Origin of the sequence: Enterobacter cloacae complex sp. IR5450, from assembly GCF_049238665.1 — a bacterium.
GTDB classification, from domain to species: Bacteria; Pseudomonadota; Gammaproteobacteria; order Enterobacterales; family Enterobacteriaceae; genus Enterobacter; species Enterobacter hormaechei_C.
Window position 1 is genome coordinate 1 of sequence record NZ_JBMKIC010000019.1, and the last position, 91,031, is coordinate 91,031.

At 56.7% G+C, this 91,031-nt stretch carries 80 protein-coding genes, 1 tRNA gene, 1 other RNA gene, 2 pseudogenes and 1 riboswitch; of the genes and pseudogenes, 49 read left to right on the top strand and 35 right to left on the bottom strand.

Annotated elements, in window-relative coordinates; all coding sequences use genetic code 11:
• The first annotated feature begins 208 nt into the window (after window positions 1-208).
• Both ACOTYB_RS15025 and ACOTYB_RS15030 read left to right on the top strand, forming a co-directional pair.
• Window positions 209-874, top strand: coding sequence for a DUF1190 family protein (locus ACOTYB_RS15025; protein ID WP_003862522.1), 666 nt, complete (start codon window positions 209-211; stop codon window positions 872-874).
• A gap of 2 nt (window positions 875-876) precedes the next feature.
• Window positions 877-2,037, top strand: a complete 1,161-nt coding sequence (locus tag ACOTYB_RS15030; RefSeq protein ID WP_023314866.1) for a glutathionylspermidine synthase family protein — start codon at window positions 877-879, stop codon at window positions 2,035-2,037.
• A gap of 82 nt (window positions 2,038-2,119) precedes the next feature.
• Here ACOTYB_RS15030 and ygiD read toward each other — a convergent pair whose 3' ends face one another.
• Window positions 2,120-2,908, bottom strand: coding sequence for a 4,5-DOPA dioxygenase extradiol (gene ygiD, locus ACOTYB_RS15035; protein ID WP_058656458.1), 789 nt, complete (start codon window positions 2,906-2,908; stop codon window positions 2,120-2,122).
• Window positions 2,909-3,038: 130 nt separating this feature from the next.
• Here ygiD and zupT point away from each other — a divergent pair, with 130 nt between their 5' ends.
• From zupT to ACOTYB_RS15060, 5 genes and pseudogenes are all read left to right on the top strand, one after another.
• Window positions 3,039-3,812: a zinc transporter ZupT gene (zupT, locus tag ACOTYB_RS15040; RefSeq protein WP_220153349.1), complete on the top strand. Its 774-nt coding sequence runs from the start codon at window positions 3,039-3,041 to the stop codon at window positions 3,810-3,812.
• Window positions 3,813-4,079: 267 nt separating this feature from the next.
• Window positions 4,080-4,640, top strand: coding sequence for a fimbrial protein (locus ACOTYB_RS15045; protein WP_003862529.1), 561 nt, complete (start codon window positions 4,080-4,082; stop codon window positions 4,638-4,640).
• A gap of 76 nt (window positions 4,641-4,716) precedes the next feature.
• Window positions 4,717-7,161 carry a fimbria/pilus outer membrane usher protein gene (locus ACOTYB_RS15050; RefSeq protein ID WP_220153887.1) on the top strand — a complete coding sequence of 815 codons (2,445 nt, stop codon included), beginning with the start codon at window positions 4,717-4,719 and terminating at the stop codon, window positions 7,159-7,161.
• A 9-nt stretch (window positions 7,162-7,170) separates the two neighbouring features.
• Entirely contained in the window at window positions 7,171-7,932 is a 762-nt protein-coding gene (locus ACOTYB_RS15055; protein ID WP_023323755.1) for a fimbrial biogenesis chaperone, read from the top strand.
• Window positions 7,916-8,974, top strand: a pseudogene (locus ACOTYB_RS15060) (fimbrial protein); the annotation flags it as partial. The gene ACOTYB_RS15055 and the pseudogene ACOTYB_RS15060, both read left to right, overlap by 17 nt.
• 47 nt (window positions 8,975-9,021) lie before the next feature.
• On the opposite strand, the gene ribB reads toward ACOTYB_RS15060, so the two are convergent.
• Window positions 9,022-9,675 carry a 3,4-dihydroxy-2-butanone-4-phosphate synthase gene (gene ribB / locus ACOTYB_RS15065; protein WP_003862538.1) on the bottom strand — a complete coding sequence of 218 codons (654 nt, stop codon included), beginning with the start codon at window positions 9,673-9,675 and terminating at the stop codon, window positions 9,022-9,024.
• Window positions 9,676-9,780: 105 nt separating this feature from the next.
• Window positions 9,781-9,931, bottom strand: a riboswitch (FMN riboswitch).
• 120 nt (window positions 9,932-10,051) lie between these two features.
• On the opposite strand from ribB, the gene ubiK reads away from it, so the two are divergent.
• Window positions 10,052-10,348 carry a ubiquinone biosynthesis accessory factor UbiK gene (ubiK, locus tag ACOTYB_RS15070; RefSeq protein ID WP_003862539.1) on the top strand — a complete coding sequence of 99 codons (297 nt, stop codon included), beginning with the start codon at window positions 10,052-10,054 and terminating at the stop codon, window positions 10,346-10,348.
• Window positions 10,349-10,425: 77 nt separating this feature from the next.
• On the opposite strand, the gene hldE is transcribed toward ubiK, so the two are convergent.
• From hldE to ACOTYB_RS15085, 3 genes are read right to left on the bottom strand one after another with little or no spacing between them, the layout of a single operon-like run.
• The gene (hldE, locus tag ACOTYB_RS15075) at window positions 10,426-11,856 is read right to left on the bottom strand and encodes a bifunctional D-glycero-beta-D-manno-heptose-7-phosphate kinase/D-glycero-beta-D-manno-heptose 1-phosphate adenylyltransferase HldE (protein ID WP_003862540.1); all 1,431 of its coding nucleotides are present in this window, start codon (window positions 11,854-11,856) and stop codon (window positions 10,426-10,428) included.
• A gap of 40 nt (window positions 11,857-11,896) precedes the next feature.
• Window positions 11,897-14,752, bottom strand: a complete 2,856-nt coding sequence (glnE, locus tag ACOTYB_RS15080; RefSeq protein WP_409248949.1) for a bifunctional [glutamate--ammonia ligase]-adenylyl-L-tyrosine phosphorylase/[glutamate--ammonia-ligase] adenylyltransferase — start codon at window positions 14,750-14,752, stop codon at window positions 11,897-11,899.
• 21 nt (window positions 14,753-14,773) lie between these two features.
• Window positions 14,774-16,075, bottom strand: coding sequence for an inorganic triphosphatase (locus tag ACOTYB_RS15085; RefSeq protein WP_220153353.1), 1,302 nt, complete (start codon window positions 16,073-16,075; stop codon window positions 14,774-14,776).
• 237 nt (window positions 16,076-16,312) lie between these two features.
• On the opposite strand from ACOTYB_RS15085, the gene ACOTYB_RS15090 reads away from it, so the two are divergent.
• Window positions 16,313-16,933 carry a TIGR04211 family SH3 domain-containing protein gene (locus tag ACOTYB_RS15090; RefSeq protein WP_001303390.1) on the top strand — a complete coding sequence of 207 codons (621 nt, stop codon included), beginning with the start codon at window positions 16,313-16,315 and terminating at the stop codon, window positions 16,931-16,933.
• A 60-nt stretch (window positions 16,934-16,993) separates the two neighbouring features.
• Window positions 16,994-18,235 carry a multifunctional CCA addition/repair protein gene (locus ACOTYB_RS15095; protein WP_003862543.1) on the top strand — a complete coding sequence of 414 codons (1,242 nt, stop codon included), beginning with the start codon at window positions 16,994-16,996 and terminating at the stop codon, window positions 18,233-18,235.
• A gap of 13 nt (window positions 18,236-18,248) precedes the next feature.
• Here the strand turns inward: ACOTYB_RS15095 and bacA are convergent, their stop codons facing one another.
• Window positions 18,249-19,070: an undecaprenyl-diphosphate phosphatase gene (gene bacA, locus ACOTYB_RS15100; RefSeq protein WP_003862545.1), complete on the bottom strand. Its 822-nt coding sequence runs from the start codon at window positions 19,068-19,070 to the stop codon at window positions 18,249-18,251.
• A gap of 105 nt (window positions 19,071-19,175) precedes the next feature.
• Window positions 19,176-19,544, bottom strand: coding sequence for a bifunctional dihydroneopterin aldolase/7,8-dihydroneopterin epimerase (gene folB / locus ACOTYB_RS15105; RefSeq protein WP_003862547.1), 369 nt, complete (start codon window positions 19,542-19,544; stop codon window positions 19,176-19,178).
• Between the two features lie 107 nt (window positions 19,545-19,651).
• On the opposite strand from folB, the gene plsY reads away from it, so the two are divergent.
• The 10 genes from plsY to ureG all read left to right on the top strand — a co-directional run bounded on the left by plsY (window position 19,652) and on the right by ureG (window position 27,468).
• Window positions 19,652-20,266, top strand: a complete 615-nt coding sequence (gene plsY / locus ACOTYB_RS15110) for a glycerol-3-phosphate 1-O-acyltransferase PlsY (protein ID WP_003862548.1) — start codon at window positions 19,652-19,654, stop codon at window positions 20,264-20,266.
• Between the two features lie 92 nt (window positions 20,267-20,358).
• On the top strand, window positions 20,359-21,825 hold the full coding sequence (locus ACOTYB_RS15115; RefSeq protein ID WP_059294488.1) for an MFS transporter: 1,467 nt from the start codon (window positions 20,359-20,361) through the stop codon (window positions 21,823-21,825).
• Between the two features lie 156 nt (window positions 21,826-21,981).
• A complete protein-coding gene (locus ACOTYB_RS15120) occupies window positions 21,982-22,809 on the top strand; it encodes an urease accessory protein UreD (protein WP_220153355.1) in 828 nt (275 codons plus the stop codon).
• 11 nt (window positions 22,810-22,820) lie between these two features.
• Window positions 22,821-23,123 carry an urease subunit gamma gene (locus ACOTYB_RS15125; protein WP_220153356.1) on the top strand — a complete coding sequence of 101 codons (303 nt, stop codon included), beginning with the start codon at window positions 22,821-22,823 and terminating at the stop codon, window positions 23,121-23,123.
• Between the two features lie 10 nt (window positions 23,124-23,133).
• Window positions 23,134-23,448 carry an urease subunit beta gene (locus ACOTYB_RS15130; RefSeq protein ID WP_003862557.1) on the top strand — a complete coding sequence of 105 codons (315 nt, stop codon included), beginning with the start codon at window positions 23,134-23,136 and terminating at the stop codon, window positions 23,446-23,448.
• Window positions 23,441-25,144: an urease subunit alpha gene (ureC, locus tag ACOTYB_RS15135; protein WP_220153357.1), complete on the top strand. Its 1,704-nt coding sequence runs from the start codon at window positions 23,441-23,443 to the stop codon at window positions 25,142-25,144. Before ACOTYB_RS15130 ends, ureC begins: the two co-directional genes overlap by 8 nt.
• 9 nt (window positions 25,145-25,153) lie before the next feature.
• Window positions 25,154-25,618, top strand: coding sequence for an urease accessory protein UreE (gene ureE / locus ACOTYB_RS15140; protein ID WP_003862559.1), 465 nt, complete (start codon window positions 25,154-25,156; stop codon window positions 25,616-25,618).
• Window positions 25,619-25,627: 9 nt separating this feature from the next.
• A complete protein-coding gene (locus ACOTYB_RS15145; protein WP_003862561.1) occupies window positions 25,628-26,167 on the top strand; it encodes a HupE/UreJ family protein in 540 nt (179 codons plus the stop codon).
• Window positions 26,167-26,841, top strand: coding sequence for an urease accessory protein UreF (locus tag ACOTYB_RS15150; protein WP_220153358.1), 675 nt, complete (start codon window positions 26,167-26,169; stop codon window positions 26,839-26,841). The genes ACOTYB_RS15145 and ACOTYB_RS15150 overlap by 1 nt, the downstream gene beginning before the upstream one ends.
• 9 nt (window positions 26,842-26,850) lie before the next feature.
• Window positions 26,851-27,468, top strand: a complete 618-nt coding sequence (ureG, locus tag ACOTYB_RS15155; protein WP_220153359.1) for an urease accessory protein UreG — start codon at window positions 26,851-26,853, stop codon at window positions 27,466-27,468.
• 32 nt (window positions 27,469-27,500) lie between these two features.
• Here the strand turns inward: ureG and ACOTYB_RS15160 are convergent, their stop codons facing one another.
• Window positions 27,501-29,276 (bottom strand): S8 family peptidase, encoded by a 1,776-nt coding sequence (locus ACOTYB_RS15160; protein ID WP_258881822.1) that lies wholly within the window; start codon window positions 29,274-29,276, stop codon window positions 27,501-27,503.
• 558 nt (window positions 29,277-29,834) lie between these two features.
• Here ACOTYB_RS15160 and ACOTYB_RS15165 point away from each other — a divergent pair.
• The gene (locus ACOTYB_RS15165; RefSeq protein WP_057058774.1) at window positions 29,835-30,515 is read left to right on the top strand and encodes a LuxR C-terminal-related transcriptional regulator; all 681 of its coding nucleotides are present in this window, start codon (window positions 29,835-29,837) and stop codon (window positions 30,513-30,515) included.
• Between the two features lie 31 nt (window positions 30,516-30,546).
• Here the strand turns inward: ACOTYB_RS15165 and tsaD are convergent, their stop codons facing one another.
• Entirely contained in the window at window positions 30,547-31,560 is a 1,014-nt protein-coding gene (gene tsaD, locus ACOTYB_RS15170) for a tRNA (adenosine(37)-N6)-threonylcarbamoyltransferase complex transferase subunit TsaD (protein ID WP_022651877.1), read from the bottom strand.
• A gap of 236 nt (window positions 31,561-31,796) precedes the next feature.
• Here tsaD and rpsU point away from each other — a divergent pair, with 236 nt between their 5' ends.
• The 3 genes from rpsU (at window position 31,797) to rpoD (ending at window position 35,870) form a co-directional block, all read left to right on the top strand.
• The gene (gene rpsU, locus ACOTYB_RS15175) at window positions 31,797-32,012 is read left to right on the top strand and encodes a 30S ribosomal protein S21 (RefSeq protein WP_001144069.1); all 216 of its coding nucleotides are present in this window, start codon (window positions 31,797-31,799) and stop codon (window positions 32,010-32,012) included.
• A 115-nt stretch (window positions 32,013-32,127) separates the two neighbouring features.
• The gene (gene dnaG / locus ACOTYB_RS15180; RefSeq protein ID WP_003862574.1) at window positions 32,128-33,873 is read left to right on the top strand and encodes a DNA primase; all 1,746 of its coding nucleotides are present in this window, start codon (window positions 32,128-32,130) and stop codon (window positions 33,871-33,873) included.
• Window positions 33,874-34,025: 152 nt separating this feature from the next.
• Window positions 34,026-35,870, top strand: a complete 1,845-nt coding sequence (gene rpoD / locus ACOTYB_RS15185) for an RNA polymerase sigma factor RpoD (RefSeq protein WP_006812010.1) — start codon at window positions 34,026-34,028, stop codon at window positions 35,868-35,870.
• 100 nt (window positions 35,871-35,970) lie between these two features.
• On the opposite strand, the gene mug is transcribed toward rpoD, so the two are convergent.
• Complete coding sequence (gene mug, locus ACOTYB_RS15190) at window positions 35,971-36,477, bottom strand: G/U mismatch-specific DNA glycosylase (protein WP_409248946.1); 507 nt, start codon at window positions 36,475-36,477, stop codon at window positions 35,971-35,973.
• A gap of 124 nt (window positions 36,478-36,601) precedes the next feature.
• On the opposite strand from mug, the gene ACOTYB_RS15195 reads away from it, so the two are divergent.
• Both ACOTYB_RS15195 and ACOTYB_RS15200 read left to right on the top strand, forming a co-directional pair.
• Window positions 36,602-36,677: transfer RNA gene (locus ACOTYB_RS15195), tRNA-Ile, on the top strand.
• Between the two features lie 218 nt (window positions 36,678-36,895).
• A complete protein-coding gene (locus tag ACOTYB_RS15200; RefSeq protein ID WP_045343350.1) occupies window positions 36,896-38,065 on the top strand; it encodes a DNA repair protein in 1,170 nt (389 codons plus the stop codon).
• On the opposite strand, the gene ACOTYB_RS15205 is transcribed toward ACOTYB_RS15200, so the two are convergent.
• Complete coding sequence (locus ACOTYB_RS15205) at window positions 38,066-38,830, bottom strand: siderophore-interacting protein (RefSeq protein ID WP_409248945.1); 765 nt, start codon at window positions 38,828-38,830, stop codon at window positions 38,066-38,068. It lies immediately after the preceding gene.
• 145 nt (window positions 38,831-38,975) lie between these two features.
• Here ACOTYB_RS15205 and ACOTYB_RS15210 point away from each other — a divergent pair, with 145 nt between their 5' ends.
• Window positions 38,976-39,470: a PadR family transcriptional regulator gene (locus tag ACOTYB_RS15210; protein ID WP_003862595.1), complete on the top strand. Its 495-nt coding sequence runs from the start codon at window positions 38,976-38,978 to the stop codon at window positions 39,468-39,470.
• Here ACOTYB_RS15210 and ACOTYB_RS15215 read toward each other — a convergent pair.
• Both ACOTYB_RS15215 and ACOTYB_RS15220 read right to left on the bottom strand, forming a co-directional pair.
• On the bottom strand, window positions 39,467-41,026 hold the full coding sequence (locus tag ACOTYB_RS15215; RefSeq protein WP_022651882.1) for a methyl-accepting chemotaxis protein: 1,560 nt from the start codon (window positions 41,024-41,026) through the stop codon (window positions 39,467-39,469). The two genes, ACOTYB_RS15210 and ACOTYB_RS15215, sit on opposite strands and share 4 nt — an antisense overlap.
• A gap of 238 nt (window positions 41,027-41,264) precedes the next feature.
• Window positions 41,265-42,785: a methyl-accepting chemotaxis protein gene (locus ACOTYB_RS15220; RefSeq protein ID WP_058652650.1), complete on the bottom strand. Its 1,521-nt coding sequence runs from the start codon at window positions 42,783-42,785 to the stop codon at window positions 41,265-41,267.
• Between the two features lie 422 nt (window positions 42,786-43,207).
• Between ACOTYB_RS15220 and ygjG the strand changes: the two genes are divergently transcribed.
• Window positions 43,208-44,587, top strand: coding sequence for a putrescine aminotransferase (ygjG, locus tag ACOTYB_RS15225; protein WP_022651884.1), 1,380 nt, complete (start codon window positions 43,208-43,210; stop codon window positions 44,585-44,587).
• An 85-nt stretch (window positions 44,588-44,672) separates the two neighbouring features.
• Here ygjG and ACOTYB_RS15230 read toward each other — a convergent pair whose 3' ends face one another.
• On the bottom strand, window positions 44,673-45,275 hold the full coding sequence (locus ACOTYB_RS15230) for a helix-turn-helix domain-containing protein (RefSeq protein WP_045343353.1): 603 nt from the start codon (window positions 45,273-45,275) through the stop codon (window positions 44,673-44,675).
• A gap of 42 nt (window positions 45,276-45,317) precedes the next feature.
• On the opposite strand from ACOTYB_RS15230, the gene ACOTYB_RS15235 reads away from it, so the two are divergent.
• Window positions 45,318-46,007 (top strand): B3/4 domain-containing protein, encoded by a 690-nt coding sequence (locus tag ACOTYB_RS15235; RefSeq protein WP_023323765.1) that lies wholly within the window; start codon window positions 45,318-45,320, stop codon window positions 46,005-46,007.
• 94 nt (window positions 46,008-46,101) lie between these two features.
• On the opposite strand, the gene lsrG is transcribed toward ACOTYB_RS15235, so the two are convergent.
• The 6 genes and pseudogenes from lsrG to lsrA all read right to left on the bottom strand — a co-directional run bounded on the left by lsrG (window position 46,102) and on the right by lsrA (window position 51,787).
• Window positions 46,102-46,395, bottom strand: a complete 294-nt coding sequence (gene lsrG / locus ACOTYB_RS15240) for a (4S)-4-hydroxy-5-phosphonooxypentane-2,3-dione isomerase (RefSeq protein ID WP_003862606.1) — start codon at window positions 46,393-46,395, stop codon at window positions 46,102-46,104.
• Window positions 46,392-47,279, bottom strand: a complete 888-nt coding sequence (gene lsrF / locus ACOTYB_RS15245) for a 3-hydroxy-5-phosphonooxypentane-2,4-dione thiolase (protein ID WP_023333522.1) — start codon at window positions 47,277-47,279, stop codon at window positions 46,392-46,394. Before lsrF ends, lsrG begins: the two co-directional genes overlap by 4 nt.
• Window positions 47,280-47,290: 11 nt before the next feature.
• Complete coding sequence (gene lsrB / locus ACOTYB_RS15250; RefSeq protein WP_045343356.1) at window positions 47,291-48,292, bottom strand: autoinducer 2 ABC transporter substrate-binding protein LsrB; 1,002 nt, start codon at window positions 48,290-48,292, stop codon at window positions 47,291-47,293.
• 1 nt (window position 48,293) lies between these two features.
• Window positions 48,294-49,271 (bottom strand): autoinducer 2 ABC transporter permease LsrD, encoded by a 978-nt coding sequence (lsrD, locus tag ACOTYB_RS15255; RefSeq protein ID WP_220153362.1) that lies wholly within the window; start codon window positions 49,269-49,271, stop codon window positions 48,294-48,296.
• The gene (gene lsrC / locus ACOTYB_RS15260; protein WP_023314884.1) at window positions 49,272-50,303 is read right to left on the bottom strand and encodes an autoinducer 2 ABC transporter permease LsrC; all 1,032 of its coding nucleotides are present in this window, start codon (window positions 50,301-50,303) and stop codon (window positions 49,272-49,274) included.
• Window positions 50,300-51,787 (bottom strand): annotated as a pseudogene (gene lsrA / locus ACOTYB_RS15265) (autoinducer 2 ABC transporter ATP-binding protein LsrA). Before lsrA ends, lsrC begins: the two are co-directional and overlap by 4 nt.
• Before the next feature lie 215 nt (window positions 51,788-52,002).
• On the opposite strand from lsrA, the gene lsrR reads away from it, so the two are divergent.
• The 3 genes from lsrR to ACOTYB_RS15280 all read left to right on the top strand — a co-directional run bounded on the left by lsrR (window position 52,003) and on the right by ACOTYB_RS15280 (window position 56,802).
• Entirely contained in the window at window positions 52,003-52,974 is a 972-nt protein-coding gene (gene lsrR / locus ACOTYB_RS15270) for a transcriptional regulator LsrR (RefSeq protein WP_059294738.1), read from the top strand.
• Window positions 52,975-53,006: 32 nt separating this feature from the next.
• A complete protein-coding gene (lsrK, locus tag ACOTYB_RS15275; RefSeq protein WP_409248944.1) occupies window positions 53,007-54,602 on the top strand; it encodes an autoinducer-2 kinase in 1,596 nt (531 codons plus the stop codon).
• Window positions 54,603-54,780: 178 nt separating this feature from the next.
• Window positions 54,781-56,802: an NADPH-dependent 2,4-dienoyl-CoA reductase gene (locus ACOTYB_RS15280; RefSeq protein ID WP_220153364.1), complete on the top strand. Its 2,022-nt coding sequence runs from the start codon at window positions 54,781-54,783 to the stop codon at window positions 56,800-56,802.
• Here the strand turns inward: ACOTYB_RS15280 and rlmG are convergent.
• Window positions 56,799-57,935 (bottom strand): 23S rRNA (guanine(1835)-N(2))-methyltransferase RlmG, encoded by a 1,137-nt coding sequence (rlmG, locus tag ACOTYB_RS15285; RefSeq protein ID WP_045332921.1) that lies wholly within the window; start codon window positions 57,933-57,935, stop codon window positions 56,799-56,801. The two genes, ACOTYB_RS15280 and rlmG, sit on opposite strands and share 4 nt — an antisense overlap.
• A gap of 83 nt (window positions 57,936-58,018) precedes the next feature.
• Here rlmG and ACOTYB_RS15290 point away from each other — a divergent pair, with 83 nt between their 5' ends.
• The 4 genes from ACOTYB_RS15290 to sstT all read left to right on the top strand — a co-directional run bounded on the left by ACOTYB_RS15290 (window position 58,019) and on the right by sstT (window position 62,324).
• On the top strand, window positions 58,019-58,522 hold the full coding sequence (locus tag ACOTYB_RS15290; RefSeq protein WP_003862622.1) for a YgjP-like metallopeptidase domain-containing protein: 504 nt from the start codon (window positions 58,019-58,021) through the stop codon (window positions 58,520-58,522).
• A gap of 70 nt (window positions 58,523-58,592) precedes the next feature.
• Window positions 58,593-59,591: a Gfo/Idh/MocA family protein gene (locus tag ACOTYB_RS15295; protein WP_003862623.1), complete on the top strand. Its 999-nt coding sequence runs from the start codon at window positions 58,593-58,595 to the stop codon at window positions 59,589-59,591.
• A 251-nt stretch (window positions 59,592-59,842) separates the two neighbouring features.
• Window positions 59,843-60,808, top strand: coding sequence for a TerC family protein (locus ACOTYB_RS15300; protein ID WP_003862625.1), 966 nt, complete (start codon window positions 59,843-59,845; stop codon window positions 60,806-60,808).
• A 274-nt stretch (window positions 60,809-61,082) separates the two neighbouring features.
• The gene (gene sstT / locus ACOTYB_RS15305; protein WP_003862628.1) at window positions 61,083-62,324 is read left to right on the top strand and encodes a serine/threonine transporter SstT; all 1,242 of its coding nucleotides are present in this window, start codon (window positions 61,083-61,085) and stop codon (window positions 62,322-62,324) included.
• 138 nt (window positions 62,325-62,462) lie between these two features.
• Here sstT and ACOTYB_RS15310 read toward each other — a convergent pair whose 3' ends face one another.
• Both ACOTYB_RS15310 and uxaC read right to left on the bottom strand, forming a co-directional pair.
• Window positions 62,463-63,950: a UxaA family hydrolase gene (locus tag ACOTYB_RS15310; RefSeq protein WP_003862630.1), complete on the bottom strand. Its 1,488-nt coding sequence runs from the start codon at window positions 63,948-63,950 to the stop codon at window positions 62,463-62,465.
• A gap of 17 nt (window positions 63,951-63,967) precedes the next feature.
• Window positions 63,968-65,380, bottom strand: a complete 1,413-nt coding sequence (uxaC, locus tag ACOTYB_RS15315) for a glucuronate isomerase (RefSeq protein ID WP_023323772.1) — start codon at window positions 65,378-65,380, stop codon at window positions 63,968-63,970.
• A 475-nt stretch (window positions 65,381-65,855) separates the two neighbouring features.
• Here uxaC and ACOTYB_RS15320 point away from each other — a divergent pair, with 475 nt between their 5' ends.
• The 11 genes from ACOTYB_RS15320 (at window position 65,856) to ACOTYB_RS15370 (ending at window position 73,237) form a co-directional block, all read left to right on the top strand.
• Window positions 65,856-67,154, top strand: coding sequence for an MFS transporter (locus ACOTYB_RS15320; protein WP_220153365.1), 1,299 nt, complete (start codon window positions 65,856-65,858; stop codon window positions 67,152-67,154).
• Window positions 67,155-67,351: 197 nt separating this feature from the next.
• Entirely contained in the window at window positions 67,352-68,128 is a 777-nt protein-coding gene (gene exuR, locus ACOTYB_RS15325) for a transcriptional regulator ExuR (RefSeq protein WP_003862635.1), read from the top strand.
• Window positions 68,129-68,470: 342 nt separating this feature from the next.
• Window positions 68,471-69,133 carry a DedA family general envelope maintenance protein YqjA gene (yqjA, locus tag ACOTYB_RS15330; RefSeq protein ID WP_003862638.1) on the top strand — a complete coding sequence of 221 codons (663 nt, stop codon included), beginning with the start codon at window positions 68,471-68,473 and terminating at the stop codon, window positions 69,131-69,133.
• 2 nt (window positions 69,134-69,135) lie between these two features.
• Window positions 69,136-69,519, top strand: a complete 384-nt coding sequence (gene mzrA, locus ACOTYB_RS15335) for an EnvZ/OmpR regulon moderator MzrA (RefSeq protein ID WP_003862640.1) — start codon at window positions 69,136-69,138, stop codon at window positions 69,517-69,519.
• Between the two features lie 143 nt (window positions 69,520-69,662).
• Window positions 69,663-70,031 (top strand): DUF1090 domain-containing protein, encoded by a 369-nt coding sequence (locus tag ACOTYB_RS15340; RefSeq protein WP_003862642.1) that lies wholly within the window; start codon window positions 69,663-69,665, stop codon window positions 70,029-70,031.
• Between the two features lie 29 nt (window positions 70,032-70,060).
• Entirely contained in the window at window positions 70,061-70,366 is a 306-nt protein-coding gene (locus tag ACOTYB_RS15345; protein ID WP_003862645.1) for a DUF883 family protein, read from the top strand.
• A 2-nt stretch (window positions 70,367-70,368) separates the two neighbouring features.
• A complete protein-coding gene (locus ACOTYB_RS15350) occupies window positions 70,369-70,767 on the top strand; it encodes a phage holin family protein (RefSeq protein ID WP_003862647.1) in 399 nt (132 codons plus the stop codon).
• Entirely contained in the window at window positions 70,764-71,060 is a 297-nt protein-coding gene (locus ACOTYB_RS15355; RefSeq protein ID WP_003862649.1) for a YqjK-like family protein, read from the top strand. Before ACOTYB_RS15350 ends, ACOTYB_RS15355 begins: the two co-directional genes overlap by 4 nt.
• A gap of 253 nt (window positions 71,061-71,313) precedes the next feature.
• On the top strand, window positions 71,314-71,706 hold the full coding sequence (locus ACOTYB_RS15360; protein WP_003862651.1) for a DoxX family protein: 393 nt from the start codon (window positions 71,314-71,316) through the stop codon (window positions 71,704-71,706).
• A gap of 72 nt (window positions 71,707-71,778) precedes the next feature.
• The gene (locus ACOTYB_RS15365) at window positions 71,779-72,765 is read left to right on the top strand and encodes a glutathione S-transferase family protein (protein WP_003862653.1); all 987 of its coding nucleotides are present in this window, start codon (window positions 71,779-71,781) and stop codon (window positions 72,763-72,765) included.
• A gap of 106 nt (window positions 72,766-72,871) precedes the next feature.
• Window positions 72,872-73,237 carry a DUF805 domain-containing protein gene (locus ACOTYB_RS15370; RefSeq protein WP_000384149.1) on the top strand — a complete coding sequence of 122 codons (366 nt, stop codon included), beginning with the start codon at window positions 72,872-72,874 and terminating at the stop codon, window positions 73,235-73,237.
• 38 nt (window positions 73,238-73,275) lie between these two features.
• Here ACOTYB_RS15370 and yhaJ read toward each other — a convergent pair whose 3' ends face one another.
• Window positions 73,276-74,178, bottom strand: a complete 903-nt coding sequence (yhaJ, locus tag ACOTYB_RS15375) for a DNA-binding transcriptional regulator YhaJ (protein WP_220317082.1) — start codon at window positions 74,176-74,178, stop codon at window positions 73,276-73,278.
• A gap of 104 nt (window positions 74,179-74,282) precedes the next feature.
• Here yhaJ and ACOTYB_RS15380 point away from each other — a divergent pair, with 104 nt between their 5' ends.
• Complete coding sequence (locus ACOTYB_RS15380) at window positions 74,283-74,984, top strand: pirin family protein (RefSeq protein WP_003862658.1); 702 nt, start codon at window positions 74,283-74,285, stop codon at window positions 74,982-74,984.
• Between the two features lie 79 nt (window positions 74,985-75,063).
• Here the strand turns inward: ACOTYB_RS15380 and ACOTYB_RS15385 are convergent, their stop codons facing one another.
• The 11 genes from ACOTYB_RS15385 to garL form a co-directional block, all read right to left on the bottom strand.
• Window positions 75,064-76,368, bottom strand: coding sequence for a serine dehydratase subunit alpha family protein (locus ACOTYB_RS15385; RefSeq protein ID WP_045335774.1), 1,305 nt, complete (start codon window positions 76,366-76,368; stop codon window positions 75,064-75,066).
• Window positions 76,369-76,388: 20 nt separating this feature from the next.
• Window positions 76,389-77,720: an amino acid permease gene (locus tag ACOTYB_RS15390; protein ID WP_022649483.1), complete on the bottom strand. Its 1,332-nt coding sequence runs from the start codon at window positions 77,718-77,720 to the stop codon at window positions 76,389-76,391.
• A gap of 274 nt (window positions 77,721-77,994) precedes the next feature.
• Complete coding sequence (pflB, locus tag ACOTYB_RS15395; RefSeq protein WP_023314890.1) at window positions 77,995-80,289, bottom strand: formate C-acetyltransferase; 2,295 nt, start codon at window positions 80,287-80,289, stop codon at window positions 77,995-77,997.
• A 15-nt stretch (window positions 80,290-80,304) separates the two neighbouring features.
• Window positions 80,305-81,513 carry a propionate kinase gene (gene tdcD / locus ACOTYB_RS15400; RefSeq protein ID WP_063979254.1) on the bottom strand — a complete coding sequence of 403 codons (1,209 nt, stop codon included), beginning with the start codon at window positions 81,511-81,513 and terminating at the stop codon, window positions 80,305-80,307.
• 30 nt (window positions 81,514-81,543) lie between these two features.
• Entirely contained in the window at window positions 81,544-82,875 is a 1,332-nt protein-coding gene (tdcC, locus tag ACOTYB_RS15405; RefSeq protein ID WP_003862666.1) for a threonine/serine transporter TdcC, read from the bottom strand.
• A gap of 10 nt (window positions 82,876-82,885) precedes the next feature.
• The gene (tdcB, locus tag ACOTYB_RS15410) at window positions 82,886-83,875 is read right to left on the bottom strand and encodes a bifunctional threonine ammonia-lyase/L-serine ammonia-lyase TdcB (protein WP_022651901.1); all 990 of its coding nucleotides are present in this window, start codon (window positions 83,873-83,875) and stop codon (window positions 82,886-82,888) included.
• A gap of 96 nt (window positions 83,876-83,971) precedes the next feature.
• Window positions 83,972-84,892 carry a transcriptional regulator TdcA gene (gene tdcA / locus ACOTYB_RS15415; protein WP_003862670.1) on the bottom strand — a complete coding sequence of 307 codons (921 nt, stop codon included), beginning with the start codon at window positions 84,890-84,892 and terminating at the stop codon, window positions 83,972-83,974.
• A gap of 671 nt (window positions 84,893-85,563) precedes the next feature.
• Window positions 85,564-85,940, bottom strand: an RNA gene (gene rnpB / locus ACOTYB_RS15420) — RNase P RNA component class A.
• Window positions 85,941-85,972: 32 nt separating this feature from the next.
• The gene (garK, locus tag ACOTYB_RS15425) at window positions 85,973-87,118 is read right to left on the bottom strand and encodes a glycerate 2-kinase (protein WP_003862672.1); all 1,146 of its coding nucleotides are present in this window, start codon (window positions 87,116-87,118) and stop codon (window positions 85,973-85,975) included.
• A gap of 56 nt (window positions 87,119-87,174) precedes the next feature.
• Window positions 87,175-88,065, bottom strand: a complete 891-nt coding sequence (garR, locus tag ACOTYB_RS15430) for a 2-hydroxy-3-oxopropionate reductase (RefSeq protein ID WP_032660438.1) — start codon at window positions 88,063-88,065, stop codon at window positions 87,175-87,177.
• A 21-nt stretch (window positions 88,066-88,086) separates the two neighbouring features.
• Window positions 88,087-88,857: a 2-dehydro-3-deoxyglucarate aldolase gene (gene garL / locus ACOTYB_RS15435; RefSeq protein ID WP_045332928.1), complete on the bottom strand. Its 771-nt coding sequence runs from the start codon at window positions 88,855-88,857 to the stop codon at window positions 88,087-88,089.
• A gap of 367 nt (window positions 88,858-89,224) precedes the next feature.
• Here garL and garD point away from each other — a divergent pair, with 367 nt between their 5' ends.
• Complete coding sequence (gene garD, locus ACOTYB_RS15440) at window positions 89,225-90,796, top strand: galactarate dehydratase (RefSeq protein ID WP_409248943.1); 1,572 nt, start codon at window positions 89,225-89,227, stop codon at window positions 90,794-90,796.
• Window positions 90,797-91,031 lie beyond the last annotated feature (235 nt).

Here is a 91,031-nt window from a genome sequence, read left to right on the forward strand (position 1 = left end):
TGATTTGTTAGCGCAACCAGTAGATCACACTTCATCGTGCTTTTCATTTTTCTGGGGAACCCTCAGCCCACAGGGAGAGGGAGCACATTAATCCCCCCCGAACGTAAGCCAACGTAAAGATCCCCCGGATTTCGCCCCTCGTCGCTTCATTTTCAACCACTCATCCTCTATCCTGAGCGTTATTACCACTGGGTCCTGGAAGACAAATATGAAACGGACAAAAACGATGAATCACGCGTCGTTCCGCAAAAGCTGGAACGCACGCCACCTGACACCTGTCGCGCTGGCGGTCACCGCCGTCTTTATGCTGGCAGGCTGTGAGCAAAACGACGAAACGGTTTCGCTGTATCAAAACGCCGACGACTGCGCGAGCGCAACCGGTAAAGCCGCTGAGTGTACGACGGCGTATAACAACGCCCTGAAAGAAGCGGAACGTACCGCGCCGAAATATGCCTCACGCGAAGACTGTGTAGCCGAATTCGGTGAAGGCCAGTGCCAGCAGGCACCTGCTCAGGCGGGTATGGCACCGGAAAACCAGGCGCAGGCACAGTCCAGCGGCAGCTTCTGGATGCCGCTGATGGCGGGTTATATGATGGGCCGTTTGATGAGCGGCGGTGCGGGCTACCAGCAGCAGCCGCTGTTTAGCTCCAAAAACCCGAACAGCCCGGCCTACGGGAAATACACCGATGCCACCGGCAAGGGTTACGGTGCTGCAACGCCTGGCCGTACGATGACCGTACCGAAAACCGCAATGGCGCCGAAACCAGCCACCACCAGCACCATTACCCGTGGCGGCTTCGGTGAGTCTGTTGCCAAACAAACCACCATGCAGCGTAGTGCGACCGGCTCCTCAACTCGCTCAATGGGCGGCTGATCATGGAACGAGTCAGTATTGCCGAGCGCCCGGACTGGCGCGAAAAAGCCACCGAATACGGTTTCAACTTTCACACCATGTACGGCGAGCCGTACTGGTGTGAAGATGCTTACTATAAGCTCACGCTTGCTCAGGTCGAAAAGCTTGAAGAAGTGACCGCAGAGCTGCACCAGATGTGCCTGAAGGTGGTTGAGAAAGTCATCGACAGCGATGAGCTGATGACCAAATTCCGCATTCCGAAGCACACCTGGAGCTTTGTTCGTCAGTCCTGGAAAACGAACCAGCCTTCGCTCTACTCTCGCCTCGATCTGGCATGGGATGGCGTGGGTGAACCGAAGCTTTTAGAAAACAACGCAGATACGCCAACCTCCCTGTACGAAGCCGCGTTCTTCCAGTGGATCTGGCTGGAAGATCAGGCGAATGCCGGAAACTTGCCGGAAGGCAGCGATCAGTTCAACAGCCTTCAGGAAAAGCTGATTGAACGTTTCGTCGAACTGCGTGAACAGCACGGTTTCAACCTGTTGCACCTCGCCTGCTGCCGCGATACCGAAGAAGACCGCGGTACGGTTCAGTATTTGCAGGACTGCGCAGCCGAAGCGGAAGTGGCGACGGAATTTCTCTATATCGAAGATATCGGTTTAGGTGAAAAAGGTCAGTTTACGGACATGCAGGATCAGGTGATCAGCAACCTGTTCAAGCTCTATCCGTGGGAATACATGCTGCGGGAAATGTTCTCTACCAAACTGGAAGACGCTGGCGTGCGCTGGCTGGAACCAGCCTGGAAGAGCATTATCTCCAATAAAGCCCTGCTGCCGATGCTGTGGGAGATGTTCCCGAATCACCCGAACCTGCTGCCTGCTTATTTTGCCGAAGATGATTTCCCACCGATGGAGAAATACGTCGTTAAGCCAATCTTCTCCCGTGAAGGGGCAAACGTCTCGATTATCGAAAACGGTAAAACGCTGGAAGCAGTTGAAGGGCCGTACGGTGAAGAAGGGATGATCGTCCAGGCGTTTTATCAACTGCCGAAGTTTGGCGACAGCTATACGCTGATCGGCAGCTGGCTTATTAACGATCAGCCTGCCGGGATTGGCATTCGCGAAGATCGCGCGCTGATTACGCAGGATCTGTCGCGTTTCTACCCGCATATTTTCGTCGAGTAAGACTTGCCGGGTGGCGGCTTCACCTTACCCGGCCTACATGTCGAGCGTAGGCCCGGTAAGCGCAGCGTCACCGGGCATGTGTTTACCCCACCTGCACCGACAGCATACTCAAACTCCCCATCTCAATGCCGTCGACCGGGGTTGTAATAACCTCCTGACCGTCCCATGCGCCTAATACATACAGCAATGGCAAGAAGTGTTCCGGCGTCGGGTTAGAGAGCGAACCGCCATCGTGCTCCAGATAGTTCACCAAAGGGTGCCGTTCGACCGGCCCTTGCCAGGCCAGGTTGTCTTTTACATAGTCATTAAAGGCTGTTGCCCAGGGGTACGGCGTATTTTCACCGTGCCAGCGTACCGTACGCAGATTGTGTACCACGTTGCCACTGGCAATCAGCATGATGCCCTCATCACGAAGCGAAGCCAGCTTACGCCCCATCTCCATGTGCCAGGCAGCTGGTTTGGTGCTGTCGATACTCAGTTGTACCATCGGAATATCGGCATCCGGATACATTTTGATCAACACCCCCCATGAGCCATGGTCAAAGCCCCAGGCTTCTTTGTCCAGCGCAACCGGAACAGGGGCAAGCAGCTCAACCAGCCGCTGCGCCAGCTCAGGGGAGCCCGGCGCAGGATAATGCGTGTCATACAGCGCCTGCGGAAAGCCGCCAAAATCATGAATCGTTTTTGGCGTTTCCATGGCCGTCACGCCGGTACCCCGGGTAAACCAGTGCGCAGAGACCACCACAATTGCCTTCGGACGCGGTAACGTCTCACCCAACTGACGCCAGGCGCGGGTATAGACGTTATCTTCCAGGACGTTCATTGGGCTGCCATGGCCTAAAAACAGTGCTGGCATACGAGAAGAAGACATGGTGATATCCTTAGAGGAGGTGTCAATGTGATGGGCCTACATTACGCGCATTCAGGTGAAGATGAACGCAGATAACCGTGAAGATCATCATCAGGAAATTTGAATGCCAGATATCGCTTAAGGAGAATGCATGTCAGTACCGTTGATTTTGACCATACTTGCGGGCGCCGCAACCTTTATCGGTGCGTTCCTCGGGGTACTCGGGCAAAAACCCTCTAATCGCCTGCTGGCCTTCTCGCTGGGTTTCGCCGCCGGGATCATGCTGCTTATCTCGCTGATGGAGATGCTGCCCGCCGCGCTTCACACCGAAGGGATGTCGCCTGTTCTGGGCTATGGCATGTTTATCATTGGCCTGCTGGGTTATTTTGCACTCGACCGTATTCTTCCTCACGCGCACCCGCAGGATTTAATGCAAAAAAGCGTTACCCCCATTCCGGGAAATATCAAACGCACGGCCATTCTGCTGACGCTGGGTATCAGCCTGCATAACTTTCCGGAAGGTATCGCCACCTATGTCACGGCCAGCAGCAACCTGGAAATGGGTTTTGGTGTGGCGCTGGCCGTGGCTTTGCACAATATTCCTGAAGGACTTGCCGTTGCCGGGCCCGTTTATGCCGCCACGGGTTCAAAACGTACAGCTGTCTTTTGGGCAGGTATCTCCGGCATGGCTGAAATTCTCGGCGGCGTGCTGGCGTGGCTGATCCTCGGTAGCCTCGTATCCCCGGTTGTAATGGCTGCAATTATGGCTGCCGTGGCCGGGATTATGGTCGCGCTCTCTGTCGATGAGCTGATGCCGCTGGCAAAAGAGATCGATCCCAACAATAACCCAAGCTACGGCGTGCTGTGTGGAATGTCAGTGATGGGGATGAGCCTGGTTCTGCTGCAAACGGCAGGTATTGGCTAAGAATAAATGCCTCCGTTTTTATACGGAGGCTTTATATTATTCAAAAAAACAATCCTATATATTTTACATATAATAACCCACAAAATATAAATCTATTAAAACCCCGAAAAAAGAAGCCTCTTCAGATAGCCTGAAAATATTAATTAAAACCATCTAAAAATATATTTAAGTCACGTTAATCGCGTCTCCCCGCCCCAATCCGTATACTTTGCGAGTATTCTGAAATTAATATTCACATTACGAATCAATCTGAAAAAGGATATTTTCATGTATATGGGTAAAAAATTGCTGTTAGCGGCAGCTATGGCTGCCATTGTATCGGGTTCTGCGTTTGCTGATGATCAAGGCTCAGGCAAAATCAAATTCAAAGGCGTGGTTATTGACGCACCATGCAGCATCGCTCCAGACAGCGTTGATAAAGAAGTCGACCTGGGTGAAGTGACTACGGCCGTTATCAACGCCAACAAAAAATCCACGCCGGTTCCGGTCGATATCAATCTGGAAAACTGCCAGCTTGACGATCCGGCAGACGAAACCGACACGCCAATTACTAAAGTGGAAGTGACCTTTACCAGCGCAGCGACAGATGCGACGGATACCAGCCTGATGAGCAACACCTTTGCAAACGGTGCGCAGAACGTGGGCGTCCGTCTGCTGGATAACGCGGAAGGCAACATCACGCTTGGTCAGCCAAACGTGCTTGATCTGCTGGCGGGTTCAACCACCCAGACGCTGCATTTCAAAGCGGTTATGGAAGTCCCAACAGGTAAAACTGCGACGGCAGGCCAGGTTGAAGCCACGGCTAACTACGTCCTGATGTACAAATAATTCCGTTACGTCACGGTATCAGCCGACTGGCAATCCATGCCGGTCGGCACTCTTTATTTATTCGAGTAACAGGATGATGACATACAAAGTACAATGGATAATCATCATTGCGTCCCTGTTAATGACGATAGTTGCCTCTGCCACTGAATTTAATATAAACGCCATCGATAAAGATCAGCGCGGCAGCGTCGATTTATCACGTTTTAAAGATCAAATATCGGTTACGCCGGGAAGCTATTTCGTTACGGTTTCAGTTAATGATATTCCGCTGGCAAATGGCTGGCAGCTTCGCTGGCGAGAAATAAATAACGCAGTTCAGGTCTGTATTCCCCCCGCGCTGGCCGATACATTCGCATTGCAGGATGACGTTCGTCACGCTTTGCCGGAAAAAGAGGGATGCGTTGATTTCGCCACCAGACCAGACATCAAATTTACTTTTGAGCAAGGCAGCCAGACCCTGAAAGTAACGATCCCCCAGGCGTGGCTGCAATACCGTGCGGTTGACTGGATGCCGCCATCCACCTGGGACAACGGCGTGCCAGGCGTACTGCTGGATTACAATCTTTTTGCCAGCCATTATCAGCCCAATAGCAGCGGCAGCAATGACAACGCCAATACCTATGGTACCGCCGGTGCGAACATGGCCGCGTGGCGTCTGCGAAGCGATTACCAGTACACGCGAAGCGATACTGAAGCAGGCTCAGAGCAGGATGGCCGTTTTTCACGCGTGTATATGTTCCGCCCTCTGCCCTCGATCGGTGCGAAACTGACGCTGGGTGAAACGGATTTCCAGTCCTCCATTTTTGACGCCTTCACCTACACCGGCGCATCGCTAATCAGCGATGAACGTATGCTGCCATGGTCGCTGCGCGGCTATGCCCCACAGATTACCGGAATAGCACAAACCAATGCCACCGTGGCCGTAAGCCTTGCCGATCGCGTGATTTACCAGAGTAAAGTGCCACCAGGACCCTTTGTTATTCAGGATCTTAACCAGTCGGTTCAGGGCACGCTGGACGTCAAAGTCACGGAAGAAGACGGACGCGTCAACACCTTCCAGGTCTCGGCTGAATCCGTGCCGTTTTTAACGCGCAAGGGCCAGGTGCGCTATAAGCTCGCGGCGGGTAAAGCGCGCCAGGGCGCCTCCCATGATGTTGAAGATAATGCCTTCATGAGCGGCGAATTTTCCTGGGGCATGCTGTCGCACACCTCTCTGTATGGCGGCACGCTGGCCGATGGCGACCGTTATCGTTCCGTCGCTGCCGGGATCGGCCAGAATATGGCCTGGCTGGGGGCGCTCTCTTTTGACGTCACGCAGGCTACCAGCCAGCTGCCACACCAGCGCAGCCAGACGGGTTACAGCTATCGCATTAACTACAGCAAGCGTTTCGATACCACCGGCAGTCAGCTTACGCTCGCCAGCTACCGCTACTCAGACCCACAGTTTTTGAGCTACGCCCGCTACCTGGATTATGACAACGGTGACCGCCAGTCGGAAAAACAAACCCTGAGCGTGACGGCAAGCCAGTACATTTCAGCGTTATCCCTGAACCTGTACGTCAATATGCTGCGTCAGACATGGTGGAATGATTCACCCTCCACGACCGGCAGCATCACGGCGGGCTACAACTTTGATATAGGTCGCTGGAAGAACCTTGGCGTAACCCTGTCCTGGAGTAAAACGCATTACGAGGAGGAAGACGAAAATGACGATACTCAGTTTTATCTCTCGCTCAGCGTACCGCTCGATCCCGATCATCGACTTAACTATGACCTGCGTAACAGCGACACGCTGAGCCATAACGTGTCGTGGTATGACACGTCGGATCGCAATAATACCTGGGGCGTTTCCGCAGGTACGGAGAGCGGGAAGCCAGATTCCGGCGCGCAGGTCAGCGGGAATTATCAGCATTATTCTGCGTACGGCGATCTCAATCTCTCCGGCAGCTATAAAGCTAACGAATATAACTCCCTCAGCGCGAGCTGGAGCGGTTCCTTCACCTCAACGGCGAAAGGCGCCGCGCTGCACCGGCGCAGTTACGGTAATGAACCCCGCGTAATGGTCAGCACCGACGGGGTAGGCCATATCCCGCTGAACATGTCGCGCGATGAAACTAACCGTTTTGGCATCGGCGTTTTACCGTCATTCTCCAGCTATTCCCCCTCCAGCGTGCAGGTCAATATGAACAACCTTCCGGATGGCGTGGACGTGGACAACCGCGTCGTGACCTCAACCTGGACTGAGGGGGCCATTGGTTATCGTCAGATTGCCACGCGCGCAGGTCAGGACGTAACAGGCGTTTTGCGGATGTCGTCAGGAACACCACCACTCGGGGCGATTGTTCGCCTGGATGAAAGCAATTTACAGGTTGGGATGGTGGCCGATGAAGGCCGCGTCTGGCTCGGCGCCGTTGAGCCAGAACAGCAGTTTCGCGTGACATGGGGCGACAACCAACAGTGTCGCTTCTCGTTACCTTCTCACTTAGAAAACAGTATGCAGTTGATACTGCCGTGCCAGTAAGAAATCATCATGAAATTAACGCCGATTAAAAGCCTGTGCCTGATGCTGATCAGCACAACATTTACCGCCCACGCGGCCATTAACCTGGACCGCACGCGCATTGTTTTTCCAGAAAGCGACAAGGCCAGCAGCCTGAAAGTGGACAACCAGAGCAAGGCGCTGCCTTATCTGGCGCTCTCCTGGATTGAAGATGAAAAGGGGCAAAAAGAAGATGTGCACTTTATGGCGCTTCCCCCCATTCAACGTATCGAAGCGGGCGCCTCGTCGCAGGTAAGAATTGTTAAACAAGCCGCTACCCGCCAGTTGCCAAAAGACAGGGAATCGCTGTTTTATTTCAACCTGCGTGAAGTACCGCCTAAAAGCACCAGCGCCAGCGAGGAGCGCAGCGTGATGCAGGTTGCCATGCAGAGCCGAATTAAGCTCTTCTGGCGTCCGGAAGCGATTCGCAAAAAATCTGGCGAACTGACTGAAATGCGTATGGAAATTACCGCCAACGCGAAAGGGCTCACGGTCCACAACCCTACGCCGTACTACATCACGCTGGCGTGGCTGAGCAAAAATGCCAAAACCATGCTGCCGGGTTTTGACAGTCTGATGATTGCGCCTTTCGCCACGGCAACTGCCTCTACCGGCGATTACCACGGTAGTTATTACAGCATCGGCTACATCGACGATTACGGCGCACTGAAAAAAGTCGACGTACAGTGCACCGGAACGGCGCAATGTAAGCTTAACGAACGGAAAATCGATAAAGATGCGAAAGCTCACTAGTTTCCTGCTTACATTGCTGCTTACAGCGCTGCCTTTGAAAGAAGCGCTGGCGCTCAACTGCTATCTGGGTGGATCTGGCGGCCCCGTCGAGGAGACAAAAACGATCTCCCCTTTTGCCATACCCAGCAACGCTCAGGTTGGCCAAAAAATATGGGAGTCTGATGACATTAAAATTCCGGTGACGTGTGACAATAACGTCACAAGCGGTTTCAAGCCGGAAGATGTTTTTGCCTGGGTAAACCCTTATCCTGCCGCAACCGATCCCTATTATGAACTGGGCGTCACCTATGAAGGCATAGATTACGATGCCACAGGCCAGCCCAACGGCGTGGATACCCGCCAGTGCCTGGACAACGATAACATCACCATTTACACCCCGGATCAAATCCGCCAGATGGGTTGGGAGAATCGCATCTGCTCTGGCAATCCGGATGATATCCACATTACGCGCACGTTCGTCGCCCGTTTACGACTTTTCGTGAGAATTAAGGCTATGCCGCCACATGGCTATGTCAGCTCGCTCAGCGATTACATCGTTGTGCAGTTTGACGGTAAGGGCGGCGTTAATCAGATGGCCGATGCGAAGAACCTTAAGTATCACATCAACGGACTGCAAAACATTACGGTGCTTGATTGCGGGGCGACGTTTACCATTTTCCCTGAAAATCAGGAGATCGACTTTGGCACCTTCAGCGCGCGCGACATCGTGAATCAGCAGACGCGTTTGCGCACGTTTTCAATACGAACCACCAAAGTCCAGGATGCCCAGTGCTCGGATGGATTTAAGATGGACTCGTCGTTTTACACAACCGAAACGCTCAGCGCAGACGACACTGCGGTGCTGATAGGGAATGGGTTAAAACTGCGTATTCTTAACGGAACGGCCCCTTACACCTTCAACCAGTACAAAGAGTACGCCGATTTTACGGGCGATAAGATGAATGTTGAGCAAAACTACACAGCTGAACTTTCACGGGAAGAAGGAAAAGCGATTCAGTCCGGGCCGTTCGAAACCGTGGTACTGTTCAAAATTAACTACCACTATAAACAAAAAAACCGGGTTTCCCCGGCTTTTTTACATCAGCATGTTCAGCTGGCTTTGCGCTCGTGCGCGCGGCGGTACTCAACCAGATCTTCAATCGTCACCACTGGCATATTGTGCAGACGCGCAAAGGTGATGCACTCCGGCGCACGCGCCATGGTGCCATCATCGTTGGTCAGTTCGCACAGCACGCCTGCGGGTTTGAAGCCAGCCAGCGTCACCAGATCGATGGTCGCTTCGGTATGACCACCACGGGTCAGCACGCCGCCCGGCTGCGCGCGCAGCGGGAAGACGTGACCAGGACGGTGCAGATCGGAAGGTTTCGCACCATCAGCAATCGCTGCACGCACGGTGGTCAGACGGTCAGCCGCCGACACACCGGTGGTTACGCCATGCGCCGCTTCAATGGTCACAGTGAAGCCAGTACCAAAGGCGCTGGTGTTGTTTTCAACCATCATCGGCAGATCAAGCTGCTGGCGACGGTCTTCGGTGATGCACAGGCATACGATGCCGCTACCGTGACGGATGGTCAGCGCCATCTGCTCAACGGTCATGTTCTCGGCGGCAAAAATCATGTCGCCTTCGTTTTCACGGTTTTCATCGTCAAGCACCATCACACCGCGGCCTTCGCGCAGGGCATCCAGTGCATGTTCAACACGTTGAGTTGAAGTGCCAAAAGAGGAAAGTAGCGTCTGATTCATGGTAAAAAAACCTCATTAACTTTATGGTTACCAGAATCAGGGCAGTCTTAGGAGCGCCGTGCAAGCGGCAAAAAAATAACGTGAGCGGGCTTTGCCCGACTGGATCGTTACTCTCTCCCATCCGGACTCTAACCGTCGGCCCCGGAATTACACCGGATCTGCTGACCTTTGAGAATTCACCCAAAGCGCTCGCGGGCTTTCAGCGTTAAGCTGATTTACCGCCGGTGGGGAATTTCGCCCCGCCCTGAGAATAAGCGAGATAACTATAACGCTATTGATTACCCTGGGCAATGCATAAGCTTCAAACAATTTTGTTTAACCCGCGGCATGACACGCTACAATAGGCACTAACACCTTTTCATCAAGGGAAACGACAATGATTGACCCAAAGAAAATTGAGCAGATCGCGCGTCAGGTTCATGAGTCCATGCCGAAAGGTATTCGTGAGTTTGGTGATGACGTTGAGAAGAAAATCCGCCAGACGTTGCAGGCACAGTTGGTTCGCCTTGATTTAGTCAGCCGCGAAGAGTTTGACGTGCAGACGCAGGTGCTGCTGCGCACCCGCGAGAAGCTGGCGCTGCTGGAACAACGTTTGACCGAGCTGGAAAACCGCAATGCGCCGGAAGAAGTGAAGCCAGCGCCAGCTATTCCACCGGTGGATGACCAGGCATAAGTGCGGCCTGATGCCCTCACCCCAGCCCTCTCCCACAGGGAGAGGGTGAAAAACGAACGGGCCAACAGGCCCGTTTTTTACTGACTGTCTTTCTGGATCTTCTTAATGATGTTGGTGGTTGAACACCCGTCCTCAAAGTTGAGCACCATTACTTCACCACCATTCGCCCAGACCTCTTCGCTACCTGCGATTTGCTCTGGTTTGTAATCACCGCCCTTCACCAGCAGGTCAGGCAAAATTCCGGCAATCAGGCGCTGCGGGGTGTCTTCTTCAAATGAGACCACCCAGTCCACCGCTTCCAGCGCGCCGAGCACTATCATGCGCTGCTCCAGCGGGTTAACCGGACGCGTTTCACCCTTCAGACGTTTGGTTGAGGCATCGCTGTTGACCGCCACAATCAGGCGGTCGCCCAGCTTGCGCGCATTCGCCAGATACGACACGTGGCCCGCATGCAGGATGTCGAACACGCCGTTCGTCATCACCACTTTTTCACCGCGTTTGCGCGCGGCGGCAACGGCCACTTTCAGCTCGTCTTCGGTCATGACGCCAAAGCCGGTATCCGCACGCCCACGCACCGCGTTTTCCAGCTCAATTGGCGAAACGGTGGAGGTCCCGAGTTTACCGACGACCACGCCCGCCGCGGCGTTCGCGAAGTAGCATGCTTCTTCCAGGGAGTTACCCGCCGCCAGCGTCGCCGCCAGCACGCCAATCACCGTATCACCGGCACCGGTCACGTCGTACACTTCCTGCGCCTGGGTTGGCATATGCAGCGGCGCCTTGCCCGGTTGCAGCAGCGTCATGCCCTGCTCGGAACGGGTCACCAGCAGCGCAGACAGCTCGAAATCAGCGATGATTTTCATGCCGCGCTCAACCAGCTCTTCTTCAGTTTTGCACTTGCCCGCCACCGCTTCGAATTCAGAGAGGTTTGGCGTCAGCAGGGTTGCGCCGCGATAGCGCTCAAAATCGGTGCCTTTCGGGTCGATCAGCACCGGTACGCTGGCCTTACGCGCCAGCTGGATCATGGTCTGCACGCTCGCCAGCGCGCCTTTCGCGTAGTCGGACAGCACAAGCGCGCCAATATTGCCCAACGCCTGGTTAATGCGCTCGTGCAGCGGCTCGGGATCAACGCCTTCGAACCCTTCTTCAAAGTCGAGGCGGATTAGCTGCTGGTTACGCGACAGCACGCGAAGCTTGGTGATGGTTGGGTGGGTCGGAACAGAAACGAAGTCACACTTCACATTCACGTCCGCCAGCGACTTGCTCAGCGCACGCGCCGCATCGTCAATGCCGGTCAGGCCAACCAGACGCGAATGTGCGCCCAGAGAGGCTATGTTCATCGCCACGTTTGCCGCGCCACCGGGACGCTCTTCAATGGTGTCGACCTTTACCACCGGTACCGGTGCTTCCGGAGAGATGCGGCTGGTCGGCCCATACCAGTAGCGATCCAGCATCACATCACCGACAACCATAACTCCAGCACGTTCAAACTCTGGCAGTGTTACTTTCATTCCTGACTCCAGAAAGATTCACAATTTGCGCGCGATAATATCACACTTGTTTTGTTACGCACGGTTCCACTAGCCACTTCTGCCAGCTTGTAGTCACCTGCGCGCGTTCGTCGGCGAAACAGTCCAGCGCCACATGGCCCGGCTGTTCCTGTAATGCCAGATGGTGCAACTCATCACGCAGTGTGGTGTAGGCGCGGGTTAAGGCCTGCGCCTCCTGCTCATCCATAATGTCGTTCTGCGCCAGCAGTTCCAGTATGCGCACGTTATCCGACCAGCGGGTCAGCTTCGGTTTATCGTGCGCGTGCAGCAGCACCAGGTACTGAGTGATAAACTCAATATCGGTAATCCCGCCTTCATCGGCTTTGATATCAAAGCGATCGCGATGTTTGTTGCCAAGGTGCGCGCGCATCTTCTCCCGCATTTCCCGCACTTCGGTTTGCAGCGTACTGCCCTCGCGCGGGGTCGTCATGACCGCCTTGCGGATCGCATCGAACTGCGTTTTGAGCTGCGGATCGCCATACACCACGCGGGCGCGCACCAGCGCCTGATGCTCCCACGTCCAGGCTTCGTTCTTCTGATAGTCGGCGAAAGCCTCCGTCGAGGTGACCAGCATGCCTGCCGCGCCGGACGGGCGCAGACGCGCATCCACTTCATACAGAATGCCGGATGAGGTGCGAGTGCTGAACAGGTGCATGATGCGCTGGGCCAGGCGCAGGTAGAACTGCCGTCCGTCAATCTCACGTTCGCCGTCGGTCATGACGTCTGCCGGACAGTCGTGGAGGAAAATCAGATCCAGATCGGAGCTGTAGCCCAGTTCCCAGCCGCCCAGCTTGCCGTACCCCACCACCGCAAAACCGCGGCCTTCACGGTCAGCAAGGTGCTTCGGCTGGCCGTAGCGGGCTACCATTTGCACCCACGCCTGGTGGACAACCGCGTCGATGATCGCTTCCGCCAGCCAGGTTAAGTGATCGCTCACTTTCATTACCGGCAGGGTACCGGCGATATCTGCCGCCGCCACGCGCAGCATCTGTGCCTGCTTAAACTGACGTAGCGCCTCAAGCTGTTGCTCTTCGTCCTCTTCAGGTACGCGCAGCAGATACTGACGCAGCTCGTCGCGATAGGCATCCGTCGCCGTCGGCTGATAGAGGGTATTCGGGTCGAGCAGTTCGTCCAGCAGCAGCGGATAACGCGCCAGCTTGTTCGCCACCATCGGCGAGGCGGCGCAGAGGGAAATCAGGTGCTTCAGCGCACCGGGAAACTCGCTTAACAGTTCAAGGTAGGTGGTACGCGTGACGATCCCACTCAGCAGCGGCATCATGCGCGACAGCGGCACCGGCGCATCGTCGCGGGAGCAGACATCGCTCAGCAGATGCGGCATCAGATGATCCAGCACCTGACGACCGCGTGGGCCAATGGCGCGTTTGTTTAGTTCGAGGCGGAAATCGGCAATCAACGCCACCACGCGATGGCGGGCATCGTCGCTTAAGTGCGCCAGCACCGGCGTGGTGTCATCTTCCTGAAGCGCGTCCTGCCACAGTTCGCGCCAGTGCTCGGAGAGCGCATCGTCCTGCGATTCAGTTTCGTCGTCGCCGATCAGATCGTTAAAGATGCGGCGCACGCCCGCCATATGCGCTTCCAGCCGTTGCGTCAGCACCGCCCAGTCATCCACCCGCATCCCCCAGGCCAGACGCGCCCGGTTCAGCTCATCGCCCGGCAACGTCTGGGTCTGTTCGTCGTTGATACTTTGCAGCAAATTTTCCAGACGACGCAGGAAGAGATAAGAGTCACGCAGCGTTTGCGCGTCGCCTTCCGGCAGCAGATGCAGCTGATCGATAGCGCTTAGCGTCGGCAGCAGCGAGCGGGATTGCAGAAAAGGTTCACGCCCGCCGCGTATCAGCTGGAAGACCTGGACGATAAATTCGATCTCACGAATACCGCCAGCACCGAGCTTGATGTTGTCTTTCAGGCCACGGCGACGCACCTCGCGGGCAATCATCCCTTTCATATTTCGCAGGGACTGGATCACGCTGAAGTCGATGTAGCGGCGGAACACGAACGGGCGCAGCATGGCGCGCAGCTCGTTGGCGTAGGCATCGTCGCTGTCGCCCATGATCCGCGCTTTGACCATCGCGTAACGCTCCCAGTCGCGACCCTGCTCCTGGTAGTAATCTTCCAGCGCGGCAAAGCTCAGCACCAGTGGCCCGCTGTCGCCAAACGGACGCAGGCGCATGTCCACGCGGTAAACAAAACCATCCTGCGTGGGCTGATCCAGCGCCTTAATCAGCCGCTGCCCCAGACGAGTAAAGAACTGGGCATTGTCCAGCTCGCGACGGCCGCCGCGCGTGGAGCCGTTCTCGGGCCAGGCAAAAATCAGATCGATGTCTGAGGAGAAGTTCAGCTCGCAGCCGCCCAGCTTGCCCATCCCCAGGATCAACAGTGGCTGAGGAACCCCTTCCTCGCTGTACGGCGTGCCCCACTCTTTACAGCAGGCGGCGTAGAGCCAGTCCCGCGCGGCGACGATCAGCGTCTGCGCCAGCTCGCTCAACTGCTGCAAGGTGCTCTCTTCACTCACCAGCTCCAGCGCCTGCGCCCAGGCAATGCGTACCATCACCCGGCGGCGGAACTGACGCAGAACGCGCATCAGCGTGGCTTCGTCTGCCACCTCTGCCAGCGCGGTTTGCAGCCAGCCAGCATAATGCCGCCACTCGTCAGCCCGCGGCGGCGCGCTTTCCAGCTCTGCCAGCCAGTCCGGGTTAGCGCTGACGCTCTCCTGCACAAAATCACTGAACGTGAGCACGCTTTTCGCCTGCTCGCTTAACGATGACGCGGGTAACGACTCAGGCAGGCGTTCACAAACGGTCTGCCAGTGCTGCTGTAACTGCGAAGAAAGCGGCATATCAGGGGTTCCTTGCCAGAATTAACGTTTTCCGCTGTGCAGCCAGTACGGATCCTGCGAAATGGCCTCGTTGCGGAAATGCTCGATCTCAATCTGCTGACGGGTCTCGATGGCATGCTTAAGCCCCTGCCAGTTCTCCAGCCAGGCCTGCGCCTTCACGCCCTCATACGCACCCGACAGCAGCAACATGCTGTCGATGTTACGCGCCAGGCGGGGAAGCTGATCGCCATACTGGTCGCCCAGCGGATGCGCAAAGGTGGTTCTCAGTTCGGCCGCGTGACGGGAGAGGTGGATATCCGCAAAACGTTTGAAGTTTTCCGCAATTTTGGTCTGCCCTTTCGCATCGAGGAAGGTGCGCCAGCCGCGCGTCACCAGAAATTCGGTCAGCGCCAGTTTCGCGCTGGCGTTTTGCGGGCTGTAGATCGCCGTTTGTGCCGACACGTCGGAAAGCATCAGCGTTTCGGTTTGAGTGAGCAAATCACGTAAGTGAGTGCTGGCTTTACGCGGTACAATGCCGCCAAAGAGCGTCAGGGTATGACGTACCAGCCCCATAGCGGCCAGCACCTGTTTTTTGGCATTTTTCACGTTACGCGCCCACAGCTCCTCGTGGTACTGCCACTGAGAGAGTGCCAGCTCCAGCGCCGCTTCCATCCCCTGCTCAACGGAGGCTTTCGGCACAACGCGCAGAATCGGGGTTTCTCGCAGCACGCGCGGCGCATTCCCGGCGGCCAGGTGATAGCCGCGTGCCGCTTTACTCAGGCTGCCCTGACGCAGTCCAGGCTGGTTCACCAGCTTGCGCGCCAGCTTCAGCACATCGCTCGCGTCGCCATCAAGCAGTTCGAGTTCCAATTCGCAGATCGGCTCCTGCTCTTCACCAGCCTTAATTTCACCCCGATCAAACGCGATCTCAATGCGGCTCTTGCCTTCCGTCACCAGCCATTTCTCGCGCCAGAAATCGGTGCTGAACAGCGGTTGCGCCTCTGCCGACAGCGTTGCGGGCAGCGTTCCTTCCGGCCACACTTCCGCCGGAAAACGATCCAGCTCAAGTTCTGGCTTACTGATGTCGATATTGTATTCCGGACGCTGGTGTAAACCGCCCACCACGCGACCGGCGATTTTCATCGTCATCTCGTAGCGCCCGTTCGCACCCCGGATGCGCAGGCCCATATCATGGTTGCGCAGCCAGTTGTTCGGCGTTTCGTAATAGATGTTGAGCAGCTGTACGGGTTCATGGTGCTCGCCGGACAGCGTATTCAGATGCTGGCGGAGCGCGTCAGCGCTGTCTTTTTCGACGATAAACTTTAATTCGATCTCTTGTGCCATAGCCTTGTACTTTTGCGTGCGTCACAGACGCGTCGATGAAGGCGAACTTACTCGCCATTTGTTTGTCAGTACATAGTATTTTGCGCCAAATTGCCACGCAATGAGCAATTTGACGGGCGTAAAAGTTTAAAGCGGTGGAAATCATGACACAGATGATTCCGATTGATGATGAATCCTTTGCGTAGCGACACTGATACCACTACTATCGTTCCACTTTTTATGAAAATAACGACTGATATGCTTAAATTACGCCTGATTGGACTTACTTTACTCGCTTTTAGCGCCGCAACCGCGGTCCACGCTGAAGAGAAACGTTACGTTTCTGATGAACTGAATACCTGGGTACGCAGCGGCCCTGGAGACAATTATCGCCTCGTGGGTACGGTAAATGCCGGCGAGGAAGTGACTCTGCTGCAAACCAATGCAGACACCAATTACGGTCAGGTTCGTGACAGCTCTGGCCGCACCTCATGGATCCCGCTGAAAGAGCTGAGCACGGTGCCAAGCCTGCGCACCCGCGTGCCGGATCTGGAAAATCAGGTGAAAACCCTGACTGACAAGCTGAACAACATCGACGGCACCTGGAACCAGCGCACCGCAGAGATGCAGCAGAAAGTGGCGCAAAGCGACAGCGTGATCGCCGGTCTGAAAGATGAAAATCAGAAGCTGAAAAATGAGCTGATCGTCGCGCAGAAGAAAGTGAACGCCGCGAATCTACAGCTGGATGACAAACAACGCACCATCATCATGCAGTGGTTTATGTATGGCGGCGGAGTGCTGGGCGTCGGTCTGGTGCTGGGTCTGGTGCTTCCTCACCTTATCCCAAGCCGTAAACGTAAAGACCGCTGGATGAACTAACTCGTCTTCTCTGCCACACTTACGTATCATCTTGCGAAAAGAGAAAACGGGAGTGTTGGCGTGAAGAGTTATCTGGTCGGTGGTGCGGTACGTGATGCGTTATTAGGTCTGCCGGTCAAAGATAAAGACTGGGTCGTGGTCGGTGCCACGCCCGAAGCGATGATTGACGCGGGCTACCAGCAGGTAGGCCGCGATTTTCCTGTGTTCCTCCATCCGAAAAGCCGGGAAGAGTACGCCCTGGCGCGAACCGAACGGAAATCCGGTTCCGGTTATACCGGCTTCACCTGCTATGCCGCGCCGGATGTGACGCTGGAGCAGGACTTACTGCGCCGCGATCTCACCATTAATGCTCTGGCGCAGGACGAAAACGGCCATATTATCGACGTCTACGGCGGCCAGAACGATCTGCGCGACCGTCTTTTACGCCATATTTCCCCCGCCTTTTCTGAAGATCCGTTACGCGTACTGCGCGTGGCGCGTTTTGCCGCCCGTTATGCCCATCTCAGCTTCCGCATCGCCGACGAGACGATGGCGCTGATGACGGCCATGACCGACGCGGGCGAGCTGGAACACCTGACGCCAGAACGCGTCTGGAAAGAGACCGAAAACGCCCTGACTACCCGTAATCCGCAGATCTTTTTCCAGGTTCTGCGCGACTGCGGGGCGCTGAAAGTGCTGTTCCCGGAAATAGATGCGCTGTTTGGCGTGCCCGCCCCGGCGAAATGGCACCCTGAAATTGATACCGGCATTCACACCCTGATGACGCTGAGCATGGCCGCTATGCTCAGTCCTGAAGTGGACGTGCGCTTTTCCACTCTCTGCCATGACCTCGGCAAAGGGTTAACGCCAAAGGAATTGTGGCCACGCCATCACGGGCACGGTCCGGCTGGCGTAAAGCTGGTTGAAGGGCTTTGCCAGCGCCTGCGCGTGCCGAATGACATTCGCGATCTGGCAAAGCTGGTCGCCGAGTTCCACGACCTGATCCACACCTTCCCGATCCTGAAACCCGCCACCATCGTCAGGCTGTTCGATAACATCGACGCCTGGCGCAAGCCGCAGCGCGTGGAGCAAATTGCGCTGACCAGCGAAGCCGACGTGCGCGGCCGCACCGGGTTTGAAGCGTCCGATTATCCGCAGGGTCGTTTGCTGCGTGAGGCGTGGGACGTAGCGAAAGCGGTGCCAACGAAAGAGGTGGTGGAGGCAGGGTTTAAAGGCCCGGAGATCCGCGAAGAGCTGACGAAGCGGCGGATTGATGCGGTTGCGGCGTGGAAGGAAAAACGTTGCCCTCAGCCGAAAGACTGAGGGCGGTCGGTCATCAGAAGAAGACCACGTACACGGCAGCCGCGACGATAAAGCGGTAGATCGCGAACGGAATAAACGAAATACGCTTAATCAGTTGCAGGAAGGTTTTGATGGCGATCAGCGCCACAATAAAGGCGGTGATAAAGCCCACGGCGAACATCGGAATGTCGCCCACGGTCAGGAAGCCGATGCTTTTGTAGAGATCCAGCGCGGTGGCGCCCATCATCATCGGCACCGCCAGCAGGAACGAGAACTCAGACGCCGCGTAACGGCTCACGCCCATCAGCATCCCGCCGGAAATGGTTGCCCCTGAACGGGAGAAGCCCGGCCACAGCGCCAGACACTGGAAGCAGCCAATCATAAACGCCTGACGATACGTCATATCGTCCAGACCTTCCGCACGCGGGGTTTTTGGCTTCAGCACTTCGGCGGCAATCAGCAGGAAGCCGCCGACAACCAGCGCGTACATCACGTTAATCGGGTTGAAGAGCGATTTAATGGTGTCGTGGAACACCAGCCCCAGCACCACTGCCGGGATCATCCCGAGCAGAATATGAATCAGCGTCAGACGCCCCTTGCCCTCTCCTTCACGCTGCGGCAAACGCCCGAAGTGGATGCCGATCAGACCAAACAGACGACGCCAGAACATCACAACCACCGCCAGGATAGAGCCCAGCTGAATCACCACCTCAAACGTCTTTGCGGTATCGCCTTCAAAGCCCAACAGATGGCCAACGATAATCATATGGCCCGTACTGGACACCGGCAAAAACTCCGTCAATCCTTCGACCACACCCAGTATTGCCGCCACCAGCAGCGAGTGCATATCGCTCATCTATAAACCCCTAAAAAGATATAAAAAAACGGTTGCCACAACGGCTACCGTGAAACATACAGCTCTAAGACCGATATAACCTAAAATGGTTTAGCTATTATGACGTTAAATCTTTCCTTTCAGATTTGTGCCACGCTCGATAATCACGCCCACGTTGGCGGCGCGCGCCACCGCGCCCGGCTTGCTTAGCTTAATGCGCACCCACGGGGAGTTAAATTTGCTCAGCAGCAGGTCTGCCACCTCTTCCGCCACGCGTTCTACCAGCGCAAATCGTTGCCCTTCCACATGGCCGATGACCGTTTCACTGATGTCGGCGTAGCTCAGACAATCATTCACATCATCGCTTTTCGCTGACTTGCGGTTATCCCAGCCCATTTCGATATCGAACACCAGTTTCTGCTCGATGGTCTGTTCCCAGTCGTAAACACCAATTGTGGTGATTACCGAAAGTTGCTCTATAAATACAATATCCATCACGACCTGCCTGCTTTTTGGCTAAACCGGATACCACTTCCGGCGAATTATGCGTATTATCCACAGATGCTGAGAATACAGATACATTTTCAAAACGGAACAGCGTTATGAGTGCAATCGCGCCTGGAATGATTATCCTCGCCTACCTTTGCGGCTCAATCTCCAGCGCCATTCTGGTCTGCCGCATCGCCGGGTTGCCTGACCCGCGTGAAAGTGGTTCCGGGAATCCGGGGGCGACCAATGTACTACGAATTGGCGGCAAGGGAGCAGCCGTAGCGGTTTTGATTTTTGACGTTCTGAAAGGAATGCTTCCCGTCTGGGGCGCGTATGCGCTCGGCGTCACACCCTTCTGGCTGGGGCTGATAGCCATCGCCGCCTGCGTCGGCCACATCTGGCCTGTTTTCTTTGGTTTTAAAGGCGGTAAAGGCGTGGCCACTGCGTTTGGCGCAATTGCGCCGATCGGCTGGGATCTCACCGGCGTGATGGCGGGCACCTGGCTGCTGACCATCCTGCTGAGCGGTTATTCGTCGCTGGGCGCCATCGTCAGCGCACTGATCGCCCCGTTCTATGTCTGGTGGTTTAAACCGCAGTTTACCTTCCCGGTGTCGATGCTCTCGTGTCTGATCCTGTTGCGCCATCACGACAACATTCAACGCCTGTGGCGTCGTCAGGAAACGAAGATCTGGACGAAGCTCAGACGTAAAAAGAAAGACGCTCAGTAAACCGTTCGTTATGCCTTATAACCAAATGTGATTTTTGTCACCTTCTGCCTGTGGTAACTGTTAGAGACACAACACAACCACACAAAAAGAAAATGGCAGAAATCACAGATTCAACTCCCCTTCCAGCGGCAGGAAACACCCCGGATGGCGACATCAGGTGGGTACGCAGCGCATCGGACGTTTCACGTCTCGTTAATGACGGCTCTCAGGGCCGGGCCAATGCCCGCATCGTGGTCGGTATCGCGCTCGGGGGAATTTTTCTCGATGCCTACGATCTCGGCGCGCTGGCATTCGGCATCAAAGACATCACCCGCGAATTTAACCTGACGCCCGCCGGTACCGGCATGGTGGCTTCAGCCATTACGTTTGGCGCGATTGTCGGGGCGCTGCTCGGCGGCTATCTTACGGATAAAATCGGGCGCTACCGCGTCTTTATGGCCGATATGGTATTCTTTGTCGTTGCCGCTATCGCCTGTGCGCTGGCCCCGAACGAATATGTGCTGGCGGGCGCGCGCTTTGTGATGGGTCTTGGCGTTGGGATCGACCTTCCCGTCGCGATGGCGTTTCTCAGCGAGTTCGCCAGACTGAAAGGCCCGGGGAATAAAGCCTCCAGCGTCGCGATGTGGTGTCCCACCTGGTATGCTGCCATCAGCATCTCTTATCTTCTGGTGCTCTTCTTTTACGCCGTACTGCCGGAAAGCCACAGCGACTGGCTCTGGCGTCTGATCCTTGGCTTTGGCGCGGTGCCCGCGCTGGTGATTATCGCCATCCGCAGCCGCTATATGAGCGAATCCCCGGTCTGGGCGGCGAATCAGGGCAATCTGAAGGAGGCGGCGTCCATCCTGCGGCAGTCTTACAACATTAATGCCCACGTACCGCAGGATGCGCTCGACCAGCCCGCGCCTGTTGTGAACAAGGCAAAATGGTCGAACTACCTGAACCTGTTCCGCGGTATCTATCTGCGGCGTACCACGCTCGCCACGCTGCTGTCGGTCGTCTCCTCGTTCGCCTATAACGCCGTAGCCTTTGGCCTGCCGGTGATCATCTCCAGCTTCTTTGTGCAGTCGATGCTGACCACCATTCTGATCTCGCTGGCGCTTAATCTGCTGTTCGCGTTTGTCGGCGGGCTGCTGGCGGTGCGCTATGTTCCGCGCTTCGGCGCATGGCGGATGTCACTGGCGGGTTATGCGTGCCAGCTGGCGGCGCTGCTCGGCCTGGCGCTGATTGGCCGCCCTGACGGGTCCACGGAAGGCGTGGTCGCCGTCGCGATGCTGGCGCTGTTCCTGTTTGGCCAGGGTTTTGGTCCGGGTGCGCACACCATGACGTTTGCCTCTCTGAGCTACCCGACCTCGCTGCGCGGTGTGGGTGTGGGGCTTAACCAGACGCTGATGCGCAGCAGTTCAACGCTATCACTGTTTCTGTTCCCGCTGCTGGTCGCCTCGCTGGATACCGCCGTGTTCTGGGTGATTGCGCTGGCGCCGTTTATCGGCCTGGCCTCGCTGCTGGCGATCCGCTGGGAGCCGTCGGGGTATGATGTGGATGCAGAGGATTATCGCTAGCCTTTCTTGCCGGGTGGCGCTGCGCTTACCCGGCCTACATTACTGAAACCGGCTCACATGTGCCGGTTTTTTTATCCATAAGCGACTCATATGACAGCCTTCATTTCCGCCAGGGCATACTGAAACGTATCCCGATAGTGCGGAAGTGGAAGCACCATGTTAGCAACTCAGGTCACTGATACTTCATACAAAGGCTGGCAGGCCTCGCTTGCCCTCCAGTTTTGTCATACCCCTGAGAAAACCCTCCTCCATTCCGCGCGTCACACCGGGCCACTTACCGTTCAGCGTCCGTTTTATCCCGAAGGGGAAACCTGCCACCTTTACCTGCTGCACCCGCCAGGCGGAATTGTGGGCGGGGATACGCTGGATATTTCCGTGCGGCTCGACGCCAAAAGCCATGCCCTCATCACCATGCCCGGCGCCAGCAAGTTCTATCGCAGCAGCGGCCCGCTGGCCTGCCTCAGTCAGCATTTTTACCTCGACGAAGAGGCCACGCTGGAGTGGCTGCCGCAGGACACCATTATTTTCCCCGGCGCTAACGCCGCGCTGCGTTCCGTCTTTCACCTGCACGCCACCAGCACGCTGCTGGCGTGGGAGCTGTACTGTCTGGGCCGTCCGGTGATAAACGAAACCTTCAGCCACGGCACGCTGGAGAGCCGCCTTGAGGTGTGGGTGGATGGCGAGCCGCGTCTGATTGAGCGACTGCATCTCAGCGGTGGCGATCTGACGCCCGTCGCGGACCATCCGTGGGTCGGCACGCTGCTGTTCTATCCGGCCCGGGAAGCACATCTCGACACGGTGCGCGAGCGGCTCGCCCCGCTGGAAAACTTTGGCGGGGCGACGCTCACCGACGATCTGCTGTCGGTGCGTTTTCTCTCGCACGACAACCTGATTTGTCAGCGGGTGATGCGCGATATCTGGCAGTCGCTTCGCCCGCTTTTAACCCCCAAAACCGCCTGTTCGCCGCGCATCTGGCAGACATAAAGAGAAACGCTATGGAACTGACTCCCAGAGAAAAAGACAAGCTGTTGCTGTTCACCGCCGCGCTGGTTGCCGAACGCCGCCTCGCGCGCGGGGTAAAGCTCAACTATCCGGAATCGGTCGCGCTGATCAGCGCCTTTATTATGGAAGGCGCGCGCGATGGCGAAACCGTCGCCTCGCTGATGGAAGCCGGCCGCCACGTCCTGACGCGCGATCAGGTGATGGAGGGCGTACCGGAGATGATCCCGGATATTCAGGTGGAAGCCACCTTCCCGGACGGATCCAAACTCGTCACCATCCACAACCCGATCGTGTAAGGAGCGCGTGATGATCCCAGGTGAATACCGGATCCAGTCCGGCAACATTGCTCTCAACGTCGGGCGCGAAACCCGAAGTGTGATAGTGGAAAACCACGGCGACAGGCCGATCCAGGTGGGATCGCACTATCACTTTTACGAGGTCAACCCGGCGCTGAAGTTCGATCGCGAGGCCACCCGAGGCTACCGGCTGAACATCCCGGCGGGCACCGCTGTGCGCTTCGAGCCCGGCCAGAAGCGGGAAGTGACGCTGGTGCAGGTGACGGGCGCACAGCGCATTTTCGGTTTTCGCGGCGAGATCATGGGCGAGGTGAAACATGGCTGAGATTTCACGCCAGGCGTATGCCGATATGTTCGGCCCCACGACCGGGGATAAAGTGCGGCTGGCCGACAGCGAACTGTGGATCGAAGTAGAAGACGATCTCACGATCTACGGAGAAGAGGTTAAATTCGGCGGCGGAAAAGTGATCCGCGACGGCATGGGACAGGGGCAGATGACCGCCGACGACTGCGTGGATCTGGTGCTCACCAACGCGCTGATCGTCGATCACTGGGGGATCGTGAAAGCGGATATCGGCGTAAAAAATGGGCGGATCTTCGCCGTCGGCAAAGCCGGAAACCCGGACATTCAGCCCGGCGTGACGATCCCGATTGGCGCAGCAACGGAAGTGATCGCCGCCGAAGGCAAGATTGTCACCGCTGGCGGGATCGACACCCATATCCACTGGATCTGTCCGCAGCAAGCGGAAGAGGCGCTGGTCTCTGGCGTCACCACCATGATCGGCGGCGGCACCGGGCCCGCGGCAGGTACAAACGCCACCACCTGCACGCCGGGGCCATGGTATATCGCCCGCGTGTTGCAGGCTGCCGATACGCTGCCGGTGAATATTGGCCTGCTGGGCAAAGGGAACGGTTCAAACCCGGACGCGCTGCGCGAGCAGATCGCGGCAGGTGCCATCGGGCTTAAGATCCACGAAGACTGGGGTGCGACGCCTGCGGCCATCAACTGCTCGCTGGAGGTCGCTGAAGAGATGGATATCCAGGTGGCGCTGCACAGCGACACGCTGAACGAGTCCGGTTTTGTCGAAGATACGCTGGCCGCCATCGCCGGGCGCACCATCCACACCTTCCACACCGAAGGGGCGGGCGGCGGCCATGCGCCAGATATCATCACCGCCTGCGCGCACCCGAATATTCTGCCCTCCTCCACCAACCCGACGCTGCCCTACACGGTCAACACCATCGACGAGCACCTGGACATGCTGATGGTTTGCCATCACCTCGACCCGGATATCGCCGAGGACGTGGCGTTTGCCGAATCCCGCATTCGCCGGGAGACCATCGCCGCCGAAGACGTGCTGCACGATATCGGCGCGTTCTCACTCACCTCGTCAGATTCACAGGCAATGGGCCGCGTGGGGGAAGTGATTATTCGCACCTGGCAGGTCGCGCACCGCATGAAGGTTCAGCGCGGCGCGCTGCCGGAAGAGACCGGCGATAACGACAACTTCCGGGTGAAGCGCTATGTCGCCAAATACACCATTAACCCGGCGCTGACCCACGGCATCGCCCATGAAGTGGGCTCGATTGAGGCGGGCAAGCTGGCGGACCTGGTGGTCTGGTCCCCGGCGTTCTTCGGCGTCAAGCCCGCCACCATCGTCAAAGGTGGGATGATCGCCTGCGCACCGATGGGCGATATCAACGCCTCGATCCCCACGCCGCAGCCGGTGCATTACCGCCCGATGTTTGGATCGCTGGGCGCCGCGCGCCACGCCACGCGGCTGACGTTTATCTCGCAGGCCGCCAGTGCGAACGGCATCCCGCTGCAGCTCAACTTGCAGAGCGCCACGGCGGTGGTGAAAGGTTGCCGGACGGTGAAAAAGGCGGACATGATCCACAACGCTCTGCAACCGAACATCACCGTCGACTCGCAAACCTACGAGGTGCGCGTCGACGGCGAACTGATTACCAGCGAACCGGCTGACGTTCTGCCGATGGCACAACGCTATTTCCTGTTTTGAGGAGTGATGATGATTTATCTGACCCAACGCCTGGACCACGCACACCCGACTACCGCCAGCGTCACGCTGCCGATTGACGTGCGGGTGAAAAGCCGCGCCCGCGTGGCCCTGAACGACGGTCGCGAAGCCGGGCTGATGCTGCCGCGCGGTTTGCTGCTGCGCGGCGGCGATCTGCTGACCACCGACGACGGCAGCGAGGTGATCGAAGTGATCGCGGCCCCGGAGTCGGTTTCCGTGGTGCGCTGCGCCGATCCGTTCCTGCTCGCCCGCGCCTGTTACCACCTGGGCAACCGTCACGTGCCGCTGCAAATTATGCCCGGCGAGCTGCGCTACCACCACGACCACGTTCTTGACGACATGCTGCGTCAGTTCGGGCTGGAGGTGACCTTCGCCAGCCTGCCGTTTGAACCGGAAGCGGGGGCTTACACCAGCGATGCCCACAGCCATGGCCACTCCCACGCTCATTCACATTAAGGACTCATCATGCGCAAGTATTTACCGCTGTTTCTGCTGGCCTTTTCCGTTCCGGCGCTTGCCCATCCGGGCCACGGGACCGACAGCTTCCAGGCCGGATTTCTCCATCCGCTGACCGGGCTGGATCACCTGCTGATGCTGACGGGGGCTGGCGTGCTGTCCGCCCTGAGCGGCCGCAAGCTGCTGCTGCCGTTAGCAACGCTCGGCATGATGCTTGCTGGCGCCGTTGCGGGCAGCCTGCTCGGCGGTTTTAGCGGCATGGAGATGCTGATTATCGCCTCGCTGGCGGTCTGCGGCGTAATGATGTTTAAGACTGAAAATCGCCTGCTGCTGGCGGTGCCAGCCCTGGCGATGTTCCACGGCTGGGCGCACGGCGTGGAGATGTCCGGCCACAGCTTCTGGCTCTTCACCAGCGGGTTTATGTTAGCCAGCGCCACGGTGCTGTGCGCCAGCTTCGCGGCAGGGCTGCTGCTGCGCCGTCACGACGGCCTGCGTAAAACCTTCGGTGGCGGGCTGATCGTCTCTGCCCTGCTGGCGCTGATGAGCTGATGGAGCACGCCCGCCAGCGGCTGCGCCTGATGCAGCTCTCCAGCAGTAGCCTGCCGGTCGGATCGTTTACCTGGTCGCAGGGGCTGGAGTGGGCCGTTGAGGCCGGGTGGGTCACGGACGCTGAGGCCTTCAGGCGCTGGCAGATCCAGCAGATGGAGCAGAGCTTTTTCTGCGTCGACCTGCCGCTGTTTATCCGCCTTTATCGTGCCTGCGAGAAGCAGGACGTCGCGACAGCAAAACGCTGGACGCCATACCTGCTCGCCTGCCGGGAAACGCGCGAGCTGCGCGATGAAGAACGCAACCGTGGCGCGGCCTTTACGCGCCTGATTAAAAGCTGGGAACCCGCCTGCCCGGCAGAATGGCTGCCGCTGTTGACGCAGAGCCAGCTCTGCGGCATGGCGTGGCTCGGCGTGCGCTGGGGCATTAGCACGCGTGAGCTGGCGCTGAGCCTGGGCTACAGCTGGATTGAGAGCGCGGTGATGGCGGGCGTCAAGCTGGTGCCGTTTGGGCAGCAGGCCGCACAACAGCTGATTATCGACCTGAGCGACCATTTTGCCGCCGGGTTTGAACAGGCATTTTTACGTGGCGACGACGCGCTGGGGGCCGCTACGCCGCTGTCCGCCATCGCCTCCGCGCGCCACGAAACCCAATATTCACGACTATTCCGTTCCTGAGGAGTCAATATGGCTGATTACAAACATCCCCTGCGCGTGGGCGTGGGCGGCCCGGTAGGGTCGGGCAAAACCGCCCTGCTGGAAGCGCTCTGCAAGGCGATGCGCGATACCTATCACCTGGCGGTGGTGACTAACGATATCTATACCAAAGAGGATCAGCGCATCCTGACCGAGGCGGGTGCGCTGGAGCCAGAGCGCATCGTGGGCGTGGAAACGGGCGGCTGTCCGCACACCGCCATCCGCGAAGATGCTTCAATGAACCTGGCGGCGGTGGAAGCACTCAGCGAGAAGTTCGGCAATCTGGATCTGATCTTCGTCGAAAGCGGCGGGGATAACCTGAGCGCGACCTTTAGCCCGGAGCTGGCGGACCTCACCATCTACGTCATCGACGTGGCCGAAGGGGAAAAAATCCCGCGCAAGGGCGGGCCGGGGATCACCAAATCCGATTTTCTGGTGATTAACAAAACCGATCTCGCGCCGTACGTGGGGGCGTCGCTGGAGGTAATGGAACACGACACTAACCGCATGCGCGGCGAGCGTCCGTGGACCTTTACCAACCTGAAAGCGGGTGACGGGCTGGCGACGATCATTGCGTTTCTGGAAGAGAAAGGGATGCTGCGGATCTGAAAAAGGCCTGGCATAACGCCAGGCCGTGATGGTTATTTGCAGCTGTTATTGGAAGACCCTTGTTCGCGCCATGCGCCCCACTGGCCGCCGGTTCCCGGCGTTTCTTGCCCCGGGTTGACATACCACTGGTTGAGCCAAACTTTACCGTTGTAGGACACTTTGGTGCATCGGGTTGGATAGGCAATTTTGGCGTTATAGGCCGGTGCCGCAGGATTTACCGGTGTGTCATCTTTTGCCGGGGTGTCATCCTTAGCCGGTACCGCTGGCTTACTGACGGTGATGGTCATGCTGTCCGTCGCGGTTCGCCCATCCGCGCCGGTCGTCGTCAGCGTAAAGGTCGCTTCCCCCTCGCTGTTGGCAGGAATGACGGCATAGGCATGCGCGCTGTCCACGCTCTTCACCAGCGCGCCGTTCAGTGTCGCCTCCAGCGAGAAGGTTTCTGCCCCTTTTGTCACACGCCAGTTATACGATTTGGCATTCAGGCTCTTACTGCCGTCCAGCGCGTAGGTGATCACCCCCGTGGTCGGAGAAACCAGAGCGTAATCTGCGCCTGCCACAGCCGTTGGAGCCGGCGCGACAGGCGTGCTACCGTCTTTGAGCGCCATAATACGGGCCACCGCACGCTCCATGTCAGGTTGAGTACCCACTTTTGCCGAATCTCCGTTGGCCAGTGGCGTTCCGGTCTCTGCCAGAATCTGACGCATCTGACGCGGTGTCACGGTAATACCGTTGGCTTTGGCGATGCCTGACAGGCTGGCTACCACACCCGCAATAATCGGGTTCGAGGAAGAAGTTCCGGCAAACGTCGCGGTACAAGAATCGTTAACGCCGCCATTTTTATAGAGATCGCCATAACCTGTGCTCACTACGTCCCAGCAGCCCCATGCAGAGCTGGTGACGCGCGAACCATAGGTGCTGAACGACGCTTTTTTACCGTCTTTTGCACAAAACGCACCCGCCAGGATAGCCCCGGAGTCCCGCACGTTCACGTCAAACTCCCCCTGGAAGCCTGGGCTATCCAGGTTGACGTTCCCGTTACCTGCCGCCTCAATAACGTGAACGCCTTTATCTGTCAGCGCTTTAATCACATCGTAATAGGCGGGTTCGGACTCCATTGCCACCCAGCAATCCTTTTGGCAACCCGCTGGATAACCGCCCGCTACGTGTACCCCGATCTGCACCACATCGCCAGCTTTTAGCAACGGAATTAAATTATAGAGGTTATTATGCGCTGAGGCCGCGTACCCCAGTCGGCTTTTCCAGCTTATCCCTCGAATACCGGTGCCAATATCTTTCGCTGCCATAATCCCGACAGAAGCGGTGTCATGATCTTGCTTTTCAACATACGTTGTCTTTCCAGAGCTGAGGCTCATTGGCGGTAAGTTGAGGTGCTGGGTATTCCAGGGATAAATTTCCGTTGAAATAATCGTCACCCCTTCACCCGCACTGCCTGCATAGTGATCTACGCTTTCGCGGTTTACGCCCCCCATATAATAACCGGCGCGCTTAACATCAGGTGCTTTGAGATAATCCTGCTTATTGCGAAAATCCGGAACGGCGGCAGACGTTAAATTATTATTTACCGAAGATTTAACCTGCGGCGTAAGGGCGTTTTCATCCAGCGACACCGGTTCGGCCTCCGGATAAACTAACTCTACGTTCTGATTCTGCTCCAGCTCAGTAATAATATGGTTAATGTAGGTTTTATCCTGACGTTTATCTTGCGGTAACGCGATACGCAGATAACGGTCAAAGCCATAGCGTTTATTGAGTTCCGTTAACTCGGATGACTGATTTGAACTCCGCAAATTAGTCGGCCTAAACATATTTGTGGTGATAAGGGAAGGATCATTCAGGGTAATTTTATTGTTTGTCGCTTTTAGCAAACCTGTAGTGGGTTTTAGCTTGAGTACAATTGCTGTGTAGGTCGCATTGTCATGTGCAAACTCATTTTGCACCTGATTTTCTGCCGCAGCGGAAAATGAAATTGCTGCACAAATAAAAAGGGACAAGGTACTTTTTTTCATGGTAATCACGGTTCCTTTGTGAATCGACATTTCTCCTTTTTCAGTATCTGTGATACATGCACCGTGATGAATAAGAGCATCCTAATCTGGGGGAACGATCTTTCTATAATTGAATAAGAAAAATCTTTAACTCGTTTCTTTATATTTCGCAACGCGAGGATACACCTGGATACAAAAACCGTAAAGATTAATCATAATGAAATAATCAACATCCACCGCCGTTAAAAATACTCTCATTGTTACTGCTATTTTACCGCAGTCTGGATTTTAATAAGGATATATCTTGCGAGGGATTCCAACCCCGCCATTATCATGTAAGGGTTAATACGACGCATCATTATGGACATTAAAATCGTTATCGCTGAAGAATCCTCGTTGATTCGCCGCGGCTTATCCTCAATGATGCAAGCGCTCTCGTTACCCGCCTCAGGCATGAATCAGAGATGTGTTTTGACCGGTGAAGCAACCTCTTCCGCAGAACTTCTGTCGCTTCTGGGTCAGCATAACCCCGATATCGTTATCCTCAGCTATTCACTGACAACCAGCTTTAATCGCTCTCCTCTCACGGGTATGGACGGTCTGAAGCTGTTGAGATGGCTCCATCAGACTTATCCTGCGCTCAGCATTATCCTGCTCTCGCCCTATGCAAACGCCATGTTTATTCGTCAGGCGCTAAAGGAAGGCGTCAGATCGTATTTGTCGCGGGATATCAACGAGAAAACATTAAGCCAGGCGATTGCTACAGTTCTTAAAGGTGAGATCTTTATCGAAAGCCAGCTGGTAAATATGCTTTTTCGTCATGAGATGACAGATATAGAGAAACTCTCGCCGCGGGAAATCGATGTGCTGCGTCTGATATGTAACGGATTAAATTTGAAGGAGATTGCACAACATATGCACCTGAGCATCAAAACAGTCAGTGCGCATAAGATCCGGGCGATGGAAAAGCTGGATGTGCAAAACGACTGCCAGCTTTACTCGCTGATCATCAAGAACCAGATTTTCGACATCAGGATATAAAACTCCCCCGCCGCGATGACGGGAGAGCCGTTCACGCCTCAGGCAGCTCCGCCAGCGGCCAGCGCGGACGCACGGACACGCTCAGGTCAGCCGTTGCGCCAGCGTTCAGGCGCACCATCCCGGCGTAGGCGATCATCGCCCCGTTATCGGTACAGAATTCCGGACGGGCGTAGAACACTTCTCCACGGCGCTTTTGCATCATCTCGGCGAGCTTCGCGCGCAGCGTGCGGTTGGCGCTGACGCCGCCCGCCATCACCAGACGCTTGAAGCCGGTCTGATCCAGCGCGCGCTTGCACTTGATCATCAGCGTATCCACCACCGCATCTTCGAACGCACGAGCGATGTCGGCACGCGTCTGCTCGCTGTCGTCGTTATTGCGGATGGTGTTCGCCGCGAAGGTTTTCAGACCGGAGAAGCTGAAATCCAGCCCCGGACGATCAGTCATCGGCCGTGGGAAGACAAAGCGCCCTTCCGTGCCCTGTGCGGCCATTTTCGAGAGCATCGGGCCGCCCGGGTAATCCAGCCCCAGCAGCTTGGCGGTTTTGTCGAAGGCTTCACCGGCTGCATCGTCAATTGACTCGCCCAGCAGCTCATACTTGCCAATACCCGTTACGCTGATCAGTTGGGTATGACCACCGGAAACCAGCAGCGCCACAAACGGGAACGCTGGCGGATTGTCTTCCAGCATCGGCGCCAGAAGGTGCCCTTCCATATGGTGAACCGGAATGGCCGGAACATCCCACGCGAAGGCCAGTGAACGCCCTACCGTTGCGCCGACCAGCAGCGCGCCGACCAGGCCCGGTCCTGCGGTATAGGCCACGGCATCAATATCTTTTGCACTCAACCCGGCCTCTTTCAGCGCCGCCTGGATCAGGGGAACCGTTTTACGCACGTGGTCACGAGAGGCCAGTTCAGGCACGACGCCGCCGTAGTCAGCGTGCAATTTCACCTGACTATACAGTTGGTTGGCCAGAAGCCCTTTTTCGTCGTCGTAAATCGCGATGCCGGTTTCATCGCAGGATGTTTCAATACCCAGTACACGCATGACTTGTTTTACCTCGTTTCAATACCGCGCAGTGTAGAGCCTGGGCGGATTGTTGTAAAACTTTGTTCGCCCCAGGAAGAAGCCTCGTGTATACTCCTCACCCTTATTAAAGTCCCTTTCAAAATCGCATCGGTGCTTTACAAAGCAGCAGCATTTGCAGTAAAATTCCGCACCATTTTGAAATAAGCTGGCGTTGATGCCAGCGGCAAACCGAATTTATTAAAGGTGAGAGTTACATGCCGGTAATTAAAGTACGTGAAAACGAGCCGTTCGACGTAGCACTGCGTCGCTTCAAACGTTCATGCGAGAAAGCAGGTGTTCTGGCTGAAGTTCGTCGTCGTGAGTTTTATGAAAAACCAACGACTGAACGTAAGCGCGCTAAAGCTTCCGCTGTGAAACGTCACGCGAAGAAACTGGCTCGCGAAAACGCACGCCGTACTCGTCTGTACTAATCTGTTGAGGGCCACAGCCCTCAATTGACAGACAGAGTTGTAGTCGTAAGGCCGTGCTTCCGGAAGGAATGCGCGGCTTGTTTTCGTTTATAAGTCGCTTAAATTTTTGGGGCATATGGCCGGAAGAATCCCACGCGTTTTCATCAATGACCTGCTTGCCAGAACCGACATCGTCGATCTCATCGACGCGCGGGTGAAGCTAAAAAAGCAGGGCAAGAACTACCATGCGTGCTGTCCGTTCCATAACGAAAAAACCCCCTCTTTCACCGTAAACGGTGAAAAGCAGTTCTACCATTGCTTCGGCTGTGGCGCACACGGTAATGCCGTCGATTTTTTGATGAACTACGACAAGCTCGAGTTCGTTGAAACCGTCGAAGAGCTGGCGGCGATGCATAACCTTGAAGTGCCGTATGAAGCGGGCAGTGGGCCAAGTCAGATCGAGCGCCATCAGCGGCAAACGCTGTACCAACTGATGGATGGCCTGAATTCGTTTTACCAACAGTCTCTTAAGCACTCTGCGGCTGAGCCTGCGCGTCAGTATCTGAACAAGCGCGGACTGAGTGACGATGTGATTGCGCGTTTCGCTATTGGTTACGCCCCGCCCGGCTGGGACAACGTGTTAAAGCGTTTTGGCGGCAATAGCGAAGATCGTAAATCCCTCATCGACGCAGGCATGCTGGTCACCAACGACCAGGGACGAAGCTACGACCGCTTCCGTGAACGGGTGATGTTCCCGATCCGCGACAAGCGTGGCCGGGTGATAGGTTTTGGTGGTCGCGTGCTGGGTGATGCCCTGCCGAAATACCTTAACTCCCCGGAAACCGATATTTTCCATAAGGGCCGCCAGCTTTACGGTCTTTATGAGGCACAGCAGGATAATGCGGAACCTCCGCGTCTTCTGGTCGTCGAAGGCTATATGGATGTTGTTGCGCTGGCGCAGTACGACATTAACTATGCCGTTGCGTCGCTGGGAACGTCCACCACGGCGGACCATATCCAGCTGCTGTTCCGCGTCACCAACAACGTGATTTGCTGTTACGACGGTGACCGCGCAGGACGCGACGCCGCCTGGCGAGCGCTGGAAACCGCGTTGCCGTATATGACCGACGGGCGTCAGTTACGCTTTATGTTCCTGCCCGACGGTGAAGACCCGGATACGCTGGTGCGTAAAGAGGGCAAAGCGGCGTTTGAAGCGCGGATGGAGCAGGCTCAGCCGCTCTCCACGTTTCTGTTTAACAGCCTGATGCCGCAGGTTGATTTGAGTACCCCTGACGGGCGCGCGCAGCTCAGCACGCTGGCGCTGCCGTTAATCAGCCAGGTGCCCGGCGAAACGCTGCGCATCTATCTGCGTCAGGAGTTAGGCAACAAGCTCGGCATTCTGGATGACAGCCAGCTTGAACGTTTAATGCCGAAACAGGCTGAAAACGGCACGGTACGCCCCGCGCCTCAGCTAAAACGCACAACCATGCGTATACTGATAGGGTTGCTGGTGCAAAACCCCGAACTTGCTCCGCAAGTGCCGTCGCTGGCGGGTTTGAACCACGAAAAATTGCCCGGGCTTGGCTTATTTTCAGAATTGGTCAACACTTGTTTGTCTCAGCCAGGTCTGACCACCGGACAACTTTTAGAGCATTATCGCGGCACAAAAGAGGCCGCTACCCTTGAAAAACTGTCGATGTGGGACGATATAGCAGATAAGGATATCGCAGAAAAAACGTTCACCGACTCACTCAACCATATGTTTGATTCGATGCTTGAGTTGCGCCAGGAAGAGTTGATAGCTCGCGAGCGCACCCATGGCCTAAGCAGCGAAGAACGCCGGGAGCTCTGGATGATTAACCAGGAACTGGCGAAGAAATAAAAAATTTAACGGCTTAAGTGCCGAATATCGATCGGGAAGCCCCCGGCAGCCGCACTGAGAGGCAGCGGCAAAAATATAAGTACGCCCTCGCTTTAAAGGTTGGCAGCCCATCGCCGACACCAATCAAACGAATTAAGTGTGGATACCGTCTTATGGAGCAAAACCCGCAGTCACAGCTGAAACTTCTTGTCCAACGCGGTAAGGAGCAAGGCTATCTGACCTATGCCGAGGTCAATGACCATCTGCCGGAAGATATCGTCGATTCAGATCAGATCGAAGATATCATCCAAATGATCAATGACATGGGCATTCAGGTGATGGAAGAAGCACCGGATGCCGATGATCTGTTGCTGGCTGAAACCTCCAACAACACTGACGAAGATGCGGAAGAAGCTGCTGCACAGGTCCTGTCCAGCGTGGAATCTGAAATCGGGCGTACCACTGACCCGGTCCGCATGTACATGCGCGAAATGGGTACCGTTGAACTGTTGACCCGCGAAGGCGAAATTGACATCGCAAAACGCATCGAAGACGGGATCAACCAGGTTCAGTGCTCTGTTGCCGAATACCCGGAAGCGATCACCTATCTGCTGGAGCAGTACGATCGCGTTGAAGCAGAAGAAGCGCGTCTGTCCGATCTGATCACTGGCTTTGTCGACCCGAACGCTGAAGAAGATATGGCGCCAACCGCCACTCACGTCGGTTCTGAGCTGTCTCAGGAAGAGATGGATGACGACGAAGACGAAGATGAAGAAGAAGACGACGACAGCAGCGATGACGACAACAGCATCGACCCTGAACTGGCGCGTGAGAAATTTGCCGAGCTGCGTACCCAGTACGAAGTGACGCGTGACACCATCAAAGCGAAAGGCCGCAGCCATGCCGCTGCTCAGGAAGAGATCCTGAAGCTGTCTGAAGTGTTCAAACAGTTCCGCCTGGTACCAAAACAGTTCGACTACCTGGTGAACAGCATGCGCGTGATGATGGATCGCGTACGTACCCAGGAACGTATCATCATGAAGCTGTGCGTTGAACAGTGCAAAATGCCGAAGAAGAACTTCATCACCCTCTTCACCGGCAACGAAACCAGCGAAACCTGGTTCAACGCCGCTATCGCGATGAACAAGCCGTGGTCTGAAAAGCTGCACGACGTGAAAGAAGACGTACAGCGCGGCCTGCAAAAACTGCATCAGATTGAAGAAGAGACCGGCCTGACCATCGAGCAGGTGAAAGACATCAACCGTCGTATGTCCATCGGTGAAGCGAAAGCCCGCCGTGCGAAGAAAGAGATGGTTGAAGCAAACTTACGTCTGGTTATCTCTATCGCCAAGAAATACACCAACCGTGGCCTGCAATTCCTGGATCTGATTCAGGAAGGCAACATCGGTCTGATGAAAGCGGTAGATAAGTTTGAATACCGTCGTGGTTACAAGTTCTCCACCTATGCTACCTGGTGGATCCGTCAGGCGATCACCCGCTCTATCGCAGACCAGGCGCGCACCATCCGTATTCCGGTGCATATGATTGAGACCATCAACAAACTCAACCGTATCTCTCGCCAGATGTTGCAGGAGATGGGCCGCGAGCCGACGCCGGAAGAGCTGGCTGAACGCATGCTGATGCCGGAAGACAAAATCCGTAAAGTGCTGAAAATCGCTAAAGAGCCAATCTCCATGGAAACGCCAATCGGTGATGATGAAGATTCGCATCTGGGTGATTTCATCGAGGATACCACCCTCGAGCTGCCGCTGGACTCTGCCACCACCGAGAGCCTGCGTGCCGCTACGCACGACGTGCTGGCTGGCCTGACCGCCCGTGAAGCCAAAGTGCTGCGTATGCGTTTCGGTATCGATATGAACACCGACCACACGCTGGAAGAAGTGGGTAAACAGTTTGACGTGACCCGCGAACGTATCCGTCAGATCGAAGCGAAGGCGCTGCGTAAGCTGCGCCATCCGAGCCGCTCTGAAGTGCTGCGTAGCTTCCTGGACGATTAATCGGTCCTGAAATGAAAAAGCTCCCAATCGGGAGCTTTTTTTGTTTATTCCCTCTCCCTGTGGGAGAGGGTCAGGGTGAGGGCATCAGGCCGCAGAGGAGCTAAAGCCCCCTCACCACAAGCGCCTCATCAAGTTCCCGATACGCCTCCACCAGCTTGTCCAGCGTCGCCCTATTCAGCCCGCTGGGGTTCGGCAACACCCAAACCTGCGTTACGCCAATGGTAATGTTCTGCTTACCCCACTTCACACCGCGCTGGCTGAACGCCTGCTCGTAGGCCTGCTTGCCGAGGATCGCCAGCGCCGCGGGCTGATAGTCTTCAATTTTCGCGATCAGCTCACGCCCGCCAGCGCGCAGCTCATGCAGATTCACTTCGCTCGCCTGCACCGTGGGTCGCTCGACCAGCATGGTGATGCCACAGCGCGTATCCAGCAGCTGCTGCTCTTCTTCCGGCTTAAGCTGTTTGTCGGTAAATCCGGCCTGGTGGATCACCTTCCAGAAGCAATTTCCCGGATGAGCAAAGTGAAAACCGGTGTGCGCCGATGACTTGCCCGGATTAATACCGCAGAACACCACCCGCAGGCCAGGGGCCAGAATATCGTTGATCATCTCTACTCCTGTCTATGCATCTTAAGATAAGTATAAAGGATTGATTATGCGTTGTTTATAAAAACAGCAGGCAGGTGTGAATGGCTGGATTGCTGAGGGGAGTTACTTTATAATTCACCGCCACGGCCCCTTAGCTCAGTGGTTAGAGCAGGCGACTCATAATCGCTTGGTCGCTGGTTCAAGTCCAGCAGGGGCCACCAAATTTTAGCTTTAGAATCATCCAGTTAAGCCACTCGATTGAGTGGCTTTTTTGTAAGTAATCCACCACACGTAGCCCGGCCTGCCGCTTCCCCTCACAAACCCTAAAAACTAAAGAAATCCCCCATCGCGCCGATCATCATCCGTGTGTATTATTTCCTGTAGCTTTTACAACAACTAACCTTAACTCAAATACTTAAGCGCCAGAGCGAAAGGCATCATGAGCACACCGATCAAACGGCTAGAAATCATTAAAAATGCCATTGAGCTGGAAGATGACGACATCATCCGGAGCCAGTTGAAACGTCTCAAAGAGGAAGCCTTTGACGATGAACTCCTGTCCATCGTCGCGGCGCTTGAGCAGAAAAACTATACCGCAGCCCTTCGCGCTATCACCGCCTGGCTGCAAAGCCAGCGCGCCGTTACCCCGTGGCGTGACCCGCAGCTGGCGGCCAGCAAGCTGGAGCTAAAAGCCCTGGAAGAGCGTCTGCGCGATCTGATTGATCGCCGTAACGCCCGGGTACAGCAGCTTGATGAGTTCAACGATCTCTATTTCTCCCGCCTCGGGCCGTTGATGCAGCAGATCCTCGCCCTGCGTAAAACGCTGGCGGAGCTTAACCTGCGTCGTCAGCAGGCGGAGACGCGTCGTCGGGAAGAGGATTACCGCCGCTGCCAAAGCTATATGGCGCAGGCCGTAGAGGTTCTGATAACGCTCACCCGGCGCTGGCGAGATCTGCCTGCGGATTCCGTTCAGGCGGCAGAGGCGCGCAAGCATCTTCAGCAGCAAAGTAATCTGATTGCCAACCTGCTGGCCGAAGCGATGGAGCTGGAGACCGGTTTAACGCGTGAAGAAGAGCCGGCACGTCAGGCGCGCGATGAGGCCAACGAAGAGTACAAGAAGTATCGCGAACAGCATCATGATGCCGAAGTTCGCCTGCGTAAAGGCAAGGATCTCTCTGAAGAGGATCGGAACGAGCTGAAGCGGCTCTGGCGTCAGGCGAGCAAGCTATGCCACCCGGATCTGGTTGCCGATGATTTAAAAGAGGAAGCCAACAGGATGATGGTGCAACTCAACCAGGCCAAACAGCGCGGCGACGTGAAGGCCATTCGCTCGCTGATCGCCCGTCTGCAACAAGGGTTTGAACCGATGATGGCGAGCGACAGGCTGAACGACCTGGAACGTATTCGTAAAAAGATGGCGCAGGTGCGTGAGCAAATCGACACCCTGGTGAACGAGCTGGCAGAGCTGGAGAAAGAAGAGTCCTGGCTGCTCGTCTCGTCGCTCAGCAATATGGAAGCCTACTTTGCCCAGCAGGAGAAAGCGCTGAAAGAGGTATGCGCCTCGCTCGAACATCAGGTGAGCGAAGCGCAGCTGGATCCCGCTGCCTGATTATTTGGCGTGCCAGTACGCGCTGGCACGCACCAGCTGTGGGTCAATTGCGTCGGTTTCAAACTGACGGCTCAGGCGTTTCACCCCCTTCCCCTCCCCGGTCAGCCAGATAAAGTAATCCTCTTCCGGCACGGCCAGCGCTGCAAGATGGTCGGCTACCGCCTGCTCGTTGTGGCCAATAACCCAGGTGATGTTGAACCCGCTCAGGTGCGCCAGATAGTCCTGGTACGTCGCATCGCCCACGGTGACGATGGCGTGGATCGCCGGGCGAACAGGCAGTTTTGCGATGCTTTCTAAACGGCGGCGCAGCGCGGGCATGCCCGACTCGTCGCACACGTACAGCTGCCAGGCGTAATCTTCCGGCACCACCAGCGAACCACGCGGACCGCCGATGGTCAGCTTGTCGCCCACCTTCGCCTCTACCGCCCAGTTGCTGGCAATGACACCATCATGAACGAAGAAATCGAGCGCCAGCTCATGTTTTTCGTCATCGTACAGCGGGGTATAGTCACGCGCTTGCGGACGCACGCCGTCGCCCCAGTCGATGCCTTCATCAGTCACCACAGGCGGCACGAAAGTGGTGCCCGGTGCCGGGAAAAAGACTTTGGTATGGTCGTCAAAGCCGCGAGAGCTAAAGCCCTCCAGCGCCTCGCCGCCTAGCACAATGCGCTGAAATCCTGCACTGACTCGCTCAGTGCGCATCACGTTCAGCTCACGAAAACGCAGGTCATTGCGGACACGTTGAGGGTAACGGGTAGATGCCATGTTGATGCCCTTCTCAGGTGAATACGATATATCGGAATGAATTTTTAATGATAATGATTGCTATTAACTCAGAAATCAAGATTTTTTAGATTGCATCTGAATATATCTTAGATATAGTTTAGATATATCAAATTGAGGAAGAAACATGCGACACGAACACGACGGCGGCGGACGCCGGCCACGATTTTTTGGTCATGGCGATCTGCGGCTGGTGATCCTGGATATCCTGACCCGCAACGCGAGCCATGGTTATGAGCTGATCAAAGAGATCGAGAACCTGACGCAGGGACATTACACGCCAAGCCCTGGCGTGATCTATCCGACGCTGGATTACTTGCAGGATCAGGCGCTTATCACCATTACCGAAGAAGAGAACGGCCGTAAGCGGATTGCGATTAACGCCGCCGGAGAACAGTGGCTGGAAGATAACCGGGAACAGCTGGAGCAGATCCAGACGCGTATCAAGGCGCGCTCCGTCGGTTTCCAGCTGCGCAAAAACCCGCAGATGAAGCGGGCGCTGGATAACTTCAAAGCGGTTCTGGATCTGAAGGTTAATCAGGGAGAGCTCAGCGACGCGCAGTTAAAACAGATTATCGGCGTGATTGACCGCGCGGCACTGGAGATCTCCCAGCTGGATTAAGCCAGCACGCCGTCGCTCACGCGGAACACGCGGACCAGCTCTTTCAGGTGCATGGCCTGTTCGTTAAGGGATGCCGCCGCCGCAACGGACTCCTCCACCAGCGCGGAGTTCTGCTGGGTGGTGGCGTCTATCAGGCCAATCGCGCTGTTGATCTGCGAGATGCCTTCCGTCTGTTCGTGGCTGGCCTGGCGAATCTCACGCAGGATGACGTCCATCTCTTCCACGTTGCCGACCATGCCGTTGATAAGCCCGCTGGCCTTCTCCACAAGGTTCATGCCGTCCTGCGTCTGGCTTGTGGAGCTTTCAATCAGCTGGCGGATCTCACTCGCGGATGTTGCACTTTTCTGCGCGAGCTGACGTACCTCGCCCGCCACCACCGCAAAGCCGCGACCATGCTCACCCGCGCGCGCCGCTTCGACCGCCGCGTTCAGCGCCAGAATATTAGTCTGGAAGGCAATGGCGTCGATCAGGTCGATAATGTCGGACATCCTGTTCGATGTTTCGTTGATCAGGCGCATCTTGCTGGTGACCTGCTTCATCATCTCGCCGTTGTTTTTGACCACGGCAGCCGCATCGGCAGACAGGTTCGTCGCTTCTCCGGTGTGGGACGCGGTGTTCTTCACCGTAGCGGTGATCTGCTCCATCGACGCAGCCGTCTGTTCAACGGAACTGGCCTGCTCCTCCGTGCGGGCAGCCAGATCCTGGTTGCCCGCGACAATCTGCGCGGCGGCGCTGGAGATGTTTTCCGATCCGGTTTGCACCTGCTGCACAATCTCCAGCAGGCGCGTTTTCATCTCCATCAGTGCGGTGAGTAGCAGTCCGGTTTCATCTTTACCGTGCGAGGTAATGCTGCCGGTGAGATCGCCATCGGCAATGGCCTCCGCAAAATTCACCGCGTCGTTCAGCGGGCGGGTAATGGATCGCACAATGAACCAGCCAGTCAGGCTGGCTGCCGCGACGCTAAAAAGCGTAATCAGGATCAGCAGGAGACGATTGGTGCGGAAATCACCTTCCACCTGCTCGCCCGCACTCTGCATTTCATGGTCCTGGATCGCAATCAACGCCTGCACTTTCGCTTTATAGGACTGTTGCAGGTTCAGGGTGTTGGTCATCATTTCGTTTATCGCGCCCGCACGGTCGTTATTCTGCACGGCCTGCAAAATGCGGTAGCGCGAGTCAAGATATTGCTGGCGCACGCCGTGGATATCGGCCAGCACCTGTTGGGATTTTTTATCCTTGAGAGCGTTGTCCAGCTCGCTCAGGATTGCGGCGATGCGCTCGCTGATCGCCTTCAGACGCTGCTCTGATTGCGCCGTGTACGTCCCCTGTTCGTCCAGCAGCATGAGCTGCTGCGTGCTGATAAATTCCTGGAAGTTGTCGATTAACTGGTTCGCTTTTACCGTCGTTGGATAATCGCTGGTAAGGATGGTTTGCATTCCATTGTTTGCCCGATTCAGGCTCATCAGAGACAAGCTTGCGCTGACGACCATCAGGACAATAAATAATCCAAACGCCAGAAATAATTTCGTGCCGATCTTTACGTCATGTATGAACATATTTACCCCATCGATGTGATTATTTCTCAGACGATCGCTGTTATCGACAGGAAACTCTCTAACTTTATGACTTTGATCGTTTTTTTATTTCTCACTTTCAATAAATCCGGGGCGTAGCAATTAAAAATCGGGTGTTTTTTTAGTTACTTAATATTTCATTAACAACATAACTTATTCTGAAAAACAAAAAAGCCGTTTACCCCGGAGGAATAAACGGCTTTATCGAAGCATGCATTTCTTAATGCAGCACGGTAACCGCATCTTCAAGACGTCCGGCCCGGTGCTTAACCATCGCGGAAATCTGCGCGCTCTCTTCGACCAGGTCAGCATTTTTCTGCGTAATGCTGTCCAGCTCTGCCACGGCACGGGTCAGCTCTGTCAGGCCTGTCGCCTGCTCTGAGGTGGCGTGGCTAATCTGCGCGATAAGCTGCGTGACGTTTTTCACCTGCTCGACAATATCATCCATGGTACGTCCCGCGGCGTGGACCTGATCGGCGCCCGACTGCACTTTGCTGGCGCTGGCGTCGATCAGCTTACGAATATCGTTAGCTGCATTCGCGCTGCGGCTGGCAAGATGACGCACTTCGCCCGCCACCACCGCAAAGCCTTTCCCCTGCTCGCCCGCGCGTGCCGCCTCAACCGCGGCGTTCAGCGCCAGAATATTGGTCTGGAAGGCAATGTCATTGATAAGCGAGGTAATAGAGCCAATGCGCTGGGTACTGTCGGCTATGTCATCCATGGTTTTCACCACGGTCTGCATCACGGTGCCCCCCTGCGTGGCCGCGCTGCTGGCGGCCATCGACAGCTTGTCGACTTCGGCTGCGGTCTCAGAGTTACTCTGCACCGACGCCGCCATCTGGTTCATTGTTGCCACGGTCTGCTGCACGTTAGCCACGGTCTGGCGCGTGCGGTCGTTGAGATCTTCATTGCCCTGCGCCAGCCTGTCGCTGCCGTCGCGCACGCTCACCACCTGGCTGGAGACGTCGTTGATCAGCCAGCGGCACATCAGCCCCAGCTGTCCGACGGCCCGCAGCGTCAGCCCCAGTTCATCGCTGCGGTTAAGATGCTGCACGCTGTTACGCTCTCCGGTAGCGACCCTGAGCGCCTGCCGTGCGACGTTTTCCACCGGGCGGACAATCTGTTGCTCAAACACCAGGGTGCCAAGCAGCATCACCACGGCTGCCGCCACCAGCGAAGCCCAGCCCGCGGCACTGGCAACCAGCGTTGCGGCCATCACCGCAAAAAGTACCGCCATTACGCTGCGCACGCGCCAGCGCAGCGGCATCGCCGGTAATTTGCCGAGCCAGCCTTTGCGCACCACCAGCCCTTTATGAATGCGTTTTTTGCTACGTCCTTCGTTGAGCGCCTTATAAAGCGGCTCCACTGCGGCGACCTCGTCCTCGGTGGCGCGGGTACGAATGGACATATAGCCCGTCATCTGGCCGTTACGCACCATCGGTACCGCATTGGCGCGTACCCAATAGTGATCGCCATTTTTACGTCGGTTTTTGACAATCCCGCTCCAGGGTTCGCCCTTTTGCAGCGTGTACCACATGTCGGCAAAAGCCGCTTTCGGCATATCCGGATGGCGCACAATGTTGTGCGGTTGCCCGAGCAGCTCCTGGAGCGTAAAGCCGCTCACTTGCACAAAGGTGTCGTTAGTGTGGGTCATGTAGCTGTGGAGGTCGGTGGTCGACATAAGCGTGGTGTCATCGTCCAGCGGATATTCATTCTGGGTGACATAGTCAGGAGAGGACATAGTGAGCATCCCTTGCAGGTTATTTGAATGTTAATTTTGTGGCTTATGTTTTTTCGGCGATAAAAAATTTATCTTTAGTTGTTAAATATGATTGAGATCGCAAATCTCGGTTAAACCGCACTTTTCGTGCGTTTTTCTAATTAATTGATTTAAAATACTTTCGAGACGAAACTACCTACAAAGCATGATCCCCCGGCGCACACTTAAGGCGCATTTCCTGCCCTGGGGTAGTGCAATTGACGACACCCCATCCCCGGCTCGTTATCCCTTATCCCGTGCGGCGCGCAATGGCATGATTAAATATTGTGCAAATTTGATTTCGCCTGGCGTTTATCCCGATTTTTGTTAAGGCATCTGAGGTGGCGTAATCCCTGCAATAATTAACTCAGTATCATGTGATACGCGATCCCCGGGAGCATATTTTGAACAGGTTACCTTCCAGCGCCTCGGCTCTTGCCTGTACCGCGCACGCACTGAATCTCATTGAAAAGCGAACGCTTGATCATGAGGAGATGAAACAACTTAACCGTGAGGTCATTGATTACTTTAAAGAGCATGTGAATCCTGGTTTTCTGGAGTATCGCAAATCTGTTACCGCCGGCGGGGATTACGGAGCCGTAGAGTGGCAAGCGGGCAGTCTGAATACGCTTGTCGACACCCAGGGACAGGAGTTTATCGATTGCCTGGGTGGTTTTGGTATTTTCAACGTGGGGCACCGTAATCCAGTTGTGGTTTCCGCCGTACAGAATCAACTTGCGAAACAACCTCTCCATAGCCAGGAACTGCTCGATCCGCTTCGCGCCATGCTCGCGAAAACGCTGGCAGCCTTAACGCCCGGCAAACTGAAATACAGCTTCTTCAGCAACAGCGGCACCGAATCGGTCGAAGCGGCGATTAAACTCGCCAAAGCGTACCAGTCGCCACGCGGGAAATTTACCTTTATCGCCACCAGCGGCGCGTTCCACGGGAAATCCCTGGGCGCGCTGTCGGCGACCGCTAAATCCACTTTCCGTAAACCGTTTATGCCGCTGCTGCCGGGCTTCCGCCACGTACCGTTCGGCGACATCAACGCCATGCGCACCATGCTCGGCGAATGCCGTAAAACCGGCGACGACGTGGCGGCGGTGATCCTGGAGCCGATTCAGGGTGAAGGCGGCGTGATCCTCCCGCCGCAGGGCTATCTGCCCGCCGTGCGTCAGCTGTGCGATGAGTTTGGCGCGCTGCTGATCCTCGACGAAGTGCAGACCGGGATGGGGCGCACCGGCAAGATGTTCGCCTGTGAGCATGAGAACGTTCAGCCGGATATTCTGTGCCTGGCAAAAGCGCTCGGCGGCGGCGTGATGCCGATTGGCGCAACGGTCGCCACTGAAGAGGTGTTCTCGGTGCTGTTCGACAATCCATTCCTGCATACCACCACCTTTGGCGGTAACCCGCTGGCCTGCGCGGCCGCGCTGGCGACCATCAACGTGCTGCTGGAGCAAAACCTGCCTGCGCAGGCGGAGCAGAAAGGCGACATGCTGCTGGACGGCTTCCGCCAGCTGGGCCGGGAATACCCGGATCTGGTACAGGATGCGCGCGGGAAAGGGATGCTGATGGCGATTGAGTTCGTTGATAACGAAACCGGTTATAGCTTCGCAAGCGAGATGTTCCGCCAGCGGGTACTGGTGGCGGGAACGCTTAACAACTCGAAAACCATCCGCATTGAACCACCGTTGACGCTCACCATTGAGCAGTGTGAGCAGGTGCTGAAGGCGGCGCGTAAGGCGCTGGCGGCGCTGCGGGTGAGTGTGGAAGAGGCGTAAAAAAAGCCGGGTGGCGCTACGCTTTCCCGGCCTACAACACACTGCATATGCAAGCCCGGTAAGCGTAGCGCCACCGGGCTGCTTTTTATCGGTGAAACTCTGCCACCGTCATGGTGAAGCGAAGCACGGTATCGCTTTCATTGGCATAGCCGTGCGCCGCTTCCGTTTTCGCCACCGCCGACGCCCCGGCAGCTACCTGCGTTACCGTCTCGTCCACCGTCAGGGTTAACATGCCTTCGTTCACGTGCAGCAGCTCAAACGTTCCCGCCGGATGTCCCGGAGAGGTGAACGTTTCTCCCGGATGCATCTCCCACTGCCACAGCTCAATCATATCCGGGCCTGCGGTGCCTGCCAGCAATCTGGCGTAACCGCCCTGTGCGCCCTGCCACAGAACCGGGATCGCCTCTTCCTGAATAATGTGTATCTGCGGCTCGCTGGAGACGTTAACGATATCTGCCACCGAGACGCCAAGCGCGGCGGCCAGTTTACACAGAATGGCAATGCTGGGGTTGGCAGCCCCTTTTTCGATCTCCACCAGCATGCCTTTGCTGACGCTGGCGCGGCGAGAAAGCTCGTCCAGCGACAGTTTTTTCTCTTTCCGCCAGCTGCGGATACGGTTCGCGACGGCCAGGCTTACCTGGGCAACATCGGCACCCGCACCGGTCATTATATTGACTTTATCAGTCATTGGTCACTACCATTGTATAAAACAGTCAATACAGGATTATTTATGTCTCTTGTAACACCGTCAATAGATTCGCGACTTGTCGGGATCGCGCCCGGCTTTCGGGCGCTGAGCATTCTGGTTGAAGCTGCCCCGATTACCCAACCGGAGGTTGCGCCCGCTGCGCTGGCGCAGGCCTGCCAGCAGATGCTCAATGATGATGTGCCCTGGGCAGAAAATCATCTCGCCGCCTGGGATGAGGTGTTTAAAGCCTTTGGTGCAAAACCCAAACGTACGCCCTGCTCGGCCTCGGCCCTGCGCAAGCGCGTGATGAGAGACGGTTCGCTGCCGCAGCTCGACCCGGTGGTGGATATCTATAATGCCATCAGTATCCGCTACGCTATTCCGGTAGGGGGAGAAAATCTGGCGGCTTACTCGGGAGCGCCGCGCCTGACGCTGGCCGACGGCAGCGAGCCGTTTGATACCGTCAAAGAGGGTGAGCCGGTAGTCGAAAATCCGGAGCCAGGCGAAGTTATCTGGCGTGACGATCTTGGCATCACCTGCCGCCGCTGGAACTGGCGACAGGGGATACGCACGCGTCTGGACAGCCAGGCGCAGTCCATGTGGTTTATTCTCGAAAGCCTGCCGTCGATGCCGCTGGCGGCATTACAGGAAGCTGGCGATGAGCTGGTGAGCAATCTGCAAAAGCTGATGCCGGGCGCGACGGCGCGTATTCAGTTGCTGGAGCTGGCGTGAACAACGCCGGGTGGCGCTGCGCTTACCCGGCCTACAAAATCAACACCCCCCGTACCCGTAGGCCCGGTAAGCGCAGCGCCACCAGGCAAAACCGCTACTCCGGCAACAATCCGACAAAGCTGCGTTTTTTGCGCGGCTCCGACATCAGCTCCTCCAGCTTATCCACGCACGCGAGATAGTGCGGGGTTTGCTTATGCGCCAGCACCGCCTCTTCGTCTTTATAGGCTTCGTAGATAAAGAACCGGGTTTTCACCCGCGGGTCCTGCAATACGTCGAAGCGCAGGTTGCCCGGCTCCTTGATCGCCCCCTCGTGGTTGGCGCGAAATACCTCCAGAAACTCGTCCACCCGCTCGGGCTTGATGTTGATCTCCACCAGCGTCACGTTCATTTTGCTTCTCCCTGTTTCTCTTCCTGCCAGAACTGGAACGCATCGCGGGCATTCCAGTTCTCGTGAACCACTTTCTTCACCGCCTTCAGCATGGCGAGCGGCGCGCTGGACTGGAAGATATTCCGCCCCATGTCCACGCCGGACGCGCCCTGGTCAATCGCCCGCCAGCACATCTCCAGCGCCTCGTGCTCCGGCAGCTTTTTGCCCCCCGCGATAACGATCGGCACCGGGCAGCTGGCGGTCACTTTTTCAAAGCCCTCGTCCACGTAATAGGTTTTGACGAACTGCGCCCCCATTTCGGCGGCGATGCGGCTTGCCAGCGAAAAATACCGAGCGTCACGCGCCATCTCTTTCCCCACGCCCGTCACCGCCAGCGTCGGCATGCCGTAGCGCGCCCCTGCATCGACCAGCTTGATGATATTGTTGATCGACTGATGCTCAAACTCGCTTCCGATGTATACCTGCGCCGCCACCGCGCAGACGTTCAGGCGCAGCGCGTCTTCCATCGCCACCGCCACGCACTCGTTAGACAGCTCGCCCAGAATCGAGTTACCGCCGGAGGCGCGCAGCACCACCGGTTTGTTCGTCGCGGCAGGTACCTGGCTCCTGAGGATGCCGCGGGTGCACATCAGCACGTCGGTTTCGCCAAACAGCGGCGCGATGGAGAGATCGATACGCTCAAGGCCGGTGGTCGGTCCCTGAAAGTAGCCGTGGTCAAAGGCCAGCATCACCGTGCGGTTGCTCTGCGGGTTGAAAATGCGCGAAAGCCTTGACTGCATGCCCCAGTCGAGCGAGCCGCAGCCCTTCAGGGTGTACGGCACATTCTGCTGCGGCGTACCGATGCCAAAATCCTTGCCGTCTTTGATGTCGTCTAAATCAGCCATTTGCTCCCCCGTCAGAAATCGTATTTGCTGATGTTCTCTTTGGTGAACACCACGCGCTCCGGCAGCAGCACGATGCCGTTGCCCTTCGCCTCATACTGGTAGCCCTGCACGCTGTTCGGCTCGACCTTCAGCGTCCCGATATTTTTCACGTCTACGCTGTCGCCGACGTTAAGATCGCCTTTTTTCAGCAAACGATCGGCGACATTGACCGCAATTTTGCCCTGTTGCACCACATCCCACAGGCCGAAGGCTTTCACCGTGCCGCGCTCAACGTACGGGCGCATCACATTCGGCGTGCTGAAGCCGACAATCGCCACCCCTTCCCGTTTCAGGTTTTCCGCCGCCTGTGCCGCGGCTGGCAGGGCGTTGGCGTCCGGGGCGATGATCGCATCCAGATCCGGATAGGCCTTTAAGATCCCTTCGGCGGTTTGCAACGATTTGGTGGCGTCGTTATAGCCAAACTGGGTGGTGACGACCTGCCACTGAGGATGATCTTTCTCGATTTTGGCCTTCGCCTCTTTCACCCACTGGTTCTGGTCGGTGACGGTCGGGCTGGAGTAGAAGAACGCCACTTTCGCGTTCGGTTTGGTGACCTGCTTGCCCGCCATCTCCACCAGCAGGCTGCCCAGCTGTTCCGGCGTCCCCTGATTGATGTAGATGCTGCGGCACTCCGGTTTGGTGTCGGAATCCCAGGTCAGGACCTTGACGCCGCGCTGCATCGCGCGCTTCAGCGCCGGGCAGAGACCGTCCGGTGACACGGCAGAGACGATGATGGCGTTATAGCCCTGGTTGACGAAGTTATTGATGAGCTGCACCTGACCGGAGACGCTCGGCTCGGTCGGGCCGTCGTAGGTCACGTCCACGCCAAGATCTTTCCCCGCCTCTTTCGCGCCGTTGCCGCCGCTGGTGAAGAATCCCACGCCTACCAGTTTCGGGATAAAGGCAATGCGGTCCGCCGCCTGCGCCGAAGCGAAGCTGAGGGCCATTGCCAGGACGAGCAGTTTTGTTTTCATCTTACGCTCCGGATAGTTTTCTGAAGAGAGATCGCACCCATTCGCGGTGCAGACTCAGCGAACGCCCCATCACCACCACAACCAGCAGCGCCCCCGACAGCGCGCTCGACACCTGGTTGGGGATGCCGACCATCTGTAAACCCTGTTGCAGATACCCCACCAGCAGCGCCGCCAGCGCCGTACCGACAACAGAACCTGACCCGCCGTAGATATTGGCTCCGCCGAGCACGGCGGCGGTGAGCGCGGGCATCAGCAAATCGCGCCCCAGATCCGAACGCGCAGAGCCGAAATAGGAGACCATCACCAGCGCGGCAATCGCCGAAGCCACGCCCACCAGGCCGTACAGCGCGTAGGGCATGCCGTTCACCGGCAGCGCCGCATAGCGCGCCGCGCGCGGGTTCTGCCCAATCAATAACAGGTGCCGACCAAAGCGCCCACGGTGGGTAATCAGCCAGAAGAAGGCGGTAATCACCGCGAACAGCACCAGCGGGATCGGCAGCCCCAGCACCGTGAGGTTAGCGAAGGCGGTAAAGCTGTCCGGGAAGCCGCCGATGCCCTCGTAGCCCGTCGCCCCCGCCATGCCGGAGAGCAGCAGCGCGCCGCCGCCGTAGAGGTAGAGCGTGCCGAGGGTAATGACCATCGGGCTGATGCCGGTGTAGTGGATCAGCGCCGCATTCACCAGCCCGCACAGCAGACCCAGCAGCAGCGTAAGCGGAACGGCGACCGCCATCGGCCACCCGGCCTGCATCATCACCCCCAGCGCAATCGCGCACAGGCCGATGGTCGAGCCGAGGGAGATGTCGATCCCGCCGCTGATAATTACAAGCGTAAGCGGCAGCGCCACGATGCCAATACAGATGAAATCGCTGGTGCTGAACAGCAGCATGTTGATATCAAGCATGCGCGGGTTGATGGCGCCGAAGAGCAGGATCTCCAGCACCAGTAAAATCAGCAGCGCGCTTTCCCAGTTAAGCCTCATTTACGCCACCTCTTTTTTGCGTTTGGGAAACGGGGTAACGTGCTTTCCCCCTTTGTTACCGGGCTGGAAACGGCTGTATTTCAGCGCCCGCTGATGCCGCGCCAGTGCCTGACGCAGACGCCCGTCGAGCACCAGCACGCCCAGCAGCACCAGCCCGGCGATAAAGTCGTTCCACCACGCCGGGAGCCTGAACAGCACCAGCACGGTATCGATTTGGGTGAGGAAGAACGCGCCGAGGAACGCACCGACCAGCGTGCCGGTGCCGCCCAGCAGCGAGATGCCCCCCAGCACGCAGGCAGCGATGGCTTTCATCTCCAGCCCGCTGCCGGTCTGGTTGGGCACGAAGCCTATCTGCGCGGCAAAGACGATCCCGGCGCAGGCCGCCAGCAGGCCGTTGAGGGTAAAGGCGATCATGCGGGTGCGGTTCACCGCCACGCCCAGCTGGCGCGCGGCGGTGAGGTTATCCCCCACGGCGTAAAAATCCCGCCCAAAGGCGGTGCGCGACAGCGTCCACGCGCCGGTGGCCGCGATAATCAACACCAGCATGCCGAGCGGCGAAATGCCGACGGCGGCAGGCTCAGAGAGGGATTTCAGCCCCGGCGGCAGCCCTTCTATCCACTTCCCGCCGGTCCAGAGCAGCATCGCCCCGCGATAAAGCCCCAGCGTGCCGAGGGTGGCGACAATCGCCGGAATGCGCAGGCCCACCACCAGAAAACCGTTGAACGCCCCGGCCAGCGCGCCGATCGACAGCGCGAAGAGAATGGAAACGGGCAGGCTGTAGCCGCTGTTAAGCGCCACGCCGACGGCAATGGCGGACAACCCGACCGTGGAGCCGACGGAGACGTCAATATTGCGGGTCAGCATCACCAGCGCCGCGCCGATAGCCAGCAGGATCAGGATCTGCGAGCTGGCGAAGATCATCCCCAGCGTCTGTAAGCTCAGGTACGACGGGTTCAGCGCCACCAGCACGGCGAACAGCGCCAGAATGGCGAGAAACGCGCTCAGCTCGCGGTTTTTCAGTAAGATCTTCATGATTGCCCTCCAAACGCCAGCGCCATCATCCGGTCGAGGCTGACGGCGTGGCGCGGCAGCTCGCCGCTGAGCACGCCCTGATGCATTACCAGCACCCGATCCGCGAGGCCGGGAAACTCATCGAGATCGCTTGAGATCATCAGCACCGCCACGTTCTGCGCCGCCACGCTTTTCAGCAGCTGATAAATATCGGCGCGCGCCGAGACGTCCACGCCGCGCGTCGGTTCATCGACGATCAGCAGCAGCGGGTTGGCCTCCAGACAGCGCGCCAGCAGCACCTTCTACTGATTACCACCGGAGAGCGTGCGCACGGTTTGATCCGCATGGTTGAGCTTGATCCCCAGCGCCCGGTGATAGCGTTCCACTACAGCAGACTCCCGCTTTCGCTGCTGCCAGAGCGACGGCTCGTTCAGCGCCACGGTGTTCCAGCGGATCGGCGCGTCGAGAAACAGGCCGGACACCTGCCTGTCTTCCGGCAGATAAACCAGCCCTTTTTCCAGACGTGAACCCACCGGTTCGGTGGTGATCTCCTGGTTCTCCAGCCACACCCGCCCGCCGCGTACGGGACGCAGGCCGTAGAGCGTTTCGGCAAACTCGGTGCGCCCGGAGCCTACCAGCCCGGCCAGGCCGACGATCTCCCCGGCGTAGATCTCAAGGCTGAGATCGATAAACCCTTCCCCGGTAAGATCCTCCACCCGCAGCACCTGAAAGTCCTGCGGCTGGGTGCGGCGGTTGCCCGGCAGCGCCAGCCACAGCTTTTGCGTATCGCTCAGGGAGGTCTCCCGGCTTACCGGCGTCATGGCGGCGATCAGGGCGTTATCGTCAAACTGCGCGGTTTCGCCGCTGAGCACCACGGCGCCGTCGCGCATCACCGAGACGTGACTCGCCAGCTGCCGAATCTCCGGCAGCTTATGCGAGATAAAAACAATCCCGACGCCAAGATCCTGCAAGGCGCGGATCTGGCGAAACAGCCGTTCGGTTTCACCTGGCGTCAGCGAGGCCGTGGGTTCATCGAGGATCAGAATTCTGGCGTTGCGCATCAGCCCACGCAGGATCTCCACCATCTGCTGGTCAGCCACCTCGAGGGTGCTGGCGGTGGCGTCGAGGTTAAGCTGGCACTGCAATTGCCGGAGTTTTTCCGCCAGACGATTTTCCCGATCGCGCTCTCGCGGCAGACGAAACAGGATGTTTTCCCGCACCGTCAGGTTGGGAAACAGCAGCGGCTCCTGCGGCACCAGATAAATGCCTAACCTGTGCGCCTGAGCCGGGGTAAGCCGTGTAAAAGACTCACCCGCCACCGAAAGTTCACCGCTATCCGGGGTTTCTACCCCGGCGATGATCTTCATCAGCGTCGATTTTCCCGCGCCGTTACCGCCCATCAGCGCATGCACCTGCCCCGCAAGCAGCGTGAAATCAATGCCTTTTAAGACCGGTACGCCTGAAAACTGCTTGCTGATATCACGCGCGTCGAGAAGTGGTGTCATCATCGCTCCGCTATTGAACAAATGATTTTTACATTTAATAATGTTCAAAAGCGTAGACGGTGAACTATATTTACAACCGTGCAGGGATCACAATTTTATCGATTGAGATTTAGATAAACCGGAATCGATCGAAAAGATCCGTTTTGTCGCGTGGCTCACATTTTCACGCCACGCCATTACGAACATATGATCTAAATTTTTATAAGAGTTCAATTATGAGCGATAAACGCACTGCGGAAGAAGGACGGTTTGCCGGGCTGGCACTGGCGGAAGAGGAGCTGGTGGCACGCGTGGCCTGGTGCTACTACCACGACGGGCTGACCCAGAACGATATCGGCGAACGCCTCGGGCTGCCGCGCCTGAAGATCTCCCGCCTGCTGGAGAAAGGCCGCCAGTCCGGGGTGATCCGCGTGCAGATCAACTCCCGCTACGAGGGCTGCCTGTCGCTGGAAACCGAGCTGCAACAGCGCTTTGGCCTGAAGCTGGTGCGCGTGATGCCTGCCCTAAATACCCCGCCGATGAACGTGCGGCTGGGCATTGGCGCGGCGCAGTCGCTGATGGGCGTGCTGGAGCCCGGCCAGCTGCTGGCGGTGGGGTTCGGTGAAACCACCATGAGCAGCCTGCAACACTTAAGCGGCTTTATCAGCTCGCAGCAGATCCGCCTGGTGACGCTCTCCGGCGGCGTCGGGCCGTATATGACCGGTATCGGCCAGCTGGATGCGGCCTGTAGCGTCAGCATGATCCCCGCCCCGCTTCGCGTGTCATCCGCTGAAGTCGCCGGGATCTTAAAGCGCGAAACCAGCGTGCGGGACGTGATCCTCGCCGCGACCGCCGCTGACGTGGCGGTGGTCGGCATTGGTTCCGTGAACCAGCGCCGTGACGCCACCATCCTGCGCTCCGGCTATATCAGCGAAGGTGAACAGCTGATGTACGCCCGTAAAGGGGCGGTGGGCGATATCCTCGGTTATTTCCTTAACGCCGAAGGGGAATGCGTCGAGGAGCTGGAGATCCACAAAGAACTGCTGGGCGTCACGCTCGATGAACTGGCGCAGCTGCCCACCATTGTCGGCGTGGCCGGAGGGGAAGAGAAAGCCGATGCGATTTATGCCGCACTGAAAGGTCGCCGTATTAATGGCCTGGTGACGGAAGAGACGACAGCCCGCGCGGTGCTGGCTCTGGCCGGATAAGAGCAGCCCTGCGCTAACAGCGAGGCAAGCTCATGAGTTACCTTTTAGCGTTAGATGCAGGGACAGGCAGCGTTCGCGCCGTGATTTTCGATTTACAGGGCAACCAGATTGCCGTTGGCCAGGCCGAGTGGAAGCACCTGAGCGTGGAGAACGTGCCGGGGTCGATGGAGTTCGATCTCGACACCAACTGGCGGCTGGCCTGCCGGTGTATTCAGCAGGCGCTGGAGCGCGCACGGCTTAGCGCGGCGGATATTCAGTCCGTCGCCTGCTGCTCGATGCGCGAAGGGATTGTGCTGTACGACCGCAACGGCGAGGCTATCTGGGCCTGCGCCAACGTCGACGCCCGCGCCAGCCGCGAGGTGGCTGAACTCAAAGAGATCCACGACTACCGGTTTGAATCCGAAGTGTATGAGGTCTCCGGCCAGACGCTGGCGCTGAGCGCCATGCCGCGCCTGCTGTGGCTGGCGCACCACCGTCCGGATATTTACCGCAAGTCTGCGACTATCACCATGATCAGCGACTGGCTGGCGGCGAAGCTCTCCGGCGAGCTGGCGGTCGACCCGTCCAATGCGGGCACCACCGGTATGCTGGATCTCTTCTCCCGCGACTGGCGTCCGGCGCTGCTCGACATGGCCGGGCTGCGCGCCGATATCCTTTCCCCGGTGAAAGAGACCGGCACCGTGCTGGGCGCGATTACCAAACAGGCCGCGCAGCAGTGCGGCCTGCGTGAAGGCACGCCGGTGGTGATGGGCGGCGGCGACGTGCAGCTGGGCTGTCTGGGGCTGGGCGTGGTCCGCGCCGGACAAACGGCGGTGCTGGGCGGCACCTTCTGGCAGCAGGTGGTCAATCTGCCGCAGGTACGCACCGACCCCGACATGAACATCCGCGTGAACCCGCACGTCATCCCCGGCATGGTGCAGGCGGAGTCGATCAGCTTCTTTACCGGGCTGACCATGCGCTGGTTCCGCGACGCCTTTTGCGCCGAGGAAAAGCTGATTGCCGAGCGGATGGGGATGGACACCTATTCCCTGCTGGAAGAGATGGCGAGCCGCGTCCCGGCGGGCTCCCACGGCGTGATGCCAATCTTCTCCGACGCGATGCATTTTAAGCAGTGGTACCACGCCGCGCCGTCGTTTATTAACCTCTCCATCGACCCGGAAAAGTGCAACAAAGCGACGCTGTTCCGCGCCCTGGAGGAGAACGCGGCGATCGTCTCGGCCTGCAACCTGGCGCAGATTTCGCGCTTCTCCGGCGTGACGTTTGAGAGTCTGGTGTTTGCAGGCGGCGGGGCCAAAGGCGCCCTGTGGAGTCAGATTTTAAGCGACGTTACCGGCCTGCCGGTGCGCGTGCCGGAAGTTAAAGAGGCAACGGCGCTCGGCTGTGCCCTTGCCGCAGGAGCTGGCGCGGGGCTGTTTGCGGATATGGCTTCGACGGGCGAGCGGCTGGTGAAGTGGAGCCGCGAGTTCACGCCAAACCCGCAGCACCGGGAACTGTACGACGGCATGATGCAGAAATGGCAGGCGGTGTACGCCGACCAGCTCGGGCTGGTGGACAGCGGGCTGACCACGCCGATGTGGCAGGCACCGGGGCTGGTGCGGGCATCCCCCTCACCCCGGCCCTCTCCCTAAGAGAGAGGGAGATTAAGTCCCCTCTCCCTTAGGGAGAGGGTTAGGGTGAGGGCATCAGGCCACACCAATATTTGAATCCCATCACATTCACCGCATTCCCCTTTTCCCTTTTACTCCCCGCTGGCTAAATTAGTAACTCATCCGACCACATAACAATAATTTTACACTGGAAGAGACTATGAGCCGCTACCCGTCGTTATTCGCCCCTCTCGATCTGGGGTTCACCACCCTCAAAAACCGCGTGCTGATGGGCTCAATGCACACCGGGCTGGAGGAGCGTCCGGACGGGGCTGAACGTCTGGCAGCCTTCTATGCCGAACGCGCGCGCCACGGGGTGGCGCTGATTGTCACCGGCGGCGTAGCCCCTGCCCCTTCCGGGGTGACGATGGAGGGCGGCGCGGTGTTGAATGATGCGTCACAACTGTCGCACCACCGCATTGTGACCGACGCGGTCCACCGCGAGGGCGGCAAAATCGCCCTGCAAATTCTGCATACCGGGCGCTACAGCTATCAACCGAACCTGGTTGCCCCCTCGGCTATTCAGGCGCCGATTAACCGCTTTACTCCTCACGCCCTTAGCCACGACGAGATCCTGGCGCTGATCGACGTTTTTGCCCGCTGCGCCGCGCTGGCAAGGGAAGCAGGCTACGACGGCGTGGAGGTGATGGGCTCTGAAGGCTATCTGATTAACGAATTTCTCGCCGCACGCACCAACCAGCGCGACGACGAATGGGGTGGCGACTATGCCCGCCGCATGCGTTTTGCCGTGGAGGTGGTGCGCGCGGTGCGTGAACGTGCGGGTGCGGATTTTATTATCATCTTCCGCCTGTCGATGCTCGACCTGGTGGAAGGCGGCGGCACCTTCGACGAAACCGTGCAGCTGGCGCAGGCAATTGAAGACGCCGGTGCCACCATTATCAACACCGGGATTGGCTGGCACGAAGCGCGCATCCCCACCATCGCCACGCCGGTGCCGCGTGCGGCGTTCAGCTGGGTAACGCGCAAGCTGAAAGGCAAAGTCTCCGTTCCGCTGGTGGCCACTAACCGCATTAACGACCCGCAGGTGGCGGACGATGTGATCTCCCGCGGCGACGCCGATATGGTCTCGATGGCGCGTCCGTTCCTCGCGGATGCCGAACTGCTCTCCAAAGCGCAAAGCGGCCGTGCGGATGAGATCAACACCTGCATCGGCTGTAACCAGGCCTGTCTGGATCAAATCTTCGCTGGCAAAGTCACCTCCTGCCTCGTTAACCCCCGCGCCTGCCATGAAACCAAAATGCCGGTGGTTACGACGGTCAATAAAAAACGCCTGGCCGTGGTGGGCGCTGGCCCGGCGGGCCTGGCGTTTGCGGTCAATGCCGCCTCGCGCGGGCACGGCGTGACGCTGTTTGATGCGCAGGGGGAGATTGGCGGGCAGTTTAATATCGCCAAACAGATCCCCGGCAAAGAGGAGTTCTACGAAACGCTGCGCTACTACCGCCGGATGATCGAGCTGACGGGCGTCGAGCTGCGGCTTAACCAGTTTGTCAGCGCGGCGGATCTGATCGGTTTCGACGAGGTGATCCTCGCGAGTGGGATCGCCCCGCGCACCCCTGCGATCGAGGGTATCGATCATCCGAAGGTATTGAGCTATCTGGACGTGCTGCGCGACAAAGCGCCGGTTGGCGAGAAGGTGGCGATTATCGGCTGCGGCGGGATCGGTTTTGATACCGCGATGTATTTAAGCCAGCCGGGCGAAGCCACCAGCCAGAACATCGCTGAGTTCTGCGTGGAATGGGGCATTGATACCAGTCTCAGTCAGTCCGGCGGTTTACGCCCGGAAGGGCCGCAGCTGCCGAAAAGCCCGCGTCAGATCGTGATGCTCCAGCGTAAGGCCAGCAAGCCGGGTGAAGGGCTGGGCAAAACTACTGGCTGGATCCACCGCGCCACCCTGCTCTCGCGCGGGGTGAAGATGATGCCGGCGGTGAGCTACCAGAAGATCGACGACGACGGGCTGCATGTGCTGATCGGTGGTGAACCGCAGCTGCTGCGCGTGGATCATGTGATTTTGTGCGCCGGACAGGAGCCAAAGCGCGATCTGGCCGATCCGCTGCGCGAAGCGGGTAAAACGGTGCATTTGATCGGCGGGTGCGACGTGGCGATGGAGCTGGATGCGCGGCGGGCGATTGCGCAGGGCACCCAGCTTGCACTGGTTATTTAGCGACGACGCCCCAGCTTCACCGCTTTCAGCACCACGAATTTGTTATTGGTGGCAATGGTGACGCAGTTGCCGAAAATCTTCTTCAGCTTGTGGAAGTAGTCCAGGTGGCGGTTCGCCACGATATACAGCTCGCCGTTGATTTTCAGGCAGCGGCGCGCGTGGTGGAACATCTCCCACGCGACGTTATCCGTCAGGGCGTGCTTCTGGTGGAACGGCGGGTTACAGAATACCGCGTTGAAGCGGAAAGGCTCTACGCCCGACAGCGCGTTATTGATCATAAACTCGCAGCGATCCAGCGCTTCAGGCAGGTTAGTTTCCACGTTCAGACGGCTGGAGGCCACCGCCATTGGCGATTCGTCGCTGAACACCACGCTGGCCTCCGGGTTCTTCGCCAGCAGCGTCAGGCCAATCACGCCATTGCCGCAGCCCAGGTCGACAATCTCACCCTCAAGATTTTCCGGCAGATGTTCCATAAAGAAACGCGCCCCGATATCCAGACCGGTACGGGAAAAGACGTTCGCGTGGTTGTGGATGGTCCAGTCGGTACCTTCCAGTTTCCAGCTCAGCGTTTCTGGCGCGTCGGCCAGCGCCGGTGCGCTGAAGGTGCAGTTGATAAGGCGTGCTTTTTTCCAGGCAAGCGTCGTGGTGGTCGGGCCGAGGACCTTCTCGAACAGCTCCAGCGTCGAGGTGTGAATATCACGCGCTTTGGCACCCGCGATAATGCGGGTTTCTGGCGTGACGACTTTACGCAGCGCGCGCAGTTGCTGCTCCAGCAGCGCCATGGTTTTTGGCACCTTAATCAGCACCACGCCCGGCGCCTGCGGGTAGTCCGCGGTGCTGTCGAGGAACTTCACGCTGGACTCTTCGATGTCGTTATGGCGCAGGTTTTCACGCGTCGCCAGTTCGCTTAAGTAAGAATCGCCGATACTGTAAGGCGCATGTTCCGCCAGCGCGCAGGCCAGCGCGCCAAACGCGTCATTCAGGATCAGAACCGGGCCGCTGATTTCAGTCTCATCCAACTGTTGCAGCAGATATTCATCCGCCGCTTCCCACGCCTGAAGCGGGTTCACGTCGTCCGTTTCCGGGAAACGTTTAAGGTTGAGTGAACGGAAACCGTTGTCTAAGTGGCTCATCGGCCCTCCTGAATGGTAAAATTTGGCGTATCCCTGAAAAGGGTGCGTGAGTATACCCGTTTTCACACTATTTTGGGGTTTTGATGAACCAGCTGACTTATCTCCAGGGCTATCCGGAGCATTTACTTTCCCAGGTTCGTGACCTGATTGCCGCGGGAAAGCTCGGTGCGGTGCTGGAAAAACGCTACCCGGGCACGCATGATTTCGCGACTGACAAAGCCCTCTGGCAGTATACGCAGGATCTGAAAAACCAGTATCTTAAGAGCGCCCCGCCGATCAACAAGGTGATGTACGACAATAAGATCCATGTGCTGAAAAACGCGCTCGGCCTGCATACCGCCATCTCCCGCGTGCAGGGCGGCAAGCTGAAGGCTAAAGCGGAGATCCGCGTCGCGACCGTTTTCCGTAACGCGCCGGAAGCCTTTCTGCGGATGATCGTGGTACACGAGCTGGCGCACCTGAAAGAGAAAGAGCACGACAAAGCCTTCTATTCCCTGTGCTGCCACATGGAGCCACAGTACCACCAGCTGGAGTTTGATACCCGTTTGTGGCTGACGCATTTATCGTTAAAGAGTAATGCGCAGTAGCGCACGCGAAATGTCATGATGACGTGCTACAGTGGTTTTAAGTTCCCTGCTACGGAGTACGTAAACGTTTATGATACGTTTCGCAGTCATCGGTACGAACTGGATCACGCGCCAGTTCGTCGACGCCGCCCACGAAACCGGCAAATATAAGCTCACCGCAGTCTATTCCCGCAGCCTTGAGCAGGCGCAGAGTTTTGCGAATGACTACCTGGTTGAACATCTGTTCACCTCGCTCGATGAGATGGCGCAAAGCGACGCCATTGACGCGGTCTATATTGCCAGCCCGAATTCTCTGCATTTCCCGCAAACGAAGCTGTTCCTCAGCCACAAAAAACACGTGATTTGCGAGAAGCCGCTGGCCTCGAATATTGAGGAAGTGGAAGCCGCCATTGCGCTTGCCCGGGAAAACCAGGTGGTGCTGTTTGAAGCGTTCAAAACCGCCAGCCTGCCGAACTTCCTGCTGTTGCAGCAGTCCCTGCCGAAAATTGGCAAAGTGCGTAAAGCCTTTATCAACTACTGCCAGTATTCCTCGCGCTACCAGCGCTACCTGGACGGCGAAAACCCGAACACCTTTAACCCGGCCTTCTCGAATGGCTCGATTATGGATATCGGTTTTTACTGCCTGGCCTCTGCGGTCGCCCTGTGGGGTGAACCGCACGGCGTAACGGCCACCGCCAGCCTGCTGGAGAGCGGCGTGGATGCACATGGCGTTGTGGTGCTGGACTACGGTGATTTCAGCGTGACGTTGCAGCACTCGAAGGTCAGTGACTCCGTACTGCCAAGCGAAATTCAGGGCGAAGACGGCTCGCTGGTGATCGAAAAAATCTCCGAATGCCAGAAGCTAAGCATCGTTCCCCGCGGCGGCAAAGCGCAGGAGCTGACGCAGCCTCAGCATATTAACACTATGCTCTATGAGGCAGAGGTCTTCGCCCGTCTGGTAGAAGACAACGAAGTGAACCACCCGGGGCTGGCAATCAGCCGCACCACGGCGAAGCTGCAAACGGAGATCCGCCGACAGACTGGCGTGATTTTCCCCGCAGACGGCGTGAATGTGGAAGCCGTCGCGTAAAGCTGTGTAATGAAATCGTGCAGACCATTGACGAAACCGATGGTCTGACATAATTTGTTACCTGCAAAGGGGAGTAACTTCTTCGCCGGTGGATCGTCATTACGATGCGTGCAAAACCGCATCCGGTCGCCGGGCAACCTTCGAGGTTGTAAGTGAGACCTTGCCGGAAGGCGAGGTCTATGCATAAAAAGCTAACGGCTATCGTCTTCTGACCATAGCCGTTTTTGTTTTTTATGTGTAAGGAAAATAGTATGCATTCTGTCGGCACTCCAATGCTGTGGGGCGGATTCGCGGTTGTCGTGCTCATCATGCTGGCGATCGACCTCTTTTTGCAGGGTCGTCGCGGCGAACACGGCATGAGCGTCAAGCAAGCCGCCGTCTGGTCGCTGGTATGGGTTACCCTCTCACTTCTTTTCTGCGCCGCCTTCTGGTGGTATCTGGCCTCAACCGAAGGCCGCGCGGTGGCCGATCCTCAGGCACTCGCCTTCCTCACCGGCTATCTGATTGAAAAAGCACTGGCGGTTGATAACGTCTTCGTCTGGCTGATGCTGTTCAGTTACTTCGCCGTGCCTGCGGCTCTGCAACGCCGCGTGCTGGTGTACGGCGTTCTGGGCGCTATTGTCCTGCGTACCATCATGATCTTCGCCGGTAGCTGGCTGATTACCCAGTTCGAATGGCTGTTGTATGTATTTGGTGCGTTCCTGCTGTTCACCGGGGTCAAAATGGCGCTGGCGAAAGAAGACGATACCGGTATCGGTGATAAGCCGTTGGTGAAGTGGTTCCGGGGTCATCTGCGCATGACGGACAAGATCGAGAGCGAGCATTTCTTCGTGCGTAAGAACGGCCTGCTGTTCGCCACCCCGCTGCTGCTGGTGCTGATTCTGGTCGAGCTGAGCGACGTGATTTTCGCGGTGGACAGTATCCCGGCTATCTTCGCAGTTACCACCGACCCGTTCATCGTTCTGACCTCGAATCTGTTCGCCATCCTCGGCCTGCGTGCGATGTACTTCCTGCTGGCAGGCGCGGCAGAGCGCTTCTCAATGCTGAAGTACGGCCTGTCGGTGATTCTGGTGTTTATCGGTATCAAGATGCTGATCGTCGATTTCTACCATATCCCGATCGCCATTTCGCTCGGCGTGGTGTTTGGCATTCTGCTGGTGACGCTGATTATCAATACCTGGGTTAACCGCCAGCACGATAAGAAGCAGCAGGTTTAGTGCAACGTTCGGTGCGGGCTGATGCCCTCACCCCAACCCTCTCCCACAGGGAGAGGGGGAAATGCAATGCAGGCCGGGTAAGCGTAGCGCTACCCGGCGCTTTCGTTAACCAATAGTTAAAAAACATGACGCAACACGTAAAATCCAGCATTTTACGCTTCCCTCCTTTCACGTATTCCCTATACTCGACCAGGCAAACATTTACTTACATCCGGAAATAAATGTGACTTAGAGCACATCCAGGATGGAACGCAATTTCACTCAGGAATAACGTATGAGCACACAATCACGCGGTCTGTTCGCGCGCCTGGCGCAGGGCAGTCTTGTAAAACAAATTCTGGTCGGGTTGGTACTGGGTATTCTGCTGGCCATGGTGTCGAAACCTGCCGCGGAGGCCACGGGACTGCTCGGGACGCTGTTTGTGGGCGCCCTGAAGGCCGTCGCCCCGGTACTGGTGCTGATGCTGGTGATGGCGTCGATTGCCAACCACCAGCACGGACAAAAAACCAACATTCGCCCTATTCTGTTCCTGTATCTGCTGGGAACCTTCTCTGCTGCCTTAACGGCCGTTGTGTTTAGCTTCCTGTTCCCGTCTACGCTGCACCTGACCAGCGCGGCCGGTGATATCACCCCGCCGTCCGGGATTGTGGAAGTCCTTCGCGGCCTGCTGATGAGCATGGTCTCTAACCCCATCACCGCACTGATGAGCGGAAACTACATTGGCATCCTGGTCTGGGCGATTGGTCTGGGCTTCGCGCTGCGTCATGGCAACGAGACCACGAAAAACCTGGTCAACGATTTGTCCAATGCCGTGACTTTCATGGTGAAGCTGGTGATTCGCTTTGCACCAGTCGGTATCTTTGGTCTGGTTTCTTCGACGCTGGCCACTACCGGTTTCGACGCACTGTGGGGCTACGCGCAGCTGCTGGTCGTCCTGGTCGGCTGTATGCTGCTGGTGGCGCTGGTGATCAACCCGCTGCTGGTGTTCTGGCAGATCCGCCGCAACCCGTATCCGCTGGTGCTGACTTGCCTGCGCGAGAGCGGCGTGTATGCCTTCTTTACCCGCAGCTCGGCGGCGAACATTCCGGTCAACATGGCGCTGGCGGAGAAGCTGAACCTGGATCGCGATACCTATTCCGTGTCGATCCCGCTGGGTGCGACCGTGAACATGGCGGGTGCGGCGATCACCATCACCGTGCTGACGCTGGCGGCGGTGCATACGCTGGGTATTCCGGTGGATCTGCCAACCGCGCTGCTGCTGAGCGTCGTTGCATCACTGTGTGCCTGTGGCGCATCCGGCGTGGCGGGCGGATCGCTGCTGCTGATCCCGCTGGCCTGTAACATGTTCGGTATCCCGAACGAGATTGCCATGCAGGTTGTCGCGGTCGGCTTCATTATCGGCGTATTGCAGGATTCCTGCGAGACTGCGCTGAACTCCTCTACCGACGTGCTGTTTACCGCCGCAGCCTGTCAGGCGGAAGATGCGCGTTTAGCGAAGAACGCCCTGCGCAGTTAAAAAGAAAAGCCCGGTGGCGGCTACGCCTTACCGGGCCTACAAGGTAAATGCAAAACGGCAACATGTGTTGCCGTTTTTAGTGTTTGCACCCTCTCCCTGTGGGGAGGGTTGGGGTGAGGGCACCAGCCCGCACCCAGCTTACAGCGTCACACCACTCTTAAAAATCGCCAGCTCGCGGAAGTCGTTCTTCTCGTTACAGGTCTGCCTGCCGCTGGCGAACTCTGCGATAGCGTCCACGAACTCGCTCAGCAGCTGCGGCATCGCTTTGCCGTGGATCAGCTGCCCTGCGTCGAAATCGATCCAGTGCTTTTTCTTTGCCGCCAGCTCGCTGTTGGTGGCAATTTTAACCGTCGGCACAAACCCGCCGTACGGCGTACCGCGGCCGGTACTGAACAGCACCATATGGCAGCCCGCCCCCGCCAGCGCGCTGGTGGCGACCGCATCGTTACCCGGTGCGCTCAGCAGGTTCAGGCCGTGGGTTTTCAGGCGTTCGCCGTAGCGCAGAACATCCACCACCTGGCTGGCCCCCGCTTTCTGGGTGCAGCCGAGGGATTTCTCCTCCAGCGTGGTGATTCCGCCCGCCTTGTTCCCCGGCGACGGGTTCTCGTAAATCGGCTGATTGTGGGCAATGAAGTACTGTTTGAAGTCGTTCACCATGGTGACGGTCTTCTCAAACGTCTCTTCGTCGCGACAGTGGCTCATCAGAATGCGCTCTGCGCCGAACATCTCCGGCACTTCGGTCAGCACCGTGGTGCCGCCGTTGGCAATCACATAATCCGAGAAGCGGCCCAGCATCGGGTTAGCGGTAATGCCGGAAAGCCCGTCAGACCCGCCGCACTCCAGGCCAAACTTCAGTTCGCTCAGCTTGCCCGGCTCGCGCTTGTCGTGACGCATCACCTCGTACAGCTGGTGCAGTTGTTCGACGCCCGCTTCCACTTCGTCGTCCTGGTGCTGACACACCATAAAGTGCACGCGCTCAGGATCGAACTCGCCCAGCGTATCGCGGAAGGCGTCAACCTGATTGTTTTCACAGCCGAGGCCAATCACCAGCACCGCCCCCGCGTTCGGGTGGCGCACCATATTTTGCAGCATGGTGCGGGTATTGATGTGGTCGTCGCCCAGCTGGGAACAACCGTAGGTGTGGCTGAACAGATGCACGCCGTCGGTGCCTTCAGCATTGTTAGTCTCTTTCAGGAAACGCGTCTGAATTTGACGCGCGATCCCGTTCACGCAGCCGACGGTCGGGAGGATCCACAGTTCATTGCGGATCCCCACCTCGCCGCTGGCGCGGCGGTAGATCTGCACCTCACGATCGGCCGCCTGTCCTTCTTCTGCCTGGAAGTCAGGTTGATAGCTGTACTCGTCCAGATCGCTGAGATTGGTGCGGGTATTGTGGGAATGAATGTATTCACCCGGCGCAATATCCGCCAGCGCATGACCGATGGGCAAACCGTACTTCACCACGTTCTCCCCTTTCGCGATGGGGATCAGGGCAAACTTATGTCCACGTCCAATGGCCTGGCGTAACGTCACCGACTGGTTGTCGAAGGTCACTTCCGTCCCTTCGGCTAAATCGGCCAGCGCGACGGCAACGTTATCCAGCGAATGGATTTTGATGTATTGCATATCAACCTCAAACGGCCTTAGTTCAGTTCAATGGCGAAGTAGTCACGCGCATTGTTAAAGCAGATGTTTCTCACCATTTCGCCCAGCAGCTGGATATCTGCTGGCGCTTCGCCCGCGTGCACCCAGCGGCCAATCATCTGGCACAGAATGCGGCGGAAATATTCATGGCGGGTATAGGAGAGGAAACTGCGGCTGTCGGTCAGCATGCCAACGAAGCGGCTCAACAGGCCGAGCTGCGCCAGCTGCGTCATCTGACGCTCCATGCCGTCTTTCTGATCGTTAAACCACCAGCCGGAACCGAACTGCATCTTGCCCGGCATCCCTTCGCCCTGGAAGTTGCCGATCATGGTGCCCAGCACTTCGTTATCGCGTGGGTTCAGGCAGTAAAGGATGGTTTTTGGCAGCAGGTTTTGCTCGTTCTGTTTGCTCAGCAGTTTTGACAGCTCTTCCGCCATCGGACGGTCGTTGATGGAGTCAAAGCCCACGTCCGCGCCCAGCAGTTTGAACTGACGCTGGTTGTTATTACGCAGCGCGCCGATGTGATACTGCTGAACCCAGCCGCGGCGGGCATATTCCGCACCGAGGAATACCAGTACCGCCGTTTTAAACTGCGCCACTTCGTGCTCACTCAGGGCTTCGCCGGAGAGACGACGCGCCAGAATGCTGTCCAGCTCAGCTTCGCTGGATTCCGCGAACAGCACTACGTCCAGCGCGTGGTCAGACACTTTACAGCCGTGTGCGGCAAAGTGATCCAGACGTTTGGTCAGCGCGGTTTGCAGATCGCCAAAGCGACGGATATCGGTGTCAGACACTTCCGCCAGCTTCGCCATGTAGTCGTTAAAGGTCGGCAGCTCGATGTTGAAGGCTTTATCCGGGCGCCAGCTTGGCAGCACTTTGATGTCAAACGTGCTGTCCTTCGCGACAACCGCGTGGTGCTCCAGAGAGTCGACAGGATCGTCGGTGGTGCCCACCATCTTCACGTTCATCTGCTTCATGATGCCGCGCGCCGAGAAGCTATCCTGCGCCAGCAGGTCGTTGCACTGATCCCAGATTTCATCCGCCGTGGCGGGAGAGAGCAGCTTGCCGGTGATACCAAACGGACGACGCAGTTCGAGGTGCGTCCAGTGGTATAACGGGTTACCGATGGTGTGGGGAACAGTAGCGGCCCAGGCGTCAAACTTCTCGCGATCGGTCGCGTCGCCGGTACACAGGCGCTCGGCCACGCCGTTGGTGCGCATTGCGCGCCACTTATAGTGGTCACCCTTCAGCCAGATATCATACAGGTTTTTGAAACGGTAATTTTCGGCAACCTGCTGCGGCGGTAAATGGCAGTGGTAGTCGAAAATCGGCTGGTCTTTTGCGTAGTCGTGGTACAGGCGGCGAGCAAATTCGGTATCTAACAGAAAATCGTCGGTCATAAACGGTGTCATTATCGTCTTCCTCATTACGGGAGCGTCAGAAAGCTTATGTTCAGATGCTGCAAAGTTATCACACCAATTTCCAGAGTCCGACGTTTTTTTCGTGAGTTAGATCAATAAACGTCGACAAATAAATTACCCTCAAAGGGGTAAACCCTCTCCCAGACCGCGCCAGTTCTGGCTTTGCGCGTGCCGCATAATGTCCCTACAAAGATTCACACTTTTGTGATGTCACTCACCTTTTAAAGTTGTATGACAAGTTATCTTTTCGCCGTCGCAAACTATAAGCCGACAGAATGCATTACCGGTGTTTGATACATCGGATTTAACGGTACGGAAGCCGACTTAGCACGATTACTAATGGCAAGGTTCGGGCCGTTCCGGGACAGGTTCCCGGTTACGCCCCTCCCGTTACAGAACAGCTCCCGGCAACGGTTGAGTTGTTGCCGTGTCCCGACACGGAAATAACATAACGATGAGGTTTTACATGCGTAAAATTAAAGGGTTACGTTGGTACATGATCGCACTGGTGACGCTCGGCACCGTGCTGGGCTACCTGACACGTAACACCGTGGCAGCAGCGGCGCCAACGTTGATGGAAGAGTTACATATCTCCACGCAGCAATACTCTTACATCATTGCGGCTTACTCTGCCGCTTACACCGTAATGCAGCCTGTTGCAGGTTATGTTCTTGATATTCTGGGTACAAAAATTGGTTATGCCTTCTTTGCTGTAGCCTGGGCCGTCTTCTGTGGGGCGACCGCGCTGGCCGGCAGCTGGGGCGGACTGGCGCTGGCGCGTGGTGCGGTAGGTGCTGCCGAAGCGGCGATGATCCCCGCGGGTCTGAAAGCCAGCTCTGAATGGTTCCCGGCAAAAGAGCGTTCTATCGCTGTCGGTTACTTCAACGTGGGCTCCTCCATCGGGGCGATGATTGCTCCGCCACTGGTGGTGTGGGCGATTGTGATGCACAGCTGGCAGATGGCGTTCATCATCTCCGGTGTGCTGAGCTTTGCCTGGGCCATGGCGTGGCTGATTTTCTATAAACACCCGCGCGACCAGAAAAAGCTGTCTGACGAAGAACGTGACTACATTATTAATGGTCAGGAATCCCAGCATCAGACCGACAACGGCAAAAAGATGTCCGTCTGGCAGATCCTGGGCACCCGTCAGTTCTGGGGTATCGCCCTGCCACGCTTCCTGGCAGAACCGGCCTGGGGTACGTTTAACGCCTGGATCCCACTGTTCATGTTTAAAGTTTACGGCTTTAACCTGAAAGAGATCGCGATGTTCGCCTGGATGCCAATGCTGTTTGCAGACCTGGGCTGTATCGTCGGCGGCTACCTGCCACCGCTGTTCCAGCGCTGGTTTGGCGTGAACCTGATTGTGTCCCGTAAGATGGTGGTCACCATGGGCGCCCTGCTGATGATCGGCCCGGGTATGATCGGCCTGTTCACCAGCCCTTACGTGGCTATCGCCCTGCTGTGTATCGGGGGCTTTGCTCACCAGTCTCTGTCCGGTGCGCTGATTACGCTCTCGTCCGACGTGTTTGGTCGTAACGAAGTCGCCACCGCCAACGGCCTGACCGGGATGGCCGCCTGGACCGCAAGTACCCTGTTTGCACTGGTGGTCGGCGCGCTGGCGGATACGATTGGTTTCAGCCCACTGTTCGCGGTACTGGCTGTCTTCGACCTGTTGGGTGCGGTGGTTATCTGGACGGTGCTGAAAAGCAAATCCGCAGATGAACTTGCGAAAGAGTCCCTCGGGGGACCGGCGACGCATAGTTAGCGTTGTTGTGCCGGGTGGCGGCTCCGCCTTACCCGGCCTACAAAATCCAATAAAATAGTAGGTCGGGTAAGCGTAGCGCCACCCGGCAAGAACGACGCAAAAGCCGCCTCCGGGCGGCTTTTTTGATGGCGAAATCTGGAGACTGGCACGCAAAAGTGGTATAACAAATCATTCGCCGTACCCTGCCTGGAGCGCATATGGAAATCACCGAATCACGTCGTTTATATCAACAACTTGCCGCCGAGCTGAAAGATCGCATCGAGCAAGGGGTCTATCTTGTCGGTGATAAACTTCCCGCTGAGCGTTTCATTGCGGATGAAAAAAGCGTCAGCCGCACGGTGGTCCGCGAAGCCATCATCATGCTGGAAGTGGAAGGGTATGTTGAGGTACGCAAAGGTTCCGGCATTCATGTGATTTCCAGCCAGGCGAAACACTCCCCCACCCCGGACGAAAGTCTGGAATTTGCCAGCTACGGTCCGTTTGAGCTTCTCCAGGCTCGCCAGCTGATTGAAAGCAACATTGCGGAATTTGCTGCGACGCAGGTGACCAAGCAGGACATCATGAAGCTGATGGAAATCCAGGATCACGCGCGTAAAGAAAAATGTTTCCGCGATTCTGAATGGGACCTGCAATTCCACGTCCAGGTCGCCCTTGCGACTCAGAACACGGCGCTGGCGGCAATCGTTGAAAAAATGTGGACTCAGCGCGTTCACAACCCGTACTGGAAGAAACTGCACGATCACATTGATTCCCGCACGGTAGATAACTGGTGTGACGATCACGACCAGATTCTTAAAGCCCTGATTCGTAAAGATCCGCATGCGGCGAAACTGGCAATGTGGCAGCATCTGGAGAACACCAAACAGATGCTGTTTAATGAAACAAGTGATGACTTTGAATTTAACGCTGACCGCTATCTTTTTGCCGATAATCCGGTCGTTCACCTCGATACCGCGACCAATCTCGCAAAATAACGCCCCGAACTGCTGGCAGGCGCACCGCCGCGCCTTCCGGCCAGACAGGGTAAGAAAACCTCTATAGTGTCAGCCTTTGTAAAATTTCTCGCTCCCCTCCGTGGCTTACGCCAAAATCGTGTTTCCCCTCAAATTCTGTGACGCAGAACGTCGGGCTTTGTTACAATTGGATTCACTTCGTTATTTTGTAAGTTAGTGCTTGCTAACCAGCCAATTAACAGGGAACAGTGTTGGCCACACATCAATGTGTCCGCGAGCGACCATAATGAAATCATAACAATGTCGCCGTGCTGTATTTCCCGAATTACAGGCGTGACGTTAACCGATTTCCAGGAACACTGAATGGAACTTTTGACCCAACTACTGAACGCCCTCTGGGCTCAGGATTTCGAAACGCTGGCCAACCCGTCCATGATTGGCATGCTCTACTTTGTATTATTTATGATCCTGTTCCTTGAGAACGGTCTGCTGCCTGCTGCCTTTTTACCGGGCGACAGCCTGCTGGTGCTGGTCGGGGTGCTTTGTGCAAAAGGGGCAATGGCTTTCCCGCAAACGGTCCTGCTTTTAACCATTGCCGCCAGCCTGGGCTGCTGGGTGAGTTACATTCAGGGGCGATGGCTGGGTAACACGCGAATCGTTCAGAACTGGCTTTCGCACCTTCCGGCCCATTACCACCAGCGAGCGCACCACCTTTTCCATAAGCATGGGCTTTCCGCCTTGCTGATCGGCCGCTTTATCGCATTCGTACGCACCCTACTGCCCACCATTGCGGGCCTGTCCGGCCTGAGCAGCACGCGCTTCCAGTTCTTTAACTGGATGAGCGGCTTGCTGTGGGTGCTGATCCTGACCACGCTCGGCTACGCGCTGGGTAAAACGCCGGTCTTTATGAAATACGAAGACCAACTGATGTCTTGCCTGATGCTGCTGCCCGTCGTTCTGCTGGTGTTTGGCCTGGTCGGGTCCCTGGTCGTACTGTGGAAGAAGAAATACGGGGCCAGGGGTTAACGATGGTTATCTCCCCGCTCGCGCTGCGCCGCTTCTCTTACGCCATCGTCGCGCTGATGATGTTCAGCGCTCTTATCCTGCTGTGGTCTGCGCTACAGCATCAGGAGTCGACGCTGGCTATCCGTCCTGTGAGCCAGGGAACCAGCGTGCCGGATGGTTTTTCCATCTGGCATCATCTCGACGCAAACGGGATTCGCTTTAAGAGCATCACGCCGCAAGACGATGTGCTGCTGATAAAATTTGACTCCAGTGCGCAAAGCGCCGCGGCGAAAGCCGTGCTGGACCGCACGCTGCCGCAGGGTTACATCATTGCGCAACAGGATGATGACAGCCACGTCGCCTCCTGGATGTCACGGTTACGCGACACGTCGCATCGATTTGGTTAACGACTAATATTCCGAATATTTTCACCTACTTTGGTGAAACTCCCGTTTACTTACTATGCTTAAGTACGCGGAGCACCCCTCAGATGTTCTCCGCTTAGTTCTGGAACACGGCTTACGCCGTAACACAATGGAAGGTTTCTATAATGAAATACCGCATCACCCTGGCTCTGGCCCTTTTTTCTTTAAGCACAGCTTCCTTCGCTATGTCTCTTTGTCAGGAGAAAGAACAGGATATCCAACGCGAAATCAGTTATGCCGAAAAGCATAACAATCAGCACCGGATCGACGGACTGAAAAAAGCGTTGCGCGAAGTGAAAGACAACTGTACGGACAGCAAGCTGCGTGCCGATCATCAGGAAAAAATCGCTGAACAGAAGGACGAGATAGCCGAGCGCCGTCAAGACCTGCAAGAAGCGAAAGAGAAAGGTGATGCGGAAAAAATTGCCAAGCGCGAGAGGAAGTTGCAAGAGGCGCAGGACGAACTGAAAGCGCTGGAAGCTCGCGATTATTGAGTTAACGGAAATCTCAACAGGAGAGAATCATGTCAAAAGATACAACTTCAGAAAATCTGCGCGCTGAACTGAAATCCCTGGCGGACACCCTGGAAGAGGTGCTGAACTCTTCTGCCGATAAATCGAAAGAAGAAGTCAGCAAACTGCGCAGCAAAGCGGAGCAGGCACTGAAAGAGAGCCGTTACCGTCTGGGTGAAACCGGTGATGCACTGGCGAAACAGACCCGCGAAGCGGCTGCGCGCGCAGACGAATATGTACGTGATAATCCATGGACGGGTGTGGGTATTGGCGCCGCAGTGGGTGTGGTGCTGGGTGTCCTGCTGACGCGTCGTTGATTATGGAAGATCCACGTCACGCACAAGGGCCTGCTAAAAACGTCCTCGGCATTGGCCAGCGTATTCTTACGACGCTGGTCGGGATTGCCGAAACGCGCGTCCGGCTTGCGGTAGTGGAGCTGGAAGAGGAGAAAGCCAACCTCTTCCAGATGCTGCTCATGCTTGGGCTTACGATGCTCTTTGCCGCGTTTGGTCTGATGAGCCTGATGGTGTTAATCATCTGGGCTATCGATCCACAGTATCGTCTGAACGCGATGATTGCGACTACCGTGGTTCTGCTGGTGGCGGCGCTGATAGGCGGTATCTGGACCCTGCATAAAGCGCGCACGTCGACCTTCCTGCGTCATACGCGCCAGGAGCTGGCCAACGACCGCGCCCTGCTGGAGGATGATAAGTCGTGAGCGACAAAGCCGAACGTCAAAAGCGGAAAGCGTATCTGTTGAGCCAAATCCAGCAGCAGCGACTGGATCTGTCTGCCAGCCGTCGCGACTGGGTTGAAGCCACGCATCGGTTTGACCGCGGCTGGAACACGGTCCTGAGCCTGCGTTCATGGGCGCTGGTCGGCAGCAGCGTGATGGCGATCTGGTCGGTTCGGCATCCTAACATGCTGATCCGCTGGGCACGTCGCGGCTTTGGCGCCTGGAGCGCCTGGCGTCTGGTGAAAACCACGCTGCGACAGCAGCAGTTGCGGTGAAAAAAGCAAAACGGTAACCCTGGTTACCGTTTTTTGTTTTTGCCCCCTCTCCCTGTGGGAGAGGGATGGGGTGAGGGCACCAGCCCGCACGCTCCCTTACTCAATATCTTTGAAGAAGATTAACAGTTTTCCTTGCTAACAATTGCCATCCGCCCCGTTTACACTCCTCTCCATCGACAGCAAAGACGCGGTATCTACCCGAATTTGCACGCAAATAACGTTTAGCCGCTGATGTGGTTTCCTGGAGAGTAAAATGAAAAAATTAGAAGATGTTGGTGTACTGGTAGCGCGTATTCTGATGCCAATTCTGTTCATCACCGCAGGCTGGGGCAAAATTACCGGCTATGCGGGCACTCAGCAGTATATGGAAGCGATGGGCGTGCCGGGGTTCCTGCTGCCACTGACCATTCTGCTTGAGTTCGGCGGCGGCCTGGCAGTGCTGTTCGGTTTCCTGACCCGCACCACGGCGCTGTTCACCGCAGGCTTTACCCTGCTGACCGCGTTCATCTTCCACAGCAACTTTGCGGAAGGCGTGAACTCCCTGATGTTCATGAAAAACCTGACCATCGCGGGTGGCTTCCTGCTGCTGGCTATCACGGGCCCGGGTGCCTACAGCATCGACCGTCTTCTGAATAAGAAGTGGTAAGCAGGCTATACTGATTACATTCAAAGCGAGGAGACATCTCCTCGCTTTTGCTATCTGACGGAGGAGAAAAAAATGGGACAACTCGTAGACGGCGTCTGGCAGGATGTCTGGTATGACACCAAATCCACCGGTGGACGCTTTAAGCGCTCTGTTTCGGCCTTCCGTAACTGGCTGACCGCCGACGGCGCACCCGGCCCGAGTGGCGAAGGGGGCTTTGCGGCGGAGAAAGATCGTTATCATCTGTACGTTTCTCTCGCCTGTCCGTGGGCGCACCGCACGCTGATTGTGCGCAAACTTAAAGGCCTCGAATCGTTAATTCCGGTTTCGGTGGTCAACCCGCTGATGCTGGAAAACGGCTGGACGTTCGACAGTGACTTCCCTGCCGCGACGGGTGATGAGCTTTATCATCACGATTTCCTGTATCAGCTCTATCTGCGCGCCGATCCGCACTACACCGGACGCGTAACGGTGCCTGTGCTGTGGGACAAGAAAAACCAGACGATCGTCAGCAATGAATCCGCTGAAATCATTCGCATGTTCAATACCGCGTTTGACGCACACGGTGCCCGCGCCGGGGATTACTACCCGGTTGAGCTGCGCGAGAAAATTGACGAGCTGAACGGCTGGATCTACGACAACGTCAACAACGGCGTCTACAAAGCGGGCTTTGCCACCAGTCAGGAAGCGTACGACGAAGCGGTCGGCAACGTGTTTGGATCCCTGGAGCGCCTGGAGCAGATCCTCGGCCAGCATCGTTATTTAACGGGCGATCGCCTCACTGAAGCAGACATCCGCCTGTGGACGACGCTGATCCGCTTTGATCCGGTATATGTCACCCACTTCAAGTGCGACAAGCATCGCATCAGCGATTATCTGAACCTGCACGGTTTCCTGCGTGACATCTATCAGATGCCGGGGATTGCGGAGACGGTCAATTTTGACCATATTCGCACCCATTATTTCCGCAGTCATAAGACCATCAACCCAACGGGCATTATCTCCATTGGCCCGTGGCAGGACCTGGATGAACCGCACGGGCGCGACGTGCGTTTCGGATAATTATTTAGGGAATCAATTGATTCCCTTTTTTAATTCACAGCATACATCTATCCTTACCTCGATCGCTTAGAAAACAAGTGATTGACTGATTAAGAGGCAAGGAAAAATGGACTGGTATTTAAAGGTACTGCGCAACTATTTTGGTTTTGGTGGCCGTGCCCGCCGTAAAGAGTACTGGATGTTCGTTCTGGTGAACTTCGTCCTGATTATGGTGCTGGGCATTGTGGACAAGATCCTCGGCTGGGAACGCGAGGGGGGTGAAGGCATTCTCACCACCATTTATGGTGTGTTAGTTCTGCTGCCTTCATGGGCCGTACTGTTTCGTCGTCTCCACGACACCGATCGTTCGGCGTGGTGGCTGCTGTTGCTGTTGATCCCGCTTATCGGCTGGATCGTGATTTTGATTTTCAACTGTCAGAGCGGAACGCCGGGCGAAAACCGCTTTGGTCCGGATCCTAAGGCAAGCGCGTAAATTCTGCCCGGTGGCGCTTACGCTTACCGGGCCTACGCTTATTTGTTGTGGTGGGCAAAGAGCTTGGGAATTTCACGCAAACACCACGATTTGGCTTCGCCCATGCTATCGCGACGCCACGCCATAATAATATCCACTTCGCTGGTGTATTCCGGGCTGACGACGCGCAACCGCCCTTCTGCAATGTCCTTTTCAACAAACGGGTACGGCATAGTCGCCACGCCCAGCCCCGCCAGGAGCGCCTGTCGCTTATCTTCCAGCGACGTTACCGTCAGTCGCGGCTGTTTATCCAGCAACTGTACCGTTAACACCGGGCGCTCTCGGGCGGTATCCGCGACCGCCACGCCGCGGTATTTCACGCGCGTGACCTCAGAGAGCGGCTCCGGCTCCTGATGGATAGGGTGATCCGGCGCGGCGACGTAGACGTTCATCACGCTGTAGAGCTTGCGCGAATTGATTTCTGACGATGAGCGGAAATGCATGTCTGGCGCAATCACGATATCCGCCCTGCCCGTCTCAAGACGCTCCCATGCCCCGGACAGCACCTCGGTGATGATCGAGAGCTGGGTATTGGCTTTCGCGGCCAGTTTGTCCACCAGCGGAAACAGCGCTTCGGTGGGCACCAGCGCTTCGGTCACTAACGTCAGATGGGTTTCCCAGCCGCGGGCCAGCGCTTCGGCATCGGTCGTCAGCTTATCCGCCGCTTCCAGCAATACGCGGCCGCGCTCCAGCAGCATCCGCCCAACGTTGGTGAATTTTGTTCGATGACCGGAGCGATCGAAGAGCACAACATCCAGCTCCTCTTCCAGCTTTTGCATGGTGTAGCTCAGCGCAGACGGAACGCGCCCCAGTTCATCTGCCGCCGCGGCAAAACTGCCGCGCCTGTCAATCGCGTCCATGACGCGAAGCGCCTCAAGCGTCAATGCTCTCTCTTTAGCCATCTCGTTCTCATTCAGGAAATTTGAACATACCAGGCAGAATATCTGGCTAACAATGCAGCGTCCATACCTTTACCATTGATTTAGTGTAAAGAGAGGTCAAGTTTATGATTACGACAAGAACAGCGAAACAGTGCGGACAAGCCGATTTCGGTTGGTTGCAGGCCCGCTACACCTTTTCCTTTGGACACTACTTTGACCCTAAACTCCTCGGTTACGCTTCACTGCGTGTATTGAATCAGGAAGTGCTCGCCCCGGGCGCGTCCTTCCAGCCGCGCACGTACCCGAAAGTCGATATCCTGAACCTGATCCTGGAAGGCGAAGCAGAATACCGCGATAGCGAGGGCAATCATGTACAGGCGAAGGCTGGCGAGGCGCTGTTAATTTCTACTCAGCCAGGTATTAGCTACAGTGAGCATAACCTCAGCAAAGACAAAACGTTGACCCGCATGCAGCTGTGGCTGGATGCCTGTCCGGAGCGGGAAAATCCGCTGGTGCAAAAGATCGATCTGAAGGGCGATCAACAGCAGCTGATTGCCTCGCCAGACGGCAGCAAAGGCAGCTTGCAGTTGCGCCAGCAGGTGTGGCTGCACCATATCGAACTGAAAAAAGGTGAACAGGCGAGCTTCCAGCTTCATGGCCCGCGTGCCTATTTGCAGTCCATTCACGGAACGGTGCATGCGGTCACGCATACGGAAGAGAAAGAAGCGCTCACCTGCGGTGACGGGGCGTTTATTCGTGACGAAGCGAATATCACTCTGGTTGCCGATACGCCGCTGCGCGCGCTGTTGATTGATTTGCCGGTTTAAGATCAACATGCCCCTCGCTCGATCGGTTCCCTCTCCCTATGGGAGAGGGTTAGGGTGAGGGGTAACGGATTGGATTAGATCACAACACCTTACTCGCCATAATCTCAATGATCTGCCGGTCCGTCGCCTGCATTGAGCGGCACGCCAGAGCGCACAGGTTAGAGATAGACTGTTCCACGTCGTGCGCCACAATCCCCTCGTTACCCGTCACCGCAGTATCATCCAGCGCCATCATCACGGCTTTCCAGGCGCTGGTGACGCTGGTCGAGACCTTCATTGCACAGCTGTTAGAAGCCCCATCGCAGATCATCCCGCTCACGTCGCCGATCATACTGCCGATCGCCATGGCAATGGTCTGGTAAGATCCGCCCATCAGCCACGCCATCCCCGCCGCTGCCCCCATTCCGGCGGTTGTCGCCGCGCACAACGCGGACAAGCGCGGAAGCTGGTAATGGATATAGATAGCCGACAGATGCGAGAGCATCAGCGCCCGCGCCAGCCGTTCGTCATCAGCGTGAACGTGCTCAGCCACCACCACTACCGGCATGGTGGCGGTGATGCCCTGATTCCCGGAACCCGAGTTGCTCATCGCTGGCAGCGTCGCGCCTCCCATGCGGGCATCCGAGGCTGCGCTGGTGCGGATAATAATGTCTGAACCCAGATCCTGCGCCATCCAGCCGCGTGCGCGTTGTTTATTGAGCGTCGCGCCAATATGCAGCCCCCAGTTACCACGCAAACCTTCGCGGGAGAGCGCATCGTTCAGCCGCCCCGCATCGAGGATAAAGCGGATCGCGTCGAACGGCACCTGCTCCACAAACTCAAGGATCTGCGACAGCGTGGTGGTCGAGAGTACCGCCAGCGGATCGTTATTGTTCTGGCTCTGACGATCGTCAAGCCTGAAGCACGTTTCGCCCTGACAAACTACCTCCACCACGCGAGTATGCCCGCCAGCGATGGTCACCATCGCCGAGGATTCACCGGCGTAAACGCAGGCGCGTGAATAAAGGATCTCATCGCACGGCTCCTGCAATTTTACCTGCACCAGACCCGCGTTCAGCAGTGCTTTGGCGCGCGTTAGCGCCTCGGCCGACGCGTCTTTCAACACCTCCAGCCCGGCGTGTGCATTACCGCCTGTCGCCCCCAGCGCGGCCGCGATGGGTAAACCGACCATACCGGTGCCGGGCACCGTTACGCCAAGCCCGTTTTTCATCAGGTTCGGCGATACCCACGCCTCGATACGCGTTACCTCACCGGAAAGCTGTCCGGCAGCCATCGCACACGCCAGCGCCAGCGAGACGGGTTCGGTACAGCCCAGCGCAGGCTTTACCTCTTCCTGCACAGCGCGAATAAAATGGTTCCATAAAGGATTAATTTGCTCAGACATCGTTACGACCTTATTTAACCTCATGAGAAGGCGAGGAAAGGAGAAACACAAAGCAGCAGCCCGGTAATTACGATAATTACCAGCGATACGCCTTTATATTTATGAAGTGCGGGCACTTTGTAGACCAGCCACGCCGGAATTAAGCAGCCCACCATCCCGAAAATAGGGCTACAGATGGAGGTGAAGCTCAGCACCGGCGCGTTTAATACAATCGCGCTCCAGGCCAGCAGGATGGCGAACAGCATAATCCCGCGCTGGACGGCATTTTCATTGATTTTTTCCGCCGGCATTTTGCGGCGCAGGATGTTCATCACGATGCCCTGCGTCGCCTCACGAAAGCCGAGATAGACGCCAAAGAACGCGGTCATCACGGCGAAAATGTTGAGGATCACGCTGACGATTTTGACCCAGCCCGCACCGTCACCGCTGATGAACTGTGCTGCGATTGCCAGGGCGGAAATATTCTGCTCGTAGGCTTTTACCGCCTCGTCGTGCCCCATCGCCAGCGTGAAGGAGACCGCGTAGAAAAAGACCGTCACAAACAGCACGCCAAAGGCGATATTCATTGCCCGCAGCGCTTTATGACGCGCCACCTCTACGGATTTTTCCCGTGAACGATAGGAAATCACCATCGGGCTTAAAGTCTGAATAAACAGAATGGAGGTTAAGGTGAAAGGCAGCGTAATAATGGCGTTTTTAATCAGCAGCCCCATCGGCGGCAGCATACCGACGTTGGCTAAATGCCAGAGGCCAATCATCGAAAGACCCAGCGCCGCCACTACAAATAATTTGGTCAGCACCATCAGGCTGGAGACTTTAAACAGCAGTTTTTCACCGCGCGACGAGATGGCGACCAGAATGCAGATCAGGAATAAGCCGTAGAACGGATTTTCCGACAGCAAACCGTCGGTTACGCCGAAGGTGTGCAAATAGGAGGCGCTGTCGTTGGTGATAGCCGTGGAATAGACAAACATCCAGATCACCAGCATCACGAAATAAAGCGCACCCAATAAGATGCCCCAGTTTTTACCTAAATAACCGCTAATGACGCTCGGGTAATCTTTGCATTCCGGTGATTCCGCCAGCGTATTAATAAACAGGCGCTGGAACAGGTACATAGCCGGATAACCAATTATCGACGAGAGTAAAAACACCCACAGCCCCATTAACCCGACCTGCACCGGAAGAAAAACGATGCCCGCGCCGATAGCCATCCCGATACTCATGATGACCCAGCCCGTATCGGTGCTGTCAAATTTGATCGCCTCTCGCCATTCGCTTTCGCTCATTCCCGCCCGCCTTGCCGCAGGGGAATCACTCACAATCACACTGCTGTTTGTTGCCATATTCATTGGGCACTCGCTTATTTTGTAGGGTAACTGGTTGTTTTTATAAGGTTCCGACCGCCAGCGATTGCGAGTCAGAGGGTGCAGGTGTGAGTTATTGATATGGGGAGATCATATCCGGAGAGCGGGAGAAAAAAGTCACAAGTTTTATAGGGATTTCATAAGGCGCGAGGAAAATATTACTTCTGAACAGCAGAAAAGAGAGTGAGTTTTCTAAAATCGACCGAGTTCACAAAATTAAAAGCCTCCTCATTAGAGGAGGCTGAAGATGGAGCATGCATTACATCGCCTGCGTAAACGTCCTCGAAATCACATCCTGCTGCTGCTCGCGCGTCAGAGCATTAAACCGCACCGCATAGCCTGAAACGCGGATCGTCAGGTTCGGATAGTTCTCCGGATGGGCGATGGCATCCAGCAGCATCTCCCTGTTCATCACATTGACGTTCAGGTGCTGACCGCCCTCAATGGTCGCTTCGTGGTGGAAGTATCCGTCCAGCAGCCCGACAAGGTTGGTTTTGCGCACCGGCTCGTCCTTGCCCAGTGCCTGCGGCACGATGGAGAAGGTGTAGGAAATCCCGTCTTTGGCATAGGTGAACGGCAGCTTGGCGACCGAGGTTAACGACGCCACCGCCCCTTTTCTGTCGCGCCCGTGCATCGGGTTGGCGCCAGGCGCAAACGGCGTGCCGCCGCGTCGTCCGTCCGGCGTGTTCCCGGTCTTCTGGCCGTAAACCACGTTGGAGGTGATGGTCAGGATCGACTGCGTCGGTACCGCGTTGCGGTACGTCGGCAGCGCCTGGATTTTCTTCATAAAGCGCTCAACCAGATCGCAGGCGATACTGTCCACACGATCGTCGTTGTTGCCGTACTGCGGATAGTCGCCTTCGATGATGAAATCGACCGCCAGACCAGTGTGGTCGCGTACCGGTTTTACCGTGGCGTATTTGATGGCCGACAGGGAATCCGCCGCCACCGACAGCCCGGCAATGCCGCAGGCCATGGTGCGGTAGACGTCCCGGTCGTGCAGCGCCATCAGCGAGGCTTCGTAGCTGTATTTATCATGCATATAGTGAATGAGATTCAGCGCGCTGATGTACTGTACCGCCAGCCAGTCCATGAAGTGATCGAGGCTCGCCATTACGGTGTCGTAATCCAGTACCTCATCCAGCAGCGGCTCGGTTTTCGGACCGACCTGGATCTTCAGCTTCTCATCCACCCCGCCGTTGATTGCGTACAGCAGCGTTTTCGCAAGGTTGGCGCGTGCGCCGAAGAACTGCATCTGCTTGCCGATCACCATCGGGCTGACGCAGCAGGCAATGGCGTAGTCGTCGCTGTTGAAGTCGGTGCGCATCAGATCGTCGTTCTCGTATTGCAGCGAGGAGGTGACGATCGACACCTGTGCGGCGTATTTCTTGAACGCGATCGGCAGTTTTTCGGACCAGAGGATCGTCAGGTTTGGCTCCGGCGCAGGCCCCATGGTGTGCAGGGTATGCAGGTAGCGGAAGCTGTTTTTAGTCACCAGCGTGCGCCCGTCCAGCCCCATGCCGCCAATCACTTCCGTGGCCCAGATCGGATCGCCGGAGAAGAGCGTGTCGAACTCCGGCGTGCGCAGGAAGCGCACCATGCGGATCTTCATGATGAAGTGGTCGATCAGCTCCTGGGCCTGCACCTCATTCAGCCTTCCTGCCTGCATGTCGCGTTCAATGTAGATATCGAGGAACGAGGCCGTGCGCCCCAGCGACATCGCCCCGCCGTTCTGGGATTTCACTGCGGCAAGGTAGGCAAAGTAGACCCACTGCACCGCTTCCTGCGCATTCATCGCCGGACGTGAAATGTCAAAGCCATAGTTCGCCGCCATCTGCTGGATCTGGAGCAACGCACGTTTATGCTCCGCCAGCTCCTCGCGCAGGCGGATCGTGGCCTCCAGTTCTTCTCCGCGCTCCAGTTTCCCCTGGAGATCGGCGAACTGAAGTTCACGCTCGCGCACCAGATAGCTGATGCCGTACAGCGCCACGCGGCGGTAGTCGCCGATGATGCGTCCGCGCCCGTAGCCGTCCGGCAGACCGGTCAGCACCCCCGATTTGCGGCAGCGCATCATCTCCGGGGAGTAAACGTCAAACACGCCCTGGTTGTGGGTTTTGCGCAGGTCGGTAAAGAGATATTCAAACTGCGGATCCATCTCGCGACCGTAGGCTTCGAACGAGCTGCGGATCATGTTGATCCCGCCGTACGGATGCAGGGCGCGCTTGAGCGGCTTGTCGGTTTGCAGGCCGACGATCGTCTCCAGCTCCTGATCAATATAGCCCGGCCCGTGCGCGGTAATGGTAGTGGCGATGTTGGTGTCGAAATCCACCGGAGCGTGGGTGGCATTCTCCTGACGAATGCCGACCATCACCTTCTGCCACAGCGCCGTCGTTGCTGGCGTCGCCTGCGCGAGGAAAGCTTCATCGCCTTCATAAGGGGTGTAGTTATGCTGAATAAAATCGCGCACGTTGATGGCGTTTTTCCATTCTTCACCACGAAACCCGGCCCATGCGTCGCTGTAAGGCGCGACGCCCGTATCGATTGTTACTTTCATCAGATTCTCGCTTTATCAGGCGTAAGCCGCAGCCGGAGCAACCTTCCCAAGACGGAGGGCGTCCAGCGCGATCATTTTTTCTTCATTGGTAGGGATCACCGCGCAGGCCGCGCGGGACGACTCGGTGGAGATCACGCGCTCGCCCGCGCTGCCCGGCAGGGCATTTTTGGACTCGTCGAGGATGATGCCAAACACCTTCAGATGCTCCGCCACCAGCGCGCGGATAAGCACGGAGTTCTCACCGATCCCGCCGGTAAACACCACGCCATCCAGACGGTGCAGGGACGCGGCATGACCGGCGATATGCCGCGCAATCCGGTGGACAAAGGTCTTTATTGCCAGCCGCGCCCGCTCGTTGCCGTCATGCCAGGCTTTCTCCAGCGCGCGCAAATCGGAGGAGATACCGGAGATCCCCAGCAGCCCGGACTCTTTGTTGACCACGCGCTCCAGATCCTCGAACGACTGGCCGGTCTGCCGGGCAATCCACGCCATCGCGCCAAAATCCACGTCTCCGCAGCGCGTGCCCATCACCAGTCCTTCAAGCGGCGTCATCCCCATGGACGTGTCCACGCTTACGCCGTTACGCACCGCGCAGATGGACGCCCCGTTGCCGAGATGGGCAATTACCAGGCCGCTGTCATCGGGAGAGAGCCCGAAAAGCGCGTGCGCCTGCGCCGACACATAGCGGTGAGAGGTGCCATGGAAACCGTAGCGGCGCACGCCCAGCTCTTCAAAATAGCGGTACGGCAAGCCGTACAGATACGCCTGCGGCGGCATGGTCTGGTGGAAGCTGGTATCAAATACCGCCACCTGCTGCACGCCGGGGAACAGGCGCTCGGCGGCTTCCACGCCGCTCAGGTTGGCGTAGTTATGCAGCGGCGCGAGCGGGGAGACCTGGCGGATCTGCGCCATCACCTCTTCCGTGATCAGGGTCGACTCGCTGAAGAGGTCACCGCCGTGGGCAATGCGATGGCCAATCAAAGCCACGCTGCCCATCAGGTTGCGTTTCTCCAGCTCAAGGGCGATGGCGGCCAGCGCCCCTTCGTAGTCCTGGTGAGCCAGTCTGACCGGCTCCCCCCCATTCACGGAAATAAAGGCTTTTTCTGTGTTGATGCCGTCCGCAATGCCCGTCATCAGGGCATCGCAGCTTGCGGCGTCCAGCACCGAGAACTTAACAGAGGACGATCCGCAGTTAATGACCAGTACTACCGGAAACTCAATCATGGTATGGCTCCGCTCTTCCTGAGCTTTGGTTTAAAACAGTTTGTACACGATGTTCAGAATGGTCAGCAGACCGACCACGGTTACGAAGATGTTCTCGGTCCGGCCTTTGTATTTCGCCAGCGCCGGTGCCTTGCGGATGGCGTACATCGGCAGCAGGCACAGCAGAGAGGCGATAATTGGCGCGCCCATGGCTTCAATGAGGTCCAGAATGTTCGGGTTGGCGTAGGCCACAATCCAGGTGGAGCCCATGATGAAGACCATGCTGATGGTGTTCAGCTTGCCGACGGAGACGTTCTTCTTGTCGCCCTTGTAGCCGAACTTGATGATCAGGCCGTTCAGCCCCTCCAGCGTGCCCAGATAGTGGCCGAAGAAGGATTTAAAGATAGCGACCAGCGCGATGATGGACGCGCCGTACTCCAGCACGGTGGCGAACGTGGATTTACTGCCTGACATCGACGCAAAGTGGTTCGCCAGGTAAGAGAGCACCGGAATGTTCTGCGCTTTGGCGTCCGCCATGTTCTGCGGAGAGAGTGTAAACAGGCAGCTAAAGGCGAAGAACATCACCACCGCCACCATCAGCAGGCTGGCGCGACCGATGATTTTGGAACATTTCTGCTCGGTAAACTCTTTCCCGAACTCCGGTTCGTACTCTTCGCGCTTGGAGACCACAAACGAGGAGACGATAGGCGAGAAGTTGAAGGAGAAGACCATGATGGAGATCCCCAGCCACACCGTGACCAGAATGCCGTCATGACCGGTGAAGGCGATATCGCTCAGGTTAACCTGGTCGATCACCGCCGAGTTCCAGTACGGGATCAGCGAAAGAGAAATCAACACCAGGCTGGCGATGAACGGGAACACCAGGTAGCTCATCACTTTCACCATCAGGTCTTTACCGAACCAGATAACAAAGGCCATCAGCAGCAGCAGGAACAGCGCCACCACGCCGCGGTTCAGGGCAGGCATCTGGAGCTGGTTTTCCCAGAAGGTCATAAAGGTGTTGGTAATAGTGACGCCGTAAATCCACAGCAGCGGGCAAATGGCAAAGAAGTAGAGGAAGGTGATTACCACCCCGCCGGTCTTACCAAAATGCTCCTCCACCGTTTCGGTGATGTTGCCGGAGACGTTACTGCCGGACAAACACAGACGCGCCAGCGCGCGGTGGCAGTAAAAGGCAATCGGGAACGCGAGTACCAGCATCAGCAGGATGGGGATCAAGCCGCCAAAGCCTGCACGGATAGGGAAGAACAGCACGCCTGCGCCAATGGCGGTACCAAACAGGCCGAGCGTCCAGGTGGTATCAGATTTACGCCAGGAGGACGTTTTTGTCTGGCCAACGATAATGCTTTCTGTGTTGCTCATAAGTCATCCTTTATGCGTCAACGAAGCCGGTAATTTGGGAAACACGGGAGAGATCGATATTGCCGCCGGAAATAATGCAGACGGTTTTACGGCCCTGGATATAGTGGTCCAGCTTGCCGCTTAATAACGCCGCGCACGCCAGTGCGCCAGCACCTTCCGTGACCACTTTATTTCGCTGGATAAGCGCGATCATGCTGTTGCGAATCTCGTCTTCGCTGACCAGCACAATGTCATCGACTAATTCACGAACAATTTCGAAGGTTAAATTACCCGGGCGAGACACATCGCAACCGTCTGCTAATGTGCCGGTAATGCGGTGGTTCGTTATTTCACCAGCCTGATACGACGCCGCCATTCCGTGCACGTTTTCAGACTGCACGCCGATAATATTGATAGTTGGGTTGATGGATTTAATTGCTGTCGCAATACCGGCAATTAAACCGCCGCCGCCGATGGGGACAATCACGTTATCCACGTCATATAAATCTTCGAGGATCTCCAGGCCGATGGTGCCCTGACCGGCGATCACTTTCGGATCGTCGTAAGGCGGGATAAAAATGCGCCCTTCCATCTCGACGATTTCGCTCACTTTGGCGATGGTGTCGTTAAAGTTCTCGCCGTGTAGCACCACTTCGGCAGAGTAGTCGCGCGTGGCGGCAACCTTGGATTTCGGCGCGCCCATCGGCATCACTACTTTGCCGTCGATGCCGAGCATGGCGCAAGAGAGAGAGACCCCCTGCGCGTGGTTCCCTGCGGAACAGGCCACCACGCCCTTGCGTTTTTCCGCATCGGTCAGCGAGCTTAATTTATTAAACGCCCCACGTATTTTAAACGAACCGGTACGCTGCATATTTTCAAATTTCAGGAATATCTCACCCTTACACCGTTCGCTCAGATAATTTGAGCGCGGCATACCGGTTTTATAGATCTTTCCCGCCAGTCTTTTTCTGGCGTCCTGAATATCTTCAATGGTCACCGGGAGATCGTAAGTAATGTGCATAATATCCTCGTTATAATAATTCATTGTTTTCAGGCAAAGTTAGGGTAACAGAGCGTTAAAAAGCGTCGCTCCGGGTGTTTTAAATCATCATTATTTCTATCGTCGTTTTTCGGTATTCATCGACGAATATTGTTTTGCCAGTTCAACTAATACTGACGCCGATTTTTTAATACTGTAATTTTTTGACCACACGGCGGCATAACGCGCCACGGGTAATTCATCTTCCACCGGCAGGACAATGAACTGGTCCGAGCCGAATGGCGCAATCATGTCACGGGGGATCACCGTCAGGTAATCGGCATTGAGGACAAGGTTATAGATGGTGACGACGGAATCGGTCTGGACGATGTTTTCAATGCTGATGTGGTTGTCTTGCAGGGTGGTCAGAAGTTCGTTGTAGTAGCCCATATCGGTTTGCGGCATCACCCACTGCTCGTGTGTGAGCGATGCCAGTCTGGTCGGGCCGGTGCACGTTCGTGATTTACTCGCCACCAGCACAAACTCGGATTCAAACAGTGGCTCAACGTGAAGATCCTGAAGCTGCATCCCGTCGCTCAGCGTGCCGATGGCGAAATCCAGCCGGCCATCGCGAATGGCGGGCAGGAATGAAGAGAGCTGCGCTTCATACATTGAGACGCGTGCCTTCGGGAACACTTCCTTGAATTTTTTGATCATCCCGGACAGGAAGGTGAAGCCAATCAGCGAGGGATAGCCGAAGGAGACGTCCATGACGGTACTGAAACTGAGGCTGTTGATCTCGCTTACCATGTTTTTCATTTCGCGGGTGATCGACTCAGCGTAGGACAGCAGCACCTGACCGGCAGCAGTGAGTTTTACGCCGGTGTTTTTACGCACCATCACTTCCACCCCAAAGTAAGATTCGATGTCGCTGATGATTTTGCTGACGGCAGGTTGCGTCAGCCCCAGTTGTCTTGCAGCAGAACCTATGGAGCCACTTTTGATGACTTCCTGAAATACCACGAGGTGCTGAGTTTTCGGTAGAATAATAGTATTCATAATATTCTGCGCTTATTTCCCTATGACGCAGCGGATTCTACCCAATATTGTTTCAGGGGGTATGTGCTGTTACTCACAATTTGCCAGGACGCTCTGTTTCCAGTCGCACCAGAAAACTATTTATATCTTTAAAAATCAAATGTTTATCACAATAAAAATACGCATTTACGCTGACATCGATCAATAAAAAACGCGGTAATAAATTTATTTTATGGCAATAACCAGCGTGAATTTTTTTCCTTAAAAATATTAATAAAGGCTATCTTTCAGGCAATTAAAGGTCAATAAAACACCATTATTCCTTTAAAACATTTTTGTGGTTTATCAACTTTACCAGGAGTATTTATTCACTTTCCGATCAAAGAGTGGGATATATCACACATTCACCAGAAGAATGTTTTTAGATTCAATATTAAATTATCAAATGAATAACATTCGGCATCACTGACTAAACATTTACAACATCTGCTCAACACTAAATTTTTCTAATTTTATAGCGTTAAATTTTGTGATTACGATCATGCGCAGCAGATGAGAGGAACACGCAGCCGAACAAATAGTGAAACGTGCTTAGCGTCGCAAAATTGAGAATTGATGTCGTTTGGCGCTTCGCTTACCCGGCCTGCAACCTTCAGAAAGCAAAAACCCCGCCGAAGCGGGGTTTGGTAAGAAGTTGAAGCTGACCGATAAGCCGGGTTCTGTCGTGGACAGTCATTCATCTAGGCCAGCAATCGCTCACTGGCTCAAGCAGCCTACCCGGGTTCAGTACGGGCCGTACCATGTGAACCCCTATTTGGCCTTGCTCCGGGTGGAGTTTACCGTGCCACGGACTGTTACCAGCCGCGCGGTGCGCTCTTACCGCACCCTTTCACCCTTACCTGATCCCGCTTGCGCGGGCCATCGGCGGTTTGCTCTCTGTTGCACTGGTCGTGGGTTTCCCCCCCAGGCGTTACCTGGCACCCTGCCCTGTGGAGCCCGGACTTTCCTCCCCTCCGCCCGTCTCCCCCGAAAGGGACGACGACGAAGCGGCGACTGTCTGGTCAGCTTCGGCGCGCAGTATAGAGGGTTTGCGCGTCGCTGTCACCCCTGGCTACGCATGCCTACCTGCAATGTGGCCGCGATATTCCGCGAGGCGCGGTAAATGTTGTCATACGCGCCCTGGAACGCCTCTTCCAGTGAGCCGATGCGGGTCAGTACGCTGAACACCGCATCGATGCCGTACTGATGCACCACACCCACATCCTGCGTCAGACTTCCGGCAATCCCTATCACTGGCTTATGGTATTTTTTGGCGACGCTCGCCACGCCGACGGGCACTTTGCCATTTATGCTCTGGCTGTCGATGCGCCCTTCCCCCGTCAGCACCCACGTGCAGTCGTGAATATGTTCTTCAAGATTGAGCGCCTGAGTGACAATCTCAATGCCGCTTTTCAGCTCTGCGCCCAGGAAGGCCATCAGCGCCGCGCCCATGCCGCCCGCCGCTCCTGCCCCTGGAACCCGGTTGACGTCAATGCGCAGCGTTTTTTTGATCACTTCGGCATAGTGGCTAAGACTGGCGTCGAGTTCGAGGATCATCTCCTCCGTGGCGCCTTTTTGCGGTCCAAAGATACGCGACGCGCCGCTTTCACCGACCAGCGGATTCGTCACGTCACAGGCGACACGGATTGCGCACCCCTGAAGACGCGGATCGAGATCCGAAATATCAATCCGGTTAAGCGCCATCAGGCTGCCGCCGCCGTAGCCGATCTCCGTCCCGTTCGCATCCGTAAACTTCGCGCCCAGCGCCTGCATCATGCCTGCGCCCCCATCGTTGGTTGCGCTCCCGCCGATACCGATAATGATGTTGCGCGCGCCTTTATCCAGCGCGCGGAGGATCAGCTCCCCCGTCCCGCGCGACGTCGTGACCAGCGGGTTACGCTGCGCGGGAGGAACAAGCACCAGGCCGCTGGCGGCGGCCATCTCGATAAACGCGGTGGTACCGTCGCCCGAGATCCCCCAGCTGGCCTTCACCTTTTCCCCTAACGGGCCGGTGACGACAGCCTGCTGCCAGGTGCCCTGCGTAGCGGCGATCATCGCTTCAACCGTACCTTCTCCGCCGTCAGCAACGGGAACAGACACGTAATGAGCGTCGGGGAAAATTTCCCGAAATCCTTTTTCTATCGCCTGCGCCACCTCAGTGGCAGACAGGCTTTCTTTATAAGAGTCTGGCGCGATTACGATTTTCATAGTTGTATGCCTGAGCCGTAGGCCCGGTAAGCGTAACGCCACCGGGCGGGACGTCATTAGCGAGCAATTTCAACCTTCGCCAGCTTTTCGTAATAGCACGCTAACGCGCTGTGATCGGCGGTGCCCAGACCATCCGCACGCAGCGCCTGCATCATCTCCATGACGGCGGCAGTCAGCGGCAGCTGCGCCCCCACGCCGTGGGAGGTATCCAGCGCATTCGCCAGATCCTTAATGTGCAGATCGATGCGGAAGCCCGGCCTGAAGTTACGATCCATCACCATCGGCGCCTTGGCATCCAGCACGGTGCTGCCCGCAAGACCACCGCGAATGGCCTGATAGACCAGATCCGGATTAACGCCCGCTTTGGTGGCCAGCGTTAGCGCCTCCGACATAGCCGCGATGTTCAACGCCACAATCACCTGGTTTGCCAGCTTGGTGACGTTGCCTGCGCCAATTTCACCGGTGTGCACCACGGAGCCAGCCATGGCTTTCATCAGGTCGTAGTATTTGTCGAACACGGCTTTATCGCCCCCTACCATCACCGACAGGGTGCCGTCGATGGCTTTCGGTTCGCCGCCGCTGACCGGCGCATCCAGCATCTCCACGCCCTTCGCTTTCAGCTCCTCGCTGATTTCGCGGCTTGCCAGCGGTGCGATAGAACTCATGTCGATCACCACCAGACCCGGCTTCGCGCCATCGATAATGCCGTTCTCACCCAGCGCCACCTCTTTCACGTGCGGGGAGTTTGGCAGCATGGTGATAATCACGTCGCACTGCTCAGCAATTGCTTTTGCGGTTGTCGCCGTTTCTGCGCCAGCCGCAATCACCTCTGCCACCGCGTCTGAATTACGATCTAAAACCACCAGTGAGTAACCTGCTTTGATGAGGTTTTTGCTCATTGGTTTGCCCATGATACCCAGGCCAATAAAACCCACTTTCAGCGTCATAATCTGTTTCCTCAATGATGGTTATTTTTTAAAAGCGTCCGCTAATTTCTGCGTGGCGGCGCGGAATACGCCGAGATCGCTGCCGACGGCGACAAACGTTGCGCCCCATTCCAGGTAACGGCGGGCATCGGCTTCCACTGGCGCCAGAATGCCGCACGGTTTACCGTGCGCTTTGGCACGGGCAAAAATGTGCTGAATTGCGCGCTGCACATCCGGATGGCTGGCGTTACCCAGATGACCAAAGGCGGCCGCCAGATCGCTCGGGCCGACGAAAATGCCGTCTACCCCCTCCGTCGCGGCAATAGCGTCGACGTTATCGACCCCCTGCTGGCTCTCGATCTGAACCAGAATGGTGATGTTCTTGTTGGACTGGGAGAAATAGTCCGGCACGGTGCCAAACATGTTGGCGCGGTGCGAGACGGACACGCCGCGGATCCCTTCCGGTGGATAGCGGGTCGCCGCCACGGCCAGCACCGCTTCTTCTTCCGTTTCAACAAACGGGATCAGAAAGTTGTAGAAGCCGATATCCAGCAGACGCTTGATGATCACCGGCTCGTTGGTGGGCACACGCACCACCGGCGCGCTGTGGCTGCCTTTCAGCGCCATCAGCTGCGGAATAAACGTGTTGATATCGTTTGGCGCATGTTCGCCGTCCAGCACCAGCCAGTCGAACCCGGCCAGGCCCAGCACTTCGGTGCTGATGGGGTTGGCCAGCGCAGACCAGCAGCCAATCTGAATCTGATGCGCCGCGAGGGCCGCTTTAAATTTATTCGGGAAGATGTCGTTACTCATTACTTATACCTTTTTTAATTCCGCAGTTTTAGCCAGTAACTTTTCTTATTTATTCCGACTCAGCGTCAGCGTTATATTTATTTTCCTGACTGAATTTTGGCGTTATAAAATCGTCATTCAGTATAATCGTCACCACCCGGCAGCACATTGTCTCAATGCTCAATTATCCAGCGGGAGTAACACGCTATTTTGAGCATTTGCCCAATGCAGTGGGCGCTGATGCACAGAATCAACGATTAGTGTTTCGGGAGCGATCGCGATCACATTCTCACTTTTCCTCTCCTGACATTCTTTATTTCCTCAATAAGAAACGATTAACCATCTGGCTATATTTAGTATCAGATATTTTGCTGGAGAAGAGTGAACAATGGCCGATATTGAAATTCGACAGGCGTCGCCGACGGCGTTCTATATAAAAGTGCACGATACTGATAACGTGGCGATTATTGTCAACGACAATGGCTTAAAAGCTGGCACCCGCTTTCCGGATGGCCTGGAGCTGATTGAGCACATTCCGCAGGGGCATAAAGTCGCACTGGTCGATATCCCGGCTCACGGTGAAATCGTGCGCTACGGCGAAGTCATCGGCTATGCGGTGCGCGCTATCCCGCAGGGTAGCTGGATTGAGGAGTCGCTGGTTGAGCTGCCCACCGCCCCGCCGCTGGAGACGTTGCCGCTGGCTACCCGCGTCCCTGAGCCGTTGCCTCCGCTGGAGGGTTATACCTTCGAAGGTTACCGCAATGCGGATGGCAGCGTGGGAACCAAAAACCTGCTTGGCATCACCACCAGCGTGCATTGCGTGGCGGGCGTAGTGGATTACGTTGTGAAAATTATTGAGCGCGATCTGTTGCCGAAATACCCCAACGTTGACGGCGTGGTGGGTCTTAACCACCTGTACGGCTGCGGCGTGGCGATCAACGCGCCGGCAGCGGTCGTGCCGATCCGTACGATTCACAATATCGCCCTTAACCCAAACTTTGGCGGTGAGGTAATGGTGATTGGTCTCGGCTGTGAAAAATTGCAGCCAGAACGCCTGTTGAAGGGTACTGAGGATGTGAAAGCCATTCCGGTTGACGATGCCAGTGTTGTGCGTCTTCAGGATGAACACCATGTCGGCTTCAGATCGATGGTCGACGACATTTTACAGGTGGCAGAGCGCCATCTGGAGAAGTTGAACAAACGCCAGCGTGAAACCTGCCCGGCCTCTGAACTGGTCGTTGGGACACAGTGTGGCGGCAGCGATGCGTTTTCCGGCGTCACCGCTAACCCGGCGGTAGGTTATGCCTCCGATCTGTTCGTGCGCTGCGGCGCCACGGTGATGTTCTCCGAAGTCACCGAAGTACGTGATGCTATCCACCTGCTCACGCCGCGCGCCGTCAACGAAGAGGTGGGCAAACGCCTGCTGGAGGAAATGGCCTGGTACGATAACTATCTCGACATGGGCAAAACTGACCGCAGCGCCAACCCGTCTCCGGGTAACAAGAAAGGCGGCCTCGCGAACGTGGTGGAAAAGGCCCTCGGGTCGATTGCCAAATCCGGCCAGAGCGCGATTGTGGAAGTGCTCTCCCCTGGCCAGCGACCAACCAAACGCGGCCTGATTTACGCGGCAACGCCTGCCAGTGATTTCGTTTGCGGCACCCAGCAGGTGGCGTCCGGCATTACGGTACAGGTCTTTACCACCGGGCGCGGCACGCCGTACGGCCTGATGGCGGTACCGGTGATCAAAATGGCGACCCGCACCGAGCTGGCAAACCGCTGGTATGACTTAATGGATATCAACGCGGGCACCATCGCCACCGGGGAAGAGAGTATTGAAGAGGTGGGCTGGAAGCTGTTCCACTTCATTCTGGATGTGGCAAGCGGGCGGAAGAAAACCTTCTCCGATCAATGGGGATTGCATAACTCGCTGGCGGTGTTTAACCCGGCGCCGGTGACGTGATTGTCCCTCACCCTGCCCTCTCCCCACCGGGGAGAGGGTAAAAAACCGCACCGAGCAGTCCCCTCTCCCCTATGGGGCTGAGGGTTCCCCACAAAATAATGCCTGCACAGACGGCCCCCTCTCCCTTGAGGGAGAGGGCTGGGGTGAGGGGAAACATACGGCTCTGGTGGTCATTCCGTTCACTTTATGTTCCTTGCTACTCTGTCACGACATGACCGGTGAACGTGCCAGGGTG

What these genes read in the sequence shown, in the direction of transcription:
- ACOTYB_RS15025 (WP_003862522.1), top strand. Translation starts at nt 209, where the DNA reads ATGAAACGGACAAAAACGATGAATCACGCGTCGTTCCGCAAAAGCTGG.
- ACOTYB_RS15030 (WP_023314866.1), top strand. Translation starts at nt 877, where the DNA reads ATGGAACGAGTCAGTATTGCCGAGCGCCCGGACTGGCGCGAAAAAGCC.
- ygiD (WP_058656458.1), bottom strand. Translation starts at nt 2,908, where the DNA reads ATGTCTTCTTCTCGTATGCCAGCACTGTTTTTAGGCCATGGCAGCCCA.
- zupT (WP_220153349.1), top strand. Translation starts at nt 3,039, where the DNA reads ATGTCAGTACCGTTGATTTTGACCATACTTGCGGGCGCCGCAACCTTT.
- ACOTYB_RS15045 (WP_003862529.1), top strand. Translation starts at nt 4,080, where the DNA reads ATGTATATGGGTAAAAAATTGCTGTTAGCGGCAGCTATGGCTGCCATT.
- ACOTYB_RS15050 (WP_220153887.1), top strand. Translation starts at nt 4,717, where the DNA reads ATGACATACAAAGTACAATGGATAATCATCATTGCGTCCCTGTTAATG.
- ACOTYB_RS15055 (WP_023323755.1), top strand. Translation starts at nt 7,171, where the DNA reads ATGAAATTAACGCCGATTAAAAGCCTGTGCCTGATGCTGATCAGCACA.
- ribB (WP_003862538.1), bottom strand. Translation starts at nt 9,675, where the DNA reads ATGAATCAGACGCTACTTTCCTCTTTTGGCACTTCAACTCAACGTGTT.
- ubiK (WP_003862539.1), top strand. Translation starts at nt 10,052, where the DNA reads ATGATTGACCCAAAGAAAATTGAGCAGATCGCGCGTCAGGTTCATGAG.
- hldE (WP_003862540.1), bottom strand. Translation starts at nt 11,856, where the DNA reads ATGAAAGTAACACTGCCAGAGTTTGAACGTGCTGGAGTTATGGTTGTC.
- glnE (WP_409248949.1), bottom strand. Translation starts at nt 14,752, where the DNA reads ATGCCGCTTTCTTCGCAGTTACAGCAGCACTGGCAGACCGTTTGTGAA.
- ACOTYB_RS15085 (WP_220153353.1), bottom strand. Translation starts at nt 16,075, where the DNA reads ATGGCACAAGAGATCGAATTAAAGTTTATCGTCGAAAAAGACAGCGCT.
- ACOTYB_RS15090 (WP_001303390.1), top strand. Translation starts at nt 16,313, where the DNA reads ATGCTTAAATTACGCCTGATTGGACTTACTTTACTCGCTTTTAGCGCC.
- bacA (WP_003862545.1), bottom strand. Translation starts at nt 19,070, where the DNA reads ATGAGCGATATGCACTCGCTGCTGGTGGCGGCAATACTGGGTGTGGTC.
- folB (WP_003862547.1), bottom strand. Translation starts at nt 19,544, where the DNA reads ATGGATATTGTATTTATAGAGCAACTTTCGGTAATCACCACAATTGGT.
- plsY (WP_003862548.1), top strand. Translation starts at nt 19,652, where the DNA reads ATGAGTGCAATCGCGCCTGGAATGATTATCCTCGCCTACCTTTGCGGC.
- ACOTYB_RS15115 (WP_059294488.1), top strand. Translation starts at nt 20,359, where the DNA reads ATGGCAGAAATCACAGATTCAACTCCCCTTCCAGCGGCAGGAAACACC.
- ACOTYB_RS15120 (WP_220153355.1), top strand. Translation starts at nt 21,982, where the DNA reads ATGTTAGCAACTCAGGTCACTGATACTTCATACAAAGGCTGGCAGGCC.
- ACOTYB_RS15125 (WP_220153356.1), top strand. Translation starts at nt 22,821, where the DNA reads ATGGAACTGACTCCCAGAGAAAAAGACAAGCTGTTGCTGTTCACCGCC.
- ACOTYB_RS15130 (WP_003862557.1), top strand. Translation starts at nt 23,134, where the DNA reads ATGATCCCAGGTGAATACCGGATCCAGTCCGGCAACATTGCTCTCAAC.
- ureC (WP_220153357.1), top strand. Translation starts at nt 23,441, where the DNA reads ATGGCTGAGATTTCACGCCAGGCGTATGCCGATATGTTCGGCCCCACG.
- ureE (WP_003862559.1), top strand. Translation starts at nt 25,154, where the DNA reads ATGATTTATCTGACCCAACGCCTGGACCACGCACACCCGACTACCGCC.
- ACOTYB_RS15145 (WP_003862561.1), top strand. Translation starts at nt 25,628, where the DNA reads ATGCGCAAGTATTTACCGCTGTTTCTGCTGGCCTTTTCCGTTCCGGCG.
- ACOTYB_RS15150 (WP_220153358.1), top strand. Translation starts at nt 26,167, where the DNA reads ATGGAGCACGCCCGCCAGCGGCTGCGCCTGATGCAGCTCTCCAGCAGT.
- ureG (WP_220153359.1), top strand. Translation starts at nt 26,851, where the DNA reads ATGGCTGATTACAAACATCCCCTGCGCGTGGGCGTGGGCGGCCCGGTA.
- ACOTYB_RS15165 (WP_057058774.1), top strand. Translation starts at nt 29,835, where the DNA reads ATGGACATTAAAATCGTTATCGCTGAAGAATCCTCGTTGATTCGCCGC.
- tsaD (WP_022651877.1), bottom strand. Translation starts at nt 31,560, where the DNA reads ATGCGTGTACTGGGTATTGAAACATCCTGCGATGAAACCGGCATCGCG.
- rpsU (WP_001144069.1), top strand. Translation starts at nt 31,797, where the DNA reads ATGCCGGTAATTAAAGTACGTGAAAACGAGCCGTTCGACGTAGCACTG.
- dnaG (WP_003862574.1), top strand. Translation starts at nt 32,128, where the DNA reads ATGGCCGGAAGAATCCCACGCGTTTTCATCAATGACCTGCTTGCCAGA.
- rpoD (WP_006812010.1), top strand. Translation starts at nt 34,026, where the DNA reads ATGGAGCAAAACCCGCAGTCACAGCTGAAACTTCTTGTCCAACGCGGT.
- mug (WP_409248946.1), bottom strand. Translation starts at nt 36,477, where the DNA reads ATGATCAACGATATTCTGGCCCCTGGCCTGCGGGTGGTGTTCTGCGGT.
- ACOTYB_RS15200 (WP_045343350.1), top strand. Translation starts at nt 36,896, where the DNA reads ATGAGCACACCGATCAAACGGCTAGAAATCATTAAAAATGCCATTGAG.
- ACOTYB_RS15205 (WP_409248945.1), bottom strand. Translation starts at nt 38,830, where the DNA reads ATGGCATCTACCCGTTACCCTCAACGTGTCCGCAATGACCTGCGTTTT.
- ACOTYB_RS15210 (WP_003862595.1), top strand. Translation starts at nt 38,976, where the DNA reads ATGCGACACGAACACGACGGCGGCGGACGCCGGCCACGATTTTTTGGT.
- ACOTYB_RS15215 (WP_022651882.1), bottom strand. Translation starts at nt 41,026, where the DNA reads ATGTTCATACATGACGTAAAGATCGGCACGAAATTATTTCTGGCGTTT.
- ACOTYB_RS15220 (WP_058652650.1), bottom strand. Translation starts at nt 42,785, where the DNA reads ATGTCCTCTCCTGACTATGTCACCCAGAATGAATATCCGCTGGACGAT.
- ACOTYB_RS15230 (WP_045343353.1), bottom strand. Translation starts at nt 45,275, where the DNA reads ATGACTGATAAAGTCAATATAATGACCGGTGCGGGTGCCGATGTTGCC.
- ACOTYB_RS15235 (WP_023323765.1), top strand. Translation starts at nt 45,318, where the DNA reads ATGTCTCTTGTAACACCGTCAATAGATTCGCGACTTGTCGGGATCGCG.
- lsrG (WP_003862606.1), bottom strand. Translation starts at nt 46,395, where the DNA reads ATGAACGTGACGCTGGTGGAGATCAACATCAAGCCCGAGCGGGTGGAC.
- lsrF (WP_023333522.1), bottom strand. Translation starts at nt 47,279, where the DNA reads ATGGCTGATTTAGACGACATCAAAGACGGCAAGGATTTTGGCATCGGT.
- lsrB (WP_045343356.1), bottom strand. Translation starts at nt 48,292, where the DNA reads ATGAAAACAAAACTGCTCGTCCTGGCAATGGCCCTCAGCTTCGCTTCG.
- lsrD (WP_220153362.1), bottom strand. Translation starts at nt 49,271, where the DNA reads ATGAGGCTTAACTGGGAAAGCGCGCTGCTGATTTTACTGGTGCTGGAG.
- lsrC (WP_023314884.1), bottom strand. Translation starts at nt 50,303, where the DNA reads ATGAAGATCTTACTGAAAAACCGCGAGCTGAGCGCGTTTCTCGCCATT.
- lsrR (WP_059294738.1), top strand. Translation starts at nt 52,003, where the DNA reads ATGAGCGATAAACGCACTGCGGAAGAAGGACGGTTTGCCGGGCTGGCA.
- lsrK (WP_409248944.1), top strand. Translation starts at nt 53,007, where the DNA reads ATGAGTTACCTTTTAGCGTTAGATGCAGGGACAGGCAGCGTTCGCGCC.
- ACOTYB_RS15280 (WP_220153364.1), top strand. Translation starts at nt 54,781, where the DNA reads ATGAGCCGCTACCCGTCGTTATTCGCCCCTCTCGATCTGGGGTTCACC.
- rlmG (WP_045332921.1), bottom strand. Translation starts at nt 57,935, where the DNA reads ATGAGCCACTTAGACAACGGTTTCCGTTCACTCAACCTTAAACGTTTC.
- ACOTYB_RS15290 (WP_003862622.1), top strand. Translation starts at nt 58,019, where the DNA reads ATGAACCAGCTGACTTATCTCCAGGGCTATCCGGAGCATTTACTTTCC.
- ACOTYB_RS15295 (WP_003862623.1), top strand. Translation starts at nt 58,593, where the DNA reads ATGATACGTTTCGCAGTCATCGGTACGAACTGGATCACGCGCCAGTTC.
- ACOTYB_RS15300 (WP_003862625.1), top strand. Translation starts at nt 59,843, where the DNA reads ATGCATTCTGTCGGCACTCCAATGCTGTGGGGCGGATTCGCGGTTGTC.
- sstT (WP_003862628.1), top strand. Translation starts at nt 61,083, where the DNA reads ATGAGCACACAATCACGCGGTCTGTTCGCGCGCCTGGCGCAGGGCAGT.
- ACOTYB_RS15310 (WP_003862630.1), bottom strand. Translation starts at nt 63,950, where the DNA reads ATGCAATACATCAAAATCCATTCGCTGGATAACGTTGCCGTCGCGCTG.
- uxaC (WP_023323772.1), bottom strand. Translation starts at nt 65,380, where the DNA reads ATGACACCGTTTATGACCGACGATTTTCTGTTAGATACCGAATTTGCT.
- ACOTYB_RS15320 (WP_220153365.1), top strand. Translation starts at nt 65,856, where the DNA reads ATGCGTAAAATTAAAGGGTTACGTTGGTACATGATCGCACTGGTGACG.
- exuR (WP_003862635.1), top strand. Translation starts at nt 67,352, where the DNA reads ATGGAAATCACCGAATCACGTCGTTTATATCAACAACTTGCCGCCGAG.
- yqjA (WP_003862638.1), top strand. Translation starts at nt 68,471, where the DNA reads ATGGAACTTTTGACCCAACTACTGAACGCCCTCTGGGCTCAGGATTTC.
- mzrA (WP_003862640.1), top strand. Translation starts at nt 69,136, where the DNA reads ATGGTTATCTCCCCGCTCGCGCTGCGCCGCTTCTCTTACGCCATCGTC.
- ACOTYB_RS15340 (WP_003862642.1), top strand. Translation starts at nt 69,663, where the DNA reads ATGAAATACCGCATCACCCTGGCTCTGGCCCTTTTTTCTTTAAGCACA.
- ACOTYB_RS15345 (WP_003862645.1), top strand. Translation starts at nt 70,061, where the DNA reads ATGTCAAAAGATACAACTTCAGAAAATCTGCGCGCTGAACTGAAATCC.
- ACOTYB_RS15350 (WP_003862647.1), top strand. Translation starts at nt 70,369, where the DNA reads ATGGAAGATCCACGTCACGCACAAGGGCCTGCTAAAAACGTCCTCGGC.
- ACOTYB_RS15360 (WP_003862651.1), top strand. Translation starts at nt 71,314, where the DNA reads ATGAAAAAATTAGAAGATGTTGGTGTACTGGTAGCGCGTATTCTGATG.
- ACOTYB_RS15365 (WP_003862653.1), top strand. Translation starts at nt 71,779, where the DNA reads ATGGGACAACTCGTAGACGGCGTCTGGCAGGATGTCTGGTATGACACC.
- ACOTYB_RS15370 (WP_000384149.1), top strand. Translation starts at nt 72,872, where the DNA reads ATGGACTGGTATTTAAAGGTACTGCGCAACTATTTTGGTTTTGGTGGC.
- yhaJ (WP_220317082.1), bottom strand. Translation starts at nt 74,178, where the DNA reads ATGGCTAAAGAGAGAGCATTGACGCTTGAGGCGCTTCGCGTCATGGAC.
- ACOTYB_RS15380 (WP_003862658.1), top strand. Translation starts at nt 74,283, where the DNA reads ATGATTACGACAAGAACAGCGAAACAGTGCGGACAAGCCGATTTCGGT.
- ACOTYB_RS15385 (WP_045335774.1), bottom strand. Translation starts at nt 76,368, where the DNA reads ATGTCTGAGCAAATTAATCCTTTATGGAACCATTTTATTCGCGCTGTG.
- ACOTYB_RS15390 (WP_022649483.1), bottom strand. Translation starts at nt 77,720, where the DNA reads ATGAATATGGCAACAAACAGCAGTGTGATTGTGAGTGATTCCCCTGCG.
- pflB (WP_023314890.1), bottom strand. Translation starts at nt 80,289, where the DNA reads ATGAAAGTAACAATCGATACGGGCGTCGCGCCTTACAGCGACGCATGG.
- tdcD (WP_063979254.1), bottom strand. Translation starts at nt 81,513, where the DNA reads ATGATTGAGTTTCCGGTAGTACTGGTCATTAACTGCGGATCGTCCTCT.
- tdcC (WP_003862666.1), bottom strand. Translation starts at nt 82,875, where the DNA reads ATGAGCAACACAGAAAGCATTATCGTTGGCCAGACAAAAACGTCCTCC.
- tdcB (WP_022651901.1), bottom strand. Translation starts at nt 83,875, where the DNA reads ATGCACATTACTTACGATCTCCCGGTGACCATTGAAGATATTCAGGAC.
- tdcA (WP_003862670.1), bottom strand. Translation starts at nt 84,892, where the DNA reads ATGAATACTATTATTCTACCGAAAACTCAGCACCTCGTGGTATTTCAG.
- garK (WP_003862672.1), bottom strand. Translation starts at nt 87,118, where the DNA reads ATGAAAATCGTAATCGCGCCAGACTCTTATAAAGAAAGCCTGTCTGCC.
- garR (WP_032660438.1), bottom strand. Translation starts at nt 88,065, where the DNA reads ATGACGCTGAAAGTGGGTTTTATTGGCCTGGGTATCATGGGCAAACCA.
- garL (WP_045332928.1), bottom strand. Translation starts at nt 88,857, where the DNA reads ATGAGTAACGACATCTTCCCGAATAAATTTAAAGCGGCCCTCGCGGCG.
- garD (WP_409248943.1), top strand. Translation starts at nt 89,225, where the DNA reads ATGGCCGATATTGAAATTCGACAGGCGTCGCCGACGGCGTTCTATATA.